Annotated in this window: 113 protein-coding genes and 1 riboswitch (1 of these 114 running past the window's edge); of the genes, 78 read left to right on the top strand and 35 right to left on the bottom strand. The window is 32.1% G+C overall.

From position 1 onward, the window contains the following. Positions 1-419: 419 nt before the first annotated feature. The gene (locus LQ679_RS00005; protein ID WP_239761894.1) at positions 420-767 is read left to right on the top strand and encodes a hypothetical protein; all 348 of its coding nucleotides are present in this window, start codon (positions 420-422) and stop codon (positions 765-767) included. A 44-nt stretch (positions 768-811) separates the two neighbouring features. On the opposite strand, the gene LQ679_RS00010 is transcribed toward LQ679_RS00005, so the two are convergent. Continuing rightward, positions 812-1,447, bottom strand: a complete 636-nt coding sequence (locus tag LQ679_RS00010) for a sugar O-acetyltransferase (RefSeq protein ID WP_204167692.1) — start codon at positions 1,445-1,447, stop codon at positions 812-814. 62 nt (positions 1,448-1,509) lie between these two features. Next, positions 1,510-1,971 (bottom strand): MepB family protein, encoded by a 462-nt coding sequence (locus LQ679_RS00015; RefSeq protein WP_239761895.1) that lies wholly within the window; start codon positions 1,969-1,971, stop codon positions 1,510-1,512. A gap of 219 nt (positions 1,972-2,190) precedes the next feature. Here LQ679_RS00015 and LQ679_RS00020 point away from each other — a divergent pair, with 219 nt between their 5' ends. The 6 genes from LQ679_RS00020 to LQ679_RS00045 all read left to right on the top strand — a co-directional run bounded on the left by LQ679_RS00020 (position 2,191) and on the right by LQ679_RS00045 (position 4,770). Continuing rightward, positions 2,191-2,931 carry a sulfite exporter TauE/SafE family protein gene (locus LQ679_RS00020; protein WP_239761896.1) on the top strand — a complete coding sequence of 247 codons (741 nt, stop codon included), beginning with the start codon at positions 2,191-2,193 and terminating at the stop codon, positions 2,929-2,931. Positions 2,932-2,949: 18 nt separating this feature from the next. Then, positions 2,950-3,423 (top strand): pyrimidine dimer DNA glycosylase/endonuclease V, encoded by a 474-nt coding sequence (locus LQ679_RS00025; protein ID WP_239761897.1) that lies wholly within the window; start codon positions 2,950-2,952, stop codon positions 3,421-3,423. A gap of 4 nt (positions 3,424-3,427) precedes the next feature. Continuing rightward, a complete protein-coding gene (locus tag LQ679_RS00030; RefSeq protein WP_239761898.1) occupies positions 3,428-3,796 on the top strand; it encodes a YbgA family protein in 369 nt (122 codons plus the stop codon). A gap of 88 nt (positions 3,797-3,884) precedes the next feature. Beyond that, positions 3,885-4,049, top strand: a complete 165-nt coding sequence (locus LQ679_RS00035; RefSeq protein WP_162841924.1) for a hypothetical protein — start codon at positions 3,885-3,887, stop codon at positions 4,047-4,049. Positions 4,050-4,203: 154 nt separating this feature from the next. Continuing rightward, the gene (locus LQ679_RS00040; RefSeq protein WP_037587900.1) at positions 4,204-4,413 is read left to right on the top strand and encodes a hypothetical protein; all 210 of its coding nucleotides are present in this window, start codon (positions 4,204-4,206) and stop codon (positions 4,411-4,413) included. Between the two features lie 153 nt (positions 4,414-4,566). Continuing rightward, positions 4,567-4,770: a TM2 domain-containing protein gene (locus LQ679_RS00045; RefSeq protein WP_126477423.1), complete on the top strand. Its 204-nt coding sequence runs from the start codon at positions 4,567-4,569 to the stop codon at positions 4,768-4,770. A 479-nt stretch (positions 4,771-5,249) separates the two neighbouring features. On the opposite strand, the gene LQ679_RS00050 is transcribed toward LQ679_RS00045, so the two are convergent. Continuing rightward, positions 5,250-6,173, bottom strand: a complete 924-nt coding sequence (locus tag LQ679_RS00050) for a diacylglycerol/lipid kinase family protein (RefSeq protein WP_126477422.1) — start codon at positions 6,171-6,173, stop codon at positions 5,250-5,252. Positions 6,174-6,331: 158 nt separating this feature from the next. Here LQ679_RS00050 and LQ679_RS00055 point away from each other — a divergent pair, with 158 nt between their 5' ends. Continuing rightward, entirely contained in the window at positions 6,332-6,838 is a 507-nt protein-coding gene (locus LQ679_RS00055) for an N-acetylmuramoyl-L-alanine amidase (protein WP_224658719.1), read from the top strand. Positions 6,839-6,889: 51 nt separating this feature from the next. Here the strand turns inward: LQ679_RS00055 and LQ679_RS00060 are convergent, their stop codons facing one another. Continuing rightward, positions 6,890-7,690, bottom strand: coding sequence for a hypothetical protein (locus LQ679_RS00060; RefSeq protein WP_239761899.1), 801 nt, complete (start codon positions 7,688-7,690; stop codon positions 6,890-6,892). A 255-nt stretch (positions 7,691-7,945) separates the two neighbouring features. Here LQ679_RS00060 and LQ679_RS00065 point away from each other — a divergent pair, with 255 nt between their 5' ends. The 3 genes from LQ679_RS00065 (at position 7,946) to LQ679_RS00075 (ending at position 9,839) form a co-directional block, all read left to right on the top strand. After that, positions 7,946-8,830: an NAD(P)-dependent oxidoreductase gene (locus LQ679_RS00065; protein ID WP_159316251.1), complete on the top strand. Its 885-nt coding sequence runs from the start codon at positions 7,946-7,948 to the stop codon at positions 8,828-8,830. 4 nt (positions 8,831-8,834) lie between these two features. Next, positions 8,835-9,164 carry a nucleoside triphosphate pyrophosphohydrolase family protein gene (locus LQ679_RS00070; RefSeq protein ID WP_037587904.1) on the top strand — a complete coding sequence of 110 codons (330 nt, stop codon included), beginning with the start codon at positions 8,835-8,837 and terminating at the stop codon, positions 9,162-9,164. A gap of 81 nt (positions 9,165-9,245) precedes the next feature. Further along, positions 9,246-9,839, top strand: coding sequence for a hypothetical protein (locus LQ679_RS00075; protein ID WP_051575391.1), 594 nt, complete (start codon positions 9,246-9,248; stop codon positions 9,837-9,839). A 48-nt stretch (positions 9,840-9,887) separates the two neighbouring features. Here LQ679_RS00075 and LQ679_RS00080 read toward each other — a convergent pair whose 3' ends face one another. Continuing rightward, positions 9,888-11,261: an aspartate kinase gene (locus tag LQ679_RS00080; RefSeq protein ID WP_126477419.1), complete on the bottom strand. Its 1,374-nt coding sequence runs from the start codon at positions 11,259-11,261 to the stop codon at positions 9,888-9,890. Between the two features lie 197 nt (positions 11,262-11,458). On the opposite strand from LQ679_RS00080, the gene LQ679_RS00085 reads away from it, so the two are divergent. From LQ679_RS00085 to LQ679_RS00100, 4 genes are all read left to right on the top strand, one after another. Beyond that, entirely contained in the window at positions 11,459-12,736 is a 1,278-nt protein-coding gene (locus LQ679_RS00085; RefSeq protein WP_191835529.1) for a homoserine dehydrogenase, read from the top strand. 1 nt (position 12,737) lies between these two features. Further along, positions 12,738-13,802: a threonine synthase gene (gene thrC / locus LQ679_RS00090; protein WP_239761900.1), complete on the top strand. Its 1,065-nt coding sequence runs from the start codon at positions 12,738-12,740 to the stop codon at positions 13,800-13,802. Continuing rightward, a complete protein-coding gene (gene thrB / locus LQ679_RS00095; RefSeq protein WP_126477417.1) occupies positions 13,799-14,710 on the top strand; it encodes a homoserine kinase in 912 nt (303 codons plus the stop codon). Before thrC ends, thrB begins: the two co-directional genes overlap by 4 nt. Before the next feature lie 68 nt (positions 14,711-14,778). Beyond that, the gene (locus LQ679_RS00100; protein WP_239761901.1) at positions 14,779-15,585 is read left to right on the top strand and encodes a Cof-type HAD-IIB family hydrolase; all 807 of its coding nucleotides are present in this window, start codon (positions 14,779-14,781) and stop codon (positions 15,583-15,585) included. 48 nt (positions 15,586-15,633) lie between these two features. Here LQ679_RS00100 and LQ679_RS00105 read toward each other — a convergent pair whose 3' ends face one another. From LQ679_RS00105 to rpmG, 4 genes are all read right to left on the bottom strand, one after another. After that, positions 15,634-17,034 (bottom strand): phosphoribosyltransferase domain-containing protein, encoded by a 1,401-nt coding sequence (locus LQ679_RS00105; RefSeq protein ID WP_239761902.1) that lies wholly within the window; start codon positions 17,032-17,034, stop codon positions 15,634-15,636. Positions 17,035-17,046: 12 nt separating this feature from the next. Then, positions 17,047-17,361 (bottom strand): hypothetical protein, encoded by a 315-nt coding sequence (locus LQ679_RS00110; protein ID WP_025905885.1) that lies wholly within the window; start codon positions 17,359-17,361, stop codon positions 17,047-17,049. 415 nt (positions 17,362-17,776) lie between these two features. Next, entirely contained in the window at positions 17,777-19,219 is a 1,443-nt protein-coding gene (locus LQ679_RS00115; protein ID WP_239761903.1) for an amino acid permease, read from the bottom strand. Between the two features lie 203 nt (positions 19,220-19,422). Continuing rightward, positions 19,423-19,572: a 50S ribosomal protein L33 gene (gene rpmG, locus LQ679_RS00120; protein WP_049318964.1), complete on the bottom strand. Its 150-nt coding sequence runs from the start codon at positions 19,570-19,572 to the stop codon at positions 19,423-19,425. A gap of 160 nt (positions 19,573-19,732) precedes the next feature. Between rpmG and LQ679_RS00125 the strand changes: the two genes are divergently transcribed. The 3 genes from LQ679_RS00125 to LQ679_RS00135 all read left to right on the top strand — a co-directional run bounded on the left by LQ679_RS00125 (position 19,733) and on the right by LQ679_RS00135 (position 22,787). Continuing rightward, positions 19,733-20,677, top strand: coding sequence for a metal ABC transporter solute-binding protein, Zn/Mn family (locus LQ679_RS00125; protein ID WP_239761904.1), 945 nt, complete (start codon positions 19,733-19,735; stop codon positions 20,675-20,677). 91 nt (positions 20,678-20,768) lie between these two features. Beyond that, complete coding sequence (guaC, locus tag LQ679_RS00130) at positions 20,769-21,752, top strand: GMP reductase (protein ID WP_025905892.1); 984 nt, start codon at positions 20,769-20,771, stop codon at positions 21,750-21,752. Between the two features lie 18 nt (positions 21,753-21,770). Next, positions 21,771-22,787 carry a CAP domain-containing protein gene (locus LQ679_RS00135; protein WP_239761905.1) on the top strand — a complete coding sequence of 339 codons (1,017 nt, stop codon included), beginning with the start codon at positions 21,771-21,773 and terminating at the stop codon, positions 22,785-22,787. 305 nt (positions 22,788-23,092) lie between these two features. On the opposite strand, the gene lexA is transcribed toward LQ679_RS00135, so the two are convergent. After that, the gene (gene lexA, locus LQ679_RS00140) at positions 23,093-23,713 is read right to left on the bottom strand and encodes a transcriptional repressor LexA (RefSeq protein ID WP_025905896.1); all 621 of its coding nucleotides are present in this window, start codon (positions 23,711-23,713) and stop codon (positions 23,093-23,095) included. Between the two features lie 144 nt (positions 23,714-23,857). On the opposite strand from lexA, the gene sosA reads away from it, so the two are divergent. From sosA to LQ679_RS00170, 6 genes are all read left to right on the top strand, one after another. Continuing rightward, positions 23,858-24,067, top strand: coding sequence for a DNA damage-induced cell division inhibitor SosA (gene sosA / locus LQ679_RS00145; RefSeq protein ID WP_025905898.1), 210 nt, complete (start codon positions 23,858-23,860; stop codon positions 24,065-24,067). Positions 24,068-24,144: 77 nt separating this feature from the next. Further along, on the top strand, positions 24,145-24,381 hold the full coding sequence (locus LQ679_RS00150; protein WP_239761906.1) for a DUF896 domain-containing protein: 237 nt from the start codon (positions 24,145-24,147) through the stop codon (positions 24,379-24,381). Between the two features lie 85 nt (positions 24,382-24,466). Beyond that, positions 24,467-26,455, top strand: a complete 1,989-nt coding sequence (gene tkt, locus LQ679_RS00155) for a transketolase (protein WP_049318962.1) — start codon at positions 24,467-24,469, stop codon at positions 26,453-26,455. Between the two features lie 127 nt (positions 26,456-26,582). Beyond that, a complete protein-coding gene (locus tag LQ679_RS00160; RefSeq protein ID WP_025905903.1) occupies positions 26,583-26,813 on the top strand; it encodes a YneF family protein in 231 nt (76 codons plus the stop codon). A 185-nt stretch (positions 26,814-26,998) separates the two neighbouring features. Then, positions 26,999-27,685: a cytochrome c biogenesis CcdA family protein gene (locus LQ679_RS00165; protein WP_078104443.1), complete on the top strand. Its 687-nt coding sequence runs from the start codon at positions 26,999-27,001 to the stop codon at positions 27,683-27,685. Between the two features lie 38 nt (positions 27,686-27,723). After that, positions 27,724-28,194 (top strand): CcdC family protein, encoded by a 471-nt coding sequence (locus tag LQ679_RS00170; RefSeq protein WP_037587925.1) that lies wholly within the window; start codon positions 27,724-27,726, stop codon positions 28,192-28,194. Positions 28,195-28,214: 20 nt separating this feature from the next. On the opposite strand, the gene LQ679_RS00175 is transcribed toward LQ679_RS00170, so the two are convergent. Beyond that, the gene (locus LQ679_RS00175; protein ID WP_025905909.1) at positions 28,215-28,721 is read right to left on the bottom strand and encodes a DUF2621 family protein; all 507 of its coding nucleotides are present in this window, start codon (positions 28,719-28,721) and stop codon (positions 28,215-28,217) included. Between the two features lie 75 nt (positions 28,722-28,796). On the opposite strand from LQ679_RS00175, the gene sbcD reads away from it, so the two are divergent. The 3 genes from sbcD to LQ679_RS00190 all read left to right on the top strand — a co-directional run bounded on the left by sbcD (position 28,797) and on the right by LQ679_RS00190 (position 33,665). Further along, positions 28,797-29,924: an exonuclease subunit SbcD gene (gene sbcD / locus LQ679_RS00180; RefSeq protein ID WP_126477040.1), complete on the top strand. Its 1,128-nt coding sequence runs from the start codon at positions 28,797-28,799 to the stop codon at positions 29,922-29,924. A 1-nt stretch (position 29,925) separates the two neighbouring features. Beyond that, positions 29,926-32,949 carry an exonuclease subunit SbcC gene (sbcC, locus tag LQ679_RS00185; protein ID WP_239761907.1) on the top strand — a complete coding sequence of 1,008 codons (3,024 nt, stop codon included), beginning with the start codon at positions 29,926-29,928 and terminating at the stop codon, positions 32,947-32,949. A 95-nt stretch (positions 32,950-33,044) separates the two neighbouring features. Further along, complete coding sequence (locus LQ679_RS00190) at positions 33,045-33,665, top strand: SCO family protein (protein ID WP_126477037.1); 621 nt, start codon at positions 33,045-33,047, stop codon at positions 33,663-33,665. 68 nt (positions 33,666-33,733) lie between these two features. Here LQ679_RS00190 and mscL read toward each other — a convergent pair whose 3' ends face one another. Then, complete coding sequence (gene mscL / locus LQ679_RS00195; RefSeq protein WP_025905918.1) at positions 33,734-34,093, bottom strand: large conductance mechanosensitive channel protein MscL; 360 nt, start codon at positions 34,091-34,093, stop codon at positions 33,734-33,736. A gap of 200 nt (positions 34,094-34,293) precedes the next feature. On the opposite strand from mscL, the gene LQ679_RS00200 reads away from it, so the two are divergent. The 3 genes from LQ679_RS00200 to menI all read left to right on the top strand — a co-directional run bounded on the left by LQ679_RS00200 (position 34,294) and on the right by menI (position 39,485). Beyond that, a complete protein-coding gene (locus LQ679_RS00200) occupies positions 34,294-35,919 on the top strand; it encodes a glycine betaine uptake BCCT transporter (protein ID WP_126477035.1) in 1,626 nt (541 codons plus the stop codon). A gap of 247 nt (positions 35,920-36,166) precedes the next feature. Further along, positions 36,167-38,875 carry an aconitate hydratase AcnA gene (gene acnA / locus LQ679_RS00205; RefSeq protein ID WP_126477033.1) on the top strand — a complete coding sequence of 903 codons (2,709 nt, stop codon included), beginning with the start codon at positions 36,167-36,169 and terminating at the stop codon, positions 38,873-38,875. 163 nt (positions 38,876-39,038) lie between these two features. Next, a complete protein-coding gene (menI, locus tag LQ679_RS00210) occupies positions 39,039-39,485 on the top strand; it encodes a 1,4-dihydroxy-2-naphthoyl-CoA hydrolase MenI (protein WP_025905924.1) in 447 nt (148 codons plus the stop codon). A 53-nt stretch (positions 39,486-39,538) separates the two neighbouring features. Here menI and LQ679_RS00215 read toward each other — a convergent pair whose 3' ends face one another. Together LQ679_RS00215 and plsY are read right to left on the bottom strand one after the other, a co-directional pair. Continuing rightward, positions 39,539-39,838, bottom strand: coding sequence for a HesB/YadR/YfhF family protein (locus LQ679_RS00215; RefSeq protein ID WP_025905926.1), 300 nt, complete (start codon positions 39,836-39,838; stop codon positions 39,539-39,541). Between the two features lie 13 nt (positions 39,839-39,851). Further along, positions 39,852-40,433, bottom strand: coding sequence for a glycerol-3-phosphate 1-O-acyltransferase PlsY (gene plsY, locus LQ679_RS00220; RefSeq protein WP_025905927.1), 582 nt, complete (start codon positions 40,431-40,433; stop codon positions 39,852-39,854). Positions 40,434-40,634: 201 nt separating this feature from the next. Here plsY and parE point away from each other — a divergent pair, with 201 nt between their 5' ends. The 3 genes from parE to alsT all read left to right on the top strand — a co-directional run bounded on the left by parE (position 40,635) and on the right by alsT (position 46,693). Continuing rightward, complete coding sequence (gene parE / locus LQ679_RS00225; RefSeq protein ID WP_239761908.1) at positions 40,635-42,632, top strand: DNA topoisomerase IV subunit B; 1,998 nt, start codon at positions 40,635-40,637, stop codon at positions 42,630-42,632. After that, positions 42,632-45,046 carry a DNA topoisomerase IV subunit A gene (gene parC / locus LQ679_RS00230; protein ID WP_191835539.1) on the top strand — a complete coding sequence of 805 codons (2,415 nt, stop codon included), beginning with the start codon at positions 42,632-42,634 and terminating at the stop codon, positions 45,044-45,046. Before parE ends, parC begins: the two co-directional genes overlap by 1 nt. A gap of 84 nt (positions 45,047-45,130) precedes the next feature. Then, positions 45,131-46,693: a glutamine transporter AlsT gene (gene alsT / locus LQ679_RS00235; protein ID WP_239761909.1), complete on the top strand. Its 1,563-nt coding sequence runs from the start codon at positions 45,131-45,133 to the stop codon at positions 46,691-46,693. A 46-nt stretch (positions 46,694-46,739) separates the two neighbouring features. On the opposite strand, the gene LQ679_RS00240 is transcribed toward alsT, so the two are convergent. Continuing rightward, positions 46,740-47,723, bottom strand: a complete 984-nt coding sequence (locus LQ679_RS00240; protein WP_126476724.1) for a DUF1002 domain-containing protein — start codon at positions 47,721-47,723, stop codon at positions 46,740-46,742. A gap of 101 nt (positions 47,724-47,824) precedes the next feature. Here LQ679_RS00240 and glcT point away from each other — a divergent pair, with 101 nt between their 5' ends. The 4 genes from glcT (at position 47,825) to mprF (ending at position 54,866) form a co-directional block, all read left to right on the top strand. Next, the gene (gene glcT, locus LQ679_RS00245) at positions 47,825-48,661 is read left to right on the top strand and encodes a glucose PTS transporter transcription antiterminator GlcT (protein ID WP_037587943.1); all 837 of its coding nucleotides are present in this window, start codon (positions 47,825-47,827) and stop codon (positions 48,659-48,661) included. Between the two features lie 123 nt (positions 48,662-48,784). After that, positions 48,785-50,851, top strand: a complete 2,067-nt coding sequence (gene ptsG / locus LQ679_RS00250; protein WP_037587945.1) for a glucose-specific PTS transporter subunit IIBC — start codon at positions 48,785-48,787, stop codon at positions 50,849-50,851. A 213-nt stretch (positions 50,852-51,064) separates the two neighbouring features. Further along, the gene (locus LQ679_RS00255; RefSeq protein WP_239762039.1) at positions 51,065-52,219 is read left to right on the top strand and encodes an AI-2E family transporter; all 1,155 of its coding nucleotides are present in this window, start codon (positions 51,065-51,067) and stop codon (positions 52,217-52,219) included. A 121-nt stretch (positions 52,220-52,340) separates the two neighbouring features. Further along, positions 52,341-54,866 (top strand): bifunctional lysylphosphatidylglycerol flippase/synthetase MprF, encoded by a 2,526-nt coding sequence (mprF, locus tag LQ679_RS00260; protein WP_239761910.1) that lies wholly within the window; start codon positions 52,341-52,343, stop codon positions 54,864-54,866. Between the two features lie 388 nt (positions 54,867-55,254). On the opposite strand, the gene LQ679_RS00265 is transcribed toward mprF, so the two are convergent. Further along, positions 55,255-55,818, bottom strand: a complete 564-nt coding sequence (locus tag LQ679_RS00265; RefSeq protein WP_239761911.1) for a LysE family translocator — start codon at positions 55,816-55,818, stop codon at positions 55,255-55,257. A 93-nt stretch (positions 55,819-55,911) separates the two neighbouring features. Between LQ679_RS00265 and LQ679_RS00270 the strand changes: the two genes are divergently transcribed. Further along, the gene (locus tag LQ679_RS00270; RefSeq protein WP_239761912.1) at positions 55,912-56,808 is read left to right on the top strand and encodes a LysR family transcriptional regulator; all 897 of its coding nucleotides are present in this window, start codon (positions 55,912-55,914) and stop codon (positions 56,806-56,808) included. After that, positions 56,808-57,191, top strand: coding sequence for a VOC family protein (locus LQ679_RS00275; protein ID WP_126476731.1), 384 nt, complete (start codon positions 56,808-56,810; stop codon positions 57,189-57,191). Before LQ679_RS00270 ends, LQ679_RS00275 begins: the two co-directional genes overlap by 1 nt. A gap of 78 nt (positions 57,192-57,269) precedes the next feature. Here LQ679_RS00275 and LQ679_RS00280 read toward each other — a convergent pair whose 3' ends face one another. Both LQ679_RS00280 and msrA read right to left on the bottom strand, forming a co-directional pair. Continuing rightward, positions 57,270-57,887 (bottom strand): DedA family protein, encoded by a 618-nt coding sequence (locus LQ679_RS00280; protein ID WP_126476732.1) that lies wholly within the window; start codon positions 57,885-57,887, stop codon positions 57,270-57,272. Between the two features lie 93 nt (positions 57,888-57,980). Then, positions 57,981-58,481 carry a peptide-methionine (S)-S-oxide reductase MsrA gene (gene msrA / locus LQ679_RS00285; protein ID WP_037587960.1) on the bottom strand — a complete coding sequence of 167 codons (501 nt, stop codon included), beginning with the start codon at positions 58,479-58,481 and terminating at the stop codon, positions 57,981-57,983. 154 nt (positions 58,482-58,635) lie between these two features. On the opposite strand from msrA, the gene LQ679_RS00290 reads away from it, so the two are divergent. Beyond that, the gene (locus tag LQ679_RS00290) at positions 58,636-59,613 is read left to right on the top strand and encodes an LCP family protein (RefSeq protein WP_037587964.1); all 978 of its coding nucleotides are present in this window, start codon (positions 58,636-58,638) and stop codon (positions 59,611-59,613) included. A gap of 71 nt (positions 59,614-59,684) precedes the next feature. Here the strand turns inward: LQ679_RS00290 and LQ679_RS00295 are convergent, their stop codons facing one another. Next, positions 59,685-59,870, bottom strand: a complete 186-nt coding sequence (locus tag LQ679_RS00295; RefSeq protein WP_037560206.1) for a 2-hydroxymuconate tautomerase — start codon at positions 59,868-59,870, stop codon at positions 59,685-59,687. After that, positions 59,870-60,883 (bottom strand): cation diffusion facilitator family transporter, encoded by a 1,014-nt coding sequence (locus LQ679_RS00300; protein WP_196307476.1) that lies wholly within the window; start codon positions 60,881-60,883, stop codon positions 59,870-59,872. The genes LQ679_RS00295 and LQ679_RS00300 overlap by 1 nt, the downstream gene beginning before the upstream one ends. A 394-nt stretch (positions 60,884-61,277) precedes the next feature. Between LQ679_RS00300 and mqo the strand changes: the two genes are divergently transcribed. The 4 genes from mqo to LQ679_RS00320 all read left to right on the top strand — a co-directional run bounded on the left by mqo (position 61,278) and on the right by LQ679_RS00320 (position 65,186). Then, a complete protein-coding gene (mqo, locus tag LQ679_RS00305) occupies positions 61,278-62,762 on the top strand; it encodes a malate dehydrogenase (quinone) (RefSeq protein ID WP_037587966.1) in 1,485 nt (494 codons plus the stop codon). A gap of 129 nt (positions 62,763-62,891) precedes the next feature. Next, the gene (locus tag LQ679_RS00310; protein ID WP_025905962.1) at positions 62,892-63,296 is read left to right on the top strand and encodes a sporulation protein; all 405 of its coding nucleotides are present in this window, start codon (positions 62,892-62,894) and stop codon (positions 63,294-63,296) included. A 142-nt stretch (positions 63,297-63,438) separates the two neighbouring features. Then, positions 63,439-64,659 (top strand): Y-family DNA polymerase, encoded by a 1,221-nt coding sequence (locus LQ679_RS00315; protein ID WP_126477888.1) that lies wholly within the window; start codon positions 63,439-63,441, stop codon positions 64,657-64,659. Between the two features lie 113 nt (positions 64,660-64,772). After that, a complete protein-coding gene (locus LQ679_RS00320) occupies positions 64,773-65,186 on the top strand; it encodes a VOC family protein (protein ID WP_185805844.1) in 414 nt (137 codons plus the stop codon). A 60-nt stretch (positions 65,187-65,246) separates the two neighbouring features. Here the strand turns inward: LQ679_RS00320 and LQ679_RS00325 are convergent, their stop codons facing one another. Together LQ679_RS00325 and LQ679_RS00330 are read right to left on the bottom strand one after the other, a co-directional pair. After that, positions 65,247-65,954 (bottom strand): GntR family transcriptional regulator, encoded by a 708-nt coding sequence (locus LQ679_RS00325; RefSeq protein WP_239761913.1) that lies wholly within the window; start codon positions 65,952-65,954, stop codon positions 65,247-65,249. Positions 65,955-66,062: 108 nt separating this feature from the next. Further along, entirely contained in the window at positions 66,063-67,157 is a 1,095-nt protein-coding gene (locus LQ679_RS00330; RefSeq protein WP_037587972.1) for a tartrate dehydrogenase, read from the bottom strand. 176 nt (positions 67,158-67,333) lie between these two features. On the opposite strand from LQ679_RS00330, the gene LQ679_RS00335 reads away from it, so the two are divergent. Beyond that, positions 67,334-68,605, top strand: coding sequence for an SLC13 family permease (locus LQ679_RS00335; protein WP_037587973.1), 1,272 nt, complete (start codon positions 67,334-67,336; stop codon positions 68,603-68,605). A 72-nt stretch (positions 68,606-68,677) separates the two neighbouring features. Beyond that, positions 68,678-69,814, top strand: coding sequence for a glycerate kinase (locus LQ679_RS00340; protein WP_037587974.1), 1,137 nt, complete (start codon positions 68,678-68,680; stop codon positions 69,812-69,814). 32 nt (positions 69,815-69,846) lie between these two features. Here the strand turns inward: LQ679_RS00340 and LQ679_RS00345 are convergent, their stop codons facing one another. Then, positions 69,847-71,361: a Na+/H+ antiporter NhaC family protein gene (locus LQ679_RS00345; RefSeq protein ID WP_239761914.1), complete on the bottom strand. Its 1,515-nt coding sequence runs from the start codon at positions 71,359-71,361 to the stop codon at positions 69,847-69,849. A gap of 206 nt (positions 71,362-71,567) precedes the next feature. On the opposite strand from LQ679_RS00345, the gene LQ679_RS00350 reads away from it, so the two are divergent. Continuing rightward, a complete protein-coding gene (locus LQ679_RS00350; RefSeq protein WP_025905978.1) occupies positions 71,568-71,771 on the top strand; it encodes a helix-turn-helix transcriptional regulator in 204 nt (67 codons plus the stop codon). Further along, positions 71,768-72,493, top strand: coding sequence for a DUF3169 family protein (locus LQ679_RS00355; protein WP_239761915.1), 726 nt, complete (start codon positions 71,768-71,770; stop codon positions 72,491-72,493). The genes LQ679_RS00350 and LQ679_RS00355 overlap by 4 nt, the downstream gene beginning before the upstream one ends. A gap of 512 nt (positions 72,494-73,005) precedes the next feature. On the opposite strand, the gene LQ679_RS00360 is transcribed toward LQ679_RS00355, so the two are convergent. Continuing rightward, entirely contained in the window at positions 73,006-74,097 is a 1,092-nt protein-coding gene (locus LQ679_RS00360; protein WP_049318928.1) for a prephenate dehydrogenase, read from the bottom strand. A 113-nt stretch (positions 74,098-74,210) separates the two neighbouring features. Between LQ679_RS00360 and LQ679_RS00365 the strand changes: the two genes are divergently transcribed. The 11 genes from LQ679_RS00365 (at position 74,211) to LQ679_RS00415 (ending at position 85,505) form a co-directional block, all read left to right on the top strand. Beyond that, the gene (locus tag LQ679_RS00365) at positions 74,211-75,257 is read left to right on the top strand and encodes a M42 family metallopeptidase (RefSeq protein WP_025906082.1); all 1,047 of its coding nucleotides are present in this window, start codon (positions 74,211-74,213) and stop codon (positions 75,255-75,257) included. Positions 75,258-75,763: 506 nt separating this feature from the next. Continuing rightward, positions 75,764-77,167, top strand: a complete 1,404-nt coding sequence (locus LQ679_RS00370; protein WP_239761916.1) for an anthranilate synthase component I — start codon at positions 75,764-75,766, stop codon at positions 77,165-77,167. Then, entirely contained in the window at positions 77,164-77,760 is a 597-nt protein-coding gene (locus tag LQ679_RS00375; protein ID WP_126477879.1) for an anthranilate synthase component II, read from the top strand. Before LQ679_RS00370 ends, LQ679_RS00375 begins: the two co-directional genes overlap by 4 nt. Beyond that, the gene (gene trpD, locus LQ679_RS00380) at positions 77,726-78,742 is read left to right on the top strand and encodes an anthranilate phosphoribosyltransferase (protein ID WP_037587985.1); all 1,017 of its coding nucleotides are present in this window, start codon (positions 77,726-77,728) and stop codon (positions 78,740-78,742) included. The genes LQ679_RS00375 and trpD overlap by 35 nt, the downstream gene beginning before the upstream one ends. Further along, positions 78,726-79,520, top strand: coding sequence for an indole-3-glycerol phosphate synthase TrpC (gene trpC, locus LQ679_RS00385; RefSeq protein ID WP_037587988.1), 795 nt, complete (start codon positions 78,726-78,728; stop codon positions 79,518-79,520). The genes trpD and trpC overlap by 17 nt, the downstream gene beginning before the upstream one ends. Then, positions 79,510-80,127 carry a phosphoribosylanthranilate isomerase gene (locus LQ679_RS00390; protein WP_126477878.1) on the top strand — a complete coding sequence of 206 codons (618 nt, stop codon included), beginning with the start codon at positions 79,510-79,512 and terminating at the stop codon, positions 80,125-80,127. The genes trpC and LQ679_RS00390 overlap by 11 nt, the downstream gene beginning before the upstream one ends. Before the next feature lie 5 nt (positions 80,128-80,132). Continuing rightward, on the top strand, positions 80,133-81,350 hold the full coding sequence (gene trpB / locus LQ679_RS00395) for a tryptophan synthase subunit beta (RefSeq protein ID WP_103361024.1): 1,218 nt from the start codon (positions 80,133-80,135) through the stop codon (positions 81,348-81,350). Beyond that, the gene (gene trpA, locus LQ679_RS00400) at positions 81,343-82,074 is read left to right on the top strand and encodes a tryptophan synthase subunit alpha (RefSeq protein WP_126477877.1); all 732 of its coding nucleotides are present in this window, start codon (positions 81,343-81,345) and stop codon (positions 82,072-82,074) included. Before trpB ends, trpA begins: the two co-directional genes overlap by 8 nt. Before the next feature lie 80 nt (positions 82,075-82,154). Continuing rightward, entirely contained in the window at positions 82,155-82,814 is a 660-nt protein-coding gene (locus tag LQ679_RS00405) for a type 1 glutamine amidotransferase domain-containing protein (protein WP_037587994.1), read from the top strand. A 145-nt stretch (positions 82,815-82,959) separates the two neighbouring features. Then, the gene (locus tag LQ679_RS00410; protein WP_239761917.1) at positions 82,960-84,213 is read left to right on the top strand and encodes an aminoacyltransferase; all 1,254 of its coding nucleotides are present in this window, start codon (positions 82,960-82,962) and stop codon (positions 84,211-84,213) included. Positions 84,214-84,245: 32 nt separating this feature from the next. Further along, positions 84,246-85,505, top strand: a complete 1,260-nt coding sequence (locus LQ679_RS00415; protein ID WP_049318918.1) for an aminoacyltransferase — start codon at positions 84,246-84,248, stop codon at positions 85,503-85,505. A gap of 159 nt (positions 85,506-85,664) precedes the next feature. Here the strand turns inward: LQ679_RS00415 and LQ679_RS00420 are convergent, their stop codons facing one another. Next, positions 85,665-86,183 carry a histidine phosphatase family protein gene (locus LQ679_RS00420; RefSeq protein ID WP_239761918.1) on the bottom strand — a complete coding sequence of 173 codons (519 nt, stop codon included), beginning with the start codon at positions 86,181-86,183 and terminating at the stop codon, positions 85,665-85,667. Between the two features lie 97 nt (positions 86,184-86,280). After that, the gene (locus LQ679_RS00425; protein WP_239761919.1) at positions 86,281-87,030 is read right to left on the bottom strand and encodes a MerR family transcriptional regulator; all 750 of its coding nucleotides are present in this window, start codon (positions 87,028-87,030) and stop codon (positions 86,281-86,283) included. 137 nt (positions 87,031-87,167) lie between these two features. On the opposite strand from LQ679_RS00425, the gene LQ679_RS00430 reads away from it, so the two are divergent. Further along, on the top strand, positions 87,168-87,746 hold the full coding sequence (locus tag LQ679_RS00430; protein ID WP_126477874.1) for a GNAT family N-acetyltransferase: 579 nt from the start codon (positions 87,168-87,170) through the stop codon (positions 87,744-87,746). Between the two features lie 370 nt (positions 87,747-88,116). Here the strand turns inward: LQ679_RS00430 and LQ679_RS00435 are convergent, their stop codons facing one another. Then, positions 88,117-88,458 carry a hypothetical protein gene (locus LQ679_RS00435; protein WP_126477873.1) on the bottom strand — a complete coding sequence of 114 codons (342 nt, stop codon included), beginning with the start codon at positions 88,456-88,458 and terminating at the stop codon, positions 88,117-88,119. 272 nt (positions 88,459-88,730) lie between these two features. Here LQ679_RS00435 and pepF point away from each other — a divergent pair, with 272 nt between their 5' ends. The 6 genes from pepF (at position 88,731) to lacD (ending at position 94,458) form a co-directional block, all read left to right on the top strand. After that, positions 88,731-90,527, top strand: a complete 1,797-nt coding sequence (gene pepF, locus LQ679_RS00440) for an oligoendopeptidase F (RefSeq protein WP_239761920.1) — start codon at positions 88,731-88,733, stop codon at positions 90,525-90,527. Between the two features lie 185 nt (positions 90,528-90,712). Beyond that, positions 90,713-91,459: a DeoR/GlpR family DNA-binding transcription regulator gene (locus LQ679_RS00445; RefSeq protein ID WP_172965063.1), complete on the top strand. Its 747-nt coding sequence runs from the start codon at positions 90,713-90,715 to the stop codon at positions 91,457-91,459. A gap of 141 nt (positions 91,460-91,600) precedes the next feature. After that, positions 91,601-92,032, top strand: coding sequence for an RpiB/LacA/LacB family sugar-phosphate isomerase (locus LQ679_RS00450; RefSeq protein WP_206167057.1), 432 nt, complete (start codon positions 91,601-91,603; stop codon positions 92,030-92,032). Between the two features lie 12 nt (positions 92,033-92,044). Next, a complete protein-coding gene (gene lacB, locus LQ679_RS00455) occupies positions 92,045-92,572 on the top strand; it encodes a galactose-6-phosphate isomerase subunit LacB (RefSeq protein ID WP_239761921.1) in 528 nt (175 codons plus the stop codon). Next, entirely contained in the window at positions 92,569-93,519 is a 951-nt protein-coding gene (locus LQ679_RS00460) for a 1-phosphofructokinase family hexose kinase (protein WP_239761922.1), read from the top strand. The genes lacB and LQ679_RS00460 overlap by 4 nt, the downstream gene beginning before the upstream one ends. Further along, positions 93,520-94,458 carry a tagatose-bisphosphate aldolase gene (lacD, locus tag LQ679_RS00465; RefSeq protein WP_239761923.1) on the top strand — a complete coding sequence of 313 codons (939 nt, stop codon included), beginning with the start codon at positions 93,520-93,522 and terminating at the stop codon, positions 94,456-94,458. A gap of 51 nt (positions 94,459-94,509) precedes the next feature. On the opposite strand, the gene lacG is transcribed toward lacD, so the two are convergent. The 5 genes from lacG to LQ679_RS00490 form a co-directional block, all read right to left on the bottom strand. Further along, complete coding sequence (gene lacG / locus LQ679_RS00470) at positions 94,510-95,925, bottom strand: 6-phospho-beta-galactosidase (protein WP_239761924.1); 1,416 nt, start codon at positions 95,923-95,925, stop codon at positions 94,510-94,512. A 17-nt stretch (positions 95,926-95,942) separates the two neighbouring features. Then, positions 95,943-97,634, bottom strand: a complete 1,692-nt coding sequence (locus LQ679_RS00475) for a lactose/cellobiose PTS transporter subunit IIB (protein ID WP_239761925.1) — start codon at positions 97,632-97,634, stop codon at positions 95,943-95,945. Positions 97,635-97,639: 5 nt separating this feature from the next. Continuing rightward, entirely contained in the window at positions 97,640-97,972 is a 333-nt protein-coding gene (locus LQ679_RS00480) for a PTS lactose/cellobiose transporter subunit IIA (RefSeq protein WP_037588016.1), read from the bottom strand. After that, positions 97,965-98,834 (bottom strand): CAT RNA binding domain-containing protein, encoded by an 870-nt coding sequence (locus LQ679_RS00485; RefSeq protein ID WP_126477864.1) that lies wholly within the window; start codon positions 98,832-98,834, stop codon positions 97,965-97,967. The genes LQ679_RS00480 and LQ679_RS00485 overlap by 8 nt, the downstream gene beginning before the upstream one ends. A gap of 257 nt (positions 98,835-99,091) precedes the next feature. Continuing rightward, entirely contained in the window at positions 99,092-99,994 is a 903-nt protein-coding gene (locus LQ679_RS00490; protein WP_126477863.1) for a CvfB family protein, read from the bottom strand. A 143-nt stretch (positions 99,995-100,137) separates the two neighbouring features. Here LQ679_RS00490 and LQ679_RS00495 point away from each other — a divergent pair, with 143 nt between their 5' ends. The 9 genes from LQ679_RS00495 to lysA all read left to right on the top strand — a co-directional run bounded on the left by LQ679_RS00495 (position 100,138) and on the right by lysA (position 110,962). After that, positions 100,138-101,739 (top strand): ABC-F family ATP-binding cassette domain-containing protein, encoded by a 1,602-nt coding sequence (locus LQ679_RS00495; protein ID WP_037588021.1) that lies wholly within the window; start codon positions 100,138-100,140, stop codon positions 101,737-101,739. Between the two features lie 807 nt (positions 101,740-102,546). Beyond that, positions 102,547-102,723, top strand: a riboswitch (Lysine riboswitch). Between the two features lie 86 nt (positions 102,724-102,809). Continuing rightward, positions 102,810-104,012: an aspartate kinase gene (locus tag LQ679_RS00500; protein WP_126477862.1), complete on the top strand. Its 1,203-nt coding sequence runs from the start codon at positions 102,810-102,812 to the stop codon at positions 104,010-104,012. A gap of 20 nt (positions 104,013-104,032) precedes the next feature. Then, complete coding sequence (locus LQ679_RS00505; RefSeq protein WP_239761926.1) at positions 104,033-105,019, top strand: aspartate-semialdehyde dehydrogenase; 987 nt, start codon at positions 104,033-104,035, stop codon at positions 105,017-105,019. Between the two features lie 15 nt (positions 105,020-105,034). Then, positions 105,035-105,925: a 4-hydroxy-tetrahydrodipicolinate synthase gene (gene dapA / locus LQ679_RS00510; protein WP_239761927.1), complete on the top strand. Its 891-nt coding sequence runs from the start codon at positions 105,035-105,037 to the stop codon at positions 105,923-105,925. Then, positions 105,922-106,659 (top strand): 4-hydroxy-tetrahydrodipicolinate reductase, encoded by a 738-nt coding sequence (dapB, locus tag LQ679_RS00515; RefSeq protein ID WP_037588027.1) that lies wholly within the window; start codon positions 105,922-105,924, stop codon positions 106,657-106,659. The genes dapA and dapB overlap by 4 nt, the downstream gene beginning before the upstream one ends. A gap of 1 nt (position 106,660) precedes the next feature. Continuing rightward, the gene (gene dapD / locus LQ679_RS00520; RefSeq protein WP_037588029.1) at positions 106,661-107,380 is read left to right on the top strand and encodes a 2,3,4,5-tetrahydropyridine-2,6-dicarboxylate N-acetyltransferase; all 720 of its coding nucleotides are present in this window, start codon (positions 106,661-106,663) and stop codon (positions 107,378-107,380) included. A 98-nt stretch (positions 107,381-107,478) separates the two neighbouring features. Further along, the gene (locus tag LQ679_RS00525) at positions 107,479-108,627 is read left to right on the top strand and encodes a M20 metallopeptidase family protein (RefSeq protein WP_239761928.1); all 1,149 of its coding nucleotides are present in this window, start codon (positions 107,479-107,481) and stop codon (positions 108,625-108,627) included. After that, the gene (alr, locus tag LQ679_RS00530) at positions 108,627-109,697 is read left to right on the top strand and encodes an alanine racemase (protein ID WP_126477857.1); all 1,071 of its coding nucleotides are present in this window, start codon (positions 108,627-108,629) and stop codon (positions 109,695-109,697) included. Before LQ679_RS00525 ends, alr begins: the two co-directional genes overlap by 1 nt. Further along, positions 109,697-110,962, top strand: a complete 1,266-nt coding sequence (gene lysA, locus LQ679_RS00535; protein ID WP_239761929.1) for a diaminopimelate decarboxylase — start codon at positions 109,697-109,699, stop codon at positions 110,960-110,962. The genes alr and lysA overlap by 1 nt, the downstream gene beginning before the upstream one ends. Before the next feature lie 107 nt (positions 110,963-111,069). On the opposite strand, the gene cspA is transcribed toward lysA, so the two are convergent. After that, positions 111,070-111,270, bottom strand: coding sequence for a cold shock protein CspA (gene cspA / locus LQ679_RS00540; protein WP_016912585.1), 201 nt, complete (start codon positions 111,268-111,270; stop codon positions 111,070-111,072). A 168-nt stretch (positions 111,271-111,438) separates the two neighbouring features. Then, entirely contained in the window at positions 111,439-111,741 is a 303-nt protein-coding gene (locus tag LQ679_RS00545) for a DUF1033 family protein (protein WP_239761930.1), read from the bottom strand. 147 nt (positions 111,742-111,888) lie between these two features. On the opposite strand from LQ679_RS00545, the gene LQ679_RS00550 reads away from it, so the two are divergent. The 3 genes from LQ679_RS00550 to LQ679_RS00560 are packed head-to-tail and all read left to right on the top strand — an operon-like array spanning position 111,889 to position 114,082. Further along, positions 111,889-112,158, top strand: a complete 270-nt coding sequence (locus LQ679_RS00550) for an acylphosphatase (RefSeq protein ID WP_037588038.1) — start codon at positions 111,889-111,891, stop codon at positions 112,156-112,158. Between the two features lie 15 nt (positions 112,159-112,173). Then, positions 112,174-112,887 (top strand): 5-bromo-4-chloroindolyl phosphate hydrolysis family protein, encoded by a 714-nt coding sequence (locus LQ679_RS00555; protein ID WP_037588039.1) that lies wholly within the window; start codon positions 112,174-112,176, stop codon positions 112,885-112,887. Continuing rightward, complete coding sequence (locus tag LQ679_RS00560) at positions 112,880-114,082, top strand: toxic anion resistance protein (protein ID WP_239761931.1); 1,203 nt, start codon at positions 112,880-112,882, stop codon at positions 114,080-114,082. The genes LQ679_RS00555 and LQ679_RS00560 overlap by 8 nt, the downstream gene beginning before the upstream one ends. 720 nt (positions 114,083-114,802) lie before the next feature. On the opposite strand, the gene LQ679_RS00565 is transcribed toward LQ679_RS00560, so the two are convergent. After that, positions 114,803-115,343: the final stretch of a DUF819 family protein gene (locus tag LQ679_RS00565; protein ID WP_196308388.1), read on the bottom strand. 662 nt of this gene lie beyond the right edge of the window; 541 of the gene's 1,203 nt are visible here — the last part of the coding sequence; the start codon falls outside the window, past its right edge — the gene reads right to left on this strand; it ends in the stop codon at positions 114,803-114,805.

Here is a 115,343-nt window from a genome sequence, read left to right on the forward strand (position 1 = left end):
TAACAAAAGTCTGTGGAAATGTAACTAAGGGCGTCTATAGTAACAAAAGTCGAGGGAATTGTAACTAAGGATGGCTATAGTAACAAAAGTCTGTGGAAATGTAACTAAGGGCGTCTATAGTAACAAAAGTCGAGGGAATTGTAACTAAGGATGGCTATAGTAACAAAAGTCCGTGGAAGTGTAAACAAGGGCAGCCGTAGTAACAAAACTCGTTCGAAGTGTAACTAAGGCAAGCCATAGTAACAAAAGTCGGAGGAATTGCAACTAAAGTAGAAGACACAAAATAGGCGTAGTAAAAGTTGATTTAAAAATAAATATATTTTATAATTATATAAAATACAGAGAATAAAATAGACTGAGATATCGTTAGTTAGCTCACACCATAATAAAATAATAATAACAACTAAGAGGTGATAAAAATGGATTTTGTAACAAGACCTGAATTTGAAGAACATAAAAATCATATGGACTCGCGCTTTAATACACTTGAAGATAATATCAAGGAAGTAAAGCAAGAATTGACTACAACAAGATTAGAATTAAAAACAGATATAAATAATTTAAGGTCAGAGTTTAAGGGCGATATGAAAAACTTAAGAACAGAGTTAAAAACTGATATAAAAAATTTGAAAGATGATCTTATATCTTTATTTGATGAAAAAGAAAAGGCAAATAAGGAAGAGATGAAACACACTCAAATAAAATGGTATATTGCCACAACTCTCATTATAATAGGATTTGTAGGAAGAATATTAGGATTTTATTAAATCAAAAAAAGACCATCTAATTAGTGATGATCTTTAAAAGACTATCATTTTTCTACTGATTGTCGTTTTTTCTCGTAATATTCTAATTTCATTCGATGCCATTTGTCATAATCAGAACTTGTGATTTGCTTAATGACTTTTGCTGGATTTCCACCTACAACTGTATTGGGTGGCACGTCTTTTGTTACGACTGCTCCTGATGCGATTACAGAGTTTTCTCCTACCGACACGCCTGGTAATACGACTGCATTTCCACCAATCCATACATTATTTCCAATATTAATTTCATGACCAAATTCTAATTGTTCATTTCGAATTGTGGGATCAATAGGATGACCTGCTGTATATAAACTCACTCTTGGACCAAACATAACATTATCACCAATATTGATATAATTAACATCTAGAAATATACAATCCATATTAGCATAGAAATTCTCACCAATATTGATATGTCTACCGTAATCAACATAGAGTGGTGGATGTAAGTATATATTTTCTCCTGTTTTACCAAAAAGTTCTTTTTCTAATTTAATAATTTCATCACTATTTTCAATAGGTGTATGATTAATTTTATCTGCTAACATTTTTCCTTTTTTTGAACCATTAGATTCATGAATATCCTGTGCTATGTATAGTTCACCTTTAAGCATTTGCATATAATCAAAATCATTCTGCATAACATAATTCCCCTTTATATGAATATGAACATATTATATCTTGTTGAACTTGTATATACAAGTTAAGAGGTAATAAATGATATGTTAGATAAATCTATGAAAAATTCTTTTTGCCAATTTTGAGTTTGACTAGCAGTCTTATTTAAATGATTTTCCCATGGTGGGTAAACTCTCATTGCCATTTTTCCATTTACGTCGTGATTACTTATGATTTTCTGCTTAAGTAGAATATCTTTAGGAAAAATAAACAGCCCTTTTTTATTATTATCTAGTATAGCTATGATGAGTTTTTCTGGTGTTTCTGAATATGTATAAGGTCTGTTTTGATCATTTTGATCTTTAACCCAAAATACGACAAAATAGCCTTTTTTATTAGATGTCTTTTTAGCACATCTACTTCTATAAGTAATATTGTGAATTTGAAAACTACAAGCTTCATACTTAATATTAAGTTCTTCAAGTTTGTAGTCTTCAATTGGTTCATTATTAAAATAGCTTTTTATTAATTCAATTGACTCAAACAATTTCAAACCTCCTTATATGACTTTTCATAATTGATTATAACAAAGATTGAACTATTAAATACGCTAGTAAAATATTCTAGTATTCCCTTGTTTTTATACTCTTTTCATATTTTTTAGTTCTTAAAAAAGGTATAATGGAAGTAGAATATTAATGAAATTTTGACACTTTCTAATGTTTAGAAGGTGTTTTTATTTTATAAACATATAAAAGGGGATTCTATGGATATTACTATTTGGACACTCGTTATTTTTTCAATTCTACTGGGGGCTATGGTACGAATTGTGTTTGGGTTTGGTGAGGCTTTGGTTACGATGCCATTACTCGCTTTATTAAATTTAGATTTTAAATTGTCTATTTCTGTAGTGGCAATTGTTGGATTATTAGTGGCTTTACCTGTGTTTATTAGAAGCCGTGGCAATCTTGATTGGTCTATTATTAAACGTTTATTAATGGGTTCTATTATTGGGACGCCTATTGGTATTGTAATTGTTAAATGGGCAAATGAAGATGTGATTATTAAGTTTTTAGGGGTATTTATATTATTGTACGGTGCTATTAATCTTGTTAATTATTATAAGAATATATACCAAGTTAAATTGAATATTCCAAAGTTTTATGACTATATTGCAGGTGTTGTTTCGGGTGTTTTAGGTAGTGCATATAATAGTCACGGTGTACCGATTATTATATATGGAACTTTGAAAAAATGGCATATTACTGATTTAAAAAATATTTCACAAGTACATTTTTTTATTACAGGTTGTTTTATTGTCTTTAGTCACGGTGTTTCAGGATTTTGGTCAATCTCACTTTCGTATTTGTTATTGGCCATTTTACCGCTTCTCATCCTAACATTATGGTTGGGACATATTATCAATAATAAAATTGATCAACGTGCTTTAATTAAATATATTTATATGTTGTTGATTTGTTTCGGAATCATCATGATTGTTAAATAATGAGAGAGGAATTACGCAATGCAAATTTTTAGAGTTCACAAGAATCATGAAATAAGCGCAAAATTTTTAGATAACCGTCGTCTTTCTAAGCAAGTATTAGAACTTTATCAAATTATTAATGTTTGTCTGGCTAAGCTTGAATATATTGATGGCAATACACGTTATTTAAGTCATCCTATCGTGAAGCATGTTTTTAATGATGGCTATCCTTATTTAGCTGACACTTATGAATTATTGTTAGAAATGGATAAAGAACATAAAAGAAGAGGTGGGAAAAGGTCAAAAGACTTTGAACATCAAATTTCAAATATGGGTAATATGATTGATACTGGTATTAAAGATGGTGCATTTTCTACTGAAAAGTTACCACCTATATTTGTTTATGGTGAAACGAAATTAATGAGTGACCAAGCTTATTTAGAATATGAAAAATTATTATTTATGAAATGGACAGCAGATAAAATTGCACCTCGGTGTAATATAAGTAGGTGATAACATGAGTAAGAGAGCAGATATTGAAAAGTTATGGAGACATGAAAAATATAATGTCATGATGCATAGTCAAAAGTCATATTTAGATATAAGAGAAGCTTTAAAGGGAAATATCACATATGACGATTTACAAAGTATGATTGATGATGCTAAAGCCATTGTTCCGACTAAAGGTTCAATCATCAATACTTATGATCATATGTGGGGGTATTTTAAGAAAATTGCTACTGAAGAAGAACGTAACCAATACTTGAAGTATAAATCACAATATCAAGAGAATGAAATTCAATACCAATGTTTAATCACATTTATATACAAGCTTGCTGTGAAATATAATCAAAAGTATTTATTAGAATCTACTATTTTACATTGATTTACCAATCAAAGTTTAATGATGATTGTGTAACCATGAAAAGGGTAAATACTATATAGAAAGTAGATTTTCAAGGAGGCTGAATATAATGGAAGAACGTGTATATCAAAAAATGTGGGACACTTTAAAGAAAGAAGTGCAATTCAATATAGTGGAACTCGAACAAATGGAAGAAGAAAACGAATCTCCAGGATTAAAAAAAGCCCAGAACATGATGGATCATCTAGAAAAAGAGTTTATCAAAAATTCATAATCAATCATAATCATTTAAAAACATTTAAATTTGTTCTGTAAATCTATAAAATATATGTAATTATACATTATTAATAAGTATTTACATCAATTTCCTCTAGATTCGCTTAATATAGTTTTGTAGTATTTATATATTAAGTTTTTTGGAGGCAGTTATGTTTTTTGATAAAAAGATTATCGTATTTGAGAATTTAGAGAATAAATACAATCAAGAAGAAGCAAAAAATATATTTTTGAGACATTCCATTGATTATGACTTTATTACAATAAGTAGCCAATCTATTATTTTAGGTGGATTACAATATCCTTCAGCACAGAACAAAGAACAATTTATTGCTGATTTTAATGACTATTTAGGGAACTAATGCATTTAGCTGTCATCAAGTTTAAAACTTGAGACAGCTTTTTTTATTGATAAGTGACAAAATTGTCATACTATCGCTGATTTTGTTCGTTTATATTTGGGTAATATATGTATATAGAGACTATAATGAATTTATAGTTGAAGGAGGGATATTATGCTCGTAAATAAATGGATTTATATCGCATTAGCTGTGTTATTAGGAAACTTTGGTGTTCATAAATTTTATGCACAAAAACCAGTTGTTGGACTATTACACTTAGCATTCTGTTGGACAGGGATTCCACATGTTATCGCATTCTTCAGTGCTGTATTCGCATTGTTTAGACCATCTGATGAACATGGTAATATTCAAGCATAGTATGTTGTGACATGCTTTTATTAAGTTTTTAAAACCCTAGATATATTTATAAATAATTTTTCGAAAAAAGAGTCTCGGACAGAAATGTTCTAGACTCTTTTCATATTTTTAGAAATAGGAAGGGCAGAATATTGCTAGAGGTGTACGACAAGCAATATTCTGGACCTTGTATTTATCAAGACTAGTGAAACAAGATAAATAGTGGCCTTGTATGTATCAAGATTGATCAAACAAGATAAATAGGGGCTTCGTATTTATCAAGACTGACGAAACAAGATAAATAGGCGCCTTGTATTTATCAAGACAGGCGAAACAAGCAACATAGGAGCTCCGTATATTGCAAGACTGCCCAAACAAGCAACATAGAAGCTCCGTATATAGTAAGACTCCCCAAACAAGCAACCTAGAACTTCACGTTTACATTGATTTTTCCAAATAAAAGAGACTGGCACATAATGTAATGTCTCAGTCTCTTAAATTTATGCATTATTCAAATCTACATATAGCAATTTAACTTGGTCACGTAATATTTTTATTTCAACAGGTGTTTCGAATAGAATTTCACCGTCTATATCTAATTTGGCTGATGGATCAGTAGATAACGTAGCTGATTCACAAGATATGTGTTGTATGCTGTCACTAATCTCGTTCCAATTCATGCTATCTTTTACTTTAAAGAAGTCATTGATAATACTGAAATTTTGTTTGTCGAAAATAAATATATTCATTTTCCCGTCATTAGGTGATAAGTCTTCTAAAGGAATTCTACTACCACCTACGTGTTGACCATTCGCAATCAAAATCATTGAAGTTTCTCCTGAATATGTTTCGTTATCAGCTGTTAAATTATATTGATAAATTTCTGGGTTAGCTACCGTTTTGATTGTAGAAAAGATATAACTGAATTTACCTAATAATTCTTTTTGATTGGATTCAACATTTTCAGCGTTTTGAACCATTAAACCAATACCTGCAAAGTTAAGTGCATATGTACCATTGACATCTAATACATCAAATGACTTAATTTGACTCGCTAATAAATCTTGAGAAGCTTGCATTGGTTTTTGAGATATATTTAAAGTCTTCGTGAAATCATTGAATGTTCCACCAGGTAAGACACCAATGGGTATTTGGAGATTGTTTTCTACGACACCATTTATTAATTCATTTAATGTTCCATCGCCGCCTAGTATAAAAAATACATCATAAGCTTGTTCGTTAGTATCGGCAGCTAATGTTTTACAATAAGAACGAATTTGTCCTTCTTCTTTACTTAATTTTATTGTTAATTCATCACAAAGCTGTGTTAAATTTTCTGTAACTTGTCCCAGTTCTTTATATATATTACCTTGGCCAGCCGCCTCGTGGTAAAATAAAATTCCTCTATGAAAATGTTGTGTCATAATCATGATACCTCCTGTATTGTACCTTTTATTACAATACCATGTATGACGATTGATAAACAATTTTAAATAAAATATTTTAATGTGTTAAAATAAATAAAAGCAATGAAAAGGGGAGGATTATTATCGCTTCACAAAATGATTATATCCATTATGAAATGGAAAAAAGAAAGCAACCTTTACTAGGTGTTGTGATCCATAACGATGCAAGTGAATTAAATGCTAATGAATGGCGTGAAGTATTAATAAACGCACCTGAAGAAAGATATGTCCAAGGTATCGCGCATTATTACATCGATAGAAATCAACAATGGCAAGCGATTGATACTGAGCGTATTGCGTGGCATACTGCTAACCCAATAGGTAATGAACAATATTTAGGGTATGAAGTATTAGAATCTCTCTCGAGTACAGATGAAGAATTTTTATTAAATGAGCAAGAAACATTAAGAGCAATCGCTTCAGATATGATTGATTATAATTTAACACCTAATCGAGATACTGTTCGATTACATTTGGAGTTTAGTGAAACGGAATGTCCTCATCGTTCGTTAGAAATTCATACGAATTGGAAGACGACAATAGATGGCATGCCGGATGAGTGGATTATTAATGAAATGAAAGATTATTTTATAGAACAAATTAAACAATATATGTTGAATTAAAAAAAGCGTGTGGATATGAAATCATTTGATTTCAATCCCACGCTTTTTTAATTATTGTGCATATTGTTGTTGTATTTGAACTAATGCATTATAGAATAGTTCAGGTTGTTCAGGACCATTGTATGTTCCTTTTTCTAAAGCAGTTAATGAAGCTTTTTCAGGATTTGTTAATCCGCCTTCATATTTTTGTCTCCATTCTGCATTAATAGAATTTAAGTAAGGATTTTGTCCTGTTTCATTGTAAATTTGTTGAGCTTGTTCTGCACCAAGTGCTGAATTCGACTGACTATTACTTGCAGCATTGTTAGCATCATTGCTAGCTGCGTTATTAGCGTCATTAGCTGCTGAATTATCAGCATTTGAAGCGCCATTGCTATTTTGGTCAGCGTTGCTATTAGCACCATTGTTTGATCCATCAGAATTAGCTGAGTTATTGTTATTTGCGTTATCGTCACTATTAGCATTTGAATTGCTTGAGTCAGAGTTAGAAGCACTATTACCGTCTGTGCCACTACTATCATCTGAGCCATTAGTGCCATTTGAATTAGAGTCACTAGACCCGTTATCATCGGAGTTATTACCATCTGAATTTAAACTAGCAGAATCGCCTGAAGCGACATCATCAGAACTACTATCAGAGTCCTTACTGCTGTCTGATTTACTGTCAGATTTATCATCAGATTTTTTATCTGAATCTTTATCAGACTTACTATCTTTTGATTTAGATGCATCATCAGATTTCGAAGAATCTTTATTTGCAGATGAATCATCTTTGCTGCCGTTACTATCATCGTTACCGCATGCTGCTAAGAATAAAAATGAAGATAGTAACAAGATTAAAAATTTCTTCATATATAAACCCCATTTCTTTTTTTGTTTGACACTTATGTATCAACAATAATTCAATACCACTAAATATTAATCTCAAACAAAATTTATTATAATTTTTTTAAACTTTTTATACCGTTTTAATAACAGTATTAAAAATCGTACAAATGTCCTTTTTATAATCATTAATTGAATCTAAAAGACTAAGTGAGTTTGTTTAGATTTTTCTGATAAATCTGTATAATGTTTATATGATTAGAATATGTAGGAGGAATTGAAATGACTAAAAAAACAATCGGCTTTGTAGGTACAGGCGTTATGGGTAAATCTATGGCAACCCACTTAATTAATGAAGGTTATGAAGTAAATGTTTATAATAGAACAAAATCTAAAGCAGATGAATTGGTAGAAATAGGCGCGATTTGGTGTGACACTATTGCAGATTTATCTAAGACTAGTGATGTGATTATATCTATCGTTGGTTATCCTAAAGATGTTGAATCTATTTATTTAGATGAAAGTGGCATTATAAACCATGCTAAAGAAGGCACAACTATTATAGATATGACAACTTCAAGCCCTGCTCTTGCAGAGAGCATTTACAACGAAGCAAAAACAAAAAATATTAACAGTTTAGATGCACCTGTATCTGGTGGCGACGTTGGTGCGAAAAATGCTACATTAACGATTATGGTCGGTGGAGACGAAGAAGTATTTAATCAAGTTGAAGATATTTTCAATGTTATTGGACAAAATGTTGTCTATCAAGGTAAAAGTGGTAATGGACAACATACGAAACTTGCGAATCAAATCGCTATCGCAGCAGGTATGTTAGGTGTAGCAGAATCCATTATATATGCTGAAGAAGCGGGATTAGATATTGATAAAGTATTCAGTTCTATTGAACATGGTGCAGCGGGTAGTTGGTCATTATCCAATTTAGGACCAAGAATGGTTAAAGGAGATTATGCACCAGGATTTTATGTTAAACATTTCATTAAAGATATGAGAATTGCGATAGAAGAAAGTGAAAAAAGAGGCTTATATATGCCTGGATTATTAAAAGCTAAAGAAGTATATGATGCATTAAGTGAAGCAGGTTTTGAAGATAATGGCACACAATCTGTTATTCAATTATTAAAAGATCATATTAAAAAGGGGTAAAACAATGGATTTAAATGAATATCAAAATCTTGCATTAAGAACTATGTCTGATGTTAAAAGAGATCCAGATAAAAGCTTAATTAATGGAGCATTAGGTTTAACAGGAGAATCTGGTGAAGTTGCAGATATTGTTAAGAAATACGTATTTCATGGTCATGACCTAGATAAAGAAGCATTAAAGAAAGAACTAGGGGATGTACTTTGGTATATCGCATGTTGCGCTTCTGCTCTTGATGTAGATCTGGATGAAATTGGTCAGCTAAATATTGAAAAACTTAAAAATAGATATCCAAATGGATTTTCAAAAGAAGATTCACTAAATCGTAAAGAATAATCAACAATTATCTATTGGATAATAATGACAAAACTGTTAGAATGAAAAGGAGTGAAAACGCTTACGTAGGAGGTAGCTATATTGGAAGGAAACGAACAATATTTATCTATAGATGAACTAAAACAGTTAATGTCTGACTACCCATTTCAATATATTGTTTGTGGACAAAGTGCGATTGATTTATTTTTGAACGAATATACGCACACTAAAGAAATCATGAGCATAACAGTAAGCAGAGAAGAAGAGCTTGCTTTAGCAAACTACTTTTTAGAACGCCATTATCAAATAGTAGTTGAGACACCATTGAATGAACTAAAAGAAATTACTGTTGAAGAACTTAGAGATTATAAGAAATATTATATTTATAATAAGAAGAGCGAATGTAAAATTCTTAAAGTTTATATATATGAAACGAAAGATGAGAAATGGCAATTTAGTCATGATCACAATATAGAAGTGGAAGATTACAAAATATACTTTCATAGCTTAGAACATGATGTGAAGTATTTGCGACCAGAAATCCAAATGATGTATAAGCTATATCATGAGCTGAGACAAGATGATATTTATAAATATCAAAAGTTAATTCAACATTTAAGTTATTATCAATTCTTTATGCTTAGAAAAGTAATAGGTAAAGATAAACTCAATCAGATTATTTTATCAGATACATAAAAGAAGCCGACGATTAAATCGTTGGCTTCTTTTAGTTACTAATAGTTACTATGCGAGTTGTGTTGTTTTATTTGCGAAGTATTCGTCATAAATCGCTTGAACGGCTATATCAGAATATTGCTCATCAATACCAAACATCATAGAAATTTCAGATGATCCTTGGTTAATCATATTTAAGTTAACATTTCTCTTACTAAGTGCTGCAGTTGCTCCAGCTGCTGTTCCAACTGCTTTATTCATTCCTTCTCCGACAATCATTAAAATAGCTAAATCATAGTCAATTGTTAACTCGTCTACAGGAATATTTTCTCGAATTTTATTTAAAACTCTTTCTTCTTTTCCTTTAATTTGAGTCGATCTCATAATAATACTAATGCTATCAATACCAGATGGGATATGTTCGATTGAAATGTTTTCTTCTTCTAAGATACTAAGTACTTTACGTGTAAATCCAACTTCTCTATTCATTAAGTACTTTTTGACGTTGATAATTGTAAAACCTTTATCACAGCTTACGCCAGAAACGATATGAGATAAGTTAGAAATGTTACGTTCACTTACAATGTATGTTCCTTTATCAGTTGGTCTATTTGTATTCTTGATCACAACTGGAATGCGATCTTTATAAAGTGGCTCTAGTGCCTCATCATGAAATACGCCAAATCCGGCATATGATAATTCACGCATTTCTCTATATGTGATTTCTGGAATTACTTCTGGTTGAGATACGACTGTTGGGTTTGCTCTAAAGATACCTGATACATCCGTAAAGTTCTCGTACAAGCTTGCTTTAATACCTCTTGCTAAAATAGCCCCTGTAATGTCAGATCCACCTCTAGGGAAAGTCACGATATCACCATTTTCAGAATAACCAAAGAATCCAGGAATGATTAATTTCTCATCATATTCACGTAATTTATAAATCTTCTCATACGACGATTCTAATATCATTGCGTTTCCTGGTTCATCTGTGACGATGATGCCTGCATCTTTAGGCGATAAGTAACGTGTAGGGAATCCTAACTGACTATTATATTGTGCGATGAGTTGCGCATTGAAATCTTCTCCACAACTTTTTAAACCATCTAGTAAGCGTTCAGGTTTATCGTGATACACGTTTATCAAATTTAATAAGTGGTTTTTAATTTCATCTAAAATAGAACGATCCATGTTCAATTCAGTCACAATTTCTTCATAACGACCAACGATTTGGCTGAGTTTGTTTGAATAATCTAATTGATTAATAACTTTTTCATATAAGCGTATGAGCAAATCCGTTGTTTTAATATCTTCTTTAAATCTTTTTCCAGGTGCGGATACGACTACAATTTTTCTTTCATCATCAGCGTTAATGATGTTAACGACTTTTTTAATTTGCTCACTGTTAGCGACGGAACTTCCGCCAAATTTTGAAACTTTCATTTTATCAGTCCTTTTACTGGGGGTAATGTAATTGTAGCTCTTTACAAAGCGAGAAATAATGATAATATTACTATTAATTCTAATTATTCAAACTTTACAAAAAACTTTAATGAATTTATACTATAATAAACTTGAGTCTATTTCAAGTAGACATTTGTATTTTTAACAAGAACAATATATTTAAGGTGAGTGAGGAAATGAAAGTATTAAATGTAGCAGTATTAGGTCTTGGCACTGTTGGAACAGGTGTCGTAAAGATTGTCGAAGAAAATAAAAAGCAAATAGAAGACACGATTGGGAAATCTATACATATTAAACATATTCTTGTGAGTTCTATTAACAAGAAACGTGCAATTAATACTTCTAGCTATCATTTAACTGAAAATATTAACGAAATTTTAGAAGACGATGAATTGGATATCGTTGTTGAAGTAATGGGTGGTATCGAACCAACAGTAGAATGGTTGAAAGCATTTCTTTCTAAAGGTATACACGTCATTACTGCAAATAAAGATTTATTAGCCGTACATTTAAGAGATTTAGAAGATTTAGCTGAGAAAAATAAAGTTGCGCTTAAATATGAAGCGAGTGTAGCAGGTGGTATTCCGATTGTGAATGCGATTAATAATGGATTAAATGCCAATAATATTAATCAATTTATGGGTATCTTTAATGGCACATCTAACTTTATTCTTAGTCAAATGACGCGCGAAGGAAAATCATATGATGAAGCATTACAGCTTGCAACCGATTTAGGTTATGCAGAAGCGGATCCAACTGACGATGTTGAAGGAATTGACGCAGCTCGTAAAGTCGTAATTACGAGCTATTTATCATTTAATAGAGTCATTTCGTTAAATGATGTTGAAAGAGTAGGTATTTCTGATGTTGAAATAGAAGACATTAAAGTTGCAGAAAAATTAGGCTATAAAATTAAATTAATTGGTCAAGGTAAATATGAGAATGGCCGAGTTATATCAAGTGTTAAACCAACATTATTACCAAACAGTCATCAAATGGCGCATGTTGAAGATGAATATAATGCTATATATGTTATTGGTGATGCTGTTGGGGATACAATGTTTTACGGTAAAGGTGCAGGTAGTTTAGCTACTGGTAGTGCAGTTGTATCTGATTTATTAAACGTTTCATTACAATTTGAATCAGATTTACATACGTTACCGCCACACTTTGAACTTAAAACAGAACGTACGAAAGAAATCGTTGAAGATGAAGTGGTTAAATTCCCACTGAAAAATAGTCATTTTATCATTGTTGAAAGTGACAAAGATGAAGATGTCTTAAGAGATGACATTAAAGCGACAATCGAATTTCATAGAAGTGTTAAAGTAGAACAACGAACTGAAAATACGTATGGTATTGTCATCAGAGGTATTGATGAATTACCAGTTGAACAATTAAAAGAAAATGGCATTAATATTTTGAAATATTATCCAATTGAAGGAGATAAGTAATATGGGCAGATGGCAAGGATTAATTCATAATTATAAAGAATATTTACCAGTAAACGAAGGAACACCTCAACTGACATTAAATGAAGGTAATACACCATTAATTCATTTACCTTATTTATCAGATAAATTGAATATTAATTTATTTGCTAAATTTGAAGGTCTTAACCCTACAGGTTCTTTTAAAGATAGAGGTATGGTAATGGCAGTCGCAAAAGCGAAAGAAGAAGGTAAAAAGATTATAATATGTGCTTCTACTGGTAATACATCAGCTTCAGCTGCCGCTTATGCTGCAAGAGCAGGCTTAAAAGCAATTGTTGTTATTCCTGAAGGTAAAATAGCACTTGGTAAATTAGCACAAGCAGTTATGTACGGTGCTGAAATTGTATCAATTAAAGGGAATTTTGATGAAGCATTAAATATCGTTAAAAAAGTAGCAGAAAAAGGTGAAATAGCACTTGTAAACTCTGTAAATCCTTATAGAATTGAAGGTCAGAAGACTGGTGCTTTTGAAATTGTTGAACAATTAGATGGTAAAGCGCCAGACTTATTTGCGATACCAGTAGGAAATGCTGGAAATATCACAGCATATTGGAAAGGTTTCAAAGAATATCATCAATTAAATCAATCAGGTTTACCTGTTATGTGTGGTTTCCAAGCTGAAGGTGCGTCTCCAATCGTACAAGGTAAAGTTGTCACAAATCCAGAGACAGTAGCGACTGCTATTAGAATCGGAAATCCAGCAAGTTGGAAATTAGCTGAGGCAGCACGTGATGAGTCAAATGGACTAATTGATAGTGTGACAGATGAAGAAATCCTTAAAGCGTACAAACTTATGACAAGTAAAGAGGGTGTCTTCAGTGAACCAGCTAGTAACGCTTCAATTGCAGGTTTGTTGAAATTGCATGAGCAAGGTAAATTAGAGCCAAATCAAACTGTTGTCGCAATTTTAACAGGTAATGGATTGAAAGATCCTGATACTGCAATCGATTTACTTGATTCGCCAATTACACCTTTAGAAAATGACGAACAAGCAATTATTGATTATATTGAGCGTGCATTACAATGAAGAAATTAAAGCTTAAAGTACCAGCCTCAACTGCTAACCTTGGGGTTGGTTTCGACTCAATCGGAATGGCTCTAGATAAATATTTAGAAGTAGAAGCACATCTTTCCGAAGATGGAAAATGGCATTTTGAGCATATTGGACCTCATCTTCAAGGTTTACCTGATAATGAAGACCATTATATTACTAAAATTGCACAAACTGCTACAAAGAAATTTTCTAAAGAAATGCCTGCATTAAATTTAAAAATGTATAGTGATATTCCACTTGCAAGAGGGTTAGGTAGTTCAGCATCTGCGCTCGTAACAGGTTTATTTCTTGCTAATTATTTTGCAAATTTAAAGTTATCTAAATATGAGTTGCTACAACTTGCAACTGAAATTGAAGGGCATCCAGATAATGTTGCACCAACAATTTATGGTGGTTTAGTCTTAGGTGTATATGATCCAGAAGCTAAACATACGGATGTCTCATATATTGATATACCAAAAGTCGATGTTATTGCTACAATACCAGCGTATGAGTTATCAACAGAGAAAGCACGTAAAGTATTACCAGAAACATTATCTTTAAAAGATGCCGTTAAATATAGTGCGATTAGCAATACGATGATCAGTGCGTTAATTCAACATAATTATGAATTAGCTGGAAAGATGATGATGAAAGATGGTTTTCATGAACCTTATCGTCAACATTTGATCCCTGATTTTGAACATATTAAAGCATTAGCTTTAGAACATGGTGCGTATGCGACAGTCATTAGTGGTGCTGGTCCAACTGTACTAACGCTCGTAAAAAAAGAATTGAGTGGTAAGCTTGTGAGAGCATTGCAGGACGAATTTGAAGATTGCGAATCTGAATTGGTAACCATTAATCGATATGGCATTAGCCAAAAAATTATAAACTTATAATTAAAAATGAGATGCTTATATTCTATGTATGATAGAATATAAGCATTATTATATTTAAGGAGATAAACATGATATATAAATACATCGTAATGGATATGGATGATACACTTTTAACTTCAAAGAATGAAATAAGTGAAGTGACATATCAATACTTAATGGAGAAACAAAAACAAGGCATGAAGTTAATACTCGCATCAGGGCGCCCAACTGCAGGTATGGTTAAGCATGCAGAAGCACTTGATTTAAAGAGTTATGGAGGCTATATCGTAAGTTATAATGGTGCATTTGTCATCAAGGCAGAAGATCAAAGTATCGTATTTAATCAAACAATTAGTCAAAAAGATGCACACGATATTATTGATTATTGTAGAAGTCATCATTTCTTTTATTTAACGTATTTAAATGACCAAATTATTCATGATACAACACATGATTATATGAACATTGAAAGTGAATTAACAGGTCTTCCAATGAAAAAAGTCAATGATATTAAAGAAGCTATTATTGATGACGTTCCAAAAATAATGGGGGTTGATTTCGAGGAAAACATTGCAAGTGCAAATCAAGAGCTGAATGGCAAATTTAATGAACAAGTATCATCAACAATAAGTAAGCCGTACTTTTTAGAATTCATGAATAGTGAAGTATCTAAAGGGAAATCATTACAAAGATTGTTTGATCAAATTGGAGCGGATTTCTCAGAAGTGATTGCTTTTGGTGATAGTTTAAATGATTCTGATATGTTAGAAAGAGCAGCAGTTGGTGTTGCTATGGGAAATGCGAACGATACGATTAAAGGTATTGCAGATGTCGTTACAGACGACCATGACCATGATGGTATCGTAACAGCGCTAGAAAAAATATTAAAAGCATAAAAATAAAGCAGTTCAAACCTTAAAATTTAAGATTTGAGCTGCTTTTTATTATTCGTGACGATCTTCATTAAACGCAATTGAAGTCATTTCAATTACGAGAATTGATTTTGCCCCAAGTATTTTTAATTGTTGTACAATATCATCAATTTCAGTTTTATGTCTTAGTCTTTCAACAAATACGATGATTTGTTCGTATTGATCAATCTCTAAATTATATAAATAATGAGTGATTGTTCTTTCTAAAGGCGACATAAAACTAATCTTTTTATTAGAATGTCTTAATGTACTAGAATCGAAATTAAAGCGTGTTGTACCTTGTACACGTATTTCTTTACCAGGTAAATAACGAGCAATTTGAAGTGGAACGTACATGAATTCTCCTATACCAATGACGAATTTAGGTGAATCATCTAAAAAGTCATTCAATAATTCTCCCATACGTTGAAACAGGTCTTCAGAAACTTGTTGTTCTTTACCATTTAAAGTAAATCTTCCTGTTGAAATAAAGTATGGATTATCGTGAATCGTACCATCACGTAGCATGTTTTGAGCTTTTACAATGAAATGATCATTGATGACATTTCTTAAAGAGTAATATTGAACTTTCGTCTCATGTTTTTGATTATCTAGTAGTTCATTTTGAATTAAATCTTTCGTTTCATGCTCAATAGCTGTGATTTCTACATCAAATGACATGAGTGAAATGATGTTGATTTTAATATTTAAAGATTTTTCCAAACTTGAAAATGCTTCTTTAACACTTTGAGATCTTAAATCAATAGGTGTTAATACAGTAAATGTTTCTCTTTCAGGACATTTATCATAAATCTTTTTAATGAGATTTAGTACAGAATTACCATTTAATAAATGATTATCAATGATTGCGACACGTTCATCATTATCGAAAAAGTCTTTATCTTTCGTATAGAAAAATAAACGTTCTTGAGGGTCAACAATATCGCTATGATCTAATAATGGTGGATGAGAAATAATCTTATCTCGTGTAGAAGCTAAGAACATCACATCATCATCAAATAAACTAAAAATCGATTGTCCTAAATTGGCAGCACGTTCACTTAAACCTAGAAATCTCGTTGGTGGATAGTGACCAAGTTTATTTGATTCAACCATATTTAAAGCTTGAATCATTTTACTGCGATTTTTACTATTAATAGCTTTAGCAATCGTTTGAATGCGTTCATCCGTTTCGCCTGTTAAAGATTCATGATATAAGAATCCTAACAATAAACCAACGAGTAAAGGATGTTCTGGATATAACCCTCTAGAATATCCTAAACATGGAGATACAGGTATAAATGGAAATTCTGAATGTTCTTCTTGTGTAATTGCGAGCATTTCATCTATTTCAAAATCAAATCTATTTTCTTTAACTTTCACTTCAACTTGCTGTTCATTATCTAAAGGAAAAACTTTACTTACTTGGGACATGTGATTACTCCTTTATTTACTTGTGTGCGTCCATTCATGGCTGAATTTCTTTCTCTTAATATGCGCATAAATTTGGTCCGCTGCATAGTCTTGGTTCGTATAAACAGTAATATCAAAAAATGCTTGATTCTCTTCAAATGGTTCATTTAAATATAAATCTTTAAGATGATCAAATAATGATTGCATCTGTTCCCGAGTTAAACTTGTATATTCTCTAAGTGTTTTCTTAACGAGTTGAGCATGTGTGTCATAAATACTTTGAACAACAATGACAAAACGTTCATCTTGTTCCATAACATCATCAAATAAATTTGTTTGACCTGTCATATTTACACCTTCTTTATTCTAAAATTATCATTAATATTTATTATACTATATATATTGCAATATGAAAAAGTAGATTATAGTTAGCAAATTTTTATAAATGTTTTGAATGAGGTAGTTCGGGATTAGGGGAATGATATTTTGTATAGAGTTTATCATTACAAAAGTCGGTGGAATTGTAACTAAGAGGTGCTATAGTAACAAAAGTCGGTGGAATTGTAACTAAGAACGGCAATAGTAACAAAAGTAGCTGGAAGTGTAACTAAGGGGTGCTATAGTAAAAAAAGTCGAGCGAATTGTAACTAAGGAAGCCGTTAATAACAAAACTAGGTCAAAGTGTAAATAAGACAAGCATATACAAACAAAATACAAAATAAAAATAACGCCACTCAATCAACTTGAGTGGCGCTTTTAATAATTATTTCTTATATTGGTGTTTTGTTAAATCGATGTCTTCTAGTTTGATAATTTTTGATTTCGTTGTGAATTTATGAATAAAGTATACTACGAAACCTAATATAATCGGTAAGAATGATTCGATTAATACTGGGAAGTTCAATGTCATAATGCTATCAAATGATTGACCGATTAATAAGAATGCTATTACAGCGATTACGATGATTGGTCCTAATGGATATAAAGGTGCTTTATATTCTAGTGTATCTGTCGCTGAATTGCCTTGTTTCTTAATAGCCATTCTTAATCGAATATGACTGATTATACTCATAAGCCAAACTAAAGTAACAAGTGCGCCTAACATATTCAATAATCTATAATAACCATCAGCGTTAATTGTTGCATATACGATTGACACGAATATTAATACGATTGTGACACATAATGAAACGAATGGCATATTGTTTCTATTTAAGTTATTGATAAACTTAGGTGCTTGCTTATGTTGAGCAAGTGAGTAAAGTAATCTACTTGTAGCATATAAACCTGAGTTACCAGCTGAAATAAGTGCTGTTAAAATAACTGCATTAATAATTGAAGCGGCGAATGCTATACCAACTCTATCAAATACGATTGTAAAAGGACTTTGTGTTACAGTGTTTGATTTATTTAATAACAATGGATCAGTATATGGAATAATTGCTGCAATCACAGCGATTGCTAAAATATAAAATAATAAAATTCTCCAGAATACTTGTCTAATTGCTTTTGGCATGGATTCTTTAGGATTTTCAGATTCACCAGCTGTTACGGCTACTACTTCTGTACCACCGAAGCTAAATCCAGCAACAAGTAGTACGCCTAAGAAACCAGAAATACCATTTACGAATGGTGCTTCTTTATAAGTGAAGTTTGATAATCCTAATGGTTCATTACCGCCTAAGATTCCAAATATCACAAGTACACCAACTATTAAGAAGATGATAATAGTCGCGACTTTAATAAAACTTAACCAATATTCAGCTTCACCAAATGCTTTAACAGTAAATGCATTTAATAAGAATAGAATAACTAAGAAAATAATGCTCCATACAAACGGGTTAATACTTTGGAATATATCCCAGTATGTAATAATTTTTGCTGCAGTTAATATATCGACGCTTGTTACAAGAGCCCAAATCACCCAATAAAGCCAACCAACAGTAAATCCTGCTGATGGATCTATAAATCTACTTGAGTATGCACTAAATGACCCAGAAACTGGATAAAAAGTTGCAAGTTCTCCTATAGCTGTCATTAAAAAGTAGAGCATAACACCAATAATAGAATAAGCTATAAGTGCACCACCAGGTCCTGCTTGAGTGATGACTGCACCACTGGCCATAAATAAACCAGTACCAATTGAACCACCAATAGCGATCATTGATATGTGCCTAGTCTTTAATCCTCGTTTCATTTCTTCCATATAATTCACCTTGCTTTCTAATAGTACAATTTATCTGTAAATAAAATATACATATTATTTTATTAGTATTTCAGTAAATAAGCAACAAAAACTTTTAACGCATAAATGCTTTAAAGTCATAAAGCGATAGTATAAAAAAATAGAAGTCATTTCAAATGTATGAATTGACTTCTTTGTCGTATATTTTCTTATAAAATAAGAAATTATTTAGTTTCGCGGTGTAAAGTGTGACGACCTAATCTTGGACAGTATTTTTTCATTTCAATACGTTCAGGATTTGTACGTTTGTTTTTAGTTGTAATATAATTTCTGTCGCCACATTCAGTACATGCTAACGTGATATTGACACGCATGTTCATCAGCCTTTCTATTCAGTAATCGTTACGTTTTATAATTTTAGCATAATACAAATGAGTTTTCAATGCAAAAATATGTGTATTATATAATTGCGATATGATGTGTAAAAGCGTATATTGTTATAATTAAAACAATTAATAACGTAGGAGTTAAAATATGAAAAAAATATATATTATAGTTGGTACGTTACTAACGATTGGACTGATACTTTCAGGTTGTAACACCGAAACATCTAAAGACGACAAAATTAAAATTTATGCAACAAACTTTCCATATGAAAGCTTTGCAAAACAAATTGGTGGAAAATATGTAGATGCAAATTCAATTTACCCAAGTGGTACGGATTTACATAATTATGAGCCAACACAAAAAGAAATGCTTAATATTGCTAAAAGTGATTTGTTTATATATTCTTCAAATGAATTAGATCCAGTAGCTAAAAAAATTAGTTCTACTATTAAAAATGATGATCACAAATTAGAAGCAGTAGCTAATTTGAAAGAAAGTCATATTTTAGAACATCATCATGAACACGGTGAAGAAGAGCATGAACATGAGCACGAAGGGGAAGAAAGTGATAACGATCCTCATATTTGGTTGGATCCAATTGTCAATAAAGAAGCGGCGAAATCTATTAAAGATAAACTTGTACAAAAGGATCCTGAGCATAAAGAATATTATCAAAAAAATTATCAAAACCTCATTAAAGATATAAACGAGATTGATGAAAGTTTACAAAACGTAACGAAAGATACAAAAAGAGACACAGTATTTATTTCTCATGATTCTCTAGGTTATTTAGCTAACAGATATCATTTTAAACAAAAAGGTGTCACAGGCATGAATAATGAAGAACCAACTCAAAAAGAAATATTAGAAATCATTAAAGATATTAACAACTCGAAATCACCATATATTTTATATGAACAAAATGTTAGTTCAAAAATGACAGATATTATAAAGAAAGATACGAAAAGTAAACCGCTAAAATTTCATAATTTAGAAGTATTAACTAAAGATGAAGCCAAACAAAAAAATATTTCATATCAGTCTTTAATGGAAGAAAATATCAAAACTTTTGATAAAGCTCTAAATAAATAACATTTATAGTATTATTTCGTTTACTTTTACTACTTAACCATGTATAGTAACTAATGGATTATTATTAATAGTTGTGAAAGAGGTTATTGATATGAAAATTTTTGATTATGAAGATGTACAGTTAATACCAAATAAATGTATAGTAGAAAGCCGTTCTGAATGTGATACTACTGTAAAATTTGGTCCAAAGACATTTAAATTACCAGTAGTACCTGCAAATATGCAAACAGTCATGAATGAAGAACTAGCTGAATGGTTTGCTAGTAATGATTATTTTTATATCATGCATCGTTTTGATGAAGAAGGACGTATTCCATTTATCAAAAAAATGCAAAGCCAAAACTTATTCGCCTCAATTTCTGTAGGTGTTAAAGACAATGAATATACTTTTATAGAACAACTTTCTAATGAAGGGCTTGTTCCTGAATATATAACAATAGATATTGCACACGGTCATTCTGAGCAAGTTATTAGAATGATTAAACATATTAAACAACATATTCCTGAATCATTTGTAATTGCAGGTAATGTTGGTACGCCTGAGGGTGTTCGTGAACTTGAAAATGCGGGTGCTGACGCAACTAAAGTTGGTATCGGACCAGGTAGAGTATGTATTACAAAAATTAAAACTGGATTTGGTACTGGTGGATGGCAATTAGCTGCAATTAACGCTTGTAGCAAAGCTGCTAGAAAACCAATGATCGCTGATGGTGGTATTAGAACAAATGGTGATATTGCTAAATCTATTAGATTCGGTGCAAGTATGGTAATGGTTGGTTCATTATTTGCTGCGCACGAAGAATCTCCAGGTGAAACAGTTGAATTAGAAGGTAAACTATATAAAGAGTATTTCGGTAGTGCATCTGAATTTCAAAAAGGTGAACGTAAAAATGTAGAGGGTAAAAAGATGTTTGTTGAACATAAAGGCTCTCTAAAAGATACGTTAATTGAAATCGAACAAGATTTACAAAGTTCTATTTCTTATGCAGGTGGAAAAGATCTACATTCTATTACAAAAGTAGACTATGTAATTGTTCGTAATTCAATATTTAATGGTGACAGTGATCGCGGCTAAAACAAGTGAGGTGACGACTTGAGAAAAGTATTCTTTTTATTTATGTTGCTATTATGCTTAACACTTATCAAGCCAGTCCCAGAATCAGATTTGTCTAGACAAATTGGGCAAAAAGTATTGAACGTTCAACAAGGATTACAACACGAAGAAACAGCTAAGAAAGTTGAACTGAAGACACCAGATGACCAAGAATTTGCGATTAATAATATTCAAATCAATCAAACAAAGAATGAAGTAGAAAAGAAACTTGGTAAACCTAAGCGTATAACTGCTAATGAATATAACGAGAAATGGCATGTGTATCATAACGACTATCATGAATTTGTGATGGTAAGTTATGATCATGACAAAGTAACTGGTTTATATACAAACCAAGACCTTATAACTTCTAAAAAAGGTATCACAAGTAAAATGAACAAAGATAAAGTTCGTTCTATACTTGGAGAACCTGAAAAAGCAATAGAAAAAGACAAAGTGAAACTCATACAAAATGATGAAGATTATGATGTTTTCAAATTTGATAACATCTATACAACCGTGTTTTATGATAAACATGAAAATAATCAAATTAAAGGTATCATGCAGATTGCATCATCAACTGAAGATAAACGAACGAATCAGTATCATGCAGCTTCTGATGAATACAAAAAAGCTTTAGAATTACAAAGCTTTGATCTTGTAAATGCTGAACGCGTACAGTTTGGACTACCTACATTAGCTTATAATGAGCGTGTTAGTGAAACTGCAAGAAAGCATAGTCAAGACATGGTGAATAATGATTATTTTGATCATAATAACAAACAAGGTATGTCTCCATTTGATAGATTAGATCGAGATGGTTTTAATTATGTTACTGCTGGGGAAAACTTGGCTTATGGTCAAATCAGTAGTATATATGCACATCATGGTCTTATGAATTCACTTGGACATAGAAAAAACATTTTAAATAAAGATTATAAAGAATTAGGTGTAGGTGTTGATATCGGCGAAGAATTACAGCCATATTGGACGGAGAACTACATCACGCAACAATAGAAAAGAGATAAATGATATTATCTTATCAACGTTGATATAATTAAATCGAGAAAAGTCAATATTTCATATTTCCTTAAATGTTTAACACATGTTGTTTCTAGTAATTTTGATTGGTGAAATAACATATAAAGGGGTAGTTTTACATGGAAAATAAAGAAATAAAACGAAAAGATTTAGATGTCTTAGAACGTATTAAAGAATTATTAAATAAAAAAGATGTATCATAAATATATGACAAGTAAAGAAAGAACTCGATAAAGGGAATATGAAAAAAGGAGATGCAATCGCATCTCCTTTTTGTTATGTTACATTTCTCTAAATAATCCAACAACTTTACCTAATACTGTAACGTTATCTAAATAAATAGGTTCCATTGTACTGTTCTCTGGTTGAAGTCTATATCGCGTTTCTTCTTTGTAAAAACGTTTAACAGTAGCTTCATCGTCTTCTGTCATTGCAACTATGATATCACCATTCTCAGCGATTGATTGACTACGTACGATTACTTTATCGCCGTCTAGTATACCAGCTTCGATCATACTATCACCGACAACATCTAATATAAAGATATTGCTATTATGTGTTGATGTGAAATGTGCTGGTAATGGGAAGTATTCCTCTACATTCTCTACAGCCGTAATAGGTATACCTGCTGTAACTTTACCGATAACTGGAACGTGAATGGTGTTCTCTTGGTTAATGTTCTCTCCAACTGTTTCTGTAATTTCTATAGCTCGCGGTTTAGTTGGATCACGTTTAATGTAGCCCTTTTCTTCTAGTCTTGATAAATGACCATGTACTGTAGAGCTTGACGCTAAGCCGACTGCTAAACCAATTTCACGTACGCTAGGCGGATAGCCTTTCGTTTGTACTATATGTTTGATGAATTGATATATTTCAGATTGACGTTTAGTTAATTCTTTCATAGTCGCACGCTCCCAATTAATTATTTAAATTTATTATAGCACATACGTTTCCTTTGAACAAACATTTGTTCGTATTTTTATTGACTACGAACAGTTGTTCTGTTATTATGATAATACAAACAAACGTTCTAGGAGGAATTGAGTATGACAATTACAATTAAGAAGACAGTATTAGTGTATATAGCAGTATTCTTAATGACTCTATTAATTGGATATTTATATTTAGCTCAGTCTAATGATCTTTATAATACAGAACAAACGTACGAAATGACCGATCATCAAATTAAACAACAAAGCGATAAACAACATAACCATATATCTGATTCCAATACATTAGTAGGGTCAATAGATTGAATTTAAACACGAGTAAATCCATTTGGATTTACTCGTGTTTTTTGGTATCTTTTATGTATAAAGAAAGTGGGGATATTATGCTAGAAAAAGCAAAAATAGATAGAATCAATGAATTAGCGAACAAAAAGAAATCTGAAGGTTTAACAGATAGTGAAGCTAAAGAACAATCAAAATTACGTGCTGAGTATTTACAAGCTTTCCGCGGTAATTTTAAAAATACAATCGAGAATACTAAAATCATAGATCCAGAAGGTAATGATGTAACTCCTGATAAGGTAAAAGAAATTCAAAAAAATAATAATATAAGAAAGTAAGTAAAAATTAAGTAATAATAATTAATTTTTGAAAAAATTTCATGTATAATGAAAAGGGATTACAAGAATAAAGGAGACTACATTTATGTTTAACGAAAAAGATCAACTTGCAGTAGATTCAATCCGTGCTTTAAGTATAGATGCTATTGAAGCAGCTAACTCAGGACATCCTGGTTTACCAATGGGTGCTGCGCCTATGGCATATGCATTATGGACTAAGCATTTAAATTTCAATCCTCAATCTAAGAACTATTTTAATAGAGACCGTTTTGTATTATCTGCTGGACATGGTTCTGCATTACTATATAGTTTATTACACGTTTCAGGTAGTTTAGAACTTGAAGAAGTGAAGAACTTCAGACAATGGGATTCTAAAACACCTGGACATCCAGAATTTAGACATACTGATGGTGTAGAAGTTACAACAGGACCTTTAGGACAAGGTTTTGCAATGAGTGTTGGTATGGCAATGGCTGAAAAACACTTAGCAGGTAAATTTAATAAAGATAAATACGATGTAGTAGATCATTACACATATGTTTTAGCAAGTGATGGTGACTTAATGGAAGGTATTTCTCATGAAGCAGCTTCATTAGCAGGTCACTTAAACCTTGATAAATTAATCACTTTATATGATTCTAATGATATTTCATTAGATGGTGAATTAAATAAAGCATTCTCTGAAAATGTTAAAGAAAGATTCACATCATATGGTTGGAGCTATATCTTAGTTGAAGACGGTAATGACTTAGAAGCTATTGATAAAGCGATTACTGAAGCGAAAACATTAGAAGGTCCAACATTAATCGAAGTTAAAACAGTTATCGGTTATGGTGCGCCTAACAAAGCGGGTACTAATGGCGTGCATGGTGCTCCATTAGGTGAAGAAGAACGTGAATTAGCATTAAAAGCATACGGTTTAGATCCTTCTAAACGCTTTAATGTACCTCAAGAAGTATATGATATCTTCAGTGAAACAATGCTTAAACGTGCAAATGAAGACGAAGCAGCTTGGGAAAAATTAGTTGAAGCATATACAAATGAATATCCTGAATTAGGACAAGCATTTAAACAAGCTATTTCTAATGAATTACCAGTTGATTACGATAAAGAATTACCAGTTTATGAAGCTGGAAATAGCAGTGCAACACGTGCGGATTCAGGTGAAGTGATTCAAGCATTAAGTAAATCAGTACCTGCATTCTTTGGTGGTTCAGCTGACTTAGCATCTTCAAACAAATCAAATGTTAAAGGTGAAGCTGACTTTAGTAGCGAAACTCCAGAAGGACGTAACGTTTGGTTTGGTGTTCGTGAATTCGGTATGGCTGCTGCAGTTAATGGTATGGCAGTTCACGGTGGTGTTAAACCATATGGTGCAACATTCTTCGTATTCAGTGACTACTTGAAACCGGCTGTAAGACTTTCAGCAATCATGGGTGTACCTTCAACATTTGTATTCACACATGATTCAATTGCTGTCGGTGAAGATGGTCCAACACATGAACCAGTTGAACAATTAGCCGGATTAAGAGCGATTCCTAACTTAAACGTTATTCGCCCTGCAGATGGTAATGAAACAAGAGTAGCATGGAAAGTAGCTTTAGAATCTGAAACAACACCAACAGCTTTAGTGTTAACAAGACAAAACTTAACAGCTTTAGATGTTGAAGAATCAGTATTAGAAGAAGGCGTTCGTAAAGGCGGATATGTCGTATATCGTTCTGAAATCGAACCTGAATACTTATTAATCGCATCTGGTTCTGAAGTTTCATTAGCTGTAGATGCAGCTAAAGATATCGAAGCACAAGGTAAAGGTGTACAAGTTGTATCATTACCTAACTGGCATGCATTTGATCAACAAGATGCTGAATATAAAGCATCAGTATTACCAGCATCAATCACAAAACGTGTAGCTATCGAAATGGCATCTTCTCTAGGTTGGCATAAATATGTTGGCCTTGAAGGTAAAGTCATTACAATTGATACATTCGGTGCAAGTGCGCCTGGCGACTTAGTAGTTGAAAAATACGGATTTACAAAAGAAAATGTATTAAACCAAGTATTAAGCTTCTAAAGAATGTTAAAAAAGCCTCATCCAAGAAACTTGGCTGAGGCTTTTTCATTTTAAACATTAAGTTTCATCTTGATAAAATGTAATGAATTTAGTAAACTTTTATAGGATACAGAAAGTGGGTGAAATAATGGCAACGTGGTTAGCAATATTATTAATCGTCGTGGCATTAATCGGTGGGCTTGCACTTGGATTCTTCCTTGCACGTAAATATATGATGGATTACTTGAAAAAGAATCCACCAATTAACGAAGAAATGTTACGTATGATGATGATGCAAATGGGTCAAAAACCATCTCAAAAGAAAATTAATCAAATGATGACAATGATGAATAAGAATATGGATCAAAAAATTAAATAATCTTATATTAATCATAAGTAAAAATAAAACGTATAACCGTGATATTTTTAAACGAGTCTCAGACGTATACAATAGTCTAAGGCTCGTTTCTTATTTTGTTTAAGTTTTCACTTATTGTTCAAATAAAGGTGTTTTAACTTAATTGTTATTTGATAAAATAGAATATGAGTGAGAGGGGGATCATTGTGGAAATCACAGTATTTGTAGCTTTTGGTGCAGGCATATTAAGTTTCGTATCTCCTTGCGTATTACCTATTTATCCAGCGTTTATTTCTTATATAACAGGCATGAGTTATGACGACATCAAAACTAAAGGACTTAGTCGTAATGCAATTTTACATACGATTATCTTTTTGCTTGGATTTAGTGTTATATATATGATACTTGGAATGGGTATAGGATATATTTCTGGTATGTTGATTAATTACCAAACGTTAATCAGGCAATTAGGTGCCATTATTATTATAGTATTTGGTCTCATTATATTAGGTGTATTCCAACCTCAATTTTTAATGAAAGACCGTAAAATAAATTTCAAGACGAAACCCACAGGTTATATAGGTACTTTTCTTATAGGTATGGCATTTGCTGCAGGATGGACACCTTGTAATGGTCCGATTATTGCAGCGATTGGTACGTTGGCTGCTACTAATTCATCACAAGCATTACTTTATATGTTGTTATATGTATTAGGATTCAGCATTCCATTTTTCGTACTGACATTCTTTATAACTAAATTACAAATTATTAAAAAGTACAATGTTGCTATCATGAAGTTTGGTGGTATAATTATGATAATTATGGGAATATTATTGTTCTTTGATTTATTAACGGAGATCACGATATTCTTCCAATCATTAGGTTTAAATTAAATATTATTGATATTTCGTACTTATAAGGGGTTTTAGATATGTATTTCCTTTTTTCATTTGTAATAGCAGCTTTAATGGGATTGGCAGTTATTGTTGTTAGAATGAAAGCACAAAATTATCCAACGAATGCTAAAAAGATTGTATTACCGCCATTTTTTATGGCTACAGGTGCATTGATGTATGTTGTTCCGTACTTTAGATTAAATGGCAGTGAAATTATAGAAGCAATTTTAGTTGGATTGTTCTTTTCTCTATTTCTTATCTTTACTTCTAACTTTGAAGTTAAAGGAACAGAAATTTATATGAAACGTTCTAAATTATTTCCGGTTATTTTAATATCGTTATTAATCATTAGATCAGTCGGTAAATTTTTCTTAAGTGATTCAATCGATCCGGGTCAATTAGCAGGTATGTTTTTCTTACTTGCATTTAGTATGATTGTACCTTGGAGAATTGCTATGTATGTTAAATATAAAAAATTAAAAGACCGTATGCCAATTGTAAATTAAAAAAACAACGCACATCTCAATTATTGAGTGTGCGTTGTTTTTGCATTTGAAATTTCTTCTCTATGATCAAAGATAGAAAATTTATTCTTCTCATCATCAGCTAATTCGAACAATTTTAAATATGGTGTATAATCTATATTAAGTTCGGTTAGCTTTTTCTTCATGAATTTGTGATCTCTTTTTGGTGTTGCTACGATATATCCTCTCATGATATGGTCAAGTTCGATTGTTGTGGCATGTTCTTCTAATGCAATTTTAGAAACACGACCACCTATCTTTTCTTTCGCAACATCCCTAAATAATTCTGGAACAGGTGAAACGAGTTCGTTTAATAAACTACGCGCTTCATCATTCCATAATGGTAAAGCTTTATTAATGTAGTAGTCTTGCCAATCAAGTTCACTCATACCATTATCTTTAGGCATACGTTTTAAGAATTTACGAAACATAAAGAATCCACCGATTGCAAGTAACGAAATAAATACGATGCACCATAAAATAATAAAAAATATAAATGCGTTACTCAATGAAATCACTCCTTAGATTTAGTATAAATGAAGCGTTTCAACCTGTCTAATAAATATTATAAAAGGAGCTATAAAATGAAAATTTTACATACTGCTGATTGGCACATTGGTAAAACCATAAATGGTCAATCCTTAATAGAAGATCAAAAGTTTATACTTTCAAAATTATTCGATGCAATTAAAGAACATCAACCAGATATTGTCGTGATTAGCGGTGATTTATATGACTTACACTATCCTAATAAAGAGGCAATGGTTGTACTTGAAGATGCACTTTCAACAATCAATTTAGAACTTAACACGCCAATTATAGCCATAAGTGGTAATCATGATGGTAAAGAGCGTTTAAATTACGGAGAAAGATGGTTTGAAAAAACAGGTTTAAAAATTATAACAGGATACGATCAGTTACTTGAACCTATTAAAGTCAATGATGTCAATATATACGTGATGCCTTACTTTACACCTGCTGATATTAGACATGTATTTGAAGTAAAAGATATTCATACACATCAAGAAGCGACTGAATTTATTGTTAATAAAATGAAAGAAGTTATAAACGAAGATGAAACGAATATTTTAATAGGTCATTTATTCGTTGCTGGTGGTGAATCGACAGACTCTGAAAGACCTTTATCTATTGGGACTATAGAAACAGTCAGTGCGCAAACCTTTGATATATTCGACGCTGTATTATTAGGGCATTTACATCACCCATTTGCAATACAGTCCGATTACATATTTTACTCTGGAACGCCAATGCAATATTCATTTTCAGAGGCAAACCAAGCTAAAGGATATAGACTATTTGATTTTGGTCATAAATCATTTAAACAGTCATTTATACCAATAGAACCTAGAAGAGCATTTCAAGTGATACAAGCAAGCTATGAAGATGTCATACATGAAAAATTAGACATAAAAAATCGTGAAGACTATTTTCACTTTAAATTATCTGATATGGACCATGTGACAGATCCGCTTATGAAGATAAGAAGTATATATCCGAACACACTTCAAATATCTAGGCAAGATTATGAAGTTGCAAATGATGAAATAGATGTAGATGTTCATACTTTGACGGATCTAGAGATTATTGAATCTTTTTACGATCATGTAACGGGTGAACCGTTAGAAGGTATAAAAAGAGAGAAAATTATCGCATTGTTAGAAAATGATTTAAATAAGGGGGCACAAGAATAAGATGAGACCTTTATTATTAAAGATGCAATATTTTGGACCATTTATAAATGAGCAAGTGGATTTTACACATTTATCTAAATCACAATTGTTTTTAATATGTGGTAAGACAGGGTCAGGAAAGACGATGATCTTTGATGCGATGGTTTATGCTTTGTTTGGTAAGACATCGACAGAATCGCGTGAAGAAGTTGATTTACGAAGCCATTTTGCTGATCCTAAGTTACCAACAAAAGTAGAATTTGAATTCGAAATTAAAAATGAGCAATATAGCGTCGTTAGAACTGTGAAATACATTAAAGAAGGTAATAAAAACCCAACGAATGCGACAGTTGAAGTTTATAAAAAAGTAAATGATAAGTGGTCATTAGAAACGAAAAGTATTAATACCAGTAATGATTATTTAAAAGCATTATTACATATGAATGTTAAACAGTTTAGACAAATATTGATTCTTCCACAAGGTGAATTCAAACAGTTTCTCGTATCGAACAGCACAGATAAAAGAAGTATATTAAGAACACTATTCGATAGTAATCGTTTTGAGAAGTTACAAGAACAATTAGAACTAGAAATGAAGAAAGAAATTGCACTAATCGAAAGTCACTATCAAAAAATCACACAGTATATAAATGATATGCATGATTTTGATGATGAAACGTTACAAGAACATAAACAAGTTGAAGGCTATCGTTATAAAGTGATTCAAGAGGCATTATCGTCATATGAAGCGGTAGGACAAGAAAAGTTAAAAGAACTAACAGATTTGAAATCTAAACAACAGCAACAAGTTAGTGAAATTGAAAGTGTCTTTGAAAGAGAGAAGACATTAAAAGAAAACTTTGAAACGTTAAAAGTTAAAGAAGCAGAATTAAATCAGTTGAAAAGTGAAGAAAAAGAAATCAATGATTTAAAGAAACAAGTCAAATACTTAAAAAGTGTACAGTCTTTAACTTATCAATATCATCAACTTAAAGATAAGGAAATCAACCATACAAACGAATTACAAAATGAAGAAGTACTTCAAAAACAAATAAGTGACAATGCGCAAAAATTAGAAACTATCGTACAACAAATAAATGATCTGCATAAAGAACATGAACAAATTGAAGAATATAGAGCATTTGTTCAAAATACGAAGCATATAAAAGTAAATATTGAAAAATATATAGAAGCAGAACAAGACATAATGAAACAACAAGAAAAACAAGAAACTTTAAAAAAGGCAATTGAACAAAATAAGCAAGAAACAGATGAACTTCATACTAAGCTTGGACAAATAACATATGACGAACAAGATGAGCAAACACAATTAAAAGAACAAGAAACAATGAAGTTAACATTACAAGGTCTAGAAACAACACAAAAGCTGTATGCAGATAAACAAGCATTAGAAGAGAAAATACAAGCATATAATCGTCAATTAGTAGAATATGAAAATGAAAAAACATCACTCGAACAACATAAAGATGCCGAAAAGACGTTTGATATATTGAATGTGGAAGATGAAATATTGAAAATTCAAAAGCATGTTCATAAAGGTGAGGATTGTCCTATATGTGGATCGATTATAGAAACAATTAATGGAGATGTTGATTTTGAAAGCTTAAAACAAGAAAAAGAGAAGCAATTAGAAGTGGAACAGCAGTTACAAGAAGTGAATCAACACATTACGACTTATCAAGAAAGAATTAATTTAACGAATGAACAATTAAACAAGTTAAGTGATGTTAAAGATGTACAAAAGGATATAGCATCATTGAATGAAAGACTTGAACAAGTAGTGAGTACTTTAAAAACATATCAAGAGAATCGTCAGCATATTCAACATCTAAAAAAAGAAATAAGCGATGCAGAAAAGCAAATGACAGAACACACATTACAATTAAATGATTTAAATCATAAAGTATCGACATATGAAAATGATTTAGCGTACTTTAATAAAGAGACGGGATATAATGAAGTATCATCATTTGTTGAACGAGTGAATAAATTAGAACAAACATTATCTAAATTTGATCAAAGTATGAAACAATTGAACGAACAACAAGAACAATATCAAAAAGATAAGCAAACATTACAAATGCAACATGCTACGGTTAAAGAACGTTTATCTATGATTGAAGAACAAATTAAATCTACAAAAGACTATTTAAGTACTGAAATGAGCAAACATGACATTTCAACATATGCTCAGTTAGATGAATTGTTGTTACAAGTAGAGGATATTGATCGATTAGAAGAAAGTGCTCAGCAATATGACAAAAAGTATATAGAAGTTGAAGCGGTCGTTAAAGAGCTTAGTAAAAAGGTAAAAGATCAAGAAATGCCTGATATCGCTAATACAGAAGAACAATTAGTAAGTGCTAAAGATTCTCTAAACAATTTAGTTAAACAATTGAATCAACTTCAATTGAAGGTTGAACAAAATGATCAAAAATCTAAAGCGATTCTTAATGTGATAGATAAGATTAATCAAGACCTTAAAGAACAAGAAGAAATGATTGATTTATCGAGAACGATGAATGGGAAGAATAGCCAGAAATTATCATTGGAGAACTATGTGCTGATTTATTATTTAAACCATATATTAGATAATGCAAATAGACATTTTCTTAAAATGACAAATAATCGTTATCAACTCGTGCGTAGAAAAGAGAAATCACAAGGATTAAGTGGTTTGGAAATTGAAGTGTTTGATAGATTTTCGAATAGAACGAGACATATTACGTCATTATCAGGAGGAGAAACATTCCAAGCGTCGTTGTCATTAGCGATAGGATTGTCGAATGTTGTGCAGCAAGAAGCGGGTGCTATCCATTTAGAATCGATGTTTATTGATGAAGGATTTGGTACGTTAGATGCTGAAACTTTAGAAACTGCGCTCGATACACTCGTTAATATACAAATGTCCGGTCGTTTAGTAGGTATTATTTCTCACGTATCTGAATTAAAGACAAGAATTCCTACCATTTTAAATGTAAACAAGAATGGATTTTTAAGTACAACAGCATTCTCAAATAATTGAATGACACATCAAAGACATAAATAGATTAAATTGTGTATTTAAGTAGTGATTTTTATTTGATATATTTTAACTAACAGAGTTATGGGAGTGTTAGGATGAAAAAGGGAATATTTCTAATATTGGTTGCAAGTATGATGATGATAATGAGTGCATGTAGTAATAATGCGATTGAACCGGACAGTCAATTTGGCAATAAAATGCAGTCATTCAATGTAACTGATCAAGACGGTCATAAATTTTCACAAAAAGATATGAAAGGGAAAGTGTATATAGCTGATTTTATCTTTACGAATTGTGAAACAGTTTGTCCACCAATGACATATAATATGAGTACTGTTATTGATCAACTTGAAAAAGATGGCGTTAAAAATTATGGGGTATTAAGTTTTAGTGTAGATCCAGAAAATGATACACCGAAAAAACTTAAAGATTACGTTAAACAATATAATGTACCAGATAACAAATGGACGTTATTAACAAATTATGATTTTAAATTTATTAAACAATACGCACAAGATAACTTTAAATCAATCGTGGCGCCACCACCAAAAGGTAGTACACAAGTTACACATGGTACAAGTTTCTATTTAATAGATCAGAATGGAAAAATCATTAAATCATATAGCGGACAGGATGCTGGGGATAAAAAATTCCCTAAATCAGAAATTGTAGCTGATGTTAAAACATTAGTAGAAGAAGGTCCAATTGAAGATTAATAAAGATATCAAAAAAACCATCGATTATTGAACAATCAATAATCGATGGTTTTTTAAATATGTAAAACTTACTTTTCGCGTAAAGCGTCGCGGATTTCTGTAAGTAATACAGTTTGTTCGTCAACTTCTTCTTCTTCTTCGCCTTTTTTCATAACAGTATTTGCAATTTTGATGAATACAAATAGTGCGAATGCGACGATTAAGAAGTCAATGATAGATTGGATGAATAGACCGTATTTGATACCCATTAATGACCATTTTTCAGCGAAGTCTACTTCTCCAAAAATTAAACCAATAAGTGGCATTATGACGTTCTCAACTAAAGATGTAACAATTTTGTTAAAGGCAGCACCAATAACAACGGCGATTGCTAAATCTAAAACGTTACCTTGCAAAGCAAAGTCTTTAAATTCTTTTAATAATGACATATTAAACACCTCCTTATCGAATTTTATCATACATGAATATGGCATAAAAAGAAATAGTCAATTTGATTTTAGGTGTAATATTTGTTAAAGTGTTGAATGTTGCTGTTTTCATATATCACTTATTTGAAAATATCACGAATAAAATAAGTTAAAACGGGAATACATAATTTAAAGTTTGTTATTTTGAAAGGAGAATTATAATGGCCAATATTCCAACGTATCCAAATGGAAGAAAAGTTTCAAATGTTTTTACAATTAGTGCCATAGTTGTTGCAATCATTGTTGCACTTGGTGTTATTTTTCCAACTCAGTTTGGTGAGATAACTGGTAATATCAGTGCATGGATTTCAAAATACTTTGGTTGGTATTACATGATTATTACAATTGGTATGGTATTTTTCTGTGTTTTCATTATATTTAGCCCAATTGGAAAGTTAAAATTAGGTAGACCACATGATAAACCAGAATTTAATACAATTTCTTGGTTTGCAATGTTATTCAGTGCTGGTATGGGTATCGGACTTGTATTCTACGGTGCAGCTGAACCAATGTCTCACTTTGTTTCACCACCGAATGCTGATCCAGAGACGAAAGCAGCGATGACTGAATCAATGCGTTCTACATTCTTACATTGGGGTTTCCATGCTTGGGCAATTTACGGAGTAGTTGCTTTAGCGTTAGCATATTCTCAATTTAGAAAAGGTGAACCTGGTTTATTATCTAAAACATTAAGACCAATTTTAGGTGATAGAGTTGATGGTCCTATAGGTATCATTATTGATGTGTTATCAGTATTCGCAACTGTTGTAGGGGTTGCCGTATCATTAGGTATGGGTGCTTTACAGATCAATGGTGGATTAGAATATTTATTTGGAATCCCAAATAATATCGTTATACAAGGTATCATCATCGTTATTGTAACGATTTTATTCTTAATGAGTGCATGGAGTGGGCTAAGTAAAGGTATCCAATATTTAAGTAACTTAAATATTGTTTTAGCTTCACTATTACTTATTGTCACTTTAATTATCGGTCCAACAATTTTAATTGCAAATATGTTTACATCATCAACAGGTGCGCTATTCGATTCATTCTTATTCAATAGTTTTGATGTAGCACCATTAAATCCTCAAAAGAGTGAATGGTTAAATTCATGGACACTTTATTATTGGGGTTGGTGGATGAGTTGGAGTCCATTCGTAGGTATATTCATTGCCCGCGTTTCTAGAGGACGTTCAATTCGTGAGTTTATTTTAGGTGTTATGCTTGTACCAACAATCATTAGCTTTATTTGGTTCAGTGTATTTGGTGTAACAGGTATTGAAGTAGGTAAGAAGGCACCAGAAGTCTTCAAAATGACTACTGAAACTCAATTATTTGGTGTATTTAATGAATTACCAATGGGTGCGATTCTATCAATTATTGCATTAGCATTAATATGTACATTCTTTATAACTTCTGCAGACTCTGCTACATTCGTTTTAGGTATGCAGACAACTTATGGATCATTAGAACCATCAGGTAGAGTGAAGATTGTATGGGGTGTTGCACAATCACTTATTGCATTCGTACTATTATTATCTGGTGGAGATACTGGATTAAATGCATTACAATCAGCAGCAATCATTTCAGCATTCCCGTTTAGTTTCATTATCATTATGATGATTGTCGCTTTCTATAAAGATGCAAACCAAGAAAGAAAATATCTTGGATTATCGATTACACCGAATAAGCATCGTATGAAAGAATATGTAGAAAAATCTAAACGAGAATATGAACAAGAATTAAAAGAACAACGTCGTTTAGCAAGAGAAATGGAAGATTAATATAAGTGATAGGCTGAGACAAATTGATGTCTCAGCCTATTTTTATATATAGTTGATAATCATTATCAATTAATAACTAAAAATTATGTATATTTGAAAATACATAAGTAAAACTTATAGTATCCTATTATAAACTTGAATGATAAATATATTCATTTTTAAGCGCAATGTATTGTTTTACTAAAGTATTGATTATACAATTGTATATGAAGCATTAACTTGCACAATTTTAAAGGGGGAACTAATAATGAGCTCAAGTTTAAAAGAACAATCTAAAAAATCTTTTGAATTGAACGGCAAAACATACACGTTTTATAGCTTAAAAACATTAGACGAATTAGGTTTATCTAATGTTGATAAACTACCTTATTCTATTCGTGTATTATTAGAATCAGTATTAAGACAATTTGACGGACGTGTCATTAAAGAAGAACATATTATGAATTTAGCAAAATGGGGTAAATCTAACGATGCTAATGCAGAAGTACCATTTAAACCATCACGTGTTATTCTACAAGACTTCACAGGTGTACCTGCAGTTGTAGACTTAGCTTCTTTACGTAAAGCTATGGATGATGTTGGTGGAGATGTTTCTAAAATCAACCCTGAAGTACCTGTTGATTTAGTTATTGACCACTCTGTACAAGTAGATAGCTATGCATTACCAAATTCATTAGAAATGAATATGAAATTAGAATTCGAACGTAATATCGAACGTTACCAATTCTTAAACTGGGCAACAAAATCATTTGATAACTATCGTGCTGTACCACCAGCTACTGGTATTGTTCACCAAGTTAACTTGGAATACTTAGCAAGTGTTGTACACATTAGAGAGGAAGAAAATGAACTTGTAACTTACCCAGATACTTTAGTAGGTACTGACTCACATACAACAATGATCAACGGTATTGGTGTATTAGGTTGGGGTGTAGGTGGTATTGAAGCCGAAGCAGGTATGCTTGGTCAACCTTCATACTTCCCAGTTCCTGAAGTTATCGGTGTTAAATTAACAAACGAATTACCACAAGGTACAACAGCAACTGACTTAGCTTTACGTGTAACTGAAGAGTTACGTAAAAAAGGTGTTGTAGGTAAATTTGTTGAATTCTTTGGTCCTGGTGTAGAAAAATTACCATTAGCAGACAGAGCAACAATTGCTAATATGGCGCCTGAATATGGTGCTACATGTGGTTTCTTCCCAGTAGATGATGAATCATTAAGTTACTTACGTTTAACTGGACGTTCTGAAGAACAAGTTAATGTTGTAGAGAAATACTTAAAAGAAAACAACATGTTCTTCAATGCTGAAAATGTAGAACCAACATACACAGATGTTGTTAATCTAGATTTATCAACAGTTGAAGCATCATTATCTGGTCCTAAACGTCCACAAGATTTAATCAAATTAAGCGACATGAAAAAATCATTTGTTGAATCAGTGACTGCACCAGCAGGTAACCAAGGTCATGGTTTCGATAAATCAGAATTTGATAAATCTGTAGATATTGAATTACAAGATGGTACGAAGACTTCAATGAAGACTGGTGACATCGCAATTGCAGCCATTACTTCATGTACAAACACTTCTAACCCATATGTAATGTTAGGTGCAGGTTTAGTTGCGAAAAAAGCAATCGAAAAAGGCTTAAAAGTACCAGATTACGTTAAGACTTCATTAGCACCTGGTTCAAAAGTTGTTACAGGCTATTTACGTGACGCTGGATTACAAGAGTATTTAGATGATCTTGGATTCAACTTAGTTGGTTATGGTTGTACAACTTGTATCGGTAACTCAGGTCCATTATTACCTGAAATTGAAAAAGCGATTGCTGACGAAGATTTACTTGTTACTTCAGTATTATCTGGTAACCGTAACTTCGAAGGTCGTATTCATCCATTAGTTAAAGCGAACTACTTAGCATCACCACAATTAGTTGTTGCTTATGCATTAGCTGGTACTGTTGATATCGACTTACAAAATGATCCAATCGGTAAAGGATCTAATGGTGAAGATGTATTCTTAAAAGACATCTGGCCATCAATTGAAGAAGTTAGAGACACTGTATTATCAGTTGTTACACCTGAATTATTCAGAGAAGAATACAAAACAGTATTTGAATCTAATGAAGTTTGGAATCAAATTGAAACGACAGATCAACCATTATATGACTTTGATCCTAATTCAACATATATCCAAAACCCTACATTCTTCCAAGGTTTATCTAAAGAACCACAAGATATTCAACCTTTAAGTGATTTAAGAGTAATGGGTAAATTTGGTGACTCAGTTACAACTGACCATATTTCTCCTGCAGGTGCAATCGGTAAAGATACACCAGCTGGTAAATACTTGCAAGACCATGATGTAGCAATTAGAGACTTTAACTCATACGGTTCTCGTCGTGGTAACCATGAAGTTATGATGAGAGGTACTTTTGCGAACATTCGTATTAAGAACCAATTAGCACCTGGAACTGAAGGTGGATTCACAACTTACTGGCCAACAGAAGAAGTAATGCCTATCTTTGATGCTTCAATGAAATATCAAGAAAATGGTATTGGTTTATGTGTACTTGCTGGTAATGACTACGGAATGGGTTCTTCTCGTGACTGGGCAGCTAAAGGTACAAATCTTTTAGGTGTTAAAACAGTTATTGCTCAAAGTTACGAACGTATTCACCGTTCTAACCTAGTTATGATGGGTGTATTACCTTTACAATTCAAAAAAGGTGAATCAGCAGATAGCTTAGGTTTAACTGGTAGAGAAGCCATTTCAGTAGATATTCATGAAGGTGTTAAACCACGTGATATTCTTAAAGTAACTGCTACTAGCGAAGATGGTAAAGTTACAGAATTTGAAGCTTTAGCTAGATTCGACTCAGAAGTAGAAATTGACTACTACAGACACGGTGGTATTCTACAAATGGTATTAAGAAACAAATTAGCACAATAATATAAAGCTAATTCATATACGAGCAGTAGATATTCTTTGTAAATTGAATGTCTACTGCTTTTTATATGAAAATTAAATATATGTATTTAAAAGAATATAATCACAGGCGTAATTATATTTATGTTATGATTAGGTTAAGGAATTTAGAAAGAGGGATTGAATCATGATTTATAGTGAAACACCAATAGATGTTAGATATGCAGAGACGGATAAAATGGGCGTTGTTTATCACGCAAATTATGCGATTTGGTTCGAAGTAGCGAGAACAGATTACATTTATAAAGCGGGATTTAGTTACGCAGATATGGAGAATGCGGGGATTATATCTCCTGTAGTTGATTTGAATATTACTTATAAAAAGTCTATAACATACCCTGAAAAAGTTATCATTAAAACGTGGATTTCTCATTATTCACCTATAAGATCAATTTATTCTTATGAGATATTAAATGAACAACGAGAAGTTGTATCAACAGGATCAACAACGCATGTATGCTTGAAAAAAGGTTCAAACAGACCAATTAGATTAGATAAGAGTTTCCCTGAATGGCATAAAGCATATTTAAAAATTCATGAAGAAACTGAACAAGGTGTAGATCGTAAACTATAATAAATAAGCAGATGTGTTTCGCTAAATACACGAAATACATCTGCTTTTATAGTTTATCTTGAAGCTTTGACTTCATATTTAATTTCTCCATTATCATTTAAATCAATTACTAAGTCATTATCATCAAAGTACCATAAATCTTTTTCATCAATAAAAAATGGAATATCGTTTTTCTCGTCTTTAAAACCAACTTCAGAAGAACTTAATTCTTCTACAGTAAATGCGGGTGAGAAGCCTTGTTTTAACTGAAATTCACCGCCATAACGAACGAAAAATCGTAAGGCTTGATCATCATTGAATTCTAATTCGTCTTTAAACCATTCGATAGCTTTTTCAGTAATTTCTAGATTCATAGTGCATTCTCCTTTACATCCATTTGATTTTTGGTTCTTGTCCTTTGAATATTCTTACGATATTTGATTGGTGTCTGACGAGCAGTATAACCAATATTGCAATAGATACGATTAAGAAAGGTATATCACCAATGATAATTGCACCTATAAAACAACTTATACCCGCTACAATACTAGATAATGATACATATTTAGTTAAATATAGAATTACAAAGAATATAATAGCTAGTATAATTAATAGTATCGGATGTACACCTAGAACAGCACCTGCACTTGTTGCAACGGCTTTTCCACCTTTGAATTTCAAAAATATTGGAAATACATGTCCGACTACTGCACAAATACCTACAAATATGCTAGGAATATCTACATTAAACCATATTGGGAAGAAAACTACAATAAATCCTTTGAAGATATCTAAAAACATCACGATAAATCCAGCTTTTTTTCCTAATACTCTAAATGTATTTGTAGCACCTAGGTTGCCACTTCCAAATTGTCGAATATCTTTTTTATAAAATAACTTACCTAACACAAGGCCACTTGGGAAACATCCAACTAAGTAGCTAAGTATAATAACAACAAATGTCATTATTGAAACACTCCTTTGATAGCAGGTACTAATAGTTTACCATAACTGTATATCGGTTACTATTTAAAAATATGATATTGTCTGTACAATGTAAAGGGAAATTGTACCACAATTAGGGATAGGGCTTGCATTTTCTAGGGATTTATAACAAAATAACTATTGTAAAGTAAAAGAAACGAACGTACGTTTGTAGGAGGAGAAATATTGAATAAACAAGCAAAAGTTCAATATGGTGAAGATTCAATACAAGTACTCGAAGGTTTAGAAGCAGTAAGAAAAAGACCTGGTATGTACATTGGTTCAACAGATGTCCGCGGACTTCACCATTTAGTATATGAAATAGTAGATAACTCTGTTGATGAAATTTTAAATGGCTTCGGTACGGAAATCGACGTAACAATTCATAAAGATAATAGTATTTCTGTTCATGATAACGGTAGGGGGATGCCTACAGGATTACATAAGACTGGTAAACCGACACCTGAAGTAATATTTACTGTCCTTCATGCCGGCGGTAAATTCGGTCAAGGTGGCTATAAAACATCTGGAGGACTACACGGTGTAGGTGCTTCAGTTGTTAATGCTTTGAGTGAATGGTTAGAAGTAACGATTTATAGAGAAGGTCATATTTATAAACAAAAGTTCAAAAACGGTGGTGTACCTGTTACAACATTAGAGAAAAAGGGGAAAACACGTAAAACGGGTACAACGGTTCATTTCAAACCAGATTCTAAAATATTTAAAGCTTCAACACATTTTAACTTTGAAACGTTATGTGAAAGACTTCAAGAATCAGCATTTTTACTGAAAGCACTTAAGATAAAAGTAACGGATTTAAGGGGAGAAGAACCTAGAGAAGTATTTTATCATTATGAAGATGGTATTAAAGAATTTGTAAATTATTTAAATGAAGGCAAAGACGTGTTACATGACGTTGCTATGTTTAGTGGCGAATCAAATGGAATTGAAGTAGATATTAGTTTTCAATTTAATGACCAATATTCTGAAACGATTCTAAGTTTCGTAAATAACGTCCGTACTAAAGACGGAGGTACACATGAAACTGCCTTAAAGACAGCATTTACTCGTGTATTTAATGAATATGCGCGTAAAATTGGTGAACTTAAACAAAAAGATAAAAATCTTGATGGTAGTGACATTCGTGAAGGTTTGACAGCTATAATTTCTGTAAGAATTCCAGAAGATTTATTACAGTTCGAAGGTCAAACTAAGTCTAAATTAGGTACAACAGAAGCACGTGCAGCTGTTGATTCCGTTATGTCAGATCAACTGCCTTTCTACCTAGAAGAGAAAGGTCAATTATCAAAGGCATTACTTAAAAAAGCGATTAAAGCATCTCAAGCACGTGAAGCAGCAAGAAAAGCACGTGAAGAAGCTAGAAATGGTAAGAAAAACAAACGTAAAGAAACTTTATTATCTGGTAAATTAACGCCAGCACAAAGTAAAAATACAGAGAAAAACGAACTTTATTTAGTCGAAGGGGATTCTGCCGGAGGATCAGCTAAATTAGGGCGTGATCGTAAATTCCAAGCAATTTTACCGTTAAGAGGTAAAGTTATTAATACAGAAAAAGCTAAACTTGAAGATATCTTTAAAAATGAAGAAATCAATACGATTATTCATACAATAGGTGCAGGTGTTGGTGCAGACTTTAATATTGAAGATAGTAATTACAACAAAGTGATTATTATGACAGATGCCGATACAGATGGTGCACATATTCAAGTATTATTATTAACTTTCTTCTTCAAATATATGAGACCGCTATTAGAAGCAGGTAGAGTATATATTGCGTTACCACCTTTATATAAATTAGAAAAAGGTAAATCAAAACAAGTTGAATATGCATGGACTGATGAAGATTTAGAAGTATTAATGAAGAAAATTGGTAAAGGTTTCACACTTCAACGTTATAAAGGTTTAGGTGAAATGAATGCCGATCAACTATGGGAAACAACAATGGATCCTGAAACAAGAACGTTAATTCGAGTAAGTATTGATGATGAAGTACGTTCACAACGAAGAGTGACTACATTAATGGGTGACAAAGTTGAACCACGTAGAGAATGGATTGAAAGACACGTTCAATTTGGTATGCAAGAAGATCAAAGTATACTTGAAAGTGATGACATTCAAGTACTTGATGATGAAGTAGAAACATTAGAGGAGGAAGTTAAATAATGGTTGAACAAATTCAAAACCTTCCTTTAGAAGATGTAATTGGAGATAGATTCGGTAGATATAGTAAATATATCATTCAAGATCGTGCACTACCTGATGTACGAGATGGATTAAAACCTGTACAACGTAGAATATTATTTGCGATGTATAAAGACGGTAATACGTATGACAGAAACTTTAGAAAAAGTGCTAAAACGGTTGGTAACGTAATCGGTAATTATCATCCACATGGTGATTCTTCTGTATACGATGCAATGGTTCGTATGAGTCAAGATTGGAAATTGAGACACGTACTAATAGAAATGCATGGTAATAACGGTAGTATTGATAATGACCCTCCTGCAGCAATGCGTTATACTGAGGCAAAATTAAGTAAATTAGCTGAAGTGTTATTACAAGATATTGATAAAGAAACAGTTGAACATGTACAAAACTTTGATGATACTGCGATGGAGCCGATGGTATTACCAGCTAGGTATCCTAACTTATTAGTCAATGGATCTACAGGTATTTCTGCTGGTTATGCAACTGATATTCCACCGCATAATCTAGGAGAAGTCATTGATGCGACATTAAAGCTTATCGATAAGCCAAGTACATCTGTAGATGAATTAATTGAACATATAAAAGGACCAGATTTCCCAACAGGCGGTATTATTCAAGGGTTAGATGGCATTAAGAAAGCCTATAAAACAGGTAAAGGTAAAATCGTTGTTAGAAGTAAAGTAGAAATAGAAAAAATTAGAGGCGGAAGAGAACAAATCGTCGTAACTGAAGTACCATTTGAAGTTAACAAAGGTACGCTAGTTAAGAAAATTGATGAACTTAGAGCTGATAAGAAAATTGAAGGTATTGTAGAAGTTCGTGATGAAACAGATAGAGAAGGTTTACGAATTGCGATTGAACTTAAGAAAGATATTAATAGTGAAGGTGTTCTGAATTACCTTTATAAGAATACAGACTTACAAGTGCTTTATCATTTTAATATGGTAGCAATAAATAATAGAAGACCTGAATTATTAGGCCTTAAATCAATTCTTGAAAGTTATATTGAACATCAAAAAGAAGTCGTAACAAGACGTTCTCAATATGAATTATCTCAAGCACAAAAACGTATGCACATCGTTGAAGGTTTAATTAAAGCATTGTCTATTTTAGACGAAGTTATTGAAACAATTAGAGCTTCTAAAAACAAACGTGATGCGAAAGAAAATTTAATTGCGAAATTTGAATTTACTGAAGAACAAGCTGAAGCAATCGTAATGTTACAGCTTTATAGATTAACAAATACAGATATTGTTTCATTAGAAAATGAATTTGATGAACTTAAACAAACTATCGAACGCTTAAAAGATATTTTACAAAATGAAAAATCATTATTTAAAGTGATTAAAAATGAGCTTAGAGCAGTTCGAAAAGAATTTGCTGATGAACGTTTAACTGAAATCGAAGAAAAAATCGAAGAAATTAAAATCGAAAAAGAAATTTTAGTTCCAAGTGAAGAAACTATCGTTTCTGTTACGCATGATGGATACATTAAACGTACTTCTAATAGAAGTTATATCGCAAGTGGTGTTGAAGAAGTAGGACTTAAAGACGGTGACTACTTATTAATGCACGAAAAAATGAATACGCAAGATACTTTAATTGTATTCACAAATAAAGGTAATTACTTATTTATACCTGTACATGAAATTGTGGACTTAAAGTGGAAAGATCTTGGTAAACATATTTCACAAATGATTCCAATTGATGATGACGAACGTGTCATTTCTGTAAATAAAGAAACTGATTTCAAGCCATCATCTAATTATATTATCGCGACGAAAAACGGCATGATCAAAAAGTCTACAAATGATAAATTTAAAGCGAGCAGAATTACAAAACCACTCGTTGCCATTAAACTTAAAGGTGACGATGAAGTTGTGTCCGTACTGAAAATAGTAAATGATGAACTTATAACAGTGATTACTGAAAAAGGTATGAGCTTAACTTACGATACGGATGAATTATCCGACATTGGTTTGAAAGCAGCTGGTGTTAAATCTATCAACTTGAAAGATAATGATAGAGTTGTAATGACAGATAAATTACCAAATGATCAATCTGTCTTTATTGTGACGGATCGTGGTTCAGTTAAAAGAATGAAAGCAGAACAATTTGTACCTGCTAAAAGATCTCAACGCGGCTTAATGATTTTGAAAGAACTAAAATCAAAAGCGCATAGAATTGTATTTGCTAGAACCGTTTCAGAGGATGAAACATGCGTTATCATTTCAGAAAAAGATCAAGTCAAAGTGAATACTAAAGACTTTAACTTTAGTGAACGTTATACAAATGGTCGATTTGTTGTTGACGAGAATGACTTTGGTCAAGTTATTGATGCATATTTTGAAGAAAAAGCTATAGATTAAAAAAATATAGTCATAATGAATGGCACATGGTAAAATCATGATAGCAATTTATTATGACTATATTATTAGAATTGAGGGATTTATTTGAAAGATTTTGATAGTTATATCCCAGATTGGTTTCATAATTTTGTCCGATGGGGTAATGATTTAATTTGGACTCAAAACTTAATTTTCCTATTACTATTAGCTGGTGTATTCTTTACAATAAGTTCTAGAGTAGTACAACTTAGATGGCTACCAGAAATGTTTAGAGTCATTTTCGAAAAACCTGAAACGTTAGAAGATGGAAGAAAAGGTATATCTTCTTTCCAAGCATTTGCTATAAGTGCTGCTTCTCGTGTTGGTACTGGTAATATCGCAGGTGTTGCAACAGCGATTGTACTAGGTGGCCCAGGTGCAGTATTTTGGATGTGGGTTATTGCATTCATTGGTGCAGCAAGTGCATTCTTTGAGGCAACATTAGCACAAGTATATAAAGTTAAAGATAAAGAAGGTGGGTTCCGTGGTGGACCAGCTTATTACATAGAACGTGGTTTAGGTCAGAAATGGCTTGGTGTTGTGTTTGCAATACTTATAACTGTAACGTTTGCATTTGTATTTAACACAGTTCAATCTAATACGATTGCAGCTTCTTTAAATGAACAATATGAATTTTCAAATGTGATAACTGGAGTTATCTTGGCTATTATTACAGCATTAGTTATTTTTGGTGGTGTAAGAAGTATCGCAACAGTATCTTCATTTATCGTGCCAATTATGGCAGTTGGATATATTGGTTTAGTTGGTTATATCTTATTTATGAATGCTGATCAAATTTGGCCAATGATTCAAAATATCGTAAGAAGTGCATTTGGTTTACATCCTGCATTTGGTGGGGCAATGGGATTTGCAATTATGCAAGGTATTAAACGTGGCTTATTCTCTAACGAAGCTGGTATGGGTTCTGCAGCAAACGCAGCAGCAACAGCAGCCGTAAGTCACCCAGTTAAACAAGGTTTAATCCAAGCGTTAGGTGTATTCTTTGATACTATGATTATCTGTTCAGCAACAGCAATCATGTTATTACTTTATACTGACTTACAATTTGGAGCAGATGCGCCTCAAGGTGTGGCTGTAACGCAACAAGCACTTACAACACATGTTGGTGAATTCGGTGGTATATTCTTAACATTAGCCGTATTTATGTTCGCATTTTCTTCAATTATTGGTAACTATTACTACGGTCAATCAAATATTGAATACTTAACTAAAAATAAAATCGTAATGTTTATCTTTAGAGCATTAGTAGTAGCTATGGTCTTTGTAGGATCAGTTGTACAAGTACAAACAGTATGGGATACAGCAGACTTATTTATGGGATTAATGGCAATCATCAATATCGTAGCACTATTCGGACTTGCAACAGTTGTATTTGAAGTTGCTAAAGATTATCGTGCACAAAGAAAGCGTAAGTTAAACCCAGTATTTAAAATTGAAAACTTAAAAGTTAACTATAATAATATCGAAGCATGGGGCGATAACCCTTATACAACATTAAACAAAAAAGAAACAACAGAACAATCATCTGAAGCAAATACAAAGTATGAAGAACCTAAACAAGATACTTTTGACATTATTAAAGATGATGATAAAGACGAAGATAAATAATATAAGAAAAACGCCATGGGCACGAGCCCATGGCGTTTTTCTTATATTATTTAAATAAGTTTGCGATTGAATTGAAGATATCTTTAATAGCATTTACGATTTTATCCCAGAAACCTTCGTCTTGAAGTTTGTCTTTAATATCGTTACCTAAGTCTTCTGCTTTTTTCTTTGCATCTTTAAATTCATCTGATTTAACTAAATCATTAACATAATCTTTTGAGTTATTAATAAAGTCTTTTGCATTTTCACCGCTAAAGACACCGTCTTTTTGTGCTTTATCAATAACATTAACAATCATATTAATTTGGTTATCATTAATAACATTTGTTAAACCATTGTCTTCAATCTTCTGATTGACGATATTTGTTATTTCATTAATTGTTACATTACCTGATTTTTCAGCTACAGCTTGTTTAGATTCTGCAATTGTTTTGTTTAATTGTGATTGAGAAAATCCTTCTTGACCTTTATTTTCTTCAGTAATTTGATTAATTGTAGATAATTCTTCTTGAGCGACTTGTGTTCTGCTTGAATCTACTTCTTCACCTTGTTCTTCAAATGCTTTGTATACACCAGCTAAGGCACTTTCGCCAGTTACATCTTCACTTGATGCAATTGTAACATCTGCATCTTGAATACCTGCTGTCATTAAAGCATTTTTATATGTGGCTTTAGTTACTTTTGTAATTTGACCTTGGTCTTGATTGATCGTTAAGTTAAGACCACTGCCTTTAGAAGTCTTTGTAATACGGATACTTGATTTTAAGACATCATTTGATGATTGCATATTTAAGTATTTATTTAAGTCATCAGCCGTAACGTAAGTTGTCTTGTCACTGTTTTTAGTGCCTAATAAGTTAGAAGTTGTATCTTTAGCACTTGAATTGTTTTGTAATGCTGCACCATAAACAGTAACGGCATTATCCCAAGCCTCTTCAGTTACCGCATGGGCTTGATGTTTCGGATATAAAATTGTAGATAATAATAAAACAGCAAGAACACTTATTATATATAGTTTCGTCTTTTTCATATGTTTGCACATCCTCGTATTTATTGATATAAAATATATCTATCATTATATTATCATCAAATGTATAATATGTAATAGGTCTTCAGAATGAGGTTTTAGATATGGGAAAATACATTATCGAAAAAGCATTAAACAATAATGTGTTAGTTGCTAATTATTATGATAAAGAAGTTATATTAGTTGGTAAGGGGATTGGTTTCGGAAAAAAACAAGGTGAAGAAATTAATACAGATTTAATCGAAAAGGTATATTTATTAGAATCTGAAAATGATAAAAATAAATATAAGCAATTATTAGATGGTACTAATGATGAAGTGTTTAATATCGTATTAGAAGTTGTAAATGGTATCGATAAACAGTTAGGTGGAAGTGTTAGTGAAAAGACATTAATATCTTTAACTGACCATATGTTATTTGCGATCAAGCGTATTAAAGAAGGTATACATGTTCATAATCCTTTTTTAAAAGAGACTGAACTGCTTTATCCGAGAGAATATCAAATAGCAGAAAAAGCTGTTAAAGCATTAAATGAAAAATTAAACTTACAGTTTATTGAATCAGAAGCTGGATTTATTGCATTACATATCCACTCTGCAGAAGTAAACCATTCAATTCATGATATACACAATATAAAAGCGATTATTCAAAAAGCAATCATTATAATAGAAGAAGGCCTAGAAGTTGATATTAACAAAAATAGTATTAATTATAGTCGTTTTGTTCGGCACCTTCACTTTGCGATTCAAAGAGTATTGGCAGATGAACGAATTCCAGATGCAACTAATATCGAAACACTATTGAAAGCGCAATATCCATTGTGCTATAATATTTCTGTAAAGATAGTGAAGATGATGCAAACACAGTTGAAGAAGCCGGTATATCAATCTGAATTGGCATATTTAACAATGCACATTCAACACTTTAATAATAACTTATAAATTGCGTGTTACTGATACGATCAGGCATGAGCAAATAGACTTTACCGTAATGGTAAGTTTCTTTGCTCATGCCTTTTTTCATGCCGTGATTTATAAAGTTAAACAATTAGGAGGGTATTAATTATGTTTAAAAAGTTCTTTGGACAATTGCAACGTATTGGTAAAGCATTAATGTTACCAGTTGCGATTTTACCAGCAGCAGGTATTTTACTTGCGTTTGGTAATGCAATGCAAAACGATCAATTCGTTGAAATTGCACCTTGGTTAAAATCTGATGTTATTGTCATGATAGCTTCAGTAATGGAATCATCAGGTCAAATTATCTTTGATAATTTACCATTACTTTTCGCACTCGGGACAGCATTAGGTTTAGCTGGAGGAGATGGTGTTGCAGCATTAGCAGCATTAGTTGGTTACCTTATTATGAATACAACAATGGGTGTTGTTAAAGGTATTTCAATTGATGATATTTATAGCTACGCTGAAGGCGCTAAAACTTTAGGACAAACTGCTAAAGATCCAGCAAACGCATTAGTTCTTGGTATTCCAACACTTCAAACAGGGGTATTTGGTGGTATTATAATGGGTGCTCTTGCAGCATGGTGTTACAACAAATATTATAATATCAACTTACCACCATTCTTAGGATTCTTTGCTGGTAAAAGATTTGTACCAATTATCACATCTGTAGTTGCAATTATTGCAGGTATTATTCTTTCATTTGCATGGCCACCAATTCAAGATGGCTTAAATAACTTATCTACATTCTTATTAGATAAGAACTTAGCTTTAACGACATTTATATTTGGTATTATTGAACGTGCTTTAATTCCATTTGGATTGCATCACATTTTCTACTCACCATTCTGGTTCGAATTTGGTAACTATGTAAATTCTGCTGGTGAATTAGTTCGTGGTGACCAAAGAATATTCATGGCACAAGTTAAAGACGGTGTACCATTTACAGCTGGTGCATTCACAACTGGTAAATATCCATTTATGATGTTTGGTTTACCAGCTGCAGCATATGCGATCTATCGTCAAGCTCGTCCAGAGCGTAAAAAAGTTGTCGGTGGTTTAATGTTATCTGCAGGTTTAACATCATTCCTAACAGGTATTACTGAACCATTAGAATTCTCATTCTTATTCGTAGCACCAATATTATACGGTATTCATGTTATTTTAGCAGGTACATCATTCTTAGTGATGCATCTTCTACATATCCAAATCGGTATGACATTCTCTGGTGGATTTATTGATTACGTTTTATACGGATTATTAAACTGGGATCGTACTAATGCACTACTTGTTATTCCAGTAGGTATTATTTATGCGTTAGTTTATTACTTCTTATTCACATTTGCGATTAAGAAATTTAACTTAAAAACACCTGGTCGTGAAGATAAAGAATCTGAAACACGCAACAGTTCAGTAGCTGAACTTCCATTCGATGTATTAGATGCAATGGGTGGTAAAGAAAACATCAAACATTTAGATGCATGTATTACGCGTTTACGTGTTGAAGTATTAAATAAATCTGAAGTAAACAAAGATGAACTGAAAAGTTTAGGTGCATCAGGTGTACTTGAAGTTGGTAACAATATTCAAGCTATTTTCGGACCTAAATCAGATCAAATTAAACACGATATGGCACGTATCATTTCAGGAGAAATTACGAAACCTGATGAAACAACTGTTACTGAAGAAGGCGATCAAGAAAGTGCTGCTATTTTAGCTGAAGGTGGCGCAACAATTTATGCTCCTATTAAAGGTGAAGTTGTTAACATCTCTGAAGTACCAGATAAAGTATTCTCTGAAAAAATGATGGGTGATGGCGTTGCAATTATTCCTGAAACTGGTGAAGTAGTTGCACCATTTGATGGTAAATTGAAAATGACATTCCCAACAAAACATGCAATCGGTTTAGAATCTAATGACGGTGTTGAATTATTAATCCACTTCGGTTTAGAAACAGTTAAATTAGAAGGTAAAGGATTTGAAATTTTAGCGGAAGCTGATACAGATATCGTTAAAGGTCAACCGTTAATGAAAGTAGATTTAGACTTCATTAAAGAAAATGCTGATAGTACTGTTACACCAATTGTTGTTACAAACCTTGGTGATGCTTCATTAGAAGTACTAACAACAGGTTCAGTAGAACAAGGCGATAAAATTTTAGTCGTTAAATAAGACTTTTATGTTTTAGAAGATACACCTTCATGGTGTATCTTCTTTTTATATATTAAAAAACAATTATAATATTATTATGTAAACTATAATTGTAAATTTTTGTTTTTAAAGTGAAACGATTAGGGTATAATAGATTATAAATCTTTAAGAGGAGGGCTTATTTTGGAAAAAGAAAAGCATTCCAATAATTCTTTGAATAAAACAACACGATTTATGCAGTTTTTCGGTGGACGTGATATTTATTTCATTTTAGGATTATTGATTTTGATAGGGTTAACAATATTTATTTTCCAACATGTTTCATTTATTTTTGAACCTATCGTTACGATCACGACAACTTTAATTGGCCCAATTATTGTTGCATTTGTTGCATTCTATTTGTTTAATCCTTTAATTATTTTTATGGAAAGGTTTAACATCTCTAGATTATGGGGGATCATCATATTATTATGTGTAATTATCGCAGCATTTACACTAATTGTGACGTTATTAATACCTGTTGTGCAACATCAAGTTGAGAGTTTATCTAAAAATTTACCTACATATTTCGATGAATTTAGTGATAAATTAAAAGAGCTTTCTCAAAATTCATTTGTAGCGGATTACTATACACAAGCTCAAAATTGGTTCCAACAAAACTTTAGTGATATTCCAAAGAAAATATCTAATTCAGTAGGGGATTTCAGTAATAAGTTCCAATCATTTGTATCTACAATTACACATGTTGTTGTGATCATTATTACATTCCCATTTGTATTATTCTTCTTACTTAAAGATGGTGCAAAGTTTAGAAATTACTTTATTAGATTAATGCCACCAAAATTCAGAAAAGATACACACGACTTAATTGATAAAATGAACGTTCAAGTTGGTTCTTATATTCAAGGTCAAATGATTGTTGCTTTCTGTATTGGTGTATTACTATTTATTGGTTATTCAATCATTGGATTAGACTATGCACTAACTTTAGCAAGTATTGCTGCTGTGACAAGTGTTGTACCATATTTAGGACCAATAATTGCGATTTCACCAGCAATTATTTTAGCGGCAATTGATTCACCAATTATGTTATTGAAACTTGCAATCGTTTGGGCTGCAGTTCAATTTTTAGAAGGACATTTTATTTCGCCAAATATTATGGGGAAAACAATGCAAATTCATCCTTTAACAATTATCTTTGTATTGTTATGTGCAGGTAATTTAGCAGGTATACTTGGTGTTATTTTAGGTATTCCAGCATACGCTATTATTAAAGTAGCTGTGACACATCTCTTCACATTATTTAAACGTCGTTATAATAAATATTATCAAGATGACTCAGGTCCATACGAGTTTAAAGATGAAGAAGTTGTATACGAAAAAGAATAAACTATAAATATAGACTGCCTTTAACTTTTGAAGCTTAATGGCAGTCTTTTATTAAACATTTTAATTTATATATTTATATGGTATTATTTGGGAGTATTACAAAATTAAAGAAGGTTGGAATATGAGACTATTAAATCGAAAGAAAATTTTGCCAGTATTAAAGGCTTTATTTATATGTATCGTATTATGCATCGTTGTATTTGTATTGCATAATGAATTAGGGAAAATCGACTTTAAAAAGACAATCGTTCTTTTTAGAGAAATGAATACATTTTATTTTGTAGGCATCATTATATTAGGTGTACTTTCTGTATCTGTTTTATCATTATATGACATGATGTTAAAGCAATCTTTAAAAATCAGTTTACCGATACACAAAGTACTATCTATTAGTTATATTATCAATACATTTAACAGTATTTTAGGCTTTGGTGGCTTAATAGGTGCTGGTTTAAGAATTTATTCTTATAGAAATGACGTTGAAGATAAGAAAGATTTAGTTAAAAGTGTTTCATTATTATTGTTATCCATGTTAAGTGGTTTAAGTTTATTATGTGCACTTATTGTATTTCGTGTTTTTAATGCGGATGCATTACTAGCTGATATTTCATGGGCTAAAATTGTCATTTATATTGGCAGTTTGTTTCTTCCATTATTTATAGTTGTGTCGTATTTAAAACCTTCTATAAGTCGAGATAGATTGCTTGGATTTAAATTTACAATTGTATCTGCACTCGAATGGATCGCGGCGAGCTACTTATTATTTGTTATTTTAAAAGCTTTACATATACATGTAGACTTTGCGCACTTAGTTGGGATATTTGTCGTTGCAGCCTTATCAGGATTAATTAGTATGATACCTGGTGGCTTCGGTGCGTTTGACTTAGTGATCTTATTAGGTATTAAGTCACTTGGTGTACCTGAAGAAAAAGTACTATTAGCGTTGTTACTTTATAGAGTTGCTTATTACTTCTTCCCATTTATAATCGCACTTGGTTTATCTACATTTGAATTTGGTAGTATCGCTAAAAAATATATCGAAGAAAGTAAATTCTATACACCAGCTGTTGATACAACATCGTTTATCAAGTCTGTGCAAAGTGACTTTATGAACAAAGTACCAACATTAGCACTAGGGCTATTATCTGGTATTACAGGATTTGTTCTTTATTTTAATCACATATTAATCTTATATGATGCTATTTACTCACATCATTATACTTTTTATTCAATCTTATTAGCATTACATACAGCTTCTACACTTATGTTACTGATTTGCGCGAAAGGCGTTATGTCTGGTACGATGCGTTCTATACTCATGAGCATTATTTCTGTCATCGTAATGTTAGTCGTATCCATATTAACGAATAGCACGATCATTGCATTTTTATGGTTAGCGATACTTTTAATATTATTATTTATCGGTTACAAAAATGCACTTGTTGTCAAAAAGATTGTGACACCTATGAAAATAGTTTTAAGTGGTGTATTAATATTAACAATGTTTATCTTCAATAGAATTGTCACTAAAAATTATTTAAATTTATATCCACATGAAGTTACTAAATTTGATAAATATGCTGTATTTACAATGTTCTTAATTGCACTCGCGATATTATGTTTAATCGGTATGTGCATAACCTATATTCTTTCAAAAAGATTCCAAAAAAGTTTATATACAAATGCTACATATGAAACGATACAGAACATTATCGATCAAAACCAAGGTTCTTATGTGAGTCACTTAGCATTTACAGGAGATAAATCATTTTATGTTAATAAAGATGAAGATGTCTTTATTATGTATCGACATAAGATGAATGCAGTTATCGTGTTAGGTGATCCAGTCGGTAATTCGGATAAATATCATGAAGTATTAAAAGAATTTTATGATCAAATGCATTTTTTAGGCCATGATATTATTTTCTATCAAGTACAAAGTAAATTACTATCTTTATATCATGATTATGGAAATGTCTTTTTCAAATTAGGAGAAGAAGCGCTCATAGATCTAGAAACATTTAGTTTATCTGGTAAGAAAAAGCGTGGTATGCGTGCAACACATAATAAAATGGCGTCAGAAGGCTATCAATTTGAAATTATAGAAGCGCCATATGCACAAGATGACATCGATATGTTGAAATCTATTAGTGATAGCTGGTTAGGTGATAGGAGAGAAATGAGCTTCTCAGTTGGATCATTTGATGAAGATTATTTAAATAAAGCACCAATCGCAGTTATAAGAAATGATAATAAAGAAATAGTAGGTTTCTGTTCATTAATGTATACGAATTATAATGAATCCATATCTGTAGATCTAATTAGATGGAACAAAGAAGTAGAACTACCGATGATGGATGCTTTATATATCCATATGTTATTATGGGCACAAGAACAAGGCTATAAACAATTTAATATGGGAATGGCTACGTTATCCAATGTAGGGCATAATCAATATGCATATTTAAGAGAAAAATTTGCAGCAAAAGTATTTGAAAATATGAATGGATTATATAGCTTCCAAGGATTACGGAATTATAAACAAAAATTTTATCCAGAATGGGAACCAAGATATTTAGTATATCGAAAATATAGTTCGCTATTATGGAATTTAATAAGAGTATCATTAACAATTAATCATAAATAAAAAAGTCTGGGAGATAATTCCTAACTCAAATTATTAACACCTCATTCTACTGATTTATTCAGTATAAAATGAGGTGTTATTTTTTATAATCTACGATTTTGTTCGTGCATGCTTGCCTAGGGTATGGTTCGAGCCTGTAGTCTCTCACACATACTATTCCCTCAGGCGTCAGCACAGCACAAAATCGTTACAAATTTCCAATTTTATACAAAAAAATAAAGCACTCTCGTATAATTTAATTAATCATGACAAAAACCAAATCAACGAGGTGCCTTATGTATAAAGTGTATAACATGTCTCAAATAACTCTACCATTAAATATTGAAGTATTGATTCCAGAAAATGATATTGCACATTATGTTTTTTAGTTAAATCTCACTTTTATTCATTAATAAAAAATGCTTAATGCGGAGTATAGGATTAATAATGACATAACAGTATTGAATATATAATGATATTTATTGAGATATCTTTTTAAATAGTGTCCTAATACGCCCCATATAATAAGACAAGCCCAACCAATAATAATTGTTAGTACCATATATATAAATGGTTTGTTATTGGAATTAGGGATAATAAAAACACCTAGTAACGTGATATAAAATAATAATGTTTTCATATTTAAAATTTGTAATAAAAATCCTGCTTTAAAAGTAGAATATACATCACCAGTTTCATCGTTTTTACTAGCAGTAAACGTTTTATAGGATAGATACAGTAAATATACAAATCCAAATATTTTCAGTGTTTGTTCAACTGCTTCAATATATTCTTCAAATAAGTATAAACAAATAGAAGCTAAAATAGCTAAAAATAAAAAACCTGCTAATATACCAAGTATAAATTTTTTTGCACCTAATAAACCATGTTTTTTTGTAGAATTCATAATAAAAATATTACTTGGACCTGGCGTAATAGATGTTACAAAAACATAAATTAAAAACGCAGACATGTTCTTCACCTCTATATAAATTTTAATGTCTTTTTGGTTATAAGTGAAATTAATGTTATTATTAATACATTAATAAAATTAATAGGTGATTGAATGAATATAAAGCAGTTAAAAATTTTAAAGACACTTATAGAAACGAAGAGTTATACAAGAACAGCGGAATTACTAAACTATACGCAATCAAATGTATCTCAACAAATTAATCAGTTAGAAGCAGAATTGAAAAATGAATTATTTATATACTCAAACAAAAAATTGATTGAAAGTGAGTTTCTTTTAAAAATATTACCTTTAGTTAATGATTATATTTCAACACACGATCAAATTATTAAATTATCGAACGAGGACATGACTCATAAATTAAAAATAGCAGCACCCGAATCACTAGTTACAACAGGATTAAGTGAAGTTATAAAAATATTTTTAGAAAAATTTCCAAATACAGAATTTGATTTGCTTAATAATACTTGTAGTAAAAATCAAGCATCACTTATGAATGGTGAAGTAGATATAGCTTTTGTGATCAATACTAGAATCCAAAATAATGCAATAAAAAAACATAAATTAAGTGATGATGAAATTGTTATTGTGGCACATCATTCTGCTCCAGATACATTAGATGAGTTGTTAAGTAGTAAACGGTATAATCATTTTGTAATAAATGAAAAAGACAGTACTTATCGCACGATGTTTGAAGATTTTTTAAGTAGTAACTTAAAGGAAGTTTCTAAAACAACAGAATTATGGAGTATAGATGCAATTAAGACATTTTTAATAGATGATATGGGATTTAGTGTATTGCCATATAGAACTGTAGAGAAAGAAATAAATTCAAATAAGTTAAAAATCATAGAGGGAAATGAGCAATTTCCTACTTTTTATTCATTCGCTTTAACAAAGAAGAAAAATTGGGATAACAATCTCATTGATTTATTTATTCAAGAAGCAAAAATATATATGGGAAGAAATATGAAAAAGGAGGAAAAATAATGAAAATAGAAGGAATCGATCATATTGTTTTGACTGTTTCTAATATTGAAAAGACATTGGATTTTTATAGCAACATATTAGGAATGGAAATTATTGAATTTGGGGAAAATAGAAAAGCTTTAAAGTTTGGGAATCAAAAAATTAACTTGCATAGCGAACATAATATCATTAAACCTAGCGCTCATAACCCAATGGCAGGTTCAGCTGATATATGTTTAATAACTAAAACTAGTATTGAAGAAGTTGTATCTCATTTAAATAATCATAACGTTAACATTGAGGTAGGGCCAATCGATAAAGTTGGTGCACTTGGTGAAATCAATTCTGTTTATTTAAGAGATCCCGATAATAATTTAATCGAAATTTCAAACTATAAAAACTAAAAACACTTATTTATAGAATACAAAAAACTTTCATAACCAATCCTTAGAAAAAGGGGTTATGAAAGTTTTGTTTTTTATTTAATTAACACGTGTTTCTTTAATGCGTTTATACCATAAGTATAGTACATAAAGTACTGCTATCGCGATAATCGCGATAAACACTTTAGAATACATACCTACATATACGAGAATTTGATGCCAGTGATTGCCTAGCATTTTACCTAGCATAATTAGAAATATATTCCACATACCTGTACCGATTGCTGTTAAAAGTATAAATACGGGTAAGTTCATTTTAGTTATACCGGCTGGTAATGAAATGAGCGTTCTGACAATTGGGATAAAGCGTCCTAAAAAGATAGCCCAATGTCCATATTTATCTAACCATTGAATGGTCTTATCTAAGTCTTGTGTTTTGATACCTATATATTTGCCACGTTTATGTATAAATTTATATAAACGTTCTTCTCCTATAAATGCACCAATACTGTATAATACAAGTGCTCCGAGTACGGCTCCTAAAATTGTAAGTAAACATACAATTATGATATTCAACTCTGACTGTGAAGTCATAAAGCCTGCGAATGTTAATATGATTTCAGAAGGGAAGGGGTGTATAACATATTCTAAAAATACGAGTATGAAGACACCGATATATCCATAATGCGTCATAAAATCAGTAATCCATTGTTCCATAATGTTCTCCTTTTATATCTTAAATACTGATAGATGTTATATAAAAATAACAGTATAGCATAATTGTATACGATACTGTTATGCTATACTTGTTTATTTTAAACTTTGTCTAATTGTTTGTTCTTCTTGATATCTTTCAGGATTCTTCTTATAGAAATCTTGATGATAATCTTCAGCTTTATAAAAAGGCTTATATGGTAATAGTTTTGTAACGACTGATTTTCCCTCTGGTAATTCTTTATTGAGTTGTTCGATATATTGTTCAGCAAGTTTCTTCTGATCATCATTTGTATAGAAAATAGCTGTTTCGTATTGCGTACCTCTGTCTTGGAATTGTCCATGAGCATCAGTAGGGTCAATAATTGCAAAATATATTTCTAGCAGTCTATTATATGAGAATAAAGCTACATCATATTGGATTTCGACAACTTCATAATGTCCGGTATCACCCTTTTTTACTTCTTCGTATGTTGGATTTTCAGTTGTTCCACCCATATAACCTGAAGTCACTTTATCTATTCCTTCATATTGGTCAAATGGCTTAACCATACACCAAAAGCATCCTCCTGCAAAATACGCTTTATTCATATTCATGATATTTTTACCATCCTTTATTCAGTCTCAAGTCTTATTTTTAAGTTAGCTTTGCAATTTTTCTTGATTTTTAGTATATAAATTGGTTAACTTAATGTATGAGTCTCATTATAATATAATTAGACTCAATTTTGAAGATAAAAGGTTGGTAACAATGACTTCGCATAATCAATCAGAAACTGAAGATAATCGTCAAACGAATATACCTACAAGAAGAAAAAAGCGTAGAATTAAAAAAAGACCTTTTATTTTCTTAGGTATCATCTTACTTTTAATTGGACTTGGATTTTACATTAATGCTTCTTATAAATCTGGTTTGAAAGTTTCATCAGATAACGGTAAAAAGCAACAATTACATAAATTCAATAGTACAACGCGGAATGATGGTAAAGTAAATGTGCTCGTATTAGGTGAGGACCGCAAAGTAGATAATTCACAACCTAGAACAGACTCAATTATGATTGTTCAATACGATTACTTGAAAAAAGATCTCAAAATTGTATCTGTCATGAGAGATATTTATTCAGAAATCCCAGGTGGCTATCGTAATTATAAGATTAATACTGCATATTCATTAGGCGGACCTGAATTATTACGTAAGACATTGAAGAAGAACCTTGATATTGATCCGGAATACTATGCAATTATCGATTTTGATGGATTTGAAGAAATGGTCGATGAAATTGCACCTAAAGGCGTTCCAATCGATGTTGAAAAAGATATGTCTGCAAAAATTGGTGTTTCTTTAAAACAAGGGCAACATAATTTAAACGGGAAAGAATTATTAGGTTATGCGCGCTTTAGACACGATGAAGAAGGTGACTTTGGTCGTGTTAGAAGACAACAACAAGTTATGACTGCACTAAAATCAGAATTGATGAGTGTAGATTCAGTTGTTAAAGCACCGAAATTAGCTGGTATTGCTAGAGGTTATGTTAATACCAATTTAGATGACCAAACAATTTACAAAACGGGAGCTAGCTTCTTAGCTAGAGGCGATAAAGATATTAAGACGTTAACAGTCCCTGTTAAAGGTTCTTATACAAATGAGAATGATATTGAAAATGGGGCAGTATTAAAAATCGACAAAGAAAAAAATAAAGAAGCAATTAAGAAATTTCTTAACGATTAATCATTAAGGAAACTAAAAAAGCAATAAATGGTCACTTTGACCATTTATTGCTTTTTATATTGATATAGTTCTTATGAATCAGATTTACGAGTACCAGCAACACCGTAGTGTTCAGGTTTCATTTCTTCAATAATGACATGAATATTTTCTTTTGGTGCTTTTGCATTTTGATGAACAGCTTCTGTAACATCTTTTACAAGACCTTTCAATTGTTCATCAGATCTACCTTCAATTAATTTAATGTTTACGATTGGCATTATAAACGCTCCTTATTATATTGAATATTTGCTGAAGGACCACTATCTCCATTCCAGTCTGTTTGACCGTCATCTTCTATGAATTCAATGTTCACATCTTCAACATGAGATAAGTCTAACAATTTTAATATAATCCGTTTTCTGATATCTGACAACTCTTTAAGTGTATAATTGTGATTAACTTCTAATAAACATTCTATATGAAGTGCTTCTCCTTCTTTAATAACAGCGAGTCTTTTAATATCACTAATTGCTTTATCATCTAATATGACACGTGAAGCATGTATTTCAGATTCATGATCTGCAATACCAAGAACGCCTTGTGCATTTTCAATGAAGATAATACCCACAACGATAAACATCATCACACCAATAATGACTGAAGCAATACCTTCTAACATACCCAATCCTGTTAATCTTGCGATAATGATTGAAAGAACGGCAATAATACCACCACCAGTTGCAACAGTATCTTCCATGAATACTAATTTTGTTGCAGGTTTTGCTTTACCAATCAGTAAATAACTTTTAGTAAATGGTGTCAATAATCCTTTACTGCTTTCACCAGCTTCTTCCAAGATTTCTTTACCAGCTTTTCTTAAAACACTACCTTCTAAAATAATACCGATAGCTAGAACAGCGATATTAATCCAGAAGAATAATATTGGTCCACCAGTTTCATTTGGATGAACAATATGGTGAAAACCTTCTTTAACAGTCTCATAAGATAAAATACCTACAATAATGACAGCTATTAAACAGACGAGGTTAATTAATCTTCCATATCCAAGAGGAAACTTCTCATTCGGACTTCTTTTAGAAAATGCTGATCCTAAAAATACGAAAAGTTGGTTTGCTGCATCACCGAAAGAGTGCATCATTTCAGCAAACATCGCAATGTTTCCTGTAAAGATAAAAGCAAATAACTTTAAACAACCTAAAATAAAGTTAACAATTGCAGCAGAAAGTGAAGACTTGCTTCCTTTTTTAAGTAAATTAATGAAAGCTTTCATAAAAAACTCCTTTAAAATATTTTTGTTTTGATTATACCACTATAATACCCAAATTTTTTATAATATAAGTATTTTTATGTAAATATCATAATAATATTATGTAAACTATAAATGTTAATAGAATTTTTTTAAACCTTCATTTAGGGAATGTGTTATACTATTTATATAGATATATTAATTAAGTTATACTAATTCTCGACTATTTTAATGTAACTTAATAATAAAATTAACTTATTACACATTGTGCACTTGTTGTCACTTTTTAAATGAAAGTATAAGGTTTATAATAGTAGTAATACATAGATTAATTCATACAAATTATTCATTTGTATATTTTTTATGGACATATATTTAGTCGAAATGGTTAATATTGAAAGGGGCTCTGTAGTTAATTATGAATGCTTTACATAAGAAAACAGATGTAATATTAATTGGTGGAGGCATTATGAGTGCTACTTTAGGTACAATGCTTAAAGAATTATCACCAAACTTAGAAATTAAATTATTTGAAAAATTATCAAAACCTGCTGAAGAAAGTTCTAACGAATGGAATAACGCGGGAACTGGTCATTCAGCATTATGTGAATTGAATTATACTAAAGAAGAGGCGGATGGTTCAGTTAATATTGATAAAGCAATTCAAATAAATGAACAATTTCAATTATCAAAGCAATTTTGGACATATTTAGTAAACAAAGGTAGTTTAACAGATCCACAATCATTTATTCGTCCTGTACCACATATGAGTTTTGTGTATGGAGACAAAAATGTACAATTTTTGAAAAATAGATGTGATGCATTATCAAAAAATCCATTATTCAATGGTATGACGTTTACAGATAATTTTGAAACGTTAAAGCATTGGATGCCACTTATGATGGAAGGGCGTTCTCAAGATGAAAGAATTGCCGCAACTAAAATTGAATCTGGTACAGATGTAAACTTTGGGAATTTAACACGCTCACTATTAAGTGACTTAAAAGACCAAGGCGTAGAGTTAAATTATAATCATTCTGTTCAGAATATTCGAAGAAATGAAGATAATTCATGGCAATTAAAAATCTATAATGCCGAAACTAAAAAGGTTGAATATCACAATACTCAATTTGTGTTTATCGGTGCTGGTGGCGGTAGCTTACCACTTTTACAAAAAACAGGCATAAAAGAAGCTTCTAATATTGGAGGTTTTCCAGTTAGTGGTTTATTTATGGTATGTAATAATGAAGAAATTATTGCTAAACACGATGCTAAAGTATACGGTAAAGCAAAAGTTGGCGCGCCACCAATGTCAGTACCACATTTAGATACTAGATACATTGAAGGTAAGCGTTCATTATTATTTGGACCATTTGCTGGTTTCTCACCTAAATTCTTAAAAACTGGTTCAAACTTAGATTTATTTGGTTCAGTGAAACCGAATAATATCTTTACGATGTTATCAGCTGGTTTAAAAGAAATGGGATTAACGAAATATTTAGTAGAACAAGTCTTATTGTCAGATGAAAAGCGTCTAGAAGAACTAAAAGAATTTATACCGACTGCTAAGTTAGAAGATTGGGATATCGTGATCGCTGGTCAACGTGTACAAGTCATTAAAGATACAAAAGAAGGCGGAAAGGGTACATTACAATTTGGTACTGAACTTGTAACAAGTGAAGATGGCTCTATTTCTGCATTATTAGGTGCCTCTCCAGGTGCTTCTACTGCTGTACATGTTATGTTGCAGTTACTTGAAAAATGTTTCCCTAATGAATTTGTAAACTGGGAAGATAAAATTAAACAAATGATTCCTTCATTTAGAACAAATTTATCTGATAATCCAGATTTATTTAATGAAATTAATACATCAACTTCGAAAGCTTTAGGTTTATATAAGTAAGTTTATGTTGAAAATTGACGATTGTTAAAAAAATAATCAACAATAATTAAAAAATCCTCTTTAATCACTTTAAATTTTAGTTTAATCGAGTTAAACTATCTTTAATGAAGATTAAGGGGGATTTGTATTATGTTTGAAAAGTTACTTACCTCTATAGGTGTCGGTAATCTAACAATCGATACGCGTTTAGAAAAAATGACTTTTAATGAAGAAGAGCCTATAAAAGGTAAAGTAATATTTAAAGGCGGTTCATGTGATTTAGAAGTTAAATATATTGAATTGTCACTTATTGAACGCGTCAATAATCAAAATGAGGATAGTGATTTTTCGGAATTTGATTATGAACTGCATAAGCATAAAGTTAATCAATCCTTCTTGATTAAGAAAAAAGACCATCAAGAATACGAATTTGAATTTAAATTAGAACAAATTGAATTCAAAGGCGAGCCAGAAGAAATATTTTTAAAGACACATGTTCATATCGATCAGTCAATTGGCGCTGACGACGAAGAAAAATTAAGTATAGTACGATAACTTATAATGAAGTCTTACAAAGTTGACCTATCAGAGGTTAATCTTTGTAGGACTTTTTTATTAAGACAAAATAAATTCCTTGAAATAGAACAAGTGTTCGTATATAATGATAATACAAACAAATGTTCTGGGAGGTGATGTGATGTACAATTACAGTGATTTCCAAGAGAGATATATTTTATGTTTAAGTCATCATAATTTTTTTGCAAATGTGTCATGTGTTTCTAAAGGTATTAACCCAAATGAAAATAAATTAGCTGTTATTTCTGATACGAAAAGGCAAGGCGCCATCGTTATTTCAGCTACTGAGCCATTACAAGAATTAGGAATCAAGACCGGTTCACGTCTATTTGAAATACCACACAGAAATGATATCTTTATCATTAATCCAAATATGAAACAATATATAAACTATGCAAATGCTATTTATAAAGTATTGCTTAATTATGTACATGAAGTTGATATCCAACAACATCGTGTAGACGAAATTTTTATTGATGTGACAGATTATTATAAACAATATTGTGATAATCCAAGTGAATTTGCTGCAAGAATCCGAACTGAAATAGAACAAGAAACACAATTGAATTGTCATATAGGTATTGGACCGAATATGTTGCTGAGCAAGTTGGCTTTAGATAACGAGTCTTACCAACATGATCAATCAATTGGAGTATTAAATTATAGCGATATAAGAGATAAAGTGTGGCCGATACATCCATTGCATAAAGTGTGGGGGATAAATGATCGGTTAGAAAAGGAATTAAATGAGCTTGGTTTATATACTGTTGGAGATTTAGCACGCTATCCAGTTAATAAATTAACACAATTATATGGAACGATGGGTAAGGAATTGAATTTAATCAGCAATGGAATAGATACTAATACTGTACGAGAAGCGCATAGTATTTATAATCCGAACATTAAATGTGAAGTCGCGCTTGAGAAACAATACCAATATTATGAGATGAAAGAAATCATTCTTCAACAAGTGGAACGTTTAACAAAGCAACTAAGATCTAGAAATTTATTAGTTAAGACAATTGCTTTTTCACTGAAAAGTAATGTCAATACAATCTCTAAAACTTATACTTTAAAAGATGGCACGAATATTACGATGGATATATTTAGAGTAATCTGGAGTTTTACAGAACAGTTAAGTGATAAACATGAGAAGTATTCAGCATTAAATATTTCACTTACACAACTCGTGCCAGAACGAGCTCGTGAACTGAATTTATTTATAGATACATTTGAGCGAGAACGTGATGAAGCATTAGCATTGCTTACAAATGAAATGAGTGTCAATAACACATATAGTAGACAAGAAGAAAGTATTCATAATCTAGCCAATTATAGATGAAATACAAAAAATAATCACTATGTGTTAAAAATGTAAATTTTATTAACATTTGACAAACTCTTTGCACATTTATATACTTATTTTGATTAACAATCAAATATGGGGAGTGGTGCATGGTGATTAAACAAGTTACACCTTATCTTTACTTTAACGGAACTTGCGAAGAAGCGTTAGCGTTTTATAGTGAAGCCTTAGATGGAAGCGTAAGAGAATCACAAACTTATGGTGACGCAGGTGTAGATGCCTCCGAAGATCCTAATAGAATTATACATGCACAATTAGAAGTTAATGGTCATTTATTTATGTTTTCTGATATCCCAAATGACGATGATTCACTTCATAAGAATCACAATATATATATTGTTTTAGAATTTGAAACAGAAGAACAAATTAATGAAGTTTATAATATCTTTAAAGAAGGTGGACAAGTTCAAATGGAACTTGGACAAACTTTCTGGGGTCAAACATATGCAAAAGTAATAGATAAATTTGGTATAGGTTGGGATTTAACGTATACTCATCAATAAAATAAAGTATAAAGAAAAACCATAAACATTTTTTTTAATTAAAGTTTATGGTTTTTTAATCTAGTCATTTAATGAATTAACAATTTCTCCCCACGATCTTTTTCTGTGAGATTGCATAGCTAATCGTGCTGCATGATTATCTTTAGCTTCTATACATGCAATAATCGCTTTATGTTCAACGATAGATTGATATGGAACAGGACGATCATTGATTGTGAATAATCTAGCTCTAAATAATTGGTCTGCATGAATATTAATAACGCTACTTAAGCGTGTATTATTTGCAAAACTAATTAAATCTGCATGGAATTGATCATCTAATATCGACCATTCGTATAAATTATTTTGTTCAAGTTGTTCTTGTTGTAATTCTATTAAATGCTTTAAATGTGCTATATTTTCTTCTGTCACTTTAGTTGTCGCTAATTCTACTGCCAAACCATCTAATGTTTCAGTAATTTCATAGATTTCCTTCAAATCATGCTTTTTTATCGGATTGATATGAAAGCCACGCCTCGGAATTAAAGTCAGTAATCCTTCAGTTTGTAGTCTCACTAACGCCTCTCTAACAGGTGTACGACTCATTTCTAAAGCTTCAGCAATTTCTCTTTCTAAAATTGTTTGACCTGGCTCAAGTATTAAATTTTTAATCGCAATACGTAATATATGATAAGCACGAATAGGTAATCGCTGTTCATCTAACTGTTTAGCGATGTCTAGAAGTTTTCCTTTTAAAGAATCATACTCAATTTGATGCTCTTCTGACATGTCGTATCCTCCTCATTCAAATAATAAAAAATACACGTCTTTCTTAAAATGAGTTTCTCTCATTATAACAGAAAGACGTGCGGTTATATAAAATGATTACGAATAAAATTATTGCTTCACATTTGAATGTAAGTTCTCAATAATTGAATCTGCCATTTCTTTAGTTGTTGTATTACCACCAATGTCTATTGTAAGTGCGCCAGAACCAGTCGCTTTCTTAATAGCTTCATTGACTTGATTTGCTTCTTCTTTTAATCCTAAATGATCTAACATTAATGCTGCACTACCAATAGCTCCAATAGGGTTTGCGATACCTTTACCAGCAATATCTGGTGCAGAACCATGAACTGATTCAAACATACTTGGATAACGACGATCTGGATTTAAGTTTGCACTTGCTGCAATACCTAAACTACCTGCTAATGCACTACCTAAGTCAGATAAAATATCTGCTAATAAGTTAGATGCAACTACGACTTCTAAATCTTCTGGATGTAACACAAAGTGTGCCGCCATAGCATCAACTAACCATTGATCAGTTTCAACATCAGGATATTCTTTGCTCACGCGTTTAAATACATCATCCCATAATACCATCCCATATTGTTGCGCATTACTTTTAGTAACACTTGTTACTTTTTTTCGTTTACGCTTTCTTGCAGTTTCAAAAGCATATCTAATAACACGTTCACAGCCTTTTTCTGTAAATAAAGATGATTGAACGGCTACTTCATTTCCTTCACCTCTACCAGTGAAGTTTCGACCACCAACACCTGAATATTCACCTTCAGAATTTTCACGGATGAGTACCCAATTTAAAGATTCAACATCAGGATGATTTAATTTACTTTCAACACCTGGTAAAAATTCAACTGGACGAATATTAGCCCACTGGTCAAATCCTTGGCATATAGCAATTCTCAATCCCCATAAGCTAATGTGGTCGGGAACATTTGGGAACCCAACAGCACCAAAGTATATAGCATCATAGTCTTTTAATGTTTCTAGCCCATCTTCCGCCATCATGCGACCATTTTCTAAATAATACTCACATCCCCAAGGGAAGTAATCAAAATCAAATGAAAATTGATTATTGGATTGCTCTGCTAAATGATCTAATACACGAACCCCTTCGTTAATAACTTCTTTACCAATACCATCACCTGGAATGACAGCAATTTTAAATGTTTTTTGTTGTGACATGTTAAATAACCTCCTGTTTCTTTGTGATACATCCATTATTAAATAATGTATACGTTAATGTCAACATATAACTTAAAAAGAAAAATATTTCACTAAATTATTGACTTAATGTATACGTTAATGTACGATGATTGAAATGAAAACGCTATCAAATTTTGGAATAAGGGGTGTTTAGTATGGATAGTTCAATAATTACTTTAATATTTTTAGTATTTGCAATAGTTATGTTCGCTTGGGAAAAGATACCGTTAGCTGTAACTGCGATGATCGTCGCAATTGGATTAGTCATTACAGGCGTACTTAAACCTGAAGAAGCTTTTGCAGGATTCGTTGATAGTAACGTACTATTATTTATGGCTATGTTTATTGTTGGTGGCGCGTTTTTCGAGACGGGAATGGCTCAAAAAATAGGGGGAATCGTCACAAAATTTGCTAAAACTGAAAGACAATTAATTATTTCTGTAATGTTAATAACTGGTTTAATGTCAGGGGTACTTTCTAATACAGGTACTGCAGCAGTTTTAATACCAGTTGTAATTGGTATTGCAGCAAAATCCGGTTTTTCAAGATCTACTTTACTATTACCATTAGTTTTTGCAGCTGCAATGGGTGGTAACTTAAGTTTAATTGGTGCACCTGGTAACATGATTGCACAATCAGCGCTTAAACAAATAGGTGATGGATTTGGATTTTTTGAATATGCAAAAGTAGGATTACCAATTCTGATTATCGGTATATTATATTTCACTTTAATTGGACATAAATTATTACCTAAAAGAGAAGAAGTCGATCTTGAAGAAGATTCAATATATGCACAAGAAGTTGATTATTCAAAGGTTCCAAAATGGAAACAAGTTATGTCTTTAGGCGTATTGATTTTAACCGTTATTGCAATGATTTTTGAACAGCAAATAGGTATTGCGTTACATGTTTCTGCATGGATCGGTGCTTTAGTATTAATAGCGACAAGAGTTATTCCTGAGAAAAAGGCAATGAGATCAATTGATATGAATACGATACTATTATTTGTAGGTTCACTTGCTTTAGCAAATGCTATTCAAGTATCTGGTGCAGGAAAGGTGATAGCCAGTTCATTAATGAGTACATTAGGTAAAGACCCATCACCGTATGTATTATTATTTGTTATACTCGTATTATCTGCTACGATGACGAATTTTATGTCTAACACAGCAACAACTGCATTATTAGTTCCGATTAGTATTTCTATAGCAAATGGTATGGGAGCTGATCCTAGCGCTGTATTAATGGCGACTGTAATCGGTGGTTCACTAGCATTTGCAACACCAATTGGTATGCCTGCCAATACAATGGTTTATGGTCTTGGTGGATTTAAGTTTAAAGACTATGCTATAGCGGGTATCCCACTAATTATTTTATCTATCATTGTTTCAATGATTCTATTACCAATATTCTTCCCATTTTATTAATTAAATCTGTTAATTTTATAATTTTTCTGTAACATATAATTAGAACGAAATCTTAAGAAGGTGGCGTTATTCATGAAAGTATTAATTGCACCAGATTCCTTTAAAGGTAGTATAGATGCACTCAGTGCTGCGCAAGCGATAGAACGTGGCATTTTAACAGTAGATCCTGAAACTAAAACGTTTCTTCTTCCAATGGCAGATGGTGGAGAAGGTACGATGATTAATTTAGTGCAAGCAACTAAAGGAACAGTAGTAGAAGTTAATAGTATAGATCCGTTATCAAGACCTTTACTATCAAGTTATGGTATAACTGGCGATGGAAAGACAGCTATTATCGAACTAGCAACAAGTTCAGGGATTGATTTACTAAAACAAGAAGAACTTAATCCATTACATACGACCACTTATGGAACAGGCTTACTTATTAAAGATGCCATTGAAAAAGGTATTAAACATTTTATTGTATGCTTAGGTGGAAGTGCTACAAATGATGCGGGAATTGGTTTGTTACAAGCATTAGGTTATCAATTTTTAGATGAAAATGGTGTAGATATACCATTAGGTGCAGAACATATTCATAACATTGTTACGATAGATGAATCAAATGTGATGCCACAAATACATGATGTGAAATTTGAAATTGCTTGCGATGTGACGAATCCATTCGTTGGTAAACAAGGGGCGAGTTATATATTTGGTCCTCAAAAAGGTGCAACTCCAGAAATCGTTGAAAGGCTAGATCAATCATTTATTCATTTTGCAGATGTTATTAAGACAATTAAAGGCAAAGTAATAAGCAATATAGAAGGTGCTGGCGCTGCAGGTGGAACAGCAGGTGGCATGTTAGCGTTCTTAAATGCAGAATTAAAAAGAGGTATCGAACTTGTAGTAGATTTTGTGAATTTTAAAGATATTATTAATGAGAATGAAATAGACTTGATTATTACTGGTGAAGGTAAAATTGACGGTCAAACTTCTGGTGGTAAAGTCATATCAGGAATTGCACAAATTGCAAAGTCTTATCAAATACCTGTTATCGCTATTGGTGGTACGGTTGAGATGCCATTATCAGCACTTCACGAACAAGGTTTAACTGCGGCATTTAGTATTGCAAATGGTCCTATGACTTTAGAAGATGCTATGAATAATGGTGATAAACTCATTGAACAACAAACTGAACAAATTTTTAGAGCGCTTAAATGGAAATAATGAAAAGAGGTGGGAAAAATCCCACCTCTTTTTTAATGATTATACCGATATTTCTGAACTTGATTAATAATGAAGACGCCACAAATCATGAATAAGATAGCTAAAATAAGTGTGAATTTAAAATCAATCATACTTGTAACAAGTAAGGCAATCGTTGTTACAACGCCATTAAATATAGCAATCGGTACTTGGGTCTTATTGTGATCTTTATGGTCAGCACCAGCACCTGTTGATGATAATATGGTTGTATCTGATATTGGAGAACTATGATCGCCGAAAATACCTCCAGAAATAACAGCTCCAATACAAACTGCTAACGAAATGTCTAAATGATACCCTAATGGAATTGCGAGTGGTAACATAATTGCAAATGTTCCCCAAGATGTTCCGTTTGCGAAAGACATACATGCACCAACTAGGAATATTAAAGCAGGTACTATAGCAGGTGGTATCGTGCCATCGATAACTTGAACGATGTAGTTAGCCGTTCCTAATTTGTCCAATACACCGCCTAATGACCATGCTAATACTAAAATAACTAAAATATCTGTCATGTTTTTCATACCGGAAGTATAAATATTTAATGACTGGCTAATAGTTTTAACTTTATAAAATAACATTAATAAGATAATAGAAATAGCAGCAAAGAAATAAGATAAACTTAAAGCTATTCTGAAATCTTTTCCTTCCACACTTTGGAATGGAAAGCCTTTTGGTGCTAATAATGTAAACAATGAAACAATTAAGATGACGATAGGTAACCAAATTAAAATAGGTTTACTTTTATTTTCAACATCTTTATCGACTTCCACACTTTCTCTTAATGGTTTCGCATTGTCCCAATAAATTTGTCCAGTATTCATTATTCGATCCTCAGCTGCTTTCATAGGTCCGAAATCTAATTTTAATAAAATAATAAGAGGAATGATTAATACCGCAAGGACTGGATAAATAAAGTAGGGTAATGAAACCATAAAGGCATCCCATGAGGACATATCTATACTTAATCGTTTAAATTCTGTATCAATTAACCCCATAATATAAACGCCCCAACCAATAAACGGTACCATTACAGAAACTGGCGATGCAGTTGAATCAATAATCCAAGCTAATTTTTCTCGAGAAATCTTCGCTTTATCAAATAAACTTTCATAAATTGGTCCAACAATTAAAGGTGTGCCCATTTCTGAAAAGAATATTATAATACCACTAAACCAAGCAGCAAGTTGGATTTTGATACGACTTTTCGCACCAGATATAAACCGATTTGCAAATGCTTTTGCACCACCTGAATTTTCAAGCAACGCAACAAATCCACCGATAAACACTAACAAAATGAGTATTCCAGCATTATATTCATCTGCAACTGTGCTATACAAATAATCTCCAAGTAACTTTTTTAAAGAAGATATCGGATGAAAACTCGTTAACAAGAGTATGCCTGAAAATAATCCTAAAAATAATGAAACAATAACACTTCTCGTAAGTAATACCATAATGATGGCTATAATTGGAGGAATAATCGACCAAAAGCCAAAATGATCCATAAAAATACCCCCTTCAAAATATTCTGAAATATGTAATTATTTAATCTTCACATATAATTACAAATAAGTAAATATGATTTTAATAAATTAACAAAGATATGCATTCTTATACATAGTAGTTGTGACAATTATATATATCAAAATGACAAGTATAGTTGTCATTTTGACTATAATCATGTATATTGATAAATGTAGGTGGTGGTCAAATGAGAAATAGGGTAAAAGAGTTAAGAGCTCGGGAAGGATTTAACCAAACTGAATTGGCTAAAAGAGCAGGTATTTCAAGACAAACAGTTTCTTTGATAGAACGGAATAACTTTATGCCATCTGTATTGACTGCTGTTAGAATAGCAAGAATACTCAAAGAAAATGTTGAAGATGTTTTCATATTCGAGGAGGATGAATTATGAAAAAGAATAAAATTATGTTAATAGGTAACTTAATATTATATATGTTGATCGGTGGTCTAGTAGGAGGATTACTAACAAGTATTTTTAAAAAAGGACGTGACTTTTTAGAAATTGAACTTACGACCGTGCAAACTGATATTACAGCCATTATTCTAGCAATCGCATTAATCATTTTATTTATCATTTTATTAAACGTTTATAAAAAAGCTGAAAAATATAGAAAATATGAAACAAATCCAGAAAATGAGGATGAAATAGAAATACAGTTAGAAAAAACATTAATTTATCCACCCATATTGCTTGGTATTATTATGACAATAGCATTAACAATACTAAATATCGTCATTAATTTAACAAAAGAACCAAGTATGCTATCATTGTTAATTGCGATGATTTCATTAATAGCAACAGCACCAATATCATATATGCATTTATCTAAATTGAGAAAATTATACCCAGAGCGAAACTATCCTAAAGCAGGAGATAAAAAATTAAATGAAAAAATGATTGATATGATGGATAGTGGAGAACAATATATTACATTAATTGCACTACAAAAAACTTATACACTGAACCAACAATTAATAATTGGATGTATAGCACTAGCATCAATATTCTCGGTTTCTTCAGATAATAATCAATTCTTTAGTGTGTCATTATTAATCATTTTATATTTAGTCAACACAATGTATTTCTCTAAAAAAGTATCAGAATCAATATAAAAAAACTGCCTATTATGGGCAGTTTTTTGTTTGAATATAGGGGGATGTACAATAGAAGGAATCCAAGTCATAGCTTAACGACTGAGTAAAGCCAAGAGATAGCCTAAGTCATGGCTTAACGTCCTAATTAAGCCAAGAGAACGTCCAAGTCATGGCTTAACGTCCTAATTAAGCCAAGAGATCGTCCAAGTCATGGCTTAACGTCCTAAATAAGCCAAGAGATAGCCTAAGTCATGGCTTAATGCCTAACTTAAGCCAAGAGATCGTCCAAGTCATGGCTTAATGCCTAACTTAAGCCAAGAGATAGCCCAAGTCATGGCTTAATGCCTAACTTAAGCCAAGAGATCACCCAAGTCATGGCTTAATGCCTAACTTAAGCCAAGAGAACGTCCAAGTCATGGCTTAATGCCTAACTTAAGCCAAGAGATCACCCACAATCATTTCCTCAAATCAAAACAAAGCCAAGAGACCTTAATTCTCTTGGCTTTTTTCCCATTTCTCAATATTCAATATTACAATGTATACGTATCAAATGATTGTAAGGCTTCTATTGCGCGATCTCTGTCTGTGCTTGATTTGAAGCTTAATCTTAATGCACCCATAATATCTTCTCTTACTTCTAATATTCGGATGTTTGTAATAGAGATGTGATTTTGTCCGAGTATTCTTGTTACTTCACTGATCATACCTGGTTTATCTGGGATATCAACATATAAATCGAATGTTGAAGTTAAGGCACCTTGTTCTTTAATAGGGAGTTGGTCTCTATATGTTTTGGCTGATTGATAAAAATCATGAATTAATGCTGGATTTCCTTCTTCAATCATTTCTTTCGTATGTGTCATTTGTTCGATCCAATTTTCCATAAGTGTGACAAGATGTTCTTTATTTTCTAATGTTATGTCACGCCACATATCTGCATTACTACTCGCGATTCGTGTGATGTCACGGAAACCGCCTGCTGCTAGTGTTCTGACATATTCGGATATTTGTGTATTTTCTTCATTCATATGAATTAAACTTGATGCGATGACATGTGGAAAATGACTGACGACACCTGTTACATAGTCATGTTCTTTTGCTGACATTTTGATGAATTTTGCTTTAGTAGGTTCTAGCAAATGTTTAACTTCACTATAAGCCGCTTCATTTTCCGCTTGATCATATATCAATACATAATAAGCATTCTCAAATAAGTGCTTTTTAGAATTTGTGACACCTGACTTATGACTACCTGCCATTGGATGTCCGCCGATTAAATGAATATCCTGTTCTAACAATTGTGATTCAAGTGAACTTAATCCTAATTTCGTACTACCTGTATCGGTAACGATTAATCCTGGTTTAGTATCAATTTCTAATAAGCGCTTACCGTACTCGATAGATTGTTGTACGGGTGTGGCTAATATAATTAAATCTGCTTGACGAGCACTAGAATCAAAGTCCGTTGCGATTTCATCTATAATTTTCATAGATAATGCGATTTCTGAATGTTTTTCAAAATAATCGTAACCTGTTATATGTAAATTGGGATGATAAAATTTAATATTTTGTATTAAACTCCCGCCAATTAATCCTAGTCCAACAATAAATACGCGTTGCATAAAATCCCTCCAATACTTTAATAGTTTAAAGTAAGTTAGTGTGTGAAAGCAAGTGTTATTGATTTATTTTTTTAAAAGTATAGAATGATAATAAATGTATAAGGAGTGGTAATATGACAATTAACGTAAAAGAAACGATCGATACAATTAAAGAACTTGTTTACATTAATAGTCCGTCTGGATTTGCTGATCCAGCAGTTGAATATTGTAGAAAAGTTGCTGAGTCATTAAATTATGATACGAGTGTAACACACAAAGGTGGATTATTTATCAACGTACCAGGAAAAAATGATGATGCACAACGACTGATTACAGCACACGTAGACACATTAGGTGCAATTGTTAAAGATATTAAAGAAGATGGTAGATTGCAACTAGATTTAATAGGTGGATTTAGTTGGAATGCGATTGAAGGGGAGTATTGTACCATCACTACACAAAGTGGAAAAGAAATAACAGGTACCATTTGTTTACATGAAACAAGTGTCCATGTTTATAAAAATAATACTGAAATTCCACGAAATGCCGAACATATGGAAGTAAGACTTGACGAAAAAACATTTAATCCAGAAGATACAAGAGCATTAGGCATTGAAATTGGAGATGCTGTGAGCTTTGATCCAAGATTTGTACATACAGAATCAGGATTTGTTAAATCTCGTCACCTTGATGATAAAGCAAGTGTTGCGATGATTTTACAATTTTTGAAATACCTTAAAGAAGAAAATGTTGAACTTCCACATACGACACAATTTTATATTTCGAACAATGAGGAAATTGGATATGGTGCAAATTCAAGTATTTCAGATAAAGTTGTAGAATTTATCGCTTTTGATATGGGGGCATTAGGAGATGGACAAGCTTCTGATGAATACACAGTATCTATTTGTGTGAAAGATGCTTCAGGACCTTATCATGTAGGTTTGAGAAATCATTTAGTCAATTTATGTAAAGAAAATGATATTCAATATAAATTAGATATATATCCTTATTATGGTTCTGATGCTTCTGCTGCTCTACATGCTGGTGCTGATATTAGACATGGATTATTCGGTGCAGGTATTGAATCTTCACATGCTTTAGAACGCACACATGAAGATTCTATTCTTGAAAGTGAAAAGTTATTAAGAGCTTATTGTTTATCAGAAATTAAAAACTAATCAGAATTTAAGGGTTGACATTTAAAATTTATTCTCGTATAGTGATATTTAATTAATCCGAAGAAATCATTCGGAATTTGAAAGATGAGTATCTCGTGTTGATAGTAGCAAATAGAAAGCTAATGGTTGATGTAAATTAGCACTACACACAAAGAGAGAATTGGGCTTTCAAATTATCAATTAAATGAAATTTAGAGTGAACATGAAATTCAATGTTAACTAAGGTGGCACCACGGTAACGCGTCCTTACAGATAGCGTATACTGTGGTGTCTTTTTGTATACCTAAATCAGTGGTCATAAGTATAAATTAAATCCTGTAGCAATCAGAAAGTTAGTGGTTGATGTAAACTAACACAGTTTAATTTAGAAATGGGGACCATGTAGAAATAATTAAATATTTAATGAGTGAATAAGTTTTATACTTATTAATGAAGGTGGTACCGCGCATATGCGTCCTGTTTGATTAGGATGTTTATGCGCGGTTTTTTTATTAAGGAGGATTAAGATGATTATTAAATTTAAAAAGTTAAATGCTGATATTACACCAGAGACTTTAGGACAAATAAATCGTAAGAAAATGATTTTAGAAAGTGCCAGTACAGATCAAATGAAAGGTAGATTTTCGATTGTAGCTTTCGATGCAGTTGGAAAAGTGAACTTATATGATGATTATTTACAAATATTCATATATGAAGATGAACAACTTGTACATGAACATCCATATGAATCACTAGAGGATTTCATCAATAATATGAAAGTTGATGAAGTTCCAGAAGCTTTAACACATTTACCATTTATATCTGGCATGATCGGGTACTGTAGTTTCGATTTAATTAGATATCAAAATAAATTACTTAAACAAATTGAATTGCAATCCGATATTCCAGACGCTTCATTTAATCTCGTTGAATCAGTATATGTATTTGATCATTTTAAAGAAGAATTGTTTGTTATCGCATCAAACTTGTTTAGTCAGAATACGGAAACACAAGTTGAGCAAGAACTTAATAATATGATTGAAACATTAAAAGATATTTCACTATTTCAAAATAAAATTGATCACACATTAAGAGGTGAACTTGAAACAAATATAAGTGAAGAAGATTTCATGCAAGAAGTCGAATATTATAAATCACTGATTAGTAAAGGTGATATGTTCCAAGTCGTACCTTCAAGAATTTATAAATATAAACATTACTTTAACGAACAACATAAAGATACATTGAAACTTCAAATTTATAAAAATTTAAAAAGACAAAACCCAAGTCCATATATGTATTACATTGACGATGAAGAAAGAAGCATCATTGGATCTTCACCAGAAAGTTTCATTAAAAAACAAGGTGACATCATTACAACGAACCCAATAGCTGGTACTAACAAAAGAGGTCAAACAGAAGAAGAAGATAAACAAAATGAAATTGAACTCATTACAGATGAAAAAGAATTAGCTGAACATCGTATGCTTGTCGACCTTGGAAGAAATGATTTGAATATGATTGCTCAAACAGGTTCAGTATATATGCCTAAGTTAATGACTGTTGAAAGATTTGAACATGTTATGCATATCGTCTCAATCGTCGAAGGTAAAATTAGACCAGACATTACACCGCTTCAAATGATTACAGCACTATTACCAGCAGGAACAGTATCAGGTGCACCTAAGACGAGAGCAATCACAAGAATTTATGAAAGCAGAAAAAGAAAACGCGGTATATATGCTGGTGGTGTTGGTTATATCAATTGCAACCATGATTTAGATTTTGCATTAACAATTAGAACAATGGTTGTAGATAACGAATATGTAAATGTAGAAGCTGGCTGTGGTGTTGTATATGATTCAAACCCGCAAAAAGAATTAAAAGAAACGATGATCAAAGCAAAAAGTTTATTGGAGGTTACACCATGATATTAGTAATTGATAATTATGATTCATTCACATATAACTTAGTGGATTTAATTAAGCAACATGATGATGTCGTGATCTATCATCCGGATGAGGCTCCATTCAATTTAAATATTGATGGATTGGTTATATCTCCAGGACCTGGTCATCCTGATGATACAGAAGACTTAAAAAATTTAATAGAAGCATATAAAGAAAAACCGATATTAGGGATTTGTCTAGGTGCTCAAGCATTAACGACATATTACGGTGGAGAAGTTGTAGTTGGTAAAGAAGTTAAACATGGTAAAGTCGATCAAATTGATATTATTGAAACTTCTAAATTGTATCAAGAATGTGAGCAGCATTTTAATATTATGAGGTATCACTCATTAATTAGTGATGAAAAAACATTTCCGAACACTTTGAAAATTACAGGTAGAACGAAAGATTCCATACAATCATTTGAACATAAAATAAAACCACATTTCGGGATACAATTTCATCCTGAATCATTTGCTTCAGATCATGGAAATGAAATTATAAAAGCTTTTATCGACATAACAAAGGAAGGTGCAAATTATGAACACATTAAAACAACTCATTCAGTATCATGATTTATCGCAACAAGAAATGAAATCATTTGTAGATTTAATGATGGATGAACAAGCAGATGTATCATTAAAGGTTGCACACTTAGTGGCATTAAGTATGAAAGGTGAAACATCAGATGAATTATCGAACTTAAGTCAAAGTTTAATCGAAACAACCTATAAAGAAAGACCTTATTTAGAAGATAGTATTTGTGTTTGTGGCACAGGTGGTGACCATTCTGGCAGCTTTAATATTTCAACAACCGCTTCATTTGTTGTTGCGGCAGCTGGCTTAAAAGTTTTGAAACATGGTAATAAAAGTATTACATCTAAAACAGGTAGCATTGATATCTTATCTGCTTTAAATATTCAAACAACACCTATTAAAGATGCGACAGAAAAAGTAAACGAAACAAATTTAGCATTTTTAAGTGCAACTGAAACATATCCGATTATGAAAACTGTACAACCTGTTCGTAAATCAATACCAACACCGACAACATTTAATTTACTTGGACCAATGATTCATCCATATCATTTAGATTATCAAGTGATGGGCGTTTATGATGAAACGAAACTTAAAATTATTGCTGAAGCAATTTATAAATTAGGTAGAAAACGTGCCATTATCGTGCACGGTGCAGGTGGCATGGACGAAGCTACTTTATCTGGTGACAACATTATATATGAAGTGTCTCAAGATGAAGGCATTAAACATTATACTGTAAATGCTGAAGACTACGGATTACAATCAGCGCCAAACGAATCATTAAAAGGTGGAACACCTGAAGAAAATAAAGTTATTACTTTAGATATTTTAACAGGACAAGATCATGGTCCTAAAAGAGATGTCGTTGTATTAAATGCTGCTTTAGCGTTATATGCTGGTCAAAAAGTAGACTCTATCAAAGAGGGAATTACGTTAGCAGAGTCTTTAATAGATGAGAAACATGCATTAAATATATTAGAAGCTGTAGGAGGCAAAGTTTATGACAATATTGGATGAAATCGTAGAATATAAAAAAACATTACTAAATAATCAATATTATGAACAAAAATTAAATACATTGGAAAAAGTGGATGTACAACATAAAACTTCTTTCTTAAGTCGTACACAGCAAGATAATAAGTTAAATATTATTGCTGAATTAAAAGCAAAAAGCCCTACAGTATCAGATATTCCGAAACGAGATATGGCTACTCAAATAAAACTATATGAACAATACGGTGCATCTGCTATATCTATATTAACGGATGAAAAATATTTCGACGGTAGTTACGAAAGGTTACAAAGTTTAACGACAAAGACGACATTACCTGTATTATGTAAAGATTTTATTATTGATAAAAGACAAATTGACTTAGCACATCATGTTGGTGCCTCTATCGTATTATTAATCGTGAATATTTTGTCAAAAGAAGAACTCGAAACATTATACGCATATGCGACAGAAAAAGGTTTAGAAGTACTTGTAGAAGTACATGATAAAGAAGAACTCGATATTGCACATGAAATTGGTGCACAATTAATTGGCGTTAATAATCGTGATTTAAAAAGATTTGTCACAGACGTTAAACATACGAATGAGATTTTAACACAAATTAAACCAGGTGTGACATACATTTCTGAAAGTGGTATTCGTACTTTAGATGATGTGAAAAGTATTATCGGTAGTGGTATAGATGGCGCATTAATTGGGGAGTCGCTAATGAAACATCCACACTTAGATGAATTTCTACCAAGTTTACGACTAGAAAAACAAGGTGAGCAACATGTTTATTAAATGTTGTGGCTTTCAAGATAAAGAGGCTATCGAAACAGCTGTCTTAAATCATGTCGATGCAATTGGATTTATCACGTATCCCAAAAGTAAACGATATGTATCTGTTGAAGAAATAAAGTCATTAAGTAAAGAAATTCCCCAAACGATTGATATCGTAGCTGTTGTTGTGAATTTAACAATGGTAGAAATTGATCAACTTATTCAAGAAACTTCTATTAATACACTTCAATTTCATGGTGATGAATCTGTATCATTTATACAAGAGGTTAAAGAAAAATATCCGCATATTAAGATTTATAAAGCTTTACCCGCTAATGATCAATTACTTGCTAATATAGAAACTTTTAAAAATGATGTAGATTTATTTTTAATTGATACGCCTTCAAAAGATTATGGTGGTACAGGGGTATCTTATGACTGGTCCATATTAAATGAATTATCCAATATTCCGTATTTAATTGCCGGTGGTATTAATATAGATAAAATTAAACAAATCGAATCATTAAACTTTAATCATAATGGTTATGACATATCAAGTGGAATTGAAACGAACGGTCAAAAAGATAAAGAGAAAATTAAAGCATTACTAACATATGTAAAGGAATGATTGAATTGAATAAAAATATACAATTAGAAGCAGATGAATTAGGATTTTTCGGTGAATTTGGTGGCCAATATGTACCAGAAACATTAATGCCAGCTATACAAGAATTAAACGATACGTATCAACAATTAAAAAATGATCCGGAATTTCATAAAACATTAAATGCTTATTTAAAAGATTATGTAGGTAGAGAGACACCTTTAACATATGCTGAGCGTTATACAGAAGCACTTGGCGGCGCAAAAATATACTTAAAAAGAGAAGATTTAAATCATACTGGTGCTCATAAAATTAATAACGCATTAGGACAAGCACTTATTGCAAAGAAAATGGGTAAAAGAAAGCTCGTTGCTGAAACTGGTGCTGGTCAACACGGTGTGGCAAGTGCAACAATTGCAGCGCTGTTTGATATGGAACTTATTGTTTTTATGGGTGAAGAAGATATTGAAAGACAAGCATTAAATGTGTTCAGAATGGAATTGTTAGGTGCTAAAGTTGTACCAGTTACAGACGGACAAGGTACATTATCAGATGCCGTAAATAAAGCATTACAATATTGGGTTTCACATGTTGAAGATACACATTATTTACTTGGATCAGCGCTAGGTCCTCATCCATTCCCAACTATCGTAAGAGATTTACAAAGTGTGATTGGTAAAGAAATTAAGAAACAAATATTAGAAAAAGAATCCCGATTACCAGATGCAGTTGTTGCATGTATAGGTGGCGGTTCAAACGCAATTGGTACATTCTATCCGTTTGTAAATGATGAATCTGTTAAATTATACGGCGTTGAAGCTGCAGGTGAAGGTGTAGATACTACTAAACATGCTTTAGCTATAGAAAAAGGAAAACCTGGCGTGTTGCATGGTTCTAGAATGTATTTAATTCAAGATGAAAATGGACAAGTCGAACTTGCGCACTCAATTTCAGCAGGATTAGATTATCCAGGTGTAGGTCCGGAACATAGTTATTATAACAATATAGGTCGTGTTCAATATCCGAATGCAAGTGATACTGAAGCGATGGATGCGCTTATTAAATTTACACAATTAGAAGGTATTATTCCAGCTATAGAAAGCGCGCATGCATTGAGTTACGTCGAGAAACTAGCGCCAACAATGGATAAAGACGAAATTATTGTTGTGACGGTTTCTGGTAGAGGAGATAAAGATATGGAAACAATTAGAAAGTATATGCAAGAGAAGGGGGATCATCATGCGTAAATTATTTATACCATATGTCATGGGAAACAAAGATTTTATAGATTCAGTCAAACTTATGGACGAAAATGGTGCAGATTATATTGAAATTGGCTTACCTTTCTCAGATCCTGTAGCTGATGGTCCAACGATTATGGCAGCCGGTCAAGAAGCGATTAAGCAAGGTATGTCTGTTAATAAAATCATTGATCAACTAATCGAACATAAAGATGAAATCAATACACCTTACTTATTTATGACTTATTATAATTTAATTGATGCATACGGTGTCGACGCTTTTATAGAACGAATTGCTGAAGCGAATGTTTATGGGTTAATCATTCCAGATTTACCATTTGAACTTGGACAAAGATTTAAAAAACATTTACAGCCTAAAAACATTAAATTAATTTCTTTAATTGCGATGACTTCTAGTGATGAACGAATTAAGCAAATAGCTGAGCACGCGGAAGGATTCATTTACACAGTGACAATGAATGCGACGACTGGTGATGGCAGAGGTTTCCATGAATCTTTAAAAGATAAAATTAAATTTATACAACAACACGCTAATGTACCTGTTGTTTGTGGATTTGGTATTAGAACTGAAGAACATGCTAAAGAAATAAAGTCATTTAGTGACGGCATTGTGATTGGTAGTGAAATTGTTAAAAGATTAAAAAATGATTCAATAGAACAAACTCAAGCATATTTGCAAAGTATTAGAAAAGCTTTAGATGAAGATTAAAAAAGCATAACCCTTAATAGAAGAAAAAGAAACACACTTCATGTATAATCGACATTAACAAATGAAAAGGAGTGTTTCTAATGAGCAAAAAAGTTCTCATAGTTGTTACAAATGCATCTCAATTTAAAGATGGAAAACCAACTGGGTTATGGCTAGAAGAAGCAGCAATTCCTTATAAAGTATTTATTAAAAATGGATTAGAAGTGGATATTGCATCTGTAAAAGGTGGTAGTGTTCCGATAGATCCAAATTCAACTCAAAATGACGAAGCTAAAGAATATCATGACGTATTAGAAAAGTTACAACAAACATATAGTATTAGAGACATCGTGTTTGAGAGTTATGATGGCATATTCTTACCTGGTGGTCACGGAACAGTATTCGACTTCCCAAATAATGAAGACTTGGAAGATATGCTAGCATATTATAGAAATAACGATAAGGTGATTGGTGCAGTTTGCCACGGTCCAAGTGCATTTGTTGGCGCTAAGCTTCCAAATGGGAACTATTTAGTGGATGGTGTTAAATTAACTGCTTTTACTGATAGTGAAGAAAAAGCAATGAATTTAGAGAATGATGTACCATTCTTGCTACAAACACAACTTGAAAAGCAAGGTGCTCGATTCGTTAAAGGTGCTGACTTTGAATCGCATACAGTTGCAGACGGTAAATTTGTCACAGGACAAAATCCAAATTCTAGTGAAGAGGTTGCCGAAAAATTTGTAAATGTATTAAAATAGTTTAGCAATATAAATAAAAACCTGCCATTTGGTAGGTTTTTATTTATGAAATAATGGTATAGTAATGAGTATTATTTTAGAATAAAGACAAAATATTGTATAATTGTAACAAATACATAAAAATGAGATTGGGAGTATTGTATAAATGAAATTTACAAATTTAACAACTGGTGAATTTGAAGCTTTTACAAATAAAATGCCGTACGCGCATTTTACACAAGCAGTAGGTAATTATGAATTAAAAACTTCTGAAGGCACTTCAACACATTTAGTAGGGGTCAAAGATAATCAAGGTGAAGTATTAGCTGCATGCTTGTTAACAAGTGTACCAGTTATGAAGAAGTTTAATTACTTTTACTCAAATAGAGGACCAGTAATGGATTATGACAACAAAGAACTTGTTGACTTTTTCTTTAAAGAAATCGTGAGCTATTTAAAAAGTTATAAAGGATTATTCTTTAGAATCGATCCTTACTTGCCATATCAACTAAGAGATCATGATGGCAATATTAAAAAATCATTCAACCGTGATGGTTTAATTAAACAATTTGAATCATTAGGCTATGAACACCAAGGCTTCACAACTGGTTTCCACCCAATACATCAAATTAGATGGCACTCTGTACTTGATTTAGAAGGTATGGACGAAAAGACACTCATCAAGAACATGGATAGTTTGAGAAAAAGAAATACTAAAAAAGTTCAAAAAAATGGTGTTAAAGTACGTTACTTATCTAAAGATGAAATGCCGATATTCCGTCAATTTATGGAAGATACAACAGAGAAGAAAGATTTCAACGATCGCGGCGATGACTTCTATTACAACAGATTAAAATACTTTGAAAATGTAAAGATTCCTTTAGCTTATATAGACTTTGAAACTTACATTCCACAATTAGAAAAAGACCATGAACAATACAACAAAGATATTTCGAAAGCTGAAAAAGATTTAGAAAAGAAACCAGATAATCAAAAAACGATTAATAAAATAGACAACTTAAAACAACAAAGAGAAGCAAATGAAGCTAAATTAGAAGAAGCACGTCAATTACAACAAGAACATGGTGATACATTACCAATAGCAGCAGGTTTCTTCATTATCAATCCATTTGAAGTTGTATATTATGCAGGTGGTTCATCTAATGAATATCGTCACTTTGCAGGTAGTTATGCAATTCAGTGGGAAATGATTAAATACGCGTTAGATCACAATATTGACCGTTATAACTTCTATGGAATCAGCGGAGACTTCTCAGAAGATGCACCTGATGTTGGCGTTATTAAATTTAAAAAAGGTTACAATGCAGATGTTTATGAATATATTGGTGATTTCGTTAAACCAATTAATAAACCAGCGTACAAAGCATATACAACACTAAAAAAAGTATTAAAAAAATAAATGATTTTCAGTAAGAGAGGAATTTAGATAATATGAAATTTACAGAATTAACGGTTACTGAATATGATGAGTTCGTATCTGATAGTCGATACGAAAGTCACTACTTTCAAGTAAAAGAAAACATCAAGACGAGGGAAAATGATGGTTTTCAAGTTGTATTATTAGGTGTTAAAGATGAGAATAATCAAGTCGTTGCAGCAAGTCTATTCTCTAAAATACCAACATTAGGTAGTTATGTGTATTATTCAAATCGTGGTCCGGTAATGGATTATAGCAATCTAGATTTAGTGACATATTACTTCAAAGCACTTGAAAAGTACTTAAAACAGCATCAATGTCTATATGTTAAAGTCGATCCATACTGGATTTACAATATATACGATAAAGATATTAAACAAATTAAAGAAGATGGCGCTAATGACCAAATCGTTGATCTCATTAAATCACTAGGCTATGACCATCACGGCTTTACGACTAAATATGATCCATCAAGCCAAGTAAGATGGATGGGTGTCTTGAACTTAAAAGATAAAACATTAGCAGAAGTTAAAAAAGGATTCGACAGCCAAAGAAAACGTAACGTCAATAAAGCGCATAATTATGGTGTTAAAGTACGTTTCTTAGAACGCGATGAATTAGATATATTCTTTAAACTATATAGAGAAACAGAAGAAAGAGCTGGCTTTATTTCTAAGACAGATGAATATTTCTTAAACTTTATCGATACATATGGTTCTAAAGCATTAGTACCATTAGCATATATCGATTTAAACGAATATATTCAATCAACTCAAGAGAATTTAAACGAATTAGAAACAAAACGCGATCAAATGATGGCTAAAGAAAACAAATCTGAAAAACAATTAAAGAAAATTGCTGAAACAGATCGTTTAATCGACCATGCACAGAAAGAATTATTAGAAACTAGCGAACTTATTAAAACAGATGGCGAAATCTTAAACTTAGCATCTGGGGTATTTTTCGAAAATGCATATGAAATCAATTATTTCTCAGGTGGCTCAAGTGAAAAATACAATCACTTTATGGGACCATATATGATGCACTGGCATATGATTAATTATTGTTTCGAAAATGGATTCGATAGATACAATTTCTATGGATTATCAGGAGATTTCACTGAAGATAGCGAAGATTACGGTGTATATCGATTTAAACGAGGATTTAACGTTCAAATCGAAGAATTAATCGGAGATTTCTATAAACCAATCAATAAGAAAAAATATTTCTTACACAATGTAATCCAAAAAGTACGATCTAAAATTAAAAAGTAATCAAAAAAAGCTGAAATTCATTTTTCAGCTTTTTTGTGTTAAATATGGGGTTAATAGCATATATCATATTTATTTTATTAATTAGTTTACATAATATATATTATAGGAAGTTAAGTATATTGACTTAGGGGACGCCTATTTTACATATATCTAACTATTTTATATTGTTACATGTTTAACTTGTAACGCATCATCAATTACATATAGATCTGGATTATTTAAAGCTTTCCATTCATCAAAGCCAAATTGTTTGTCGAAATGATTTAGTAATAATGACATGATGTTACCATGTGTAACAATTAATGCATGTTCATTTACTGGTATTGACTTAAATACTTCTAATATTCGTTGTTGAGCTTCTAAACTTGTTTCGCCATTATGTATACGATAATTAAAGTCACTGAAAGTCATTTTAAGCTCAGTTAGCCAATTATCTATTGGTAAGTCACTTAAAATGCGCTCATTTAAACGGCTATCATAAGTTAACGGTGTTTGGTATTTTGTTAAATATGGTTTGATTGATTCGTAAGTACGATTCATTTCACTAACATATATATGGTCAATATTGAGTTTAGCTAATACAGGTACTAATTGTTGAGCTGACATAATGCCATCTGCCGTTAAAGCTGCATCAACGTCTTGTCCATTAGCTTTGCAATGTCTTAATACATAAATCATACAATCACTCCAAATAGATTTTAGGAAAGCATATCATACATCATGATAAATAAAAACCACTATAAATCGAAATAAATACGATTTATAGTGGTTTATGCTATTGATTCATTTTGACATAACTTGCAATTGCTTTACTAGCAAATTGTGCGGTACCGTCACCAAATTTATTAATATTTTTAGTAAATCTTTCATCACTTACATACATATCACCAATACTACCAAAAACTTCTAAACTATACTCGCAATCAATATTAGAATTTAAATATGTGTACCATCTTTGTACAATTGATTGAGCAATTTCTGAATCTGGAGATTCATTTCTGTTTGCTGCAAATGCTCTAAAGATATCATTCATTTCTTCTTCTTTAGAAGCTTTTTCTTCTTTAGACCAACTATTAATACGATTGTTCGCTTTATCTACAGTTTTATTCCCCCACTTTTCACGAGCTTCAGCTTCATATTCATTCTGATTAAACTCAAAACCTATAAATTTATCTTCATTCGTCATGTTAATTTCTCCTTTCATATGTTTCGTCGTTTGATCTATCGTTTGAATCATTTGATCAATTCTTGTTCTTTTATTGATGAGCATCTTTCTATGCATATTTAATGCTTCTTTTTTATCAAACGAAGGATCATCAAGAATTTCTTTTATCTTTTTTAGAGGAAAATCAAGTTCTTTAAAAAATAAAATTTGCTGTAATCTGTCTACATTCTCGTCTGAATACAATCGATAACCAGAAGATGAAACATTAGACGGATTCAGTAAATTAATTTCATCATAATGGTGAAGCGTGCGCACACTTATACCGACTAATTGAGCAATTTCTTTAACAGTCATTTCCATTTACTTAACCTCCTCATAACCCTACTATAAAGTCTTACGTTACGTTAGAGTCAACAATATAATCAAAAAAATAAATAAAGTCAATTTCGTACATGTTATAATACATTTAGAATATCACGTAAGTCAGGAGTTTTATAATGAATAAAGAGATACAACTTGAATTAAAATTAGAAACATCTCGTTTAATACTACTAGCTGGAGAACAAGTTTTTTCATACAAAGAAACAATAAAGGACGAAATGCTGAACTCAGTAGATACGTTAAAAGATTGGGTAGCATTCTTCAACTATCAATTTGACGAATATAAAGTGACTGATTTTCTTAATAAATCAACTGACACACAGTATAACAAAGAATATTTTAGATACTTTATCTTTGAAAAAGATACGATGCAATTTGTAGGATCAGTTGTTCTTCAAGATATCGATTTAAGATTACCATCATGTGAAATTGGTTATTGGGCAGTCAATTCAGGATTAGGCAAAGGTTATATAACAGAAGCTATTCAATATATTACACAACATGTTATAGAAAACCACGGCTTTGTAAGAGTAGAAGCATACATAGATGTTAAAAATACAAGAAGTATTAACACCATTGAAAGATGTGGGTATGAACGAGAAGGAACATTAAAGAACTCAGATCTAAGCGCAGACCAACAAAGTATTATTAACGAAGCACTCTATGCAATCACGACACCTGTTTATTTTAAATAGAGAAAGAAAAAGCGACTGGGATATATAGAAATATCTCAGTCGTTATTTGCAAGTTTGGTGAGAAGTGCAAATACTTGTGCCGTTATTAGCAAGTTTGATGAGAAGTGCAAATACTAGTGTCGTTATTTGCAGTTTTGGGTGAAGGTGCAAATACTGGTGTTGTTATTAGTAAGTTTGGTGAGAAGTGCAAATACTGAGGTTGTTATAAACAAGTTTGGCGAGAAGTGTTCATAAGACCCTCGTTACGAACAAGTTTGTCGAGAAGTGTTCACAAGACCGTCGTTACGAACAAGTTTGGTCAGAAGTGTTCCTAACGCCCGACTAAGCAATCAAAAAACGACTAAGATATAGAACTATCTTAGTCGTTTCACTATTTATTACGTCTTTTTAATTCATTAAATTGACGTTCATCTTCTATTGTTTCATCTTGACTATGTTTTTCGGCTAATCTTTTTTGATTCTTTCTCATTAAGTACCATGTTAATAAGCATACAAATAAACTTACGATTGCCATAAATGCGGCATAGCCTAATAATGGTTCGTATGTAATATCATAAAAATTAGGTAATATAAATGCAATCATACCTAATACGACAAATGTCAAAATTGCACTGATGACGTGTTTTTTAAGTATTAATGATGATAATACAGAAAAAACAATAACGACGACAAATGAAATCCATAAGTAGTTTGGGAAATCAAAAATATTCAAGATGCACGCCTCCTTTATCTAGTTGTACTGGTCTATACCCCTTTTATTTATGTTTAATTACGATATAGATAGAAATTTGATTTATTTATATAAATTTAATTGTACATTTGCAATTTTGTTTAAATTCTACGGACATAAGCGCACAAATGTGACCATGATGCGCCAGATAAATTGTTTGTATAGTGCGTTGTATCATATGACGTAGAAGATGTTTATATGTATAATATGTACATAAGTACATAAATAAGTAAATTTTAAAAAAGGGTGATTTGATGGGACAATTATTAAGAAGTGAAGTTCCTGTTCAAGAAACATGGGATCTTTCAAGTTTGTATCAAGACAATGATGCATTTTATAGAGCATTAAAAGAATTAGTTGAGAACGTTACAGCATTTAATGAAAAATATGTGAATCAGTTAAATGAAATATCAACAATTGAATCTGCTTTACGTGAACAAGCTGACCTAATTGTAAGTATTATTCACTTAAGTACATATGCAGAATTACTTTATTCGACTGATACGACAGATGAACAAAGTCAAAAAGTAGCTGCACAATTTTCTACTACATATGGAAAAGTAGCTGGTTTATTGTCATTTGTAGAGTCAGAAATTTTGCAATTAGATGATGAAGCATTCAATGCTTTAATTAAACAATCTGAGTATCCTAAATATTTAACGTTGTTAAAACGTCAAAAAGAACATACATTACATCCTGAAGTAGAAAAAGCGTTAGCAACCTTCTCACCTACTTTTGGTGCGCCATATGAATTATATGGTATTACGAAAATGTTAGATATTGAGTTTGGTACTTTTGAAGCGAACGGAGAAGAAATACCTTTAGATTATGTTTCATTTGAAGGTGACTATGAAGTAGACTCTAATACAGAAGTTAGACGCAATGCATTTAAGAAATTTAGCGATGCGTTACGACGTTATGAGAATACAACTGCAGCAACATATAACGCTCACGTTCAAAAAGAAAAAATTGAATCTGAATTACGTGGTTATGATTCTGTTATTGATTTCTTATTAGAATCACAAGATGTAACAAGAGAAATGTATGATCGTCAAATAGATGTTATTTCAGAAGAATTAGCACCACATATGAGAAGATATGCGCAATTACTTAAACGTACAAATAATCTAGATAAATTAAAATTTGAAGATTTACGTATATCATTAGACCCTACTTATGAACCAGATGTATCAATTGAAGGTTCTAAAGAATATATTAAAGAAGCATTAAGTGTGCTTGGTGAAGATTATATGCAAATGGTCAATGATAGTTATGATAAACGCTGGATTGACTTCCCTCAAAATAAAGGGAAACAAACAGGTGCTTATTGTGCAAGTCCATACGGTGTTAACCCATTCATATTTATTTCATGGACAAGTAAGATGACTGAAGTATTTGTATTAGCACATGAACTTGGTCATGCAGGACACTTTAATTTAGCAAATGCACATCAAAATGTATATCAAGCTGATTGTTCAATGTACTTTGTCGAAGCACCATCAACAATGAATGAAATGTTAATGGCTAATAGTTTATTGAAGAAATCAGATGATCCGAAATTTAAACGTTGGGTTATTAGCTCAATTATTTCAAGAACGTACTATCATAATATGGTTACACATTTATTAGAAGCTAAATATCAAAGAGAAGTTTATAGACACGTTGATAAAGGTGAAGCACTCACTGCCCCACTTTTAAATAGTATTAAGAAACAAGTTATTTCAGATTTCTGGGGAGACGAAGTTGAAATAACTGAAGGTGCAGAATTAACATGGATGCGCCAACCGCATTATTATATGGGCTTATATCCTTATACGTATTCAGCAGGTTTAACGATCGGAACTGCTATGAGTCAAAGAATTGAAAAAGAAGGACAACCTGCTGTTGAAGATTGGTTAAATGTCTTAAAAGCTGGTGGTTCTAAATCTCCTGTTGAACTTGCTCAAATGGCAGGAATTGATATTACGACAGATAAACCACTTAAAGAAACAATCGCGTATATCGGTCACTTAATTAACGAGCTTGAATCACTAACAAACGAAATTGAATAATATTTTTTCTAATATTAATGTAGAGACTGATACATCTTATGGTGTGTGAGTCTCTATATTTTTATATAAACATATCTTATTAAATAACCGCATTATATATTATTCTAATTTTAATATTATTTGTGTTACAATATAATCAAACAAATTCGAACTTATTAAAAAGTTAATATATAGGAGGATCACAAGTGAAATTAAAAGTTGATAGGCACCGTTTTATAATGGATGAACTTAAAAATAATATGTCTGTGAAAGTATCTTCCCTTTCAGAGAAGATGAACGTTGCTGAAATGACAATTAGAAGAGATTTACAAGAACTAGAAAACAATGGTTTGTTAAATAGAATTCATGGTGGCGCTAAATTAATTGAAGATAATTTATATAATGAAAAGTCACATAAAGAAAAGCAAACTATTAATGTATCTAATAAAATGAAAATTGCTCAAAAGTGTGGAGAACTCATTCATAATGAAGATATTATATTTATCGGTTCAGGTTCTACAAATGAACTTATATTTGATTTTATAAAAGACAAGAACTTAAGCATATTTACGAATTCGCTTGATATATTCTTACAATATAAAGATTTATCAAACATTGATGTATTACTCGTAGGTGGTCGATTCAGATCTAAAACGGGTACATTTATCGGACACTTTGCGAATAAAATGATGGAAGACTTTCATGTAGCAAAAGCATTTGTCGGAGTTAACGGTATATATGGTCAAAAATTAACAACTGCTAATGAAGAAGAAGGTAAAGGTATTCATATCATTTTAGAAAATGCAAAGCTTAAATACATCACAGCAGACAGTACAAAATTCGGTGTTCAAGCATTATATAACTTCTATAATATTAACGATGTCGATGCTGTTATATCAGATGATGATGTAAGTGAAGAAATATTAAACACATATCCAAACAAGATTAAATAGTTATCAAAATGAATATTAAAAGAAACGCAATATAGAATAGCATATCGCTATTTTATATTGCTTTTTTTATTGACAGAAAACATGTTTGATTTTATATTATAATTAACAAAAACGAACAATTGCAAACATAGGAGGATGTATATGAAAGTTTTTATTAATTGTATTCGTAAATCCAGCCCTTTAAAAGACAAGATTATTCAGGAACTATCTCATTCTAACATTGAATGGATCGATTTGTATGATGAAACACTTGAAGATGATGTGTTTGCTGTAACTGTAAATACAATAGAAGCAGTTAAAAATAATGAAGATGCTAAGGCATTAATCATTGATGATTATGGTATTGCACCATTCATTATCGCGAACAAACATAAAAATATAATTGCTGCTTCAGTTTCAGATGACCGTTCTGCTTATATGACAGCACGTCACAACAATACAAAAATTATGATTCTTGCTTCTGAAATTGTTGGCTCTACACTAGCGGTTAACTGTGCTAAAGCATTTGGAGAATCATCTTATGATGCTGGCCGCCATCAAATCAGAATAGATATGTTAAATAGTTTGTGTTAAGGAGGAAGTTAAATGAAGATAGCTATTGGATGCGATCATATCGTTACGGATGAAAAAATCAAAGTATCAGATTTTATTAAAAGTATTGGTCATGAAGTGATAGATGTTGGAACTTATGACCATCAAAGAACACACTACCCTATTTATGGTGTAAATGTCGCAAAAGCTGTTACAGAAGGAAAAGCTGACTTAGGTGTTGTACTTTGTGGTACAGGTGTAGGTATTAGTGTTTCAGCAAATAAAGTACCTAATGCGAGAGTTGCGCTTGTTCGAGACATTACAAGCGCTCGTTTAGCGAAAGAAAAATATAACTGCAATATTATCGGTGTTGGTGGGACGATTTCAGGCATTGATTTAATAACTGATATCGTCGAGACCTTTATAAATGCAGAGTATATCCAAACAACGGAATCAGATCACTTAATAGAACGCATGAATCAATTGTTAACAGACGACCAAGTTCAATATGATTCCAATCAGTTTAACAAATATATTGATAAATGGAATAAAGGAGAATATGTGGATGAGGTGAAACATTGAAATTATTAACAATTACATTAAATACTTCAGTGGATATCGCCTATCAACTAGATCATTTTGAATTGAACCAAACGAACCGCGTTAAAAATGTTATTAAAACAGCTGGTGGCAAAGGATTGAATGTTACGAGAGTAGCAAACATTTTAGGTATTGATCATTTAGCTACTGGCATTATCGGCGGAACTACGGGCACTTTTATTAAGCGTGATTTAAATCAAGATCATATTAAACATGATTTTTATGAAACAAATATTGAATCGAGACAATGTATTGCGATTTTAAATGGAGCGCTTCAAACAGAATTACTTGAACCTGGAGATTCAATTACGCAAGAAGATATTCAGTCTTTTATGAAACATGTGACTGAACTCATACAAACGCATGACATTATTGCGATATCAGGTAGTGCTTTACCAGGCATGAATGTTGAAACTTATCAAATGCTTATTGATATTGCTGCTAGTTACGGTAAGAAAGTATTGTTGGATGTTAATGGTCATACTTTAAAAGATTTACTAAATCATGAAGGTCAAAGCTTACCTTATTTAATAAAACCTAATATCGAGGAACTAAATCAGCTATTTAATGTGAAAGATCATGATAATCATCAAGAGATTATCGAAGCATTGAAATCCCCTCTTTTAAGCCAAATTCCATGTGTGATGATTTCACTTGGTTCTAATGGTGCACTTTATAAATATCAGCATCAAATTTATAAAGTAAATATTCCTAAAATTAAAGCTGTTAACGCAGTTGGTTCTGGTGATAGTTCTATAGCAGGCTTTAGTTATGGACTTATACAGAAACAAGATGTTCACTATGCTGTTAAATCAGCCATGGCTGCTGGAATTGCGAATGCTTTAGAACAGAAAACTGGATTCTTAACGAAAGAGAATTTTGAGTATTATTTAGCAATAATAAAAATTGAACAATTGGAGTGTTTTTAAATGGTTAAAAATTTATCAAAACTCACAAACGATTTAGGGCAAATTGCTGCACTTGCCATTGATCAACGCGGTGCATTAAAGAAAATGCTTGGTGAAAATATAGAAGCAGAAACGATAGAAGATTTTAAAGTACAAATATCTAAGACATTAACAGAATTTTCTTCAAGTATATTATTAGATCCTGAGTATGGTTTACCCGCTTCAAAAGAAAGACATCCTAACTGCGGTTTAATCTTAGCTTACGAAAAGACAGGCTATGATAAAGCAACACCAGGTCGATTACCCGATTTATTAAATACATGGTCTGTACACGCACTTAAACAACAAGGTGCAGATGCCATTAAATTACTTGTATATTTTGATATTGATGAATCACAAGAAATCAACGCACAAAAAGAAGCCTTTGTAGAAAGAGTTGGTGCTGAGTGTGTCGCATTGGATATTCCATTTTTCTTAGAAATCGTGTCATATGACGCAACAAATGATGATAACTTAAGCGAAGCATACGCAAAAGTTAAACCTCATAAAGTTATTGAAGCAATGAAATTATTCTCAGAAGACCGATTTAAAGTAGATGTATTAAAAGTGGAAGTGCCAGTTAATATGAATTTTGTAGAAGGATTTGGCGATCATCCAGTATATACGAAATCACAAGCTAGGCAGTTTTTCTTAGAACAATCAGATGCAACACATTTACCATTTATCTTTTTAAGTGCAGGCGTATCACCTACTTTATTCCAAGAGACGTTGAAATTTGCTTATGAATCAGAATCTAAATTTAACGGTGTATTATGTGGAAGAGCAACATGGGCAGGTGCTACTCAAGCATATGTTAAAGATGGCGAACAAGGATGCAAAGCTTGGTTAAATGATGAAGGTATTAGTAATATACAAAATTTAAATAAAGTGATTGAACAATATGCAACAGCTATAAGTTAATTATAAATACCCCGCTTCTATTTAATCTAGAAGCGGGGTTTAGTTTGCTTTTTATTCTGCTTTATTCTCTAATGACTCAGATAGTGCTCTATACCATAGTGCACTTTTCTTGATATATCTTTTTTGTGTTTCAAAGTCTATATAGAATAATCCGTATCGCTTATTATAACCATTAGACCAACTAAACATATCTTGCAATGACCAAACAAAATAACCTGTTACATTAGCACCATCTTTAATCGCATCACTAATGCTTTCTAAATGTGTAGCTATATAGTCTATACGTGGTTGATCATCGATGATTGTTTGTTCATCTATAAATTGATCTTTATACCCTAGTCCATTCTCAGTGATTAGCAGCTTTTTATAATTTGGATAGTCTGCTTTAATACGCATAATCATATCATATAAACCTTTAGGATAAATATACCAATCCCAGTCAGTCGTTGGAACGTCATAGTTTTTAACAATTTCAGCTATTTGTTTAAGTCTAAAAATCGAACTACCTTTGTCCCCTGTACCATTATGATGTATTAAGCTATCCGCTTCATTTGCTTTCACCCAATTACTTTGATAATAATTGATGCCTAAGAAATCTTGTAACTGACTAGCTTCTTTAATGATTGCCATTTCCGATTCTGTTATATCTAATGAACCATCATATATATTAAGTAAATGATTAATTACATCCATTTTCTCACTAGAATATGCGCCTAAAAATGTACCATCTAATAAAAATCCATTGATAAATGTATCTTGTACTTTAGCAGCGTTCACATTTTCTGGTTGTTCATCAATTGGATAAATTTGAGTTAAAGCATGTATAATACCGATTTCTCCGTCATAACCTTTCTCTTTATAGAGTTTAACTACTTTACTATGCGCAACAATAAGATTATGTTGAGCTTGGAGACACTTGACGACTTGATATTGTTCACCAGGTGGAAACGCGCCTGTTACATATTGACCTAAAGTATATGCGATAGGTTCATTAATCGTCATCCAATATTGAACATCATCTTTAAATGTCTCAAAGCAATATGCTGCATAGTTCACAAAATGCGTGATGTTCTTCTTACATAACCAATCCCCTTGTTTGAATAGTTCTTCAGGCGTATCAAAATGATGTAATGTCACATATGGTTCAATATTATATTTTCGACACGTCGCAAATACATTTTTATAATATGTTACCCCTTTTTGATTAACATCCCCATATCCTTTTGGAAATATGCGAGACCAAGCAATAGAAATTCTTAACGCTTTAATACCATGTTCTGAAGCTAATTTAATATCTTCTTCATATCTATTGTAAAAATCGCTTGCTGGATCTGGGCTAAATCGTCCTTGTCTTTCTAAAAATTCATCCCAAAGCACACGTCCCTTTCCATCTACTTTGCTTGACCCTTCTACTTGATATGCTGCAGTTGCAGCGCCTAGTACAAAAGTTTTTGGTAATTCTAACATGCTTATACTCCTTTAGTTTATTTTTCTTCTGATAGTAGTTTGTATATCTTCTCTATTGCCGCTTCTCCATCTCTTGTAAGTGCAATATATTCTTTACCTGTTGTTGTCATAAGAAGAGCATTATGTTGGTCAGTATATTTCTTCATTTCGTTTTTCATTGAATCCATTTGAGGGGCTAATATAACAATGTTCATATCTTTAATTAAATCCATATCTTGACCATATGCTCTCGCAGTAGCATTTAAATGAATGTTTTGTTCTTTAGCAGCTTTGTTTAACGAATTAGCGAGTATACCACTTGTACCACCACCAGCACATACGACTAATACATTGACGTGATCCTTAATGTCATATTGAACTTTAGTATCAGTAGTTTCTACCTGACTATTTTCGTTTGACTCTACGTTTGATTGAGGCTGTACAATATTTTGACTTTCAATCGTACCGCGTTCTTCACTCACTTTAATGCGATCATATGCTTTAATAAATGGCATCCAAATCACAAAGTCGAGTATCATGATAACGGCAATTAATAATAATGATAATGGCGCGAAGTTAGATGCCATATAAATACCTATAGGTCCTGGTGTCGGCCACGGTAAGAAGTGCATGAAACCATTCATGCCTAAATTCTCTACGAAGAATTTCAATACCCATGAATTAAGAATTAGTGTAACAATAAACGGTATCATGAATACTGGATTTAAAATAATTGGTGCACCAAATAGTAAAGGTTCATTTACAGCAAACGTTGTAGGAATAAATGATGCTTTACCAACAGCTTTTAGTTCTTTAGACTTACACAAGAATATAAATATATATGGAACTAAGAATGTGGCACCAGTACCTCCAATCAGTGCTACAAAGTCTTGCGTACTTTGTGTTAATGCAATATGTGCATGTTGACCTTCTCTAAATAATCTTAAGTTTTCAACTTGGTTGTTATACATAATCGCAATAACAGCAGGACCTACTACAGATGGTCCATGTACACCTATAAACCAGAAGAATGCAATAAATCCGAATATAATCGCAAACCCTAAGTAACCATTTGCAGCAGTAAATAGTGGTGACAGTAGAATTGTTGCCAATTCTGCTAAGTTACCATTAGCAATATGACGAATCACGATATCGATAATCCAGAATAAACCGACAGAAGCGGCAAACGGGATCATATCTTTAAACGCTTGTGCGATATTACCTGGTACTTGAGGTGGCATTTTGATTGTGATATTTCGACCTATAAAGAATTTATAAATATTTGGTATTACAAATGCCACGATAAATGATGCGATAAGTCCTTTAGTACCAAGCATATCAATGTTTATCCCGTCTTTAACGGGGTTCATCGCTACAATTAGTAATGAAGATTCAGCAGCTACGAATGTTGAAATGACATTGATTTGGTTCGTTTTAGGTAATTTTAAGTTTTTATTGTCAGTTAATGATTTCGTAACGGTTCCTGCCATATAAAGTGCTAACATACCCATCGTGAATTGATAAACTTTCATAATGGTTGTTTCGATATTTTTAGGCCAATGGAATCCCCACACGTTCGGTACGTAAGCAACTAAAATAAATAATGATGAAAATAAAATAACTGGCATTAATGCAACGAAGCCATCTCTAATTGCTGTTAAGTATGGATTAGAAGCCACTTTTTCAAAAAATGGTTTCATCTTTTCAATAAATTTAATTATCTTATTCACATGTATCACCCATTTTGTTTTAAAGTTTGAAGTTGTTCATAAATATCAATGATGTAATTTACAGAATCACGTAGTGCCATCGTTGTCATTAAGTGATCTTGACCGTGTACCATAATAAAACTTAATTCAGATGATTCACCACTTGCTTCTTGAGCTAAACATTGGGTTTGTTCTTTATGTGCTTCCGTTATATATGTATTTGCACTTTCAATATGACTACGCGCTTCTTCGAATAGTCCATTTTTAGCTTTTTCCATAGCCGCCATAACTTCTCTTCTTGCATCCCCAGCTATCGCAACAATAGTGAAACCTACCATCATATTTTCTTCTCTACTCATCTCTTGTTGTGCCTCCTTTTTGTGATGATAATATGCGTTCTATATGCAATTGAAAATAGAACAAGTGATGTTGATTAATAACAATATTGAACTTTCTTGATATGGCATGATATAAGTCTTTTGCGTACAAATAAGAATTTGGATAGTGTGTTTTTAAATGCTGTTGGAATGATATATCAACTTGTTGAGATAAGTCTTCAGAATAATCAAGAATGTGTTCTGTTAAATACTTTAAGTGCTGGATGAATCTATCATAATAATATTCATTGGACTTATTCCGAGTGATACCTATTTGATTTAAGCAATTGATTAAATCATTCAGTTGAATATTTTTATTCTTATAAGCCGTTTGATTTTCGATACCCTCAGGCTGCTCAGCATTGATAAAGTGTAATGCTAGATTATTTGCTTCATATGCTGGGAAAGAAATATTTAAATTTCGTTTAATAATCGTCAATGCGTATAAACTAGATTCAAATGCACGAGGATGAATGCTTTTAACATCAATAGAAAATGTCTGTATCTTTTGATTGTTTTGATGAATATTAACAGCGTGATGTAAATGGTGTGTTAACGTGACATAAATATAATCTTGAAACGTAAAATCAAATTTATGTTGAACATCATTTATGATTTCACAACATGTCGTAATAATAGGTACGGGTACATCATTAATTAAAGATTGTAAATGAAATCTCACTTCTTGATTATCGAGTCTAAAGATTTTCTCGGGTGTTTGATGAGATAAGAAATCACCTTTCTTTTTTGAGAACACAATCCCTTTCCCCATAGCGATAACTTCTTCACCATTTTCAGTGATGGCAATAGCAACATTATTGTTAAGGACTTGTTTGATTATCATAGGCAGCAATACCTCCAATCATTTGAAATAAAAAATACCACAAGACTTAGAGGTGATTGATGCACCTCAAGAATTGTGGTTTTCGCCTAATTGAATAGTCACGATCCAAATATTTAATTGTTTATTAATGTTCGATATTGTTACATTTATAATTTACAACGCTTTTTAAATTATGTCAATATTGTAATTAAATGGAATATAAACGCGCTAAAAAACCAAACTTAACTTCATTTAGAAGTGTCAGTTTGGTTTTATAATTAGTCTTCTTTTTTAACTTGAGCCCAACCTTTTTTAGTGATGGTAATTTTACCAGTCTCGATTGTGATCAATTTTTGTTTATATAATCTACCGATAGCACGTTTGAAACTAGCTTTACTCATATTAAAGACTTCTTTAATCGCTTCAGGGTTTGATTTATCCCAGAATGGTAATTCTCCGTCATATTCTACAAGCAAATCAAATATTACTTGACCATCTTCATCAAGCCTTTCATGTGCCAATGGTAAGAATGAACCATTTAATTCACCGTTTTCTTTTACGCCGATGATTCTAACGTCCATTTCTTCGCCTAGTCTTGGTTCATGTTTACGTTCTGATTCGTGTACAAATATTTTATAACCTTCTTCAGATAATAGGAAAGTACCTACTCTTAATAAGCGATATGGTCTTGCTGTTACATGTTGATGTAATAAAGATTCTTCAGCTGATTTGTACATCGTATCGACGATTGTTTCTGTTGCTAGTCTCGCAAACATTTGACTATTACTATCTATTCTAAGCGTACAGAATATCATGTCACCATTTTGTGGCCATAGTTCTTTAACTTTAGGTAGATCTTCCCATGGAATGAGTACTTCTCTAGGTAATCCTACATCAACTGCAGCACCATCACGGTCTACTCTCAATACTTTTACCCAATCATAACGGTCTTTTGTAATCGTTGGCATGTTTTGTGTAGCAAATAATTCTCCAGATCGGCTTGGATATACAAAGAAACTATAATCTTCACCGATTTCTAATTGATCGTCATCTTCGACTTCTGAAGCATTCATTTTAATAGGTTCGCTATTTGGTCCAAGTAAATGATAAGTTGAACCTTCCAATCTATCCACTTTTAAAAAGTCTATGCGACCTACAAGCGTATCTTTTTCGTGTGCCATGTCATTCTCCATTCATATGTTTTTCGTTTATTCATTATAACATGCATTTTGCTTCGTGTAACGACTGTTCAAACTCTTGCCCATTTTTGTTTTATTTATGATATAATTCATCGGTAGAAGTATTAATGAAAAGGAGTCATTTAATGTTACAAGTTACGAATGTAAGTTTACGTTTCGGTGATCGTAAGCTTTTTGAAGATGTAAATATTAAGTTCACACCAGGTAACTGTTACGGACTTATCGGTGCTAATGGAGCTGGGAAATCAACGTTCTTAAAAGTATTATCAGGCGAATTAGATTCTCAATCAGGTCACGTTTCACTTGGTAAAGATGAACGTCTAGCAGTATTAAAACAGGATCACTTTGCGCACGAAGATGAAAAAGTGATTGATGTTGTATTAAAAGGTCATGAAAAATTATGGCAAGTTATGACTGAGAAAAACGAAATTTATATGAAACCAGATTTCTCAGATGAAGATGGTATGCGTGCAGCAGAACTTGAAGGTGAGTTTGCTGAAATGAACGGATGGAATGCAGAAGCGGATGCATCTGTATTACTTTCAGGTTTAGGTATTAAAGACGAATTACATGACAAAATGATGTCTGAATTAGAAAACAACCAAAAAGTAAAAGTACTTCTTGCTCAAAGTTTATTCGGTGAGCCAGATGTTCTATTACTCGATGAGCCTACAAACGGTTTAGATATTAAAGCGATTGCTTGGTTAGAAGATTTCTTAATTAATTTTGAGAATACAGTTATCGTCGTATCACATGATAGACATTTCTTAAACAATGTATGTACACATATAGCAGACTTAGACTACGGCAAAATCAAACTATTTGTCGGAAACTATGACTTCTGGTATCAATCAAGTCAACTTGCTACTCAAATGGCTCAAGATCAAAACAAGAAAAAAGAAGAACGTATTAAAGAATTACAAGACTTTATCGCAAGATTTAGTGCGAATGCTTCTAAATCTAAACAAGCAACAAGCCGTAAGAAAATGCTTGAAAAAATTGAACTCGATGATATTCAACCATCATCAAGACGTTATCCATTTGTTAATTTCACGATTGAAAGAGAAATCGGTAACGACTTATTACAAGTTCAAGGTGTTTCAAAAACAATTGACGGTCAAAAAGTATTAAATAACGTTTCATTTACAATGAACCCAAATGATAAAGCTGTATTAATCGGAGAAAGTGAGATTGCTAAAACTACCCTACTTCGTATTTTAGCTGGTGAAATTGAACCAGATGAAGGAACAGTTAAATGGGGTGTTACAACTACACAATCATACTTACCAAAAGATAACTCAGATTATTTCGAAGGTATAGAAATGAACTTAGTTGACTGGTTAAGACAGTATGCACCACCAGAAGAACAAACAGAAACATTCTTAAGAGGATTCCTTGGACGTATGTTATTTAGTGGTGAAGAAGTTAAGAAAAAAGCAAGTGTCCTTTCAGGTGGAGAAAAAGTAAGATGTATGTTAAGTAAAATGATGTTATCAAACTCTAACGTATTATTACTAGATGAACCAACAAACCACTTAGACTTAGAAAGTATCACTGCAGTCAATGATGGATTGAAGAATTTCAAAGGATCATTAATCTTTACTTCATATGACTTTGAATTTATCAATACAATCGCTAACCGCGTAATTGAAATCAAAGAAGACGGCGCAATTTCTAAAGAAATCAGTTATGAAGAGTACTTGAGAGATCAAGGTGTTTATAACTAATTAGCATATATGGAACTGAGACATGAGGACATGTCTCAGTTTTTTTGTTTTTGGGGAAAATGAGGTAATGTGGGTTTTCGAGAGTTCAATATTGCAAGTGAGCGTCGACTAGCAATATTCAGGCGTTCAATGTTGCAAGTGAGCGTCGACTAGCAATGTTCAGGTGTTCAATGTTGCAAGTGAGGGCCGACTAGCAATGTTCAGGCGTTCAATGTTGCAAGTGAGCGCCGACTAGCAATGCTCAGGTGTTCAATGTTGCTAGTGAGCGCCGACTAGCAATGTTCGAGAGTTCAATGTTGCAAGACAGAGCAAACAAGCAACATAGATATCCTCTATTTATCAAGACATGCCAAACAAGATAAATACTGCCTCTCTATTTATCAAGACTGACCAAACAAGATAAATACACCCCCTCTATTTATCAAGACTGACCAAACAAGATAAATACAGCCCTTCTATTTATCAAGACATGCCAAACAAGATAAATCCAGCCTCTCTATTTATCAAGACATGCCGAACAAGATAAATCCAGCCTCTCTATTTATCAAGACAGCCCAAACAAGATAAATACATCTCCACTTTTTTATAAATACACCACCCATTTCGTTCAAACCTCCCCATTTCGTTCAAACCTCCCCCATTCCTAAAAACTCCCTCCATCTCCTCCACACTCATCTAAAATGAATATGAATGAATATTAATATTCTAAAAGGATCATCCAAATAGTAAGAACTTTTTGAAATTATCAGTTTTCTCTCTTTACATCAATATTCTTTGTATGTATAATGAATGCATACCAATTGAATATGTTTTTGATGAGGCGCATCAATCATTAGTAACTCCCCCTATTGGACTGCAATCTTAAAGGAGTGAAAGGGTGCGATGCCGAAACATTATATTTTTGCAGAAATATGGTGTTGGACATTTAGGTTAAGAGCTAGTTGTCTGTCATTATCTTAAGAATAATGGAGTGCATCACTTGTATATATAAATTAAAACAAGTTCGAATGCCGAACTTGTTTTTTTATTTATATTACAGCGTTCGTCTCCGATTTATAGGAGGAATTATTTTGAGTCAGAGTGTTTTAAAATTTGGCGGTACGTCCGTTGGTGATTTTGACAAAATTAAAAATATCGCACATATGTTGAAATCACGTGTTGATAATGGAGAACAATTAGTAGTGGTTGTAAGTGCTATGGGTAAGACAACAGATTCTTTACTAGAAAATATTAGCTCACTTACGACGCAACCTAAAGATGAGCATTTAGCGATGCTTTTAACGACGGGTGAACAACAAACCATTTCATACTTATCAATGGTATTGAATGATATTGGTGTTCAAACGAAAGCAATGACAGGTTATCAAGCTGGTATTAAGACGATTGGTCATCATCTGAAAAGTAAAATTGCAGAAATTGATGCACTACGTTTTGAAGAAGCTTTTGAAACAAATGACATTCTTGTCGTTGCAGGATTTCAAGGTGTAAATGATCATCTGGAAATTACAACTTTAGGACGCGGCGGTTCTGATACAACTGCAGTAGCCATTGCAGCAAGTATAGATACATCTTGTGAAATATATACAGATGTTGATGGTGTATATGGAACAGACCCTAGAATTTATAAAGAAGCAAAGTTACTCAATGAAGTTTCATATGAAGAAATGATGGAAATGAGTGCTTTAGGTGCTGGCGTATTAGAATCTAGAAGTGTCGAAATTGCAAAAAATTATAACATACCATTATATCTTGGTAGAACATTATCAAACGTGAAAGGAACATGGATTATGCCACAAACAGAGATATTAGAGAAAAAAGCAGTTACAGGAGTCGCACTTGATACACATATGATTCATGTTACTTTAACTTATCCGATGCAAAATTTTGCATTATTACAGAAATTATTTGATTCATTAGAAGAACAATCAATGAATGTTGATATGATATCTCAAATTGAAAATCAACAAGGATTACAGCTTTCGTTTACGATTAAAGATTCAGACGTATATCAAATCGAACAAATCATTGAACAACTTACTGAGGAATACCCTCACTTACGTTACAAAATGAGAGATAACTACGCTAAACTTTCAGTAATCGGAACTGGCATGAGAGATATGTCAGGAATAGCTTCAAAAGCATTCCGTACTTTAATTAGTCATGACATCAACTTCTATCAAACAACAACTTCTGAAATTAGTATTTCTTATGTTGTTGATCGTGAATTAGGAGAAACTGCCGTTCGAACTTTAAGTGAAGCATTTAATATATAATGAATGATGGAGTGAACAAAATGACAAAATTAGCAGTTGTAGGCGCAACAGGTTTAGTAGGAGAAAAAGTATTAGAAGTATTAGATAGAAGAAATGTACCATTTGATGAACTTGTATTATTTTCATCACCTAGATCAGCAGGTAAACAAATCGAATTCCAAGGAAAAACTTATACTGTTGAAGCATTGACAGAAGAGAAAACAGATGGCAATTTCGATTACGTTATTATGAGTGCTGGTGGCGGTACAAGCGAGAAATTCGCCCCACTATTTGAAAAACATGGTGCAATTGTAATCGATAATTCAAGTCAATGGCGTATGCATGAAGATATTGATTTAATCGTTCCGGAAGTGAATGTACCTAAATTAAATCGAAAAATTATTGCAAACCCTAACTGTTCAACAATTCAATCAGTTGTACCTTTAAAACCTTTATTAGATCAATTCGGATTGAAACGTGTTGCTTATACAACATATCAAGCTGTATCAGGATCTGGTTTAGCTGGTCGTGAAGATTTAGCTAATGGTGAAAAAGGAGAAGAACCAAAGAACTACCCTCACCCAATTTATAATAATGTGTTACCACATATAGATGTATTTTTAGAAGATGGTTATACAAAAGAAGAACAAAAAATGATCGACGAAACTAGAAAAATCTTAGATCAACCTTCTTTAAATGTAACAGCAACTTGTGTGCGTGTACCTGTTCAAGACAGCCACAGTGTGCATATAAACGTAACTTTAGATAAAGAAGTGACTGTTGAAGATATTCGTAACTTATTTAATGAAGATGACCGTGTTGTCTTAGTAGATAACGTAGAAAATAATGAATATCCATTAGCGATACTTTCTACTGGTAAAGATGAAGTATTCGTTGGAAGAATTCGTAAAGATGATTCTTTAGACAATACATTCCACATCTGGTGTACTTCAGATAATTTATTAAAAGGTGCAAGTTTAAATGCCGTTCAAGTGCTAGAACAAGTTTTAGAATTAAATAAAAAATAACGAGGAGTGTTCAGTATGTCACATATTTTTAACGGTGTGGGCGTTGCCCTTACAACACCATTTACAAATGAGGATGTAGACTACGAAGCCTTTGAAAATCATATAGAATTTTTAATAGATAATGGTGTTAAAAGTATTATTATTAACGGAACAACAGCAGAGAACCCTACCCTTACAACAGAAGAAAGAAATACATTATTAGAATGTGGGATTAAAAAAGTAAATGGCCGTGTTCCAGTTATTGCAGGTACAGGTACAAACAATACGCAAGCTTCTATCGATGCTTCCATAAAAGCTAAAGAATTAGGTGCTGATGCGATTATGTTAATCACACCTTATTACAACAAGACGAGTCAACGTGGATTAATCGCGCATTTTACAAAAATTGCGGATGAAGTTGCATTACCTGTTGTACTTTATAATGTCCCATCAAGAACAAATATGACGATAGATATTGAAACGGTGCTTAAACTAAGTGAAAATCCATACATCGTAGCTTTAAAAGATGCGACTGGAGATTTAGAATATGCAAAAACTTTAAAACAACATTTACCAAGTGACTTTGCATTATATAGTGGTAATGATGACAATATGTTGGATTATTATCAATTAGGCGGAGCGGGATTAATTTCAGTAGTAGCAAATGCTATACCACAAGAAACACAACAATTATATGATTATGTCGTTAATGATCAATTAGAACAAGCAAACACTTTAAATCGTGATATTACCGAATTACTTGATCACTTAAGTGTAGATGTTAATCCAGTGCCGATTAAGTTATTAACGTCTGAATTAGGTTTCGGTCGTTATGAAGTAAGATTACCGCTTGTTACATTGGAAGAACAAGAAAGAAACGTTTTAAGTGAAGCATTTACTAAGTTTAAAGATGGTGTAAAACAATGAAGATATTATTAATCGGATATGGCGCAATGAATGAACGCGTCGCAAGATTAGCAGAAGAAAGAGATAACGAAATTGTTGGTGTTGTCGTGAAGGATTCCACGAAATCATATCCCTACCCTGCTTTCGAATCTATTTCTGAAGCACCAGAAGCGGATGTGGCGATTGACTTTTCAAATCCTGAATTATTATTGCCTTTATTAGAAGAAGACTTCACATTACCTTTAGTTATCGCAACGACTGGTGAAAAAGAACAAATCATAGAAAAGTTAAAAGAAAAATCTCAGAACATGCCTGTATTTTTCAGCGCAAATATGAGCTATGGCGTGCATATACTCAAAGAAATTATTCAATATGCAGTACCATTATTGGAAGACTTTGATATTGAAATGTTAGAAAAGCATCATAATAAGAAAGTCGATGCACCAAGTGGTACACTCGTTCAACTATATGATGCGATTAAAGAAAAAAGAGCACAATCTGTACCAGTTTATGACAGACATGAATCAACTACTAAACGTGAACCTGCAGAAATTGGCATTAGTTCACAACGTGGTGGTACAATTGTTGGAGAACATCAAGTATTATTTGCTGGCCATGACGAAACGATTGAAATCACACATCGTGCGCAGTCTAAAGATATCTTCGCTAATGGCGCAATTAATGTAGCAGATGTTCTAGTTAATAAAGAAAACGGATATTACACATACAATAATTTAAATGAGGAGAGAATTTAACATGGTTAAAGATTTTACGGCAGAAGAAATTATACAATATATTAGTGAGGCAGAGAAAGTAACGCCTTTAAAGGTTTATGTAAACGGCACATTTGAAAATGTTGAATTCCCAGAGTCATTTAAAGTATTTGGTTCTGAAACATCTAAAACAATTTTCTGTGATGCTAAAGATTGGAAGAGCTTTTATGAAGCAAATCAATCAGCTATTACAGATTTAGAAATTGAACATGATCGTCGCAATTCAGCAATTCCATTAAAAGACTTAACAAATACAAATGCAAGAATCGAACCAGGTGCTTTCATTAGAGAACATGCAGTTATTGAAGACGGTGCTGTTGTAATGATGGGTGCAACAATCAATATCGGTGCTGTTGTTGGTGAAGGTACAATGGTAGATATGAACGCTACTTTAGGTGGACGTGCAACAACTGGTAAAAATGTACACGTTGGTGCTGGATCAGTATTAGCGGGTGTGATCGAACCACCAAGTGCATCACCTGTTGTGATTGAAGATGACGTATTAATCGGTGCAAATGCTGTAATTCTTGAAGGCGTTAGAGTCGGTAAAGGTGCAATCGTTGCAGCTGGCGCTATCGTAACTAAAGATGTTCCAGCTGGTGCAGTAGTAGCTGGTACACCTGCTAAAGTTATTAAACAATCAGCAGATGTTCAAGACGGTAAAAAAGAAATTGTATCTGCTTTACGTAATTTAAATCAATAATATCATTTTAGTCGGGGCGGGACTGCGATATCATTTTCCTTAAATGAAATTTCTATCCCGCTCCCTCTTTCTATACATAATACAAAGGACTGAGTTAAATGTCTGAATTAGAATTTGTGAAAAATACAAGAAGATACTTACATCAACACCCAGAGTTAAGTATGCAAGAATATGAGACAACTGCGTATATTGAAGACTTCTTAAAACAATTAAATATTCCATACGAACGCCCTATTCAAACGGGTGTCATTGGTTATTTGGAAGGCAATTCGAATCATACTATTGCGTATCGAGCGGATATCGATGCCTTACCTATTCAAGAAGTAAACGATGTACCTTATAAAAGTACGGTTGATCAAGTAATGCATGCATGTGGACATGATGGTCATACGACAGCGTTAATGCTTTTTACACAACGTTGTAAAGCTTTATATGATAAAGGTGAATTACCGCATAATGTCGTATTTATATTCCAACCTTCAGAAGAAACTGAAGCTGGTGCGAATCAATTAATCCAATCAAACGTGTTTGATAAATATAACATCGAGAAAATTTATGGCGTTCATATTATGCCATTTGAAGATGTCGGTACAGTAGCTTTTAAAAATGATGAAATTACAGCTAGTGCAACAGAGTATCGATTTTACTTAAAAGGAAGCTCAAGTCATGTTGCCAGTAAAGAAGATGGTAAAGCAGCATCAGAAGCGATGATGCATGTGCTATCTCAAGTTACACAAATTCAACAATTTCATTTAAATGGTTTAAATCGCAATATTGTTCATGTTGGACAATTTAATGTTGGAGAAGCCATTAATACCGTGCCAGAGAATGGTTACTTAGAAGGTACAATTCGTACATATGATACGAATGATCTTGAAATTGTTAAAAATCAAATGCAAAAAATCGCAGAAAGTGTTGAATTGTTATTTGGTGTTACATGTACAGTTGATTTTGCAGAAGGATATCCACCTACTACAAATGATGCACAATTATATGATGGCGTTAAAGAAGCTTTAATGAGCCTCGACTTAACATTACATGAACTTGAAAAGCCTTATTTATTTGGCGAAGACTTTAGTTTCTATCGTCAATTAGCACCAAGCTATTTTGTCTTTTTTGGAACACGCAATGTTGAAAAAGATTATATTTATGGTCTACATACAAATAGACTCAATTTCGATGAAGAAGTATTGATCAGTGTCGCTGATTACTATACAGCACTATTAAATCAAGGAGCGGACAAATAATGGTAGCACGTATTACGATTGATGAACAAAATTTTATAAAAAATGCTAAAAACGTTATTAAAGATAACAAAGTTATGGCTGTCGTGAAAAACGATGCTTATCATTTTGGATTAGAATTCGCAGTTAAATCCTTTATTCAGGCAGGTATTCAAACATTCAGTACAACATCACTTCATGAAGCGGTAAGAATTCGTGAAATAGATAAACAAGTAAATATCTTTTTGATGAATCCTTCTATCGAATTTGAAACATTAAAGGCACATAACATTGCGATGACGTTACCTTCATTGACGTTCTATCATAAACATTTAGAAGATTTAGCAGGCGTTAAATTACATTTAGAACTTGAAAATCTACTACACCGTTCTGGTTTGAAAGATCAAGATGAAATGTTGCAAGTACTTAAACATAATGAAAACTTACCTATTGCAGAGCAAGCGATTATCGAAGGTATTTGGACACATTTTGGATATGCAGATGAATTTGGTGGCGATGAATATGAAACAGAAAGACAAGCTTGGATTGATTGCTTATCATTTATATTAGACCATGGTTATGCCTTCAAATTTATTCACGCACAAAATAGTGCAAGTTATGTAAGAGAAGACGGATTGTTTAATCAACATACACATGCGCGTCTTGGTATTATACTTTATGGGTCAAGACCTTATAGTACCCTCCCTACTACACTTACTGAACAAAACTTTACAGTCACAGCTAATGTGATACAAGTTCGCCCTATTAAAAAAGGAGAAACTTGTGGTTATAGTTTCCAATATACAGCTGATAAAGATTGTAACATTGCTGTAGTTGATATTGGCTATGGAGACGGTATACTTAAGACAAGAGCGAAACATGATGCACTTATTAATCAACAACGCTATCCAATTAGAGGGTTGATGATGAGTCACATGTTCGTTGAAGTAGATGATACAATCCAAAGTGGTGATCAAGTCGTGATGTATAGTAACGATATAAGGATTGATGAATTTACATTTAAAGGTGTTGGTGCAAATTCTGAGCAAATCAGTGCATTAAACCATCATTCATTAATAAAGGAGATTAGATAATGACAGTTAAATATAATGACCAAGGTGTTCTTACAATGGGCAATGTATCATTACAAACGATAGCTGCAAGTTTTGGTACCCCTACTATCGTTTATGATGAGGAACAAATTAGAACACAATGTAGAAGATTCCATGAAGCATTTAAAGAAAGTGGCTTATCATATAATATCTCTTATGCTTCTAAAGCATTTAGTAGTATTCAATTGTTTAAATTGATGGCAGAAGAAGATATGGGGCTAGATGTTGTATCTGAAGGTGAATTATATACAGCTTTAGCAAGTGGATTTGACCCAAGTAAAATTCATTTTCATGGTAACAATAAGACGAATGAAGAAATTGAATATGCGATTGAAAGTGGCGTTGAATATTTCGTCATTGATTCATTAGATGAAATCACACGTATTAATAGATTAGCTTCTAAGCCTATTAAAGCTGTATTAAGAGTGAATCCTGGTGTTGAAGCACATACGCATAAATTTATACAAACTGGTCAAGAAGATAGTAAATTTGGTTTGTCTATTAAACATGGTACTGCACTTGAAGGTGTTCGTGCTTTGCAAGCATCAGATAAAATTGATTTTAAAGGAATTCACTTCCATATTGGATCACAAATTTTTGAAGCTGATGGTACAATCAACACAATCCAAATTGTATTTGAATGGTTAAAAGAACATGATATTGAGATTGATATATTAAATTTAGGTGGCGGTTTTAGTATTAAATATACTGAAGCGGATAAGAGTTACCCTATTGAAGATGGTATTAAATTGATTACAGATGCGATCAAAGAAAATAGTCAAAAATATGATATGGCTATTCCAGAGATTTCTATTGAGCCAGGACGTTCAATTGTTGGTGAAGCGGGTGTTACGTTGTATCAAGTAGGAACAATTAAAGAGATTCCTAATGTTAATACGTATGTATCAATTGATGGTGGTATGAGTGATCATATTAGAACGGCACTTTATGATGCACAATATGAAGCATTGTTAGTGAATAGAAATGATGAAGACACACATGACGTTACAATTGCTGGTAAGTTATGTGAATCAGGTGATTTAATCGGTAGAGATATGAAACTACCTAAATCTACAAAAATCGGTGATTATATAGCTGTATTATCTACAGGCGCTTATCACTACTCTATGAGTTCAAATTATAATCAAATGCTTAAACCTTCAGTTCTATTTGTTAAAGATGGAAAAGCGAGAGAAGTTATTAAGCGACAAACATTAAAACAATTAATTATGAACGACGTAAAATAATAAGCTGAAATCATGAAAATTTATTATTAAATAATAACAATATGATAACGCAAAAAGAAACCCTAACGATGTTAGGGTTTCTTTTTAGTCGTTCAAATTCATATATATTATAGTTTTACAACGTTTGCAGCTTGTGGGCCACGGTCGCCTTCAACTACTTCGAATTCTACTGCTTGACCTTCTTCTAAAGATTTGTAACCTTCTTGGTTAATTGCTGAGAAATGTACGAATACGTCATTTTCTCCTTCAATTTCGATGAAGCCAAATCCTTTTTCTGCGTTAAACCATTTAACTGTACCTTGTTTCATAATTGTGAAACCTCCAAGACTAAAATTCAATATGCGATATTCGCATATTACAAAAAACACAATTAATTAATAATGTTATTTGCAATATGGAATAACGATATTGCTATTTCTTATTATACGTCACAGAATATTCAAATGCAATACCATTTAAGATATTTTCAGAATTTATTATTTTGGTAATGGCGTATAAATTGAATTGTCATTTAATATAAGAATACTATAAAATATTTGCATATCTTCTTCGCAGTCTTCGCAATACGAAAGATCACAATTATTATAGAATGCATGTATATTATGTTTACCTACGAGTTCATTCGTAAACTTCGTTTGATATTGATTAAGTAGATTATGATATTGTCTAACCATTTCTTCATAGTCCTGACATTCAATTTCTTTAATGATATAGTCTTTCCAATCGTCAAACAGCCACCATCCCTCATAATCTGTTCGGATTGTTACGATTTTATACATCTTAAAATCTCCCCTATTTAGAAAATTGCCCTAGAGTTAATTTAAATCTTATTGAATATTAAATCAAGAAAATAGCTTGTGGATTTGTTTCTAATTATTAGTTTTTTTACACTGAACCCTTTATAATAAAGATATGAGGTGATAAATATGAACGGAAAACATATTAAAGTTTTTGGACGTGTACAAGGTGTTGGGTTTCGATTTTTCACTGCTCAACTCGCTAAGAAACATAAAATAGTTGGTACCGTTGAAAATGTCAGCGATTATGTAGAAATATACGCAAGTGGTGAAGAAGATCAATTAGAACAATTTATTAATGGTGTTATCCAGGGAGTAGCACCAGCTTCAGTTGTAGAAAATTATACAATCGAAGATACCACTTTAGATGAAAAAACTAAGCATTTCAAAACGTTATAAATTAGGAAGATGACAATGAAATATAATTTATCATATGTATTAGGTGCGTTATTAGCAGTACCTATATCATTTATTGCTTTTTTATTTAGTGTTTTTCAACTAGATTTAAATTTTCTTATAGATATGGCTGTATTTGCAGGCACTTACGTTATTAGCTTTTTACCAATCCAATGGTATAGTTCACGACGTTATTTAAAAGAAATGGGTTTAACACGTCGAGAATTCCATTTTATTAGAAAACAATTAAACGAAGCGCAGCCCAAATTGAAAAGACTTTATAAAAACTATATGCGTATTAGATCGTATAAAGAATTCAAGAACTTAAACGAAGTTGCTAAATTGGCACGTACAATTTATAACACAGTTAAACAGTCACCAGAGAAATTTTATAAAGTAGAAAGCTTCTTCTACTCTCACCTAGATAATACTGTGAATTTAATTGATAATTACACGCTATTACAACGTATGCCAAATAAATCTAAAGAAGAAAAAGCTAAACTTAAACAAACAAAGCTCACGATTGATGAAAATAAACGAACACTCGTTGCCGATTTAAAAGAGTTAAATGAATCGAGTTATCATCAATTAGATATTGAAATGGAACTTGCTGATATTGCTAAACAAAGAAATAGCTATAGAAAAGGCATTCCAGAATCAACGAAAGAAAAAGTGAATTTAACAAAAACTCATAAAAAATATGAATATGAAATGGAGCGTAACAATGACTGAAACGAATAAGAACTTATTTGACGACCTTATTGATGACCCATTTAAAGATTCATCAGAAGCGTTAACACCACAAACTTCAGAAGTTACAGAACAGCAAACCCCTTCTGATGTGACATCAACATACGAAAAGACATTCTCAGATGAAGATCAACGAAGAATTGACGAAATTGCTAAGCAGATTAAGCCATTAGATAATGATGGTCTTCTACTCTATGGTCAACAAGCACAAAATAAATTATCACAGTTCTCACATCAAATGCTGACACAAGTACAATCTAAAGATGTAGGACCTATTGGTAATTCATTAAGAAACTTAATGAATAAATTAAAAGAAGTAAATCCAGATGAATTACAAAAACAAAATCAATCTAGATTGAAACGTATTTTTAGAAGAGCTGAACGTTCTGTAAATGAAATGTTTAGTAAATATCAATCTGTTGGTGCACAAGTCGATCGTATATCTGTAGAATTGCAGAAATCACAAAATATGCTGATGAAAGATGTTGGCTTATTAGATCAATTATATGAAGAAAATAAAGCTTACTTTGATGCATTAAATATTTATATCGCCGCAGCAGAAAAGAAACGCGACGAGTTGAAGCAACATAATCTTGTAGAATTAGAACAAAAAGTTAAAGCATCTAATAACCAAATGGATGTGCAGGAACTGGCAGATTTACAACAATATATTAATAGACTAGAAAAAAGAATTTATGACTTACAACTTTCTAGACAAATCACATTACAATCTGCCCCACAAATCAGAATGATACAAAATATTAATCAAACTTTAGCAGAAAAAATTCAAAGTTCAATTTTAACGAGTATCCCATTATGGAAAAATCAAATGGCAATCGCGTTAACACTTTTAAGACAACAAGGTGCTTCAGAAGCTCAGAAAAAAGTAACAGATACAACTAATGAATTATTGCTGAAGAACTCTGAAATGTTGAAACAGAATGCGATTAGAACAGCTGAAGAAAATGAACGAGGCATCGTTGATATCGAAACATTGAAGACGACTCAAACTAATATAGTAGATACAATTCAAGAAACATTACGCATACAAGAAGACGGCACGCGCAAACGTCAGCAAGCAGAACAAGAATTACAAAGCTTAGAACAAGACTTAAAAACAAAATTATTACAACTCAAAGACGAACAGCAGCAATTGAGAAACACATTTAAATCATAAATAATAGACCCACCAACAAACTTCGCATTTGTTGGTGGGATTTTTGTGTGTAGATTTGTGGATGTGAGTATGAGAGTATTCGAGGTGTGCATTGTGAAGGCTTATTTAAGTGAATAGATTGCCTATGTCTTGGCTTAAGTATGGAATAAAGCCAAGAGATGGACCAAGTCGTGGCTTAAGTACCGAATAAAGCCAAGAGATGAGCGAAGTCATGGCTTAAGTGCTGAATAAAGCCAAGAGATGGACCAAGTCATGGCTTAAGTGTTGAATAAAGCCAAGAGATGAGCGAAGTCATGGCTTAAGTGTTGAGTAAAGCCAAGAGATTGTCCAAGTCATGGCTTAAGTACCGAATAAAGCCAAGAGATGGCTCAAGTCATGGCTTAAGTACTGAATAAAGCCAAGAGATGGTCCAAGTCATGGCTTAAGTATTGAATAAAGCCAAGAGATGGACCAAGTCATGGCTTAAGTGTTGAATAAAGCCAAGAGATGAGCGAAGTCATGGCTTAAGTGTTGAATAAAGCCAAGAGATGGACCAAGTCATGGCTTAAGTACCGAATAAAGCCAAGAGATGGCTCAAGTCATGGCTTAAGTACTGAATAAAGCCAAGAGATGGCTCAAGTCATGGCTTAAGTACTGAATAAAGCCATGACTTGGTTATAAATCTGAGTTATACCCAACAAACTCACACCTCCTACACCGCCTACTCATCCAACAACCCACTTACATAAATTGGCCTAAGAAATACCCCATTAATGTTCCGACGTAATTTCCGATTACATAACCTAAAGTACCTATGATTAAAATAGGTCCGACTAATCCTTGCCAACCTTTAGATATTGCTAAAGCAGCTGCTGTTGTTGGTCCTCCGGCATTTGCATTACTAGCGAGTATCATTTCCTCAATATTGAATTTGAACAATTTTCCGAAGAACAGTGTTATAGATAAATTGAAAATCAAAATAACGGCAACGAAAATAAATAATAATGGTGCTGTTTTGATAATGATTGGTATAGATGCTGGTACACCTATTACGACAAAGAAAATATATATTAAAAATGTACCGAGTTCATCAGAAGCGTTTAAATTCTCAAAGAATTTACTAAACATAGCTACTGTAACAAGTGTTAATGTTGTTAACAATAAAAATTGGTCACCTATAATACTCACTAATATTTCCATAAAGTGATTGTTTTTAGGAATGTATTCATTAACGAGTTCTGAAATTTTAAAACTTATCGCAACTAACGCAAATGCTATTGAA

The sequence above is a fragment of the Mammaliicoccus sp. I-M35 genome (assembly GCF_022386455.1).
Taxonomy (GTDB): Bacteria; Bacillota; Bacilli; order Staphylococcales; family Staphylococcaceae; genus Mammaliicoccus; species Mammaliicoccus sciuri_A.

Excerpts from the sequence above, each read along its gene's own strand:
- LQ679_RS00005 (WP_239761894.1), top strand. The coding sequence starts at position 420 with ATGGATTTTGTAACAAGACCTGAATTTGAAGAACATAAAAATCATATG.
- LQ679_RS00010 (WP_204167692.1), bottom strand. The coding sequence starts at position 1,447 with ATGCAGAATGATTTTGATTATATGCAAATGCTTAAAGGTGAACTATAC.
- LQ679_RS00020 (WP_239761896.1), top strand. The coding sequence starts at position 2,191 with ATGGATATTACTATTTGGACACTCGTTATTTTTTCAATTCTACTGGGG.
- LQ679_RS00025 (WP_239761897.1), top strand. The coding sequence starts at position 2,950 with ATGCAAATTTTTAGAGTTCACAAGAATCATGAAATAAGCGCAAAATTT.
- LQ679_RS00030 (WP_239761898.1), top strand. The coding sequence starts at position 3,428 with ATGAGTAAGAGAGCAGATATTGAAAAGTTATGGAGACATGAAAAATAT.
- LQ679_RS00035 (WP_162841924.1), top strand. The coding sequence starts at position 3,885 with ATGGAAGAACGTGTATATCAAAAAATGTGGGACACTTTAAAGAAAGAA.
- LQ679_RS00040 (WP_037587900.1), top strand. The coding sequence starts at position 4,204 with ATGTTTTTTGATAAAAAGATTATCGTATTTGAGAATTTAGAGAATAAA.
- LQ679_RS00045 (WP_126477423.1), top strand. The coding sequence starts at position 4,567 with ATGCTCGTAAATAAATGGATTTATATCGCATTAGCTGTGTTATTAGGA.
- LQ679_RS00050 (WP_126477422.1), bottom strand. The coding sequence starts at position 6,173 with ATGACACAACATTTTCATAGAGGAATTTTATTTTACCACGAGGCGGCT.
- LQ679_RS00055 (WP_224658719.1), top strand. The coding sequence starts at position 6,332 with ATGGAAAAAAGAAAGCAACCTTTACTAGGTGTTGTGATCCATAACGAT.
- LQ679_RS00060 (WP_239761899.1), bottom strand. The coding sequence starts at position 7,690 with ATGAAGAAATTTTTAATCTTGTTACTATCTTCATTTTTATTCTTAGCA.
- LQ679_RS00065 (WP_159316251.1), top strand. The coding sequence starts at position 7,946 with ATGACTAAAAAAACAATCGGCTTTGTAGGTACAGGCGTTATGGGTAAA.
- LQ679_RS00070 (WP_037587904.1), top strand. The coding sequence starts at position 8,835 with ATGGATTTAAATGAATATCAAAATCTTGCATTAAGAACTATGTCTGAT.
- LQ679_RS00080 (WP_126477419.1), bottom strand. The coding sequence starts at position 11,261 with ATGAAAGTTTCAAAATTTGGCGGAAGTTCCGTCGCTAACAGTGAGCAA.
- LQ679_RS00085 (WP_191835529.1), top strand. The coding sequence starts at position 11,459 with ATGAAAGTATTAAATGTAGCAGTATTAGGTCTTGGCACTGTTGGAACA.
- thrC (WP_239761900.1), top strand. The coding sequence starts at position 12,738 with ATGGGCAGATGGCAAGGATTAATTCATAATTATAAAGAATATTTACCA.
- thrB (WP_126477417.1), top strand. The coding sequence starts at position 13,799 with ATGAAGAAATTAAAGCTTAAAGTACCAGCCTCAACTGCTAACCTTGGG.
- LQ679_RS00100 (WP_239761901.1), top strand. The coding sequence starts at position 14,779 with ATGATATATAAATACATCGTAATGGATATGGATGATACACTTTTAACT.
- LQ679_RS00105 (WP_239761902.1), bottom strand. The coding sequence starts at position 17,034 with ATGTCCCAAGTAAGTAAAGTTTTTCCTTTAGATAATGAACAGCAAGTT.
- LQ679_RS00110 (WP_025905885.1), bottom strand. The coding sequence starts at position 17,361 with ATGACAGGTCAAACAAATTTATTTGATGATGTTATGGAACAAGATGAA.
- LQ679_RS00115 (WP_239761903.1), bottom strand. The coding sequence starts at position 19,219 with ATGGAAGAAATGAAACGAGGATTAAAGACTAGGCACATATCAATGATC.
- rpmG (WP_049318964.1), bottom strand. The coding sequence starts at position 19,572 with ATGCGTGTCAATATCACGTTAGCATGTACTGAATGTGGCGACAGAAAT.
- LQ679_RS00125 (WP_239761904.1), top strand. The coding sequence starts at position 19,733 with ATGAAAAAAATATATATTATAGTTGGTACGTTACTAACGATTGGACTG.
- guaC (WP_025905892.1), top strand. The coding sequence starts at position 20,769 with ATGAAAATTTTTGATTATGAAGATGTACAGTTAATACCAAATAAATGT.
- lexA (WP_025905896.1), bottom strand. The coding sequence starts at position 23,713 with ATGAAAGAATTAACTAAACGTCAATCTGAAATATATCAATTCATCAAA.
- sosA (WP_025905898.1), top strand. The coding sequence starts at position 23,858 with ATGACAATTACAATTAAGAAGACAGTATTAGTGTATATAGCAGTATTC.
- LQ679_RS00150 (WP_239761906.1), top strand. The coding sequence starts at position 24,145 with ATGCTAGAAAAAGCAAAAATAGATAGAATCAATGAATTAGCGAACAAA.
- tkt (WP_049318962.1), top strand. The coding sequence starts at position 24,467 with ATGTTTAACGAAAAAGATCAACTTGCAGTAGATTCAATCCGTGCTTTA.
- LQ679_RS00160 (WP_025905903.1), top strand. The coding sequence starts at position 26,583 with ATGGCAACGTGGTTAGCAATATTATTAATCGTCGTGGCATTAATCGGT.
- LQ679_RS00170 (WP_037587925.1), top strand. The coding sequence starts at position 27,724 with ATGTATTTCCTTTTTTCATTTGTAATAGCAGCTTTAATGGGATTGGCA.
- sbcD (WP_126477040.1), top strand. The coding sequence starts at position 28,797 with ATGAAAATTTTACATACTGCTGATTGGCACATTGGTAAAACCATAAAT.
- sbcC (WP_239761907.1), top strand. The coding sequence starts at position 29,926 with ATGAGACCTTTATTATTAAAGATGCAATATTTTGGACCATTTATAAAT.
- LQ679_RS00190 (WP_126477037.1), top strand. The coding sequence starts at position 33,045 with ATGAAAAAGGGAATATTTCTAATATTGGTTGCAAGTATGATGATGATA.
- mscL (WP_025905918.1), bottom strand. The coding sequence starts at position 34,093 with ATGTCATTATTAAAAGAATTTAAAGACTTTGCTTTGCAAGGTAACGTT.
- LQ679_RS00200 (WP_126477035.1), top strand. The coding sequence starts at position 34,294 with ATGGCCAATATTCCAACGTATCCAAATGGAAGAAAAGTTTCAAATGTT.
- acnA (WP_126477033.1), top strand. The coding sequence starts at position 36,167 with ATGAGCTCAAGTTTAAAAGAACAATCTAAAAAATCTTTTGAATTGAAC.
- menI (WP_025905924.1), top strand. The coding sequence starts at position 39,039 with ATGATTTATAGTGAAACACCAATAGATGTTAGATATGCAGAGACGGAT.
- LQ679_RS00215 (WP_025905926.1), bottom strand. The coding sequence starts at position 39,838 with ATGAATCTAGAAATTACTGAAAAAGCTATCGAATGGTTTAAAGACGAA.
- parC (WP_191835539.1), top strand. The coding sequence starts at position 42,632 with ATGGTTGAACAAATTCAAAACCTTCCTTTAGAAGATGTAATTGGAGAT.
- LQ679_RS00240 (WP_126476724.1), bottom strand. The coding sequence starts at position 47,723 with ATGAAAAAGACGAAACTATATATAATAAGTGTTCTTGCTGTTTTATTA.
- glcT (WP_037587943.1), top strand. The coding sequence starts at position 47,825 with ATGGGAAAATACATTATCGAAAAAGCATTAAACAATAATGTGTTAGTT.
- ptsG (WP_037587945.1), top strand. The coding sequence starts at position 48,785 with ATGTTTAAAAAGTTCTTTGGACAATTGCAACGTATTGGTAAAGCATTA.
- LQ679_RS00255 (WP_239762039.1), top strand. The coding sequence starts at position 51,065 with ATGCAGTTTTTCGGTGGACGTGATATTTATTTCATTTTAGGATTATTG.
- mprF (WP_239761910.1), top strand. The coding sequence starts at position 52,341 with ATGAGACTATTAAATCGAAAGAAAATTTTGCCAGTATTAAAGGCTTTA.
- LQ679_RS00265 (WP_239761911.1), bottom strand. The coding sequence starts at position 55,818 with ATGTCTGCGTTTTTAATTTATGTTTTTGTAACATCTATTACGCCAGGT.
- LQ679_RS00270 (WP_239761912.1), top strand. The coding sequence starts at position 55,912 with ATGAATATAAAGCAGTTAAAAATTTTAAAGACACTTATAGAAACGAAG.
- LQ679_RS00275 (WP_126476731.1), top strand. The coding sequence starts at position 56,808 with ATGAAAATAGAAGGAATCGATCATATTGTTTTGACTGTTTCTAATATT.
- LQ679_RS00280 (WP_126476732.1), bottom strand. The coding sequence starts at position 57,887 with ATGGAACAATGGATTACTGATTTTATGACGCATTATGGATATATCGGT.
- msrA (WP_037587960.1), bottom strand. The coding sequence starts at position 58,481 with ATGAATATGAATAAAGCGTATTTTGCAGGAGGATGCTTTTGGTGTATG.
- LQ679_RS00290 (WP_037587964.1), top strand. The coding sequence starts at position 58,636 with ATGACTTCGCATAATCAATCAGAAACTGAAGATAATCGTCAAACGAAT.
- LQ679_RS00295 (WP_037560206.1), bottom strand. The coding sequence starts at position 59,870 with ATGCCAATCGTAAACATTAAATTAATTGAAGGTAGATCTGATGAACAA.
- LQ679_RS00300 (WP_196307476.1), bottom strand. The coding sequence starts at position 60,883 with ATGAAAGCTTTCATTAATTTACTTAAAAAAGGAAGCAAGTCTTCACTT.
- mqo (WP_037587966.1), top strand. The coding sequence starts at position 61,278 with ATGAATGCTTTACATAAGAAAACAGATGTAATATTAATTGGTGGAGGC.
- LQ679_RS00310 (WP_025905962.1), top strand. The coding sequence starts at position 62,892 with ATGTTTGAAAAGTTACTTACCTCTATAGGTGTCGGTAATCTAACAATC.
- LQ679_RS00315 (WP_126477888.1), top strand. The coding sequence starts at position 63,439 with ATGTACAATTACAGTGATTTCCAAGAGAGATATATTTTATGTTTAAGT.
- LQ679_RS00320 (WP_185805844.1), top strand. The coding sequence starts at position 64,773 with ATGGTGATTAAACAAGTTACACCTTATCTTTACTTTAACGGAACTTGC.
- LQ679_RS00325 (WP_239761913.1), bottom strand. The coding sequence starts at position 65,954 with ATGTCAGAAGAGCATCAAATTGAGTATGATTCTTTAAAAGGAAAACTT.
- LQ679_RS00330 (WP_037587972.1), bottom strand. The coding sequence starts at position 67,157 with ATGTCACAACAAAAAACATTTAAAATTGCTGTCATTCCAGGTGATGGT.
- LQ679_RS00335 (WP_037587973.1), top strand. The coding sequence starts at position 67,334 with ATGGATAGTTCAATAATTACTTTAATATTTTTAGTATTTGCAATAGTT.
- LQ679_RS00340 (WP_037587974.1), top strand. The coding sequence starts at position 68,678 with ATGAAAGTATTAATTGCACCAGATTCCTTTAAAGGTAGTATAGATGCA.
- LQ679_RS00345 (WP_239761914.1), bottom strand. The coding sequence starts at position 71,361 with ATGGATCATTTTGGCTTTTGGTCGATTATTCCTCCAATTATAGCCATC.
- LQ679_RS00350 (WP_025905978.1), top strand. The coding sequence starts at position 71,568 with ATGAGAAATAGGGTAAAAGAGTTAAGAGCTCGGGAAGGATTTAACCAA.
- LQ679_RS00355 (WP_239761915.1), top strand. The coding sequence starts at position 71,768 with ATGAAAAAGAATAAAATTATGTTAATAGGTAACTTAATATTATATATG.
- LQ679_RS00360 (WP_049318928.1), bottom strand. The coding sequence starts at position 74,097 with ATGCAACGCGTATTTATTGTTGGACTAGGATTAATTGGCGGGAGTTTA.
- LQ679_RS00365 (WP_025906082.1), top strand. The coding sequence starts at position 74,211 with ATGACAATTAACGTAAAAGAAACGATCGATACAATTAAAGAACTTGTT.
- LQ679_RS00370 (WP_239761916.1), top strand. The coding sequence starts at position 75,764 with ATGATTATTAAATTTAAAAAGTTAAATGCTGATATTACACCAGAGACT.
- LQ679_RS00375 (WP_126477879.1), top strand. The coding sequence starts at position 77,164 with ATGATATTAGTAATTGATAATTATGATTCATTCACATATAACTTAGTG.
- trpD (WP_037587985.1), top strand. The coding sequence starts at position 77,726 with ATGAACACATTAAAACAACTCATTCAGTATCATGATTTATCGCAACAA.
- trpC (WP_037587988.1), top strand. The coding sequence starts at position 78,726 with ATGACAATATTGGATGAAATCGTAGAATATAAAAAAACATTACTAAAT.
- LQ679_RS00390 (WP_126477878.1), top strand. The coding sequence starts at position 79,510 with ATGTTTATTAAATGTTGTGGCTTTCAAGATAAAGAGGCTATCGAAACA.
- trpA (WP_126477877.1), top strand. The coding sequence starts at position 81,343 with ATGCGTAAATTATTTATACCATATGTCATGGGAAACAAAGATTTTATA.
- LQ679_RS00405 (WP_037587994.1), top strand. The coding sequence starts at position 82,155 with ATGAGCAAAAAAGTTCTCATAGTTGTTACAAATGCATCTCAATTTAAA.
- LQ679_RS00410 (WP_239761917.1), top strand. The coding sequence starts at position 82,960 with ATGAAATTTACAAATTTAACAACTGGTGAATTTGAAGCTTTTACAAAT.
- LQ679_RS00415 (WP_049318918.1), top strand. The coding sequence starts at position 84,246 with ATGAAATTTACAGAATTAACGGTTACTGAATATGATGAGTTCGTATCT.
- LQ679_RS00420 (WP_239761918.1), bottom strand. The coding sequence starts at position 86,183 with ATGATTTATGTATTAAGACATTGCAAAGCTAATGGACAAGACGTTGAT.
- LQ679_RS00425 (WP_239761919.1), bottom strand. The coding sequence starts at position 87,030 with ATGGAAATGACTGTTAAAGAAATTGCTCAATTAGTCGGTATAAGTGTG.
- LQ679_RS00430 (WP_126477874.1), top strand. The coding sequence starts at position 87,168 with ATGAATAAAGAGATACAACTTGAATTAAAATTAGAAACATCTCGTTTA.
- pepF (WP_239761920.1), top strand. The coding sequence starts at position 88,731 with ATGGGACAATTATTAAGAAGTGAAGTTCCTGTTCAAGAAACATGGGAT.
- LQ679_RS00450 (WP_206167057.1), top strand. The coding sequence starts at position 91,601 with ATGAAAGTTTTTATTAATTGTATTCGTAAATCCAGCCCTTTAAAAGAC.
- lacB (WP_239761921.1), top strand. The coding sequence starts at position 92,045 with ATGAAGATAGCTATTGGATGCGATCATATCGTTACGGATGAAAAAATC.
- lacD (WP_239761923.1), top strand. The coding sequence starts at position 93,520 with ATGGTTAAAAATTTATCAAAACTCACAAACGATTTAGGGCAAATTGCT.
- lacG (WP_239761924.1), bottom strand. The coding sequence starts at position 95,925 with ATGTTAGAATTACCAAAAACTTTTGTACTAGGCGCTGCAACTGCAGCA.
- LQ679_RS00480 (WP_037588016.1), bottom strand. The coding sequence starts at position 97,972 with ATGAGTAGAGAAGAAAATATGATGGTAGGTTTCACTATTGTTGCGATA.
- LQ679_RS00485 (WP_126477864.1), bottom strand. The coding sequence starts at position 98,834 with ATGATAATCAAACAAGTCCTTAACAATAATGTTGCTATTGCCATCACT.
- LQ679_RS00490 (WP_126477863.1), bottom strand. The coding sequence starts at position 99,994 with ATGGCACACGAAAAAGATACGCTTGTAGGTCGCATAGACTTTTTAAAA.
- LQ679_RS00495 (WP_037588021.1), top strand. The coding sequence starts at position 100,138 with ATGTTACAAGTTACGAATGTAAGTTTACGTTTCGGTGATCGTAAGCTT.
- LQ679_RS00505 (WP_239761926.1), top strand. The coding sequence starts at position 104,033 with ATGACAAAATTAGCAGTTGTAGGCGCAACAGGTTTAGTAGGAGAAAAA.
- dapA (WP_239761927.1), top strand. The coding sequence starts at position 105,035 with ATGTCACATATTTTTAACGGTGTGGGCGTTGCCCTTACAACACCATTT.
- dapB (WP_037588027.1), top strand. The coding sequence starts at position 105,922 with ATGAAGATATTATTAATCGGATATGGCGCAATGAATGAACGCGTCGCA.
- dapD (WP_037588029.1), top strand. The coding sequence starts at position 106,661 with ATGGTTAAAGATTTTACGGCAGAAGAAATTATACAATATATTAGTGAG.
- LQ679_RS00525 (WP_239761928.1), top strand. The coding sequence starts at position 107,479 with ATGTCTGAATTAGAATTTGTGAAAAATACAAGAAGATACTTACATCAA.
- alr (WP_126477857.1), top strand. The coding sequence starts at position 108,627 with ATGGTAGCACGTATTACGATTGATGAACAAAATTTTATAAAAAATGCT.
- lysA (WP_239761929.1), top strand. The coding sequence starts at position 109,697 with ATGACAGTTAAATATAATGACCAAGGTGTTCTTACAATGGGCAATGTA.
- cspA (WP_016912585.1), bottom strand. The coding sequence starts at position 111,270 with ATGAAACAAGGTACAGTTAAATGGTTTAACGCAGAAAAAGGATTTGGC.
- LQ679_RS00545 (WP_239761930.1), bottom strand. The coding sequence starts at position 111,741 with ATGTATAAAATCGTAACAATCCGAACAGATTATGAGGGATGGTGGCTG.
- LQ679_RS00550 (WP_037588038.1), top strand. The coding sequence starts at position 111,889 with ATGAACGGAAAACATATTAAAGTTTTTGGACGTGTACAAGGTGTTGGG.
- LQ679_RS00555 (WP_037588039.1), top strand. The coding sequence starts at position 112,174 with ATGAAATATAATTTATCATATGTATTAGGTGCGTTATTAGCAGTACCT.
- LQ679_RS00560 (WP_239761931.1), top strand. The coding sequence starts at position 112,880 with ATGACTGAAACGAATAAGAACTTATTTGACGACCTTATTGATGACCCA.